110 protein-coding genes and 1 pseudogene (2 of these 111 running past the window's edge) are annotated in these 112,525 nt (G+C 64.0%); 49 read left to right on the top strand and 62 right to left on the bottom strand.

Annotated elements, in window-relative coordinates; all coding sequences use genetic code 11:
* The 3 genes from LB538_RS07185 to LB538_RS07175 form a co-directional block, all read right to left on the bottom strand.
* Positions 1–169, bottom strand: partial view of a putative quinol monooxygenase gene (locus LB538_RS07185; RefSeq protein ID WP_224524506.1) — the 5' portion only. 143 nt of this gene lie to the left of the window's left edge; the window shows 169 of its 312 coding nt (coding positions 1–169); the start codon lies at positions 167–169; the stop codon falls past the left edge of the window.
* 51 nt (positions 170–220) lie between these two features.
* Positions 221–994, bottom strand: coding sequence for an SDR family NAD(P)-dependent oxidoreductase (locus LB538_RS07180; protein WP_224524510.1), 774 nt, complete (start codon positions 992–994; stop codon positions 221–223).
* Between the two features lie 81 nt (positions 995–1,075).
* On the bottom strand, positions 1,076–1,510 hold the full coding sequence (locus LB538_RS07175) for a DsrE family protein (protein WP_224524513.1): 435 nt from the start codon (positions 1,508–1,510) through the stop codon (positions 1,076–1,078).
* A 94-nt stretch (positions 1,511–1,604) separates the two neighbouring features.
* Between LB538_RS07175 and LB538_RS07170 the strand changes: the two genes are divergently transcribed.
* Positions 1,605–2,687: a hypothetical protein gene (locus LB538_RS07170; RefSeq protein WP_224524516.1), complete on the top strand. Its 1,083-nt coding sequence runs from the start codon at positions 1,605–1,607 to the stop codon at positions 2,685–2,687.
* Positions 2,688–2,839: 152 nt separating this feature from the next.
* On the opposite strand, the gene LB538_RS07165 is transcribed toward LB538_RS07170, so the two are convergent.
* The 5 genes from LB538_RS07165 to LB538_RS07145 all read right to left on the bottom strand — a co-directional run bounded on the left by LB538_RS07165 (position 2,840) and on the right by LB538_RS07145 (position 9,300).
* Positions 2,840–3,787, bottom strand: coding sequence for a cation diffusion facilitator family transporter (locus tag LB538_RS07165; protein ID WP_224524518.1), 948 nt, complete (start codon positions 3,785–3,787; stop codon positions 2,840–2,842).
* Between the two features lie 5 nt (positions 3,788–3,792).
* On the bottom strand, positions 3,793–5,982 hold the full coding sequence (locus tag LB538_RS07160; RefSeq protein ID WP_224524521.1) for an anthranilate synthase: 2,190 nt from the start codon (positions 5,980–5,982) through the stop codon (positions 3,793–3,795).
* Between the two features lie 238 nt (positions 5,983–6,220).
* A complete protein-coding gene (locus LB538_RS07155; RefSeq protein WP_224524524.1) occupies positions 6,221–7,276 on the bottom strand; it encodes a succinylglutamate desuccinylase/aspartoacylase family protein in 1,056 nt (351 codons plus the stop codon).
* A 189-nt stretch (positions 7,277–7,465) separates the two neighbouring features.
* Complete coding sequence (locus tag LB538_RS07150) at positions 7,466–8,842, bottom strand: FAD-containing oxidoreductase (RefSeq protein WP_140838776.1); 1,377 nt, start codon at positions 8,840–8,842, stop codon at positions 7,466–7,468.
* A complete protein-coding gene (locus LB538_RS07145) occupies positions 8,839–9,300 on the bottom strand; it encodes a DUF4126 domain-containing protein (RefSeq protein ID WP_224524528.1) in 462 nt (153 codons plus the stop codon). Before LB538_RS07145 ends, LB538_RS07150 begins: the two co-directional genes overlap by 4 nt.
* A 134-nt stretch (positions 9,301–9,434) precedes the next feature.
* Between LB538_RS07145 and LB538_RS07140 the strand changes: the two genes are divergently transcribed.
* Positions 9,435–9,992: a sugar O-acetyltransferase gene (locus tag LB538_RS07140; protein ID WP_224524529.1), complete on the top strand. Its 558-nt coding sequence runs from the start codon at positions 9,435–9,437 to the stop codon at positions 9,990–9,992.
* Here LB538_RS07140 and LB538_RS07135 read toward each other — a convergent pair.
* Positions 9,979–10,965 (bottom strand): helix-turn-helix domain-containing protein, encoded by a 987-nt coding sequence (locus tag LB538_RS07135; RefSeq protein ID WP_224524532.1) that lies wholly within the window; start codon positions 10,963–10,965, stop codon positions 9,979–9,981. The genes LB538_RS07140 and LB538_RS07135 overlap by 14 nt on opposite strands.
* Positions 10,966–11,092: 127 nt before the next feature.
* Here LB538_RS07135 and LB538_RS07130 point away from each other — a divergent pair, with 127 nt between their 5' ends.
* The 3 genes from LB538_RS07130 (at position 11,093) to LB538_RS07120 (ending at position 13,427) form a co-directional block, all read left to right on the top strand.
* Positions 11,093–11,734 carry a cysteine hydrolase family protein gene (locus LB538_RS07130; protein ID WP_224524535.1) on the top strand — a complete coding sequence of 214 codons (642 nt, stop codon included), beginning with the start codon at positions 11,093–11,095 and terminating at the stop codon, positions 11,732–11,734.
* 157 nt (positions 11,735–11,891) lie between these two features.
* A complete protein-coding gene (locus LB538_RS07125; RefSeq protein ID WP_140838766.1) occupies positions 11,892–12,107 on the top strand; it encodes a hypothetical protein in 216 nt (71 codons plus the stop codon).
* A 15-nt stretch (positions 12,108–12,122) separates the two neighbouring features.
* Entirely contained in the window at positions 12,123–13,427 is a 1,305-nt protein-coding gene (locus tag LB538_RS07120) for a hypothetical protein (RefSeq protein ID WP_224524538.1), read from the top strand.
* 65 nt (positions 13,428–13,492) lie between these two features.
* Here the strand turns inward: LB538_RS07120 and LB538_RS07115 are convergent, their stop codons facing one another.
* From LB538_RS07115 to LB538_RS07085, 7 genes are all read right to left on the bottom strand, one after another.
* Entirely contained in the window at positions 13,493–15,172 is a 1,680-nt protein-coding gene (locus tag LB538_RS07115) for a formate--tetrahydrofolate ligase (RefSeq protein WP_224524542.1), read from the bottom strand.
* A gap of 313 nt (positions 15,173–15,485) precedes the next feature.
* Positions 15,486–16,610, bottom strand: coding sequence for a DUF2333 family protein (locus LB538_RS07110; RefSeq protein WP_224524546.1), 1,125 nt, complete (start codon positions 16,608–16,610; stop codon positions 15,486–15,488).
* Between the two features lie 217 nt (positions 16,611–16,827).
* Positions 16,828–18,132, bottom strand: coding sequence for a DUF6638 family protein (locus LB538_RS07105; RefSeq protein WP_224524549.1), 1,305 nt, complete (start codon positions 18,130–18,132; stop codon positions 16,828–16,830).
* Between the two features lie 225 nt (positions 18,133–18,357).
* Positions 18,358–20,268, bottom strand: a complete 1,911-nt coding sequence (locus LB538_RS07100) for an AAA family ATPase (protein WP_224524552.1) — start codon at positions 20,266–20,268, stop codon at positions 18,358–18,360.
* Positions 20,269–20,291: 23 nt separating this feature from the next.
* Complete coding sequence (locus LB538_RS07095) at positions 20,292–21,437, bottom strand: hypothetical protein (RefSeq protein ID WP_224524555.1); 1,146 nt, start codon at positions 21,435–21,437, stop codon at positions 20,292–20,294.
* A 34-nt stretch (positions 21,438–21,471) separates the two neighbouring features.
* Positions 21,472–22,560: a hypothetical protein gene (locus LB538_RS07090; protein ID WP_224524557.1), complete on the bottom strand. Its 1,089-nt coding sequence runs from the start codon at positions 22,558–22,560 to the stop codon at positions 21,472–21,474.
* Between the two features lie 429 nt (positions 22,561–22,989).
* Positions 22,990–23,601, bottom strand: coding sequence for a thymidine kinase (locus LB538_RS07085; RefSeq protein ID WP_095766475.1), 612 nt, complete (start codon positions 23,599–23,601; stop codon positions 22,990–22,992).
* A gap of 285 nt (positions 23,602–23,886) precedes the next feature.
* On the opposite strand from LB538_RS07085, the gene LB538_RS07080 reads away from it, so the two are divergent.
* The 4 genes from LB538_RS07080 to LB538_RS07065 all read left to right on the top strand — a co-directional run bounded on the left by LB538_RS07080 (position 23,887) and on the right by LB538_RS07065 (position 28,118).
* The gene (locus LB538_RS07080) at positions 23,887–24,822 is read left to right on the top strand and encodes a choline ABC transporter substrate-binding protein (protein WP_224524560.1); all 936 of its coding nucleotides are present in this window, start codon (positions 23,887–23,889) and stop codon (positions 24,820–24,822) included.
* Between the two features lie 122 nt (positions 24,823–24,944).
* Positions 24,945–25,799: a choline ABC transporter permease subunit gene (gene choW, locus LB538_RS07075; RefSeq protein WP_095766478.1), complete on the top strand. Its 855-nt coding sequence runs from the start codon at positions 24,945–24,947 to the stop codon at positions 25,797–25,799.
* Positions 25,796–26,977, top strand: coding sequence for a choline ABC transporter ATP-binding protein (gene choV / locus LB538_RS07070; RefSeq protein WP_140838752.1), 1,182 nt, complete (start codon positions 25,796–25,798; stop codon positions 26,975–26,977). The genes choW and choV overlap by 4 nt, the downstream gene beginning before the upstream one ends.
* Positions 26,978–27,080: 103 nt before the next feature.
* Positions 27,081–28,118 carry an MBL fold metallo-hydrolase gene (locus LB538_RS07065; RefSeq protein WP_224524562.1) on the top strand — a complete coding sequence of 346 codons (1,038 nt, stop codon included), beginning with the start codon at positions 27,081–27,083 and terminating at the stop codon, positions 28,116–28,118.
* Between the two features lie 52 nt (positions 28,119–28,170).
* On the opposite strand, the gene LB538_RS07060 is transcribed toward LB538_RS07065, so the two are convergent.
* A complete protein-coding gene (locus LB538_RS07060) occupies positions 28,171–30,171 on the bottom strand; it encodes a transcriptional regulator (RefSeq protein ID WP_224524647.1) in 2,001 nt (666 codons plus the stop codon).
* Positions 30,172–30,414: 243 nt separating this feature from the next.
* On the opposite strand from LB538_RS07060, the gene LB538_RS07055 reads away from it, so the two are divergent.
* Together LB538_RS07055 and LB538_RS07050 are read left to right on the top strand one after the other, a co-directional pair.
* Positions 30,415–31,500 carry a PLP-dependent cysteine synthase family protein gene (locus LB538_RS07055; protein ID WP_224524564.1) on the top strand — a complete coding sequence of 362 codons (1,086 nt, stop codon included), beginning with the start codon at positions 30,415–30,417 and terminating at the stop codon, positions 31,498–31,500.
* 81 nt (positions 31,501–31,581) lie between these two features.
* The gene (locus tag LB538_RS07050; RefSeq protein ID WP_224524567.1) at positions 31,582–33,060 is read left to right on the top strand and encodes a pyridoxal phosphate-dependent decarboxylase family protein; all 1,479 of its coding nucleotides are present in this window, start codon (positions 31,582–31,584) and stop codon (positions 33,058–33,060) included.
* 20 nt (positions 33,061–33,080) lie between these two features.
* Here LB538_RS07050 and LB538_RS07045 read toward each other — a convergent pair whose 3' ends face one another.
* The 3 genes from LB538_RS07045 to LB538_RS07035 all read right to left on the bottom strand — a co-directional run bounded on the left by LB538_RS07045 (position 33,081) and on the right by LB538_RS07035 (position 35,673).
* A complete protein-coding gene (locus LB538_RS07045; protein WP_224524570.1) occupies positions 33,081–33,455 on the bottom strand; it encodes a YciI family protein in 375 nt (124 codons plus the stop codon).
* 95 nt (positions 33,456–33,550) lie between these two features.
* Entirely contained in the window at positions 33,551–34,960 is a 1,410-nt protein-coding gene (locus tag LB538_RS07040; RefSeq protein ID WP_224524573.1) for an ATP-binding protein, read from the bottom strand.
* Positions 34,957–35,673: a response regulator gene (locus LB538_RS07035; protein WP_224524576.1), complete on the bottom strand. Its 717-nt coding sequence runs from the start codon at positions 35,671–35,673 to the stop codon at positions 34,957–34,959. Before LB538_RS07035 ends, LB538_RS07040 begins: the two co-directional genes overlap by 4 nt.
* 247 nt (positions 35,674–35,920) lie before the next feature.
* On the opposite strand from LB538_RS07035, the gene LB538_RS07030 reads away from it, so the two are divergent.
* From LB538_RS07030 to clpS, 4 genes are all read left to right on the top strand, one after another.
* Complete coding sequence (locus LB538_RS07030) at positions 35,921–36,226, top strand: hypothetical protein (protein WP_095766486.1); 306 nt, start codon at positions 35,921–35,923, stop codon at positions 36,224–36,226.
* Between the two features lie 37 nt (positions 36,227–36,263).
* Positions 36,264–36,539: a hypothetical protein gene (locus LB538_RS07025; RefSeq protein ID WP_140838736.1), complete on the top strand. Its 276-nt coding sequence runs from the start codon at positions 36,264–36,266 to the stop codon at positions 36,537–36,539.
* Between the two features lie 152 nt (positions 36,540–36,691).
* Positions 36,692–37,024 carry a hypothetical protein gene (locus tag LB538_RS07020; protein ID WP_224524580.1) on the top strand — a complete coding sequence of 111 codons (333 nt, stop codon included), beginning with the start codon at positions 36,692–36,694 and terminating at the stop codon, positions 37,022–37,024.
* A 128-nt stretch (positions 37,025–37,152) separates the two neighbouring features.
* A complete protein-coding gene (clpS, locus tag LB538_RS07015) occupies positions 37,153–37,458 on the top strand; it encodes an ATP-dependent Clp protease adapter ClpS (RefSeq protein ID WP_224524583.1) in 306 nt (101 codons plus the stop codon).
* 178 nt (positions 37,459–37,636) lie between these two features.
* Here the strand turns inward: clpS and LB538_RS07010 are convergent, their stop codons facing one another.
* Genes LB538_RS07010 through LB538_RS06995 form a run of 4 tightly spaced genes read right to left on the bottom strand, consistent with a single transcriptional unit; the run spans position 37,637 to position 44,465 of the window.
* Positions 37,637–39,724, bottom strand: a complete 2,088-nt coding sequence (locus LB538_RS07010; RefSeq protein ID WP_224524586.1) for a hypothetical protein — start codon at positions 39,722–39,724, stop codon at positions 37,637–37,639.
* 3 nt (positions 39,725–39,727) lie between these two features.
* Positions 39,728–42,550, bottom strand: coding sequence for a DUF4159 domain-containing protein (locus LB538_RS07005; protein ID WP_224524589.1), 2,823 nt, complete (start codon positions 42,548–42,550; stop codon positions 39,728–39,730).
* On the bottom strand, positions 42,547–43,461 hold the full coding sequence (locus LB538_RS07000) for a DUF58 domain-containing protein (RefSeq protein ID WP_095766492.1): 915 nt from the start codon (positions 43,459–43,461) through the stop codon (positions 42,547–42,549). Before LB538_RS07000 ends, LB538_RS07005 begins: the two co-directional genes overlap by 4 nt.
* A complete protein-coding gene (locus LB538_RS06995; RefSeq protein WP_140838717.1) occupies positions 43,461–44,465 on the bottom strand; it encodes an AAA family ATPase in 1,005 nt (334 codons plus the stop codon). The genes LB538_RS07000 and LB538_RS06995 overlap by 1 nt, the downstream gene beginning before the upstream one ends.
* 154 nt (positions 44,466–44,619) lie before the next feature.
* Here LB538_RS06995 and LB538_RS06990 point away from each other — a divergent pair, with 154 nt between their 5' ends.
* From LB538_RS06990 to LB538_RS06980, 3 genes are read left to right on the top strand one after another with little or no spacing between them, the layout of a single operon-like run.
* Positions 44,620–45,294, top strand: coding sequence for a DUF1285 domain-containing protein (locus LB538_RS06990; protein WP_411908999.1), 675 nt, complete (start codon positions 44,620–44,622; stop codon positions 45,292–45,294).
* Positions 45,294–45,926: a CoA pyrophosphatase gene (locus LB538_RS06985; RefSeq protein ID WP_140838715.1), complete on the top strand. Its 633-nt coding sequence runs from the start codon at positions 45,294–45,296 to the stop codon at positions 45,924–45,926. The genes LB538_RS06990 and LB538_RS06985 overlap by 1 nt, the downstream gene beginning before the upstream one ends.
* Positions 45,923–47,191, top strand: a complete 1,269-nt coding sequence (locus LB538_RS06980; RefSeq protein WP_224524595.1) for a CCA tRNA nucleotidyltransferase — start codon at positions 45,923–45,925, stop codon at positions 47,189–47,191. Before LB538_RS06985 ends, LB538_RS06980 begins: the two co-directional genes overlap by 4 nt.
* 24 nt (positions 47,192–47,215) lie before the next feature.
* Here LB538_RS06980 and LB538_RS06975 read toward each other — a convergent pair whose 3' ends face one another.
* From LB538_RS06975 to hemF, 5 genes are all read right to left on the bottom strand, one after another.
* On the bottom strand, positions 47,216–48,196 hold the full coding sequence (locus tag LB538_RS06975; protein ID WP_095766496.1) for a S8 family serine peptidase: 981 nt from the start codon (positions 48,194–48,196) through the stop codon (positions 47,216–47,218).
* 85 nt (positions 48,197–48,281) lie between these two features.
* The gene (locus LB538_RS06970) at positions 48,282–48,944 is read right to left on the bottom strand and encodes a hypothetical protein (protein WP_224524597.1); all 663 of its coding nucleotides are present in this window, start codon (positions 48,942–48,944) and stop codon (positions 48,282–48,284) included.
* A 203-nt stretch (positions 48,945–49,147) separates the two neighbouring features.
* Positions 49,148–49,333, bottom strand: coding sequence for a DUF1059 domain-containing protein (locus LB538_RS06965; RefSeq protein WP_095766497.1), 186 nt, complete (start codon positions 49,331–49,333; stop codon positions 49,148–49,150).
* A 169-nt stretch (positions 49,334–49,502) separates the two neighbouring features.
* Positions 49,503–49,763, bottom strand: coding sequence for a DUF1344 domain-containing protein (locus LB538_RS06960; RefSeq protein WP_095766498.1), 261 nt, complete (start codon positions 49,761–49,763; stop codon positions 49,503–49,505).
* Positions 49,764–50,023: 260 nt separating this feature from the next.
* Positions 50,024–50,938, bottom strand: coding sequence for an oxygen-dependent coproporphyrinogen oxidase (gene hemF / locus LB538_RS06955; RefSeq protein ID WP_224524599.1), 915 nt, complete (start codon positions 50,936–50,938; stop codon positions 50,024–50,026).
* 121 nt (positions 50,939–51,059) lie between these two features.
* On the opposite strand from hemF, the gene LB538_RS06950 reads away from it, so the two are divergent.
* Entirely contained in the window at positions 51,060–51,317 is a 258-nt protein-coding gene (locus LB538_RS06950; protein WP_095766723.1) for a hypothetical protein, read from the top strand.
* Positions 51,318–51,470: 153 nt separating this feature from the next.
* On the opposite strand, the gene soxR is transcribed toward LB538_RS06950, so the two are convergent.
* Together soxR and LB538_RS06940 are read right to left on the bottom strand one after the other, a co-directional pair.
* Entirely contained in the window at positions 51,471–51,914 is a 444-nt protein-coding gene (gene soxR / locus LB538_RS06945; RefSeq protein WP_140838707.1) for a redox-sensitive transcriptional activator SoxR, read from the bottom strand.
* 148 nt (positions 51,915–52,062) lie between these two features.
* The gene (locus tag LB538_RS06940) at positions 52,063–52,521 is read right to left on the bottom strand and encodes a tRNA (cytidine(34)-2'-O)-methyltransferase (RefSeq protein WP_224524600.1); all 459 of its coding nucleotides are present in this window, start codon (positions 52,519–52,521) and stop codon (positions 52,063–52,065) included.
* Positions 52,522–52,964: 443 nt separating this feature from the next.
* Between LB538_RS06940 and LB538_RS06935 the strand changes: the two genes are divergently transcribed.
* The 5 genes and pseudogenes from LB538_RS06935 (at position 52,965) to LB538_RS06915 (ending at position 59,586) form a co-directional block, all read left to right on the top strand.
* Positions 52,965–53,381, top strand: a complete 417-nt coding sequence (locus LB538_RS06935) for a hypothetical protein (protein WP_224524601.1) — start codon at positions 52,965–52,967, stop codon at positions 53,379–53,381.
* 26 nt (positions 53,382–53,407) lie between these two features.
* Positions 53,408–55,288, top strand: coding sequence for an ABC transporter ATP-binding protein (locus tag LB538_RS06930; RefSeq protein WP_224524602.1), 1,881 nt, complete (start codon positions 53,408–53,410; stop codon positions 55,286–55,288).
* Between the two features lie 205 nt (positions 55,289–55,493).
* Positions 55,494–57,386: an ABC transporter ATP-binding protein gene (locus tag LB538_RS06925; RefSeq protein ID WP_224524603.1), complete on the top strand. Its 1,893-nt coding sequence runs from the start codon at positions 55,494–55,496 to the stop codon at positions 57,384–57,386.
* Positions 57,383–59,266, top strand: a complete 1,884-nt coding sequence (locus LB538_RS06920; RefSeq protein WP_224524604.1) for an ABC transporter ATP-binding protein — start codon at positions 57,383–57,385, stop codon at positions 59,264–59,266. The genes LB538_RS06925 and LB538_RS06920 overlap by 4 nt, the downstream gene beginning before the upstream one ends.
* 9 nt (positions 59,267–59,275) lie before the next feature.
* Positions 59,276–59,586, top strand: a pseudogene (locus tag LB538_RS06915) (DUF6665 family protein).
* On the opposite strand, the gene LB538_RS06910 reads toward LB538_RS06915, so the two are convergent.
* Positions 59,583–60,434: an alpha/beta fold hydrolase gene (locus LB538_RS06910; RefSeq protein WP_224524608.1), complete on the bottom strand. Its 852-nt coding sequence runs from the start codon at positions 60,432–60,434 to the stop codon at positions 59,583–59,585. The pseudogene LB538_RS06915 and the gene LB538_RS06910 sit on opposite strands and share 4 nt — an antisense overlap.
* Before the next feature lie 81 nt (positions 60,435–60,515).
* Positions 60,516–60,860 carry a cupin domain-containing protein gene (locus LB538_RS06905; protein ID WP_224524611.1) on the bottom strand — a complete coding sequence of 115 codons (345 nt, stop codon included), beginning with the start codon at positions 60,858–60,860 and terminating at the stop codon, positions 60,516–60,518.
* 310 nt (positions 60,861–61,170) lie between these two features.
* Here LB538_RS06905 and petA point away from each other — a divergent pair, with 310 nt between their 5' ends.
* The 5 genes from petA (at position 61,171) to LB538_RS06880 (ending at position 65,472) form a co-directional block, all read left to right on the top strand.
* A complete protein-coding gene (petA, locus tag LB538_RS06900) occupies positions 61,171–61,731 on the top strand; it encodes a ubiquinol-cytochrome c reductase iron-sulfur subunit (protein WP_224524613.1) in 561 nt (186 codons plus the stop codon).
* 16 nt (positions 61,732–61,747) lie between these two features.
* Positions 61,748–63,049, top strand: coding sequence for a cytochrome b (locus tag LB538_RS06895; RefSeq protein WP_224524616.1), 1,302 nt, complete (start codon positions 61,748–61,750; stop codon positions 63,047–63,049).
* Between the two features lie 21 nt (positions 63,050–63,070).
* On the top strand, positions 63,071–63,928 hold the full coding sequence (locus LB538_RS06890; protein ID WP_224524619.1) for a cytochrome c1: 858 nt from the start codon (positions 63,071–63,073) through the stop codon (positions 63,926–63,928).
* A gap of 138 nt (positions 63,929–64,066) precedes the next feature.
* On the top strand, positions 64,067–64,762 hold the full coding sequence (locus tag LB538_RS06885) for an acid phosphatase (protein WP_224524622.1): 696 nt from the start codon (positions 64,067–64,069) through the stop codon (positions 64,760–64,762).
* A gap of 164 nt (positions 64,763–64,926) precedes the next feature.
* Complete coding sequence (locus LB538_RS06880; RefSeq protein ID WP_140838687.1) at positions 64,927–65,472, top strand: adenine phosphoribosyltransferase; 546 nt, start codon at positions 64,927–64,929, stop codon at positions 65,470–65,472.
* Positions 65,473–65,629: 157 nt separating this feature from the next.
* Here the strand turns inward: LB538_RS06880 and LB538_RS06875 are convergent, their stop codons facing one another.
* The 6 genes from LB538_RS06875 to LB538_RS06850 form a co-directional block, all read right to left on the bottom strand.
* Positions 65,630–66,100 carry a MaoC family dehydratase gene (locus LB538_RS06875; protein ID WP_224531108.1) on the bottom strand — a complete coding sequence of 157 codons (471 nt, stop codon included), beginning with the start codon at positions 66,098–66,100 and terminating at the stop codon, positions 65,630–65,632.
* Positions 66,097–66,567 (bottom strand): MaoC family dehydratase, encoded by a 471-nt coding sequence (locus tag LB538_RS06870; protein WP_224531110.1) that lies wholly within the window; start codon positions 66,565–66,567, stop codon positions 66,097–66,099. The genes LB538_RS06875 and LB538_RS06870 overlap by 4 nt, the downstream gene beginning before the upstream one ends.
* A 113-nt stretch (positions 66,568–66,680) precedes the next feature.
* Positions 66,681–67,655, bottom strand: coding sequence for a magnesium/cobalt transporter CorA (gene corA / locus LB538_RS06865; protein ID WP_224531121.1), 975 nt, complete (start codon positions 67,653–67,655; stop codon positions 66,681–66,683).
* 19 nt (positions 67,656–67,674) lie between these two features.
* Entirely contained in the window at positions 67,675–68,778 is a 1,104-nt protein-coding gene (gene ychF, locus LB538_RS06860) for a redox-regulated ATPase YchF (protein WP_224531126.1), read from the bottom strand.
* 198 nt (positions 68,779–68,976) lie between these two features.
* Entirely contained in the window at positions 68,977–69,699 is a 723-nt protein-coding gene (gene pth / locus LB538_RS06855; RefSeq protein ID WP_224531129.1) for an aminoacyl-tRNA hydrolase, read from the bottom strand.
* Positions 69,700–69,810: 111 nt separating this feature from the next.
* A complete protein-coding gene (locus LB538_RS06850; protein WP_095766518.1) occupies positions 69,811–70,452 on the bottom strand; it encodes a 50S ribosomal protein L25/general stress protein Ctc in 642 nt (213 codons plus the stop codon).
* Between the two features lie 346 nt (positions 70,453–70,798).
* Here LB538_RS06850 and LB538_RS06845 point away from each other — a divergent pair, with 346 nt between their 5' ends.
* The 6 genes from LB538_RS06845 (at position 70,799) to LB538_RS06820 (ending at position 76,234) form a co-directional block, all read left to right on the top strand.
* On the top strand, positions 70,799–71,443 hold the full coding sequence (locus LB538_RS06845; RefSeq protein WP_224531132.1) for a glutathione S-transferase family protein: 645 nt from the start codon (positions 70,799–70,801) through the stop codon (positions 71,441–71,443).
* A 140-nt stretch (positions 71,444–71,583) separates the two neighbouring features.
* Complete coding sequence (gene msuE / locus LB538_RS06840) at positions 71,584–72,141, top strand: FMN reductase (RefSeq protein ID WP_224531135.1); 558 nt, start codon at positions 71,584–71,586, stop codon at positions 72,139–72,141.
* 36 nt (positions 72,142–72,177) lie between these two features.
* Positions 72,178–73,542 carry an LLM class flavin-dependent oxidoreductase gene (locus LB538_RS06835; protein ID WP_224531138.1) on the top strand — a complete coding sequence of 455 codons (1,365 nt, stop codon included), beginning with the start codon at positions 72,178–72,180 and terminating at the stop codon, positions 73,540–73,542.
* 22 nt (positions 73,543–73,564) lie between these two features.
* Positions 73,565–74,413, top strand: a complete 849-nt coding sequence (locus tag LB538_RS06830; protein ID WP_224531141.1) for an ABC transporter permease — start codon at positions 73,565–73,567, stop codon at positions 74,411–74,413.
* Between the two features lie 46 nt (positions 74,414–74,459).
* Complete coding sequence (locus LB538_RS06825) at positions 74,460–75,455, top strand: ABC transporter substrate-binding protein (protein ID WP_224531144.1); 996 nt, start codon at positions 74,460–74,462, stop codon at positions 75,453–75,455.
* A gap of 17 nt (positions 75,456–75,472) precedes the next feature.
* The gene (locus LB538_RS06820) at positions 75,473–76,234 is read left to right on the top strand and encodes an ABC transporter ATP-binding protein (RefSeq protein WP_224531157.1); all 762 of its coding nucleotides are present in this window, start codon (positions 75,473–75,475) and stop codon (positions 76,232–76,234) included.
* 39 nt (positions 76,235–76,273) lie between these two features.
* On the opposite strand, the gene LB538_RS06815 is transcribed toward LB538_RS06820, so the two are convergent.
* Positions 76,274–76,723, bottom strand: coding sequence for a MarR family winged helix-turn-helix transcriptional regulator (locus tag LB538_RS06815; RefSeq protein ID WP_224531160.1), 450 nt, complete (start codon positions 76,721–76,723; stop codon positions 76,274–76,276).
* Between the two features lie 146 nt (positions 76,724–76,869).
* On the opposite strand from LB538_RS06815, the gene LB538_RS06810 reads away from it, so the two are divergent.
* Entirely contained in the window at positions 76,870–77,727 is an 858-nt protein-coding gene (locus LB538_RS06810; RefSeq protein WP_224531173.1) for an alpha/beta fold hydrolase, read from the top strand.
* Positions 77,728–77,995: 268 nt separating this feature from the next.
* Complete coding sequence (locus LB538_RS06805; protein WP_224531176.1) at positions 77,996–79,282, top strand: glycosyltransferase; 1,287 nt, start codon at positions 77,996–77,998, stop codon at positions 79,280–79,282.
* Positions 79,283–79,434: 152 nt separating this feature from the next.
* Here LB538_RS06805 and LB538_RS06800 read toward each other — a convergent pair whose 3' ends face one another.
* Positions 79,435–80,664: an MFS transporter gene (locus LB538_RS06800; RefSeq protein WP_181174692.1), complete on the bottom strand. Its 1,230-nt coding sequence runs from the start codon at positions 80,662–80,664 to the stop codon at positions 79,435–79,437.
* A gap of 167 nt (positions 80,665–80,831) precedes the next feature.
* Between LB538_RS06800 and LB538_RS06795 the strand changes: the two genes are divergently transcribed.
* Positions 80,832–81,701, top strand: coding sequence for an AraC family transcriptional regulator (locus LB538_RS06795; RefSeq protein ID WP_140838663.1), 870 nt, complete (start codon positions 80,832–80,834; stop codon positions 81,699–81,701).
* Positions 81,702–81,817: 116 nt separating this feature from the next.
* Complete coding sequence (locus tag LB538_RS06790; protein WP_224531177.1) at positions 81,818–82,384, top strand: dihydrofolate reductase family protein; 567 nt, start codon at positions 81,818–81,820, stop codon at positions 82,382–82,384.
* Here LB538_RS06790 and LB538_RS06785 read toward each other — a convergent pair whose 3' ends face one another.
* The 6 genes from LB538_RS06785 to lgt form a co-directional block, all read right to left on the bottom strand.
* Positions 82,385–83,320, bottom strand: a complete 936-nt coding sequence (locus LB538_RS06785; RefSeq protein WP_095766529.1) for a ribose-phosphate pyrophosphokinase — start codon at positions 83,318–83,320, stop codon at positions 82,385–82,387.
* Between the two features lie 189 nt (positions 83,321–83,509).
* The gene (locus LB538_RS06780; RefSeq protein ID WP_095766530.1) at positions 83,510–84,136 is read right to left on the bottom strand and encodes a hypothetical protein; all 627 of its coding nucleotides are present in this window, start codon (positions 84,134–84,136) and stop codon (positions 83,510–83,512) included.
* A gap of 55 nt (positions 84,137–84,191) precedes the next feature.
* Positions 84,192–85,343, bottom strand: coding sequence for a M24 family metallopeptidase (locus tag LB538_RS06775; protein WP_224531180.1), 1,152 nt, complete (start codon positions 85,341–85,343; stop codon positions 84,192–84,194).
* Complete coding sequence (pgeF, locus tag LB538_RS06770) at positions 85,343–86,131, bottom strand: peptidoglycan editing factor PgeF (protein ID WP_224531183.1); 789 nt, start codon at positions 86,129–86,131, stop codon at positions 85,343–85,345. The genes LB538_RS06775 and pgeF overlap by 1 nt, the downstream gene beginning before the upstream one ends.
* A gap of 88 nt (positions 86,132–86,219) precedes the next feature.
* Positions 86,220–87,287, bottom strand: a complete 1,068-nt coding sequence (locus LB538_RS06765; protein WP_224531186.1) for a class I SAM-dependent methyltransferase — start codon at positions 87,285–87,287, stop codon at positions 86,220–86,222.
* Positions 87,284–88,138 carry a prolipoprotein diacylglyceryl transferase gene (lgt, locus tag LB538_RS06760; RefSeq protein ID WP_224531189.1) on the bottom strand — a complete coding sequence of 285 codons (855 nt, stop codon included), beginning with the start codon at positions 88,136–88,138 and terminating at the stop codon, positions 87,284–87,286. Before lgt ends, LB538_RS06765 begins: the two co-directional genes overlap by 4 nt.
* A 130-nt stretch (positions 88,139–88,268) precedes the next feature.
* Between lgt and LB538_RS06755 the strand changes: the two genes are divergently transcribed.
* The 3 genes from LB538_RS06755 (at position 88,269) to LB538_RS06745 (ending at position 89,763) form a co-directional block, all read left to right on the top strand.
* Positions 88,269–88,571 carry an accessory factor UbiK family protein gene (locus LB538_RS06755; protein WP_040990372.1) on the top strand — a complete coding sequence of 101 codons (303 nt, stop codon included), beginning with the start codon at positions 88,269–88,271 and terminating at the stop codon, positions 88,569–88,571.
* Positions 88,572–88,884: 313 nt separating this feature from the next.
* Positions 88,885–89,385 (top strand): YbjN domain-containing protein, encoded by a 501-nt coding sequence (locus tag LB538_RS06750; protein ID WP_224531192.1) that lies wholly within the window; start codon positions 88,885–88,887, stop codon positions 89,383–89,385.
* An 18-nt stretch (positions 89,386–89,403) separates the two neighbouring features.
* Positions 89,404–89,763 (top strand): tRNA-binding protein, encoded by a 360-nt coding sequence (locus tag LB538_RS06745; RefSeq protein ID WP_127251739.1) that lies wholly within the window; start codon positions 89,404–89,406, stop codon positions 89,761–89,763.
* Here LB538_RS06745 and LB538_RS06740 read toward each other — a convergent pair.
* From LB538_RS06740 to LB538_RS06725, 4 genes are all read right to left on the bottom strand, one after another.
* Entirely contained in the window at positions 89,755–90,819 is a 1,065-nt protein-coding gene (locus tag LB538_RS06740; RefSeq protein WP_224531367.1) for a glycosyltransferase family 4 protein, read from the bottom strand. The two genes, LB538_RS06745 and LB538_RS06740, sit on opposite strands and share 9 nt — an antisense overlap.
* A 225-nt stretch (positions 90,820–91,044) precedes the next feature.
* Entirely contained in the window at positions 91,045–92,460 is a 1,416-nt protein-coding gene (locus LB538_RS06735; RefSeq protein ID WP_224531195.1) for an ATP-binding protein, read from the bottom strand.
* A gap of 51 nt (positions 92,461–92,511) precedes the next feature.
* A complete protein-coding gene (locus LB538_RS06730; protein ID WP_095766537.1) occupies positions 92,512–93,231 on the bottom strand; it encodes a response regulator in 720 nt (239 codons plus the stop codon).
* Positions 93,218–93,745 (bottom strand): MarR family winged helix-turn-helix transcriptional regulator, encoded by a 528-nt coding sequence (locus LB538_RS06725; protein WP_140647554.1) that lies wholly within the window; start codon positions 93,743–93,745, stop codon positions 93,218–93,220. Before LB538_RS06725 ends, LB538_RS06730 begins: the two co-directional genes overlap by 14 nt.
* Positions 93,746–94,004: 259 nt before the next feature.
* On the opposite strand from LB538_RS06725, the gene LB538_RS06720 reads away from it, so the two are divergent.
* From LB538_RS06720 to LB538_RS06710, 3 genes are all read left to right on the top strand, one after another.
* Positions 94,005–94,898, top strand: a complete 894-nt coding sequence (locus LB538_RS06720) for a branched-chain amino acid aminotransferase (RefSeq protein ID WP_224531198.1) — start codon at positions 94,005–94,007, stop codon at positions 94,896–94,898.
* 146 nt (positions 94,899–95,044) lie between these two features.
* Positions 95,045–95,353: a hypothetical protein gene (locus tag LB538_RS06715; protein WP_095766540.1), complete on the top strand. Its 309-nt coding sequence runs from the start codon at positions 95,045–95,047 to the stop codon at positions 95,351–95,353.
* 198 nt (positions 95,354–95,551) lie between these two features.
* The gene (locus tag LB538_RS06710; RefSeq protein WP_224531202.1) at positions 95,552–96,193 is read left to right on the top strand and encodes an MBL fold metallo-hydrolase; all 642 of its coding nucleotides are present in this window, start codon (positions 95,552–95,554) and stop codon (positions 96,191–96,193) included.
* Between the two features lie 212 nt (positions 96,194–96,405).
* Here LB538_RS06710 and LB538_RS06705 read toward each other — a convergent pair whose 3' ends face one another.
* From LB538_RS06705 to LB538_RS06695, 3 genes are all read right to left on the bottom strand, one after another.
* Positions 96,406–96,819 (bottom strand): BA14K family protein, encoded by a 414-nt coding sequence (locus LB538_RS06705; RefSeq protein ID WP_095766542.1) that lies wholly within the window; start codon positions 96,817–96,819, stop codon positions 96,406–96,408.
* Positions 96,820–97,086: 267 nt separating this feature from the next.
* Positions 97,087–97,299, bottom strand: coding sequence for a cold-shock protein (locus LB538_RS06700; protein ID WP_008877668.1), 213 nt, complete (start codon positions 97,297–97,299; stop codon positions 97,087–97,089).
* Between the two features lie 238 nt (positions 97,300–97,537).
* Positions 97,538–97,750 (bottom strand): cold-shock protein, encoded by a 213-nt coding sequence (locus LB538_RS06695; protein ID WP_006202520.1) that lies wholly within the window; start codon positions 97,748–97,750, stop codon positions 97,538–97,540.
* Positions 97,751–98,200: 450 nt separating this feature from the next.
* Between LB538_RS06695 and LB538_RS06690 the strand changes: the two genes are divergently transcribed.
* Together LB538_RS06690 and LB538_RS06685 are read left to right on the top strand one after the other, a co-directional pair.
* Positions 98,201–98,587: a Kazal-type serine protease inhibitor domain-containing protein gene (locus LB538_RS06690; RefSeq protein ID WP_224531204.1), complete on the top strand. Its 387-nt coding sequence runs from the start codon at positions 98,201–98,203 to the stop codon at positions 98,585–98,587.
* A 190-nt stretch (positions 98,588–98,777) separates the two neighbouring features.
* The gene (locus tag LB538_RS06685) at positions 98,778–100,412 is read left to right on the top strand and encodes a tetratricopeptide repeat-containing sulfotransferase family protein (protein WP_224531207.1); all 1,635 of its coding nucleotides are present in this window, start codon (positions 98,778–98,780) and stop codon (positions 100,410–100,412) included.
* Positions 100,413–100,571: 159 nt separating this feature from the next.
* Here the strand turns inward: LB538_RS06685 and LB538_RS06680 are convergent, their stop codons facing one another.
* From LB538_RS06680 to LB538_RS06650, 7 genes are all read right to left on the bottom strand, one after another.
* Positions 100,572–100,925, bottom strand: a complete 354-nt coding sequence (locus LB538_RS06680; RefSeq protein ID WP_095766545.1) for a DUF1428 domain-containing protein — start codon at positions 100,923–100,925, stop codon at positions 100,572–100,574.
* 178 nt (positions 100,926–101,103) lie between these two features.
* Positions 101,104–101,520, bottom strand: coding sequence for a VOC family protein (locus LB538_RS06675; RefSeq protein WP_095766546.1), 417 nt, complete (start codon positions 101,518–101,520; stop codon positions 101,104–101,106).
* A 156-nt stretch (positions 101,521–101,676) separates the two neighbouring features.
* Positions 101,677–101,859 (bottom strand): hypothetical protein, encoded by a 183-nt coding sequence (locus LB538_RS06670; RefSeq protein WP_095766547.1) that lies wholly within the window; start codon positions 101,857–101,859, stop codon positions 101,677–101,679.
* Positions 101,860–101,952: 93 nt separating this feature from the next.
* Positions 101,953–102,342 carry a nuclear transport factor 2 family protein gene (locus tag LB538_RS06665; RefSeq protein ID WP_224551622.1) on the bottom strand — a complete coding sequence of 130 codons (390 nt, stop codon included), beginning with the start codon at positions 102,340–102,342 and terminating at the stop codon, positions 101,953–101,955.
* A 120-nt stretch (positions 102,343–102,462) separates the two neighbouring features.
* A complete protein-coding gene (locus LB538_RS06660) occupies positions 102,463–103,989 on the bottom strand; it encodes an ABC-F family ATP-binding cassette domain-containing protein (RefSeq protein ID WP_224531213.1) in 1,527 nt (508 codons plus the stop codon).
* A 455-nt stretch (positions 103,990–104,444) separates the two neighbouring features.
* Positions 104,445–107,567, bottom strand: a complete 3,123-nt coding sequence (gene uvrB / locus LB538_RS06655; RefSeq protein WP_318011880.1) for an excinuclease ABC subunit UvrB — start codon at positions 107,565–107,567, stop codon at positions 104,445–104,447.
* Between the two features lie 99 nt (positions 107,568–107,666).
* Entirely contained in the window at positions 107,667–108,602 is a 936-nt protein-coding gene (locus LB538_RS06650) for a LysR substrate-binding domain-containing protein (protein ID WP_224531216.1), read from the bottom strand.
* 104 nt (positions 108,603–108,706) lie between these two features.
* On the opposite strand from LB538_RS06650, the gene LB538_RS06645 reads away from it, so the two are divergent.
* Positions 108,707–109,927 carry a clavaminate synthase family protein gene (locus LB538_RS06645; protein ID WP_224531219.1) on the top strand — a complete coding sequence of 407 codons (1,221 nt, stop codon included), beginning with the start codon at positions 108,707–108,709 and terminating at the stop codon, positions 109,925–109,927.
* Between the two features lie 226 nt (positions 109,928–110,153).
* On the opposite strand, the gene LB538_RS06640 is transcribed toward LB538_RS06645, so the two are convergent.
* Entirely contained in the window at positions 110,154–111,404 is a 1,251-nt protein-coding gene (locus LB538_RS06640; RefSeq protein WP_411908998.1) for a hypothetical protein, read from the bottom strand.
* Positions 111,405–111,541: 137 nt separating this feature from the next.
* Between LB538_RS06640 and LB538_RS06635 the strand changes: the two genes are divergently transcribed.
* A protein-coding gene (locus LB538_RS06635) for a CapA family protein (protein WP_224531225.1) crosses the window boundary here: on the top strand, positions 111,542–112,525 show its 5' portion. It continues 66 nt past the right edge of the window; only the first 984 of its 1,050 coding nucleotides appear in the window; it begins with the start codon at positions 111,542–111,544; the stop codon falls past the right edge of the window.

The following is a 112,525-nucleotide window of genomic DNA, read 5'->3' as shown; positions in this document are numbered from 1 at the left end:
CCTGGTCGGTCCACACTTCGGTGACCCAGATGGCGTCGGCGTCGGCTGGATCGGTGGCGATGATGTAGCTCAGGCAGCCAGGGAGAGCGCCGGTGCTTTCGCGCAGCACGTCCATGACCGCATCGCGCTGGCCGCGCGCCGCCCGCATCTTGCCGATCAGTCCGTACATGCCCTTGATCTCCTCCAGGTTGTGCGCTGCATCGAGTATGCAGTCGACCGCTCACGGCATCAACTGGCCACCATTGACCTCGATCACCTGGCCGATGATGTAGCCGCTCAACAGATCGGACGACAGGAACAGGTAAGCTCCGACGCAATCCTCCGGCGTTCCGGCGCGCCCTTGCGGAATGGTGGCGACCATGGCCTTGATCTGCTCGGCATTCGAATAGCGTTCGTGGAAGGGCGTCAAGATCGTACCGGGCGCCACGGCGTTGACGCGGATGCCGAAGCCGATCAGCTCCTTGGCCATGCCGCGCGTCACGTTGGAAACGAAGGCCTTGGACGATCCGTAGAGGCCGGCGCCGCCGCCGGCGCCGTTGCGGGCGGCGATCGAGGTGGTGTTGATGATGAAGCCACCCTGGCGCTTCAGCCAGGGGATCGCCTTGCGCGAAGCGGTCAGGACAGAGCGCGCATTGAGGTCCATCACGGCGTCGTAATGCGCCTCGTCCTGGTCGGCATAGGCGACGCGGCCAAGCATGCCGCCGGCATTGTTGACCAGGCCGTCGAGCCGGCCGAAATGGTTTGCGCTCTCTTCGACGACACGCTCGACGTCGGCAGGTTTCGAGAAGTCGCCCTGGACCAGGAACACCTCGCCGCCATCGTCGCGAATGGATCCGGCCACGGTTTCGGCGGGAGCGCGGCTTGCATTGAAATGCAGCGCGACGCGGCATTTCTGCGCCGCATAGGCACGGGCAAGTGCCGCGCCGATCCCGGTCGAAGCGCCGGTGACCAGCACCGCCTTGCCGGCAAGATCGGGGATGGCAAGTATCGTCATGTCGGCTGGTCTCCGGGTTGCCATCCTTCGTAGGCCATTGCCGGCCCGGCCTTCAAGTGTTGGCGTTCAGTGCGGGCGCATTCAGGGCCTGAGATAGACATAGCCCTGATGCTGCAGTTCGGCGAGCTTCACGACGCCGCCCTTGTCGGCAAGCTCGAAGCCCGCCAGCAGGTCGGTCAGCGTGATATCCATGCCGTGCAAGGTGTTGCCGCAGGCTTGCGGCACAAGTCCCTGCTGGACAAGGCCGGCAAAGCGGCTGGAAACAGCGCCGGAAGCGCCCTTGACTTTGAAGGCGGCCAGAGCCGGACCGTGCACCACGAGCACGATGTCGACATTGCCGCCGGTGCCTTCATAGTGGTTCTTGATGTTGCCGAGGACGAAGTTGACCTTGTCGGCGTCGCTGAGGTGATAGGCGACTTTCAGCCGCCCCTCAGGCGTTGCCGCATTTGCCCGGCCCAGGCCGAAAAGGCCCGCGGCGCCTGCGAGGCCGGCTCGAAAAATGTCACGGCGCAGCATCGTATCCTCCGTTCGCCGCGCTCGCGATTTTGCATGGTCCAGGCGGCACTCCTAGACTAGCATATCCAAGTCCTGTCGGTGGGAGGAGGATCACATGACATCGAGGACCATGGCGGTGGTGCTTTGCGCCGCCTTTGCCGCTTCGTTCGGCGCGGCGCGCGCCGAACAGCCGCCCAAGCTTCCCGAGCTCAGCCCGACCGGCGCCGACGCCTGCTTCGGCCGTGTCTACGACGCCGCCCATCTCAAGGCGCATCCGCGCCAGAAGGTGGCGCGCATCTTCTTCTTCTACGGCCATGACCCGGTCAGCCGGACGAACGAAGAACCCGCCGCCAACCAGGATACGTCCTATAACGGCTTTCTCACCACAACGGTGCGCGGCGCCAAGAAGCCGGAATGGGCGAGCAGCTGGTGCAACAACGAGGATCCAAGCGACAAGGCGAGCGGCATCCGTTGCGGCATGGACTGCGACAGGACACTGGCTTCGCTGAAAGTCGACAACAAGGGGAAGCTTCTTCTGTCCGGCCTGTCGCCAGACGTCTATCTCGACCCGGATTCGGAAGAGCAGCTCGGCGAGGCCGAGTACAACAAGCAGGCGCTGGGCAGCGAGGACGACAATTTCAAGCTGGACCCGATGCCGGCCGAGACCTGCAAGGCGGAGTTCGCGCGCATCGACCCGATCGACCCTGCGCTGGGCGAGCCGCTGCGCGTGCGGCTCAAGCCCGATCAGCCCTTCTGCTTCGGGCGTGACTACGACGATGCGCATCTGAAGTCGCATCCCAACCAGCTGACGCAATCGATCCGCGTGTTTCGCGGACCCGTCGAGCTCGCCTCCTTCTCAGCCGGCGGCGATGCCGCGAACTGGCCGGATGGGGCGGATGTCGCCGTTTCGGTGACGACGAGGCAGAAAGGGAAAAAGGTCACGCAGACCTATTCCTGCCAGGGCGAGGCCGATCAGTGGCGCTGCTCGGCCAGTTCCAAGATGAGCGATTTTTCCTGCGACGTCTCGCAGAAGGAGATCTTCCTCAAGCGCGGCGTCAACGGCACGATGATGGTCGCGAACCCCAACAATGCAGTGGCAATTGTCGATCTCTGCTCGAAGGCGGCGGATGGCAAGACCAGGTCCGACGACAAGGTCTATCGGCTGCAGCCGATGCCGCAGTCGGCCTGTGCTCCGTGAGGTCTGCCGATATTCAGGTGAGGCCGGCCTGCGAACGACGGCTTCCTGCGCTTCCGGTGCTCACGTACTTTCAAGTACGCTCCGCTCCGGTTCTCGGAAGCCGTCGTTCTCGACTCGGCCTGACCTGAATCTCGACGGACCTTCGCGCTCTGCTAAGCGAAAGGCACGGCCGCGGTGCCTTTCGGCAGCTTCGCCTCGTCGTCCGGCTCGACATGGATGGTGACGCGCACCGAGGGGATCTCGGCTTTCAGCGCATCCTCGATGCGGTCGCAGATGACATGGCTGGCGCCGACGGTCATGTCGGCGTCGACCACCAGATGGAACTCGATGAAGGTGGCGCGCCCGGCAATGCGCGTCTTGAGATCATGCACCTCGAGCGCGCCCTTCGAATTGGCCGATATGATGTTGCGGATCTGCATGTGCTCATGGTTGTCGACGGCGCGGTCCATCAGCCCGCTCATCGACGAGCCGATGACATGCCAGCCCTGCCACAGAATGTTGAGCGCGACGATCACGGCAAGTGCCGGGTCGAGGATCTGCCAGCCGGTGAGCACGGCACCGACAAGACCGCCGAACACGCCGACTGACGTTACCACGTCGGTCATGATGTGCCGGCCGTCGGCGACAAGCGCAGGCGACTTCGCATTCCGGCCGGCGCGGATCAGCGTCCAGGCCCAGATCGCATTAATGACCGTCGCGACGCCGTTAACGGCAAGTCCCTGCCAAGGCTGTTCCAGCGGGGCGGGATGTTGCCAGGACTGCCAGACCTCGTTGAGGATCAGCAGCGCCGCGACGACGATCAGCACGCCTTCGAGGACGGCGGAAAAATATTCGGCTTTGTGATGGCCGAAGGGATGGTCCTGGTCGGCGGGCTTGTAGCTGACCTGGATCGCCCAGAAGGCGGCGGCCGATGCGATCACGTTGACGATCGATTCCAGCGCGTCGGAATAGAGCGCCACGGAACCGGTGATGTACCAGGCGGCAAGCTTCAAGACGAGCACCACGAAGGCGACCAGGATCGACCAGAAGGCAAGCCTGGCAATCTTCTCGCGGGTCGCGGCTTTCGCCGCGGCCGCCACCGTGTCCTGCGTCACAGCCATGGTTCCTAGGCGGCCTTTTCCTTGGCCTTGCGCGGCAGATGCGCGACAATGTTTTCGATGATGCGCATGCCGGCATTGTGACCGAGCGTCATGATCGATTCGGGATGGAACTGCACCGCCGCGATCGGCTCCTTGCGGTGCTCGAAAGCCATGATGATGCCGTCCTCGGTTTCGGCGGTCACCACGAAACCGTCGGGCAGGCGCACCGGGTCGGCGAAAATCGAGTGATAGCGGCCGACGGTCACTTCCTTGGGCAGGCCTGAGAAGATGATGCCGGGCTTCGAAATGCGGATGCGCGATGGTTTGCCATGCATGGGGATGTGCAACTGCCTGAGCTCGCCGCCATAGGCCTCGGCCAATGCCTGCAGGCCGAGACAGACGCCGAAGATCGGCAGGTCGCGGCTGCGCGCTCGTCTGATGGTGGCGGCGCAGTCGAAATCCTTCGGCGTGCCAGGGCCGGGCGAAAGCACGACGAGGTCCGGCTTCAACCGCTCGAAGACCTCCTCCGGCACCGGCGAGCGCACCGTGGAGACGTTGGCGCCGGTCTGGCGGAAGTAGTTGGCCAAGGTATGGACGAAACTGTCCTCATGGTCGACCAGCAGGATGTTGACGCCGTCGCCGACGCGCGCGGTGGTGCGCTCGGTTCCGGTAGCGTTGCCGGTCTTGGCGTCGCGGATAGCGGAGAGCATGGCGGATGCCTTCAGTTCGGTTTCGGCTTCTTCTTCCTCGGGAATGCTGTCGAAAAGCAGTGTGGCGCCGGCGCGGACCTCGGCGATGCCGTCCTTGATGCGGATGGTGCGCAAGGTCAGCCCGGTGTTCATGTCGCCGTTGAAATTGACCATGCCGACCGCCCCGCCATACCAGGCGCGCGGGCTCTTCTCGTTCTGCTCGATGAAGCGCATGGCCCACAGTTTCGGCGCGCCGGTGACGGTGACCGCCCAGGCATGCGAGAGAAACGCGTCGAAGGCGTCCATGCCTTCGCGCAGCCGGCCCTCGATATGGTCGACGGTGTGGATCAGGCGCGAATACATCTCGATCTGGCGACGGCCGATGACGCGCACGGAGCCCGGCTCGCAGACGCGCGACTTGTCGTTGCGGTCGACATCCGAGCACATGGTGAGCTCGGACTCATCCTTCTTCGAGTTAAGCAGCTTCAGGATCTGCTCGCTGTCGGAAATGGCGTCGTCGCCGCGTTTGATGGTGCCGGAGATCGGGCAGGTCTCGACGCGGCGGCCGTTGACGCGCACGAACATCTCCGGCGAGGCACCGATCAGATATTCGTTCTCGCCGAGATTGATGAAGAAGGAATAGGGCGAGGGGTTGATCGATTTCAGCTTGCGCGAGATGTCGGAAGGCTGGGTCTCGCAGCGCTCGTAGAACATCTGTCCAGGCACGACCTCGAACAGGTCGCCGCGCTTGAAGCTCTCCATGGCGCGGCGCACCAGGTTGGCGTATTCGCCTGGCTCATGGTCGCCGCGCGGCGGGATGCGGTCGGCGGTCTTGAACGGCTCGGCATGGGCATCGCGGGCCAAGCCCTCGGTCGAAAAACCGTCGCCGGAATAGTCGTAGCGGTCGGTCCAGGCCTTGGTCGAATAATGGTCGACGACGAGGATCTCGTCGGGCAGGAACAGCACCAGGTCGCGCTGGCTCTCCTTGCGCTCGAGCTTGTAGTCGACAGGATCGAACTGGAAAGCTAGGTCGTAGCCGAAGGCGCCGTAAAGGCCGAGATTGGCGTCCTCGGCGGTCTTGAACAGCGCGGTGATGGCGCGCAGCACCGTGAACACGGACGGTACGCGGCTGCGCTCCTCCTCGGTGAAGACGCGGCCTGGTTTGGCGACATCGAGGCGGATGAGCGTCTTCGAGGTCTCGACGATCGTCACATCACCGAGCTCGCCAAGCGCCTTGCCGATCACGGGCAACAGCGCTTCGCCGCGCTTGTTCAGCGCTTCGATGCGCATTGTGCGCCCTCGGGCGGAGATCACCAGCGGCGGATCGATGATGGCCGTATCCCAGCGCGTGTAGCGGCCCGGATATTCGTAGTTGGAGGAAAACACCGCGCCGCGGCGCGAATTCAGGCCGTCGACATAGGCATCGATCGCGCCTTCATAGGGCCGGTCGTGCCGCTCGCGGGTGATCGTCACGCCGCCCGCGGTGATGAAGCGCTCGGCCCCGTTGTCCAGAACTTTAGTCGTCATTGCCGTCTCCATCAGCGTCTTGGGCAACGGACCCGGGAATGGCGTTAAAAAACAAATGGCCGCCCGGATATTCCGCTGCGGCCACCCTCTTTTTCACGCGCACACGCACGAACAGGCCGCTGTCAGCGAGCCCACCACCAAATGGTCTTGTTCGAACGCATGTTCATGGCGACTCCCATAGCGGCGAATGGAGGTCCATGCAACTGGATTTCACGGCGATGGTGAAAGCCGCTACGCCTCAGTCTTCCAGCGTGCCGGAGCGCGCGTCGGTGCTCCTGGCGTCGCCGGCGAGCTTCAGAAGATCCTCGCCGGCGCGGATGATGCGGCGCGCGCGGCGGGTCAGGATGAAGCCCGACTGAGGGGCGAACACTTCCGTGCGGCCGCCGGCCTCGCCGGGCGCGTGGACGATCGTCGCCAGCCTTTCGCCTTTCTTGACGCGGTCGCCGGGTTTGACGTCGTAAAGGATCGCGCCGGCCCTGGGCGAAGGCATCATGTCGATGTTTTCCAGCGGTACGACCGGTCCGGAAAATTTTTCGAATTTCGGCACGGATGAGTCCTGGACGACGCCGCGCGTCACAAGCAGTCGGTAAAGTCCCGCGGCATCGGCCGCGGCGAAGGCGGCGTCGACATCGAGCATGCCGCGATATTCGACCGTGGTGACGGCGCGGCGATCGAAGCGCGCGACGCTCGCCGGCACGTTCTGGTAGGGCATGATCGAGGCGCCTTCGAAGGTGCCGGTATCGTCCTCGCTCCACAGCAGGACGGCTTCGGCGCCCATGGCGGCCGCGCAATCGGCCATATGCGGCCACAGGCTGGTGTGGATGTAGAGATAGGCCAGACCTTCGTCATCGCAGTGGAGGTCAAGCACGATGTCGTTGCCGAGCGAGAGCTGGACGAGCCGGTTCTTCAGCCGGCGATCGGCGCCGCCGAGGCTGACATCCGGCAGAAGCCTGGCGTCGGGCGCGGCAAGCAGCGGAAAGGAGCGATTGAAGTTGGTGCGGGTGCCGAGATTGAAGCGGCCCTGGTGCTCGCCAAAATGATATTGCGCGCGGCCGATCGGGTTGGCCCAGGGTACGATGGTGATCGGGCCCTTGATGCGGCCCTCGGCCTCCGCCTTGGCCAGCATCGGCATCAGCGCGTCGATGGCGACGACGCCCGGCAGCTCGCCGGCATGCAGCGCCGCCTGCAGATAGGCGGAAGGAGCCGCCTTGTCCTTGCCCTCGAAGCGCAAGACCGGAAATTCGTAGGCGACACCCTCGCTGTCGCCGGCGATGCGTTCGATCGTCTTCTGCATGGGATACTCCGCGTGAGGAGGTTTCAGCCATGCATTGTTGCGATCGGGCTGTCGAGTGGTCCAGCCGCGCCGGGTTGTCGGGGCAGCGTGGCTACGGCGAAGACGCCGAGCCTTGCTACGGCGAAGACGCCGAGCCTTGCTACGGCGAAGTTGCCGAGCCTAACCGCTGCGCCTTTTTCCGGAATTGCTCTACTCCAGCGGCTTCAGCTCCTGGGCGATGGTCGGCAGCAGCTCCGAGACATTGGGGTGGATGTGCATGGCGCGCGCCAGCGTCGAGATCGGCGCCTTGGCGTACATGAGGTCGAGCACGCAGTGGATCGCCTCGTCGCCGCCCGGGCCGAGCACGGAGCAGCCGAGGATTTCACCGGTGTCGGCATCGGCCAGGATCTTCATGAAGCCTTGCGTCTCGCCCTTCTCGACCGCGCGGCCGACACGCGTCATCGGCCGCTGTCCGACCAGCGCGCGGCGGCCTGATTTCTTCACGGCGGCTTCCGTCATGCCGCAGCGCCCGAGCGGCGGATCGATATAGAGCGCATAGGCTTCGATGCGGTCGCTCACCTTGCGCGGATCGTTGTCGAGCAGGTTGGCGGCGACGATCTCGAAGTCGTTGTAGGAGGTGTGGGTGAAGGCGCCCTTGCCGTTGCAGTCGCCCATCGCCCAGATGCCCGGCACATTGGTGCGCAACTGGTCGTCGACGACGATATAGCCGCGCTGGTCGACCGCGACGCCGGCCTTGTCGAGGCCGAGATCGTCGGTGTTGGGCTTGCGCCCCAGCGCCAGCAGCACATGCGAGCCGACCGCCGGCGGCTTGCCGGCGGCGAAGGTGACGGCGATCCCATTGCCTTGTCTGGCAAAGGCGATGTCGTCCGCGCCGACATGGACGGCGATGCCTTCGTTTTCGAGTATCGATTGGATGGCGGCGGAGGTGTCTTCATCCTCGCGGCCGGTCAGCCGCGGCGCCTTCTCGATCACCGTGACCTCGGAGCCGAAGCGGCGGAACATCTGCGCGAATTCGAGCGAGATATAGCTGCCGCCGATGACGATCAGGTGGCTGGGCAGCACATCGAGATCCATCATCGAGGAATTGGTGAGATAGGGCACGTCGTTGACGCCAGGCAGATCGGGCACCGAGGCGCGGCCGCCGGTGTTGAGGAAGATTTTTGGCGCGGTGAGCAGCTCATCGCCGACGCGCACCGTGTCGGCGGTGACGAAACGGGCATGGTCGCGATAAAGCGTGCAGCCCTTCATTCCGGCGATCCATTTTTCGAGGTTGCCGCGGGCGTCGTTGGTGACCTTGTCCTTGCGTGCCTTGATGCGCTTGTAATCCACGCCGACCGGGCCCGACAGCGCGACGCCATAGTCGGCGGCGCGGCGGGCGAGATGCGCGGCATAGGCGCTCGCTACCATCGCCTTGGTCGGCATGCAGCCGGTGTTGACGCAGGTGCCGCCGATGAACTTGCGCTCGATCAGCGCGACCTTCATGCCGGCGGCCTCGAGCCGGCCGACAAGCGGCGGCCCGGCCTGGCCGGCGCCGATGACGATGGCGTCGAAGCTCTTTGCGCTCATGCGACGGCCGCCACGACGAGCAGCCCGCCGATGATGGCCACCGCATCCTCGATGAAGGCGGCGGGCTGATCCTTGCCGAATGCGGCGGCCAGCCGGCCGCGGACCTCGGCGCCGCCCAGCGTGCCGATCACCGCGCCGATCGCGCCGGCGACCAGGCCGCCGATGGTGGCGCCGGCGGTCACGCCGATGACCGCGCCACAGAAGGCGCCGACGACGATGCGGGTGCCGAACTGCGGCGGCACCTTGCGGCTCGGCGTCGACGGCAGCTGGTCGGCGATCAGCTCGACGATGGCCAGAATGGTGAAGATGCCGACGGCGATCCAGTGGCCCATGAAGCTCGCCCAGGTGCCCGTGACCGGCAGCCAGCCGAGATAGGAACCCCAGGCGACAGCGGCGGGCGCGGTCATGGCGCGCAGGCCGGCAATGACGCCTATCAGCAGGGCGAGAATGTAAAGCATGATCGGCCCCCTCAAACCGAGACCGTCGCATGGCCTCGCAACGGCAGGCTAGCACAAGCCAGGCGTTTGGCTACGGGGCTTTTGTCAGACGATCGATTATGCTTTGGCAGCAGACGAAAACCTGGAGGGCCACCATGACGACAAGCGAACGCATAAAGATGGCGGCGGGCGAATGGTACACCTGCATCGACGATGAGCTCGAGGCGTTGCGCGTCGCCGCGCGCGATGCGGTGTTCGAGCACAACAGCCTGCCGCCCCGGCAGCGCGGTGATATCGCCCCGGCCCTGCAGGCGCTGCTCGGTGGCGCGGGCGAGGGGGCGCGCATCGAGGCGCCGTTCCACTGCGCCTATGGCTTCAACCTGTTCCTCGGCGACGGCGTCTTCCTCAATGCCGGCTGCACCATCCTCGACACCGCGCCGGTGCGCATCGGCAGGGGGACGATGCTGGGGCCCAATGTGCAGATCTACTGCGCGGAGCATCATCGCGAAGCTGCTGGCCGGCTGGCCGGGCTGGAGATCGCAAAAGCCGTAACGATCGGCGACAATGCCTGGATCGGTGGCAGCGCGGTGATCCTCGCTGGCGCCAGCATAGGCGAGAGCGCCATCGTCGGCGCGGGCGCGGTGGTGACCCGCGACGTACCGGCCAACGCGACCGTCGTCGGCAACCCGGCACGTGCCGTTACAAAAGGCTGAGTCCGTCTGACGCCTTGGTGCTTCTGGAAAACTCGCGCCGGTACTGCCTCGGCGAGGTCCTGAGCCGCGCGGCGAAATGCTGGCGCAGCGAGGTGGCGCTGCCGAAGCCGGCTTCGAAGGCCACGATGTCCATCGATTTGTCCGTCTGTTCCAGCAGCCTTTGCGCAAGTGCTACGCGTTGGTCGGCGAGCCAGTCGCCGAAGCTGGTGCCTATCGACTTCTGGAAGCGGCGTGTGAAGGTGCGGCGGGTGAGGCCGGCCGCATCGGCGACGCTGTCGAGGCTGTGCGGTTCGCCGAGCGTCGCCCGCACCTGGTCGAGAGCGCGCGAGAACCGGTCGGCATTCGGCGTCGGCGCAAGCGGGCGCTCGATGAACTGCGCCTGGCCGCCCTGCCGATGCGGCGAGAGCACGACGTGGCGGGCAAGCCGAAGGGCGGCCTCCGCGCCGTAGCGAGCGCGCACGATGTGCAGGCAGCAGTCGAGGCCGGCGGCGACGCCGGCCGAGGTTATTATGTCGCCCTCGTCGACATAGAGCACGTCGGCATCGATCGCGATGTCAGGATGCAGCGCCTGCAGCCGGTCGGTATAGGCCCAGTGGGTCGTCGCCTTGCGCCCGGCCAGCAATCCGGCGCCGGCAATGGCGAAGGTGCCGAGGCACAAGCCGACGATGAGCGCGCCGCGCCGATGCGCGCGCTGCAGCGCGTCCTTGAGCGGCGCGGCCAGCGGAGCCTCGAGATCCTTCCAACTCGGAATGATGACGATGTCGGCCTCGTCGAGCACGGAAAGCCCATGCGGCACGAGGATGCTCAGCCCCGCATCGGTATGAATGGGTCCCTCGTCCATCGCACAGACGCGGAAGTCGAAGCGCGGCAGGCCAAGGTTGGTTCGATCGGTGCCGAACACCAGGCACGGCACAGAGAGGTGGAAAGGACTGATGCCGTCGAAGGCGACGGCGGCGATGATCGGATTCTTCATGGCAAGCATCGTTTCGTTGAAAATTGAATGTCCCAATTTTTTCGAATGATGTCAATTGGGACACTTTCTCGACTCGAAACATCGGCCTAGCTTTGCGCCCATCAACCCGGTCGAAAGGAAAACCGTCATGTCAGCACCAGCCACCCAGCCGCGCCGCGCGCTTGTCGTCGTCGATGTCCAGAACGACTACAATGGCGGCAACCTCGCCATCCAGCATCCGCCCTTCAACGAGACCGTCGCCAATGTGGCGCGCGCCATGGATGCCGCCGCGGCGGCCGGCATCAAAATCGTCGTCGTCAAGCAGATGGCGCCCGAGACCTCGCCGATCTTTGCCAAGGGCAGCCATGGCGGCGAGTTGCATGCCGAGATCGCCAGGCGCGCCCGCGACCACTATGTCGAAAAGACGCTGCCTTCGGCCTTCACCGGCACGGATCTCGAAGCCTGGCTGCGCGCCAACGCCATCGATACGATCGCGGTCGTCGGTTACATGACCCACAATTGCGATCTGTCGACCATCATCCACGCGGTGCATATGGGCTTTGCCGTCGAGTTCCTTTCGGATGCCAGCGGCTCGGTGCCCTATGCCAACAGCGCCGGCTACGCGTCCGCCGAGGACATACACCGGGTGGTGAGCGTCGTCTTGCAGGCGCGCTTCGCTGCGGTGCTCAAGACCGCCGAGTGGATCGATTGCCTGAAGACCGGCGCCCTGCCCGAGCGCGACACGATCTATGCGTCCAACCAGCGGGCCCTGCAGCGGAACGCAGCGTAACCCGAAGCCTTCAAAACAAGGGCGCCGCCAGGATGCGGCGCCTTTTTCTTCGCGCCAAATACCCAGCAAGAGCGTGAGCCATTTCACGGACGCCGTTCCGGTATTTTCAGAAAGTCACCGCGCATGTGAATAAGCGCGGATGGCTCGGGGGGCTGGATTGAAGGCGCGCGTTGCACGAACCTTGGTCGTCCTGACCCTCGCTGTCGGCGCGGCGCTGCTGCCGTGGCCCGCCTTCGCGCAAGTGCCGCCGCATGCGCCAGGCACGATCTGCTTCACCCAATTCTTCTGGTGCTGGGCGCAACCGCCCGGGCCGGCCGGCTATCCCTGCGGATGCCCGTCGCAATATGGCTTCGTGCAGGGTTATCTGGGCTAGTCGTCGGGGGGCGCGATGACGACATTCCACGATCCTCTTGTCTCCGGGTTGCTTGCCGACGCCAAGCTGGTTGCCGGCTACGGCCGCTACGGCGTGTTCAAGGACAGCGCGCTCTTCGCTGCGATCGGCGACGCGGAAAAACTCAGTGACGCGAGCGCAAGCCAGCCCGAGGTCGTCAAACTTCAAACGGTGCTCAACGACTGCTCCAGCACCGTGCCGTTTTCAACCCTGGCTGCGCTGCGCACCGGCTGGTCGCCGGGCGACATGTCGCGCCGGACCGCTCTCGCGACCTATTTCCTCATCGCCCTGTCGGTGACGATGATGATCGTCATCGGCAAGCTGACCTATGTCTACAACAGGGGCGTCTCGATCAACGCGGAACTGCAGGAGATCGACAACAACGATTTCAGCGCTCGGTTCGGGCAGTCGATCAGGCAGGTCTGGGCGACCAAGAAGCAATTGAGCTCGGCCGCCGCCCAGCAGGCGTCGGCGACCGATCTGACGCTTCTGAAGGACGCCTATTACAATTCCGTCGACAGCCTGCATTCGCTTGACCAGCGTTTTTCCTCGTTGCTGGTGCGGGCGCAGGGGTTCATGACGCAGGAGGCGCCGTTTCCGCTCTGGGGCATGCAATGGGCCTATTGCAAGTTTTCGGCTTCCTCGGCCAAAGCGGGCGCGCTGCTTGATTTCTCGAACCCCAGGCAGATGGCGATTGACCAGTTCTGCGGCCAGGAAATCGCGCTGGCGCAACAGCAGAGCGGGGCCGGGAGCAGCCAGCCGCTCAAGCAGTCGGATTTCGATTGCAGGAACAACGGCAACACTCAAGGCGGCATGCAAGTCGTCAGTTCTACCGGCATGGTCGAAGACGTGAGCGCGGATTTCGACGCGGCGACACGCGATCTGCAATGCGAAGGCGTCATTACCATCACGCCGAATTCGATTTCGACGCTGACACTGCAGGCCAAGACGCTCAGCGAAGTCCTCAGCCCCTATGCGCTGTGGATCCTGCCCGCGCTTTACGGCGCGCTTGGCGGCATCATGTTCCACATGCGCATGATCCTGAACCCGCTTCTGCCCAATCCGCCGCTGTCGCGGCTCATTCATCGCATCGCGCTGGGCGGGCTTGCCGGCATGATCCTCGCCTGGTTCATGGCGCCGGGAACCAAGCTCGGCGGCGAGGTGACCGGCATAGGCTTCAGCCTGTTCACCTTCGCTTTCCTGTTCGGCTTCAGCCTCGATATCTTCTTCGCCATCCTCGACCAGTTCGTCTCGATGTCGGTCGCCGGCATCAAGAAGTTCGGCTCGCCCACGGTGGCGTGAAAGCCGGCGAAGAAAAAAGGCGCCGCGGTGAGGCGGCGCCTTTGGTCTTTCAGCTCGAGCAGCGTCTAGAACAGGCCCTCGATCTGGCCAACCTCGTTCAAGAAGATCTTCTCCGAGGACGGCGCCTTGGGCAGGCCCGGCATGGTCATGACCTCGCCGCAGATGATGACGACGAAGCCGGCGCCGGCCGAGAGCCTGACCTCGCGCACCGGCACGGTATGGCCGGTCGGCGCGCCGCGCAGGTTCGGGTCGGTCGAGAACGAGTACTGGGTCTTGGCCATGCAGACCGGCAGATTGCCGTAGCCGGCCTGCTCCCAGGCATGCAACTGGTCGCGGATCGACTTGTCGGCGATCGCCTCGTCGCCGCGATAGATGCGCTTGACGATGGTGTTGACCTTCTCGAACAGCGGCATCTCGTCCGGGTAGAGCGGCGAGAACTGTGAGGCGCCGGATTCTGCGATCTCGACCACCTTCCTGGCGAGGTCCTCGATGCCTGCCGAGCCCTGCGCCCAGTGCTTGCACAGGATGGCCTCGGCGCCCTGCGCCTTGACGAAGTCCTTCATCGCCTGGATCTCGGTTTCGGTGTCGGTGGTGAAGTGGTTGATCGCCACCACTGCCGGCACGCCGAACTGCTTCACATTCTCGATATGGCGGCCGAGATTCAGGCAGCCTTTCTTGACCGCCTCGATGTTTTCTTTGCCGAGGTCTTCCTTCTTGACGCCGCCATTCATCTTCATGGCGCGCACCGTGGCGACGATGACCGCCGCCGACGGCTTCAGCCCCGCCTTGCGACACTTGATGTCGAAGAACTTTTCCGCGCCGAGGTCGGCGCCGAAGCCGGCTTCGGTAACGACATAGTCGGCAAGCTTCAGCGCTGTCGTGGTGGCGACGACCGAGTTGCAGCCATGCGCGATGTTGGCGAACGGGCCGCCATGCACGAAGGCGGGGTTGTTCTCCAGCGTCTGCACCAAATTGGGCTGCATGGCGTCCTTGAGCAGCACCGCCATGGCACCGTCGGCCTTGAGGTCGCGGGCATAGACCGGCGACTTGTCGCGGCGATAGGCGACGATGATGTCGCCGAGGCGCTTCTCGAGGTCCTTGAGGTCGGTGGAGAGGCACAGGATCGCCATGACTTCGGAAGCCACGGTGATGTCGAAACCGGCTTCGCGCGGATAACCGTTGGCGACGCCGCCGAGCGAGCAGATGATTTCCCGCAGCGCCCGGTCGTTCATGTCCATAACGCGGCGCCAGGCGACGCGGCGGGTATCGATGCCGAGCTCGTTGCCCCAATAGATGTGGTTGTCGATCAACGCGGACAGCAAATTATGCGCGGTGGTGATGGCGTGGAAGTCGCCGGTGAAGTGAAGGTTCATGTCCTCCATCGGCACCACCTGGGCGAGGCCGCCGCCGGCGGCGCCGCCCTTGACGCCGAAATTCGGTCCGAGCGAGGCCTCGCGGATGCAGACGATCGCCTTCTTGCCGATGCGATTGAGGCCATCGCCAAGGCCGACCGTGGTGGTGGTCTTGCCTTCGCCGGCCGGCGTCGGGTTGATGGCGGTCACGAGGATCAGCTTGCCGTCCTTCCTGTCTTTCACCGACTTGATGAACTCGGCCGAGACCTTCGCCTTGTCGTGGCCATAGGGCAAGAGATGCTCGTTCGGGATGCCGATCTTGGCGCCGATCTCCTGGATCGGTTTCTTCCTGGCGGCGCGCGCGATCTCGATGTCGGACTTCACTTCGGCCATGACGGCTTTCCTCTGGATTGGGCGGTGGAAGGGACGGTTTGATCATTTGTGCATGTTCGAAACGCCGCGCGGGCGCAAGGGTAAGTTCTAACCCTGTCGCGGCCGCGGCGTCAACTTCCATGCAACTAAGTTTCCTGCAAAGAAAAACTGCTGTTCCCGGTCCGACCCTGTTCGGGTCTTCGGCCCCGGTCGCTTGCGGCGTATAGAAGCCAGAGCCAAGACCGTTCCGCCGTCTCAAAACAGCCGCTGAATACGCGAAAAGCGACAGAGGCGACGGCGCAAATCCACCATCGCCGTGTCGCCTCGAAAGGCGCTATTGCGTGAGCACGTTGCTGATCTCGACCATGTTGGAGCGCACGCGCAGGATGTAGAAGCCCATCGTCGTCAGATGCGTCGGCAGGAGCCAACCGTCTTCGCGGCCGTTGGCGATGATGAAGGGCTGGATGCGCAGCGCCGAGACGAATTGCGAATCCATCGTGTCCCAAAGGCTCTGCAGGTGCTTTTCCTTGATCACGTCGTCGAAGTCGGCCTGGGCGCCCTTCATCAAGCCGTAATATGCATAGAGCTGACCATAGGCGAACCAGAAGCGGTCATCGGCGCGGGTATCGAACCAGCCATCATTGTGGTTTTCCGCGCGCTCCTTGAGGATGGCCGAGGTCGATCCGATGTCCGAGGAGATGCGGTCGATATATTGCTTCAGATTGTCGGCACGGGCGTCGAACGTCGCCTGGCAGGTGGCCAGCCGGGCGTTGAAGTTTCGCAGCTTCCGCACCGCGTCGCGATAATAGCTCGGCGTCGGCGTCTTGGGGCCGAACGGGTTCAGGCCGAAATACCAGGTGTATTCATCGAACTGTAGATTGCCGCGCGCATCCTGCAGGTCGGCGTCGATCTGCGATGTCGTGCGCACGCGGCCGAGATTGTCGGCAAGCTCGGTCGCGGTGCGCCGCACCGCCTGGTTGATGCCGCGCTGGAAGGACGCCTTGTTGTCCATCCAGGGCGTGTGGTCCCAATCGATGCCGAACAAGCCGAGCTTGTAGAGGATCATCGAGGAGATCCAGGCATTCTGGTTGACGTTGAAGTCCGTCAAATCGGCGGCAACCTGGGCGATCGCCGAGTTGCCGCATGTCTTGGCCGTATCGGTGCCGCTGCCGGCTGAAACCTGCTCGCCCGCCGACACGTTCCGCTTCTCGAAAGTGTAGGTGTCGGGATAGTTCGGGTCGAAATTGTTCCACCACTGCGTGGCGTAGAAGAAATTGGCGTAGAGGCCGATCAATACCAGAACGGCAAGGCCGATCACCGCCTTCAGAATCCAGCCGCGCTGGCCGTACCAGCGGCCAACCCACATGAACGGCCACAGAATGAGGCCGATGACGAAGCCGATGCCGCGGCCGATCCATTGAAAAATCCGGGTGAAGAAGTTCACGATCGGATCGAGCATGGCTGTGGTACCCCTCAGAGCATTTCACCGTTTCAAGGGAAACGGCGATCTGCCCTAACCCTTTGTTTTGGCGCAATTCCGGGCGGAAAACCGCCCACACTTTTCCTGGAATTGCTCTAGATCAGAATAACGTTTCGTTGAAACGTCATCCTGATCTAACTCTTTGTTGGAGCATGATTTCCCCCGAAAACCGGTTCCCACTTTTCGGAATCATGCTCTAGTCAGTCAAACCGTAAAGGCGCGCGCGGAACGCCGCCTTGTCCTTCAGATATGTGGTTTTCAGAACGTCCACAACATGGCTTCGCCAGGCGTCGCTGAAGCCGTCATAATCCTTGTAGAAGCCGGGCTTGTTGAAGACGTAGCGCGACACGAAGTCCTGCGGCACGAAATCCGAGATCAGCTGGTTGGTCGGCCAGGCATCGGGATGATCGGGCTTGGCGCGCACGACGAGGAAACGCTGGCGCGGCGGCACATCCTCGATCTTGAGATGGCCGAGCTGGGCGATCTCGCGCTTGGCGGCGTTGAGGAAGGGGAAATTGCCGTCGCTGGCGATCAGGTCGGCGTGGCCAAGGATCCAGGTCTGCAGCCAGACCTTGTCGACATCGGTCAGATTGCGGTTGGGCTCGGCGTCGCGGATCAGCGCCCGCACGACCATTTCGGCGCGGTGTTCGAGATAACCGGAAGTCTCGATCCAGGAGGCGCGAGGCAGATCGAGACGGCCGGTGGCGGCCAGGAAGCCGAACACCTTGTCGGCGTCGTTGATCGACAGATAGCTCACCTGCCAGGGCCGCGAGCGGCGGAAGCCGGGAGCGGCCGGATCGCTGATCACCGTCGTCATATCGGGGTCGACGAAGACGTAGAGCCCGCCGAAATGGCTGGTCCAGTAGGCGTTGTGGCGGAAGATCACTTGGTCCGGCACCAGCGCGTTCTCGCGGATGTCGCCGCAGACCTTGGCAAGCTCGACCATGCGCTCAAGCATGGCGTCGTCGCGCCAGGCGTCAGGCTCCTGCCTCAGCCGGTCGACGAGCTTGCCGAGCTCAGCCGCCTTGCCGAGCACGTCCTCGGCTGACAACACCTTGAACTCGACCTGGTTGATCGACAGCAGGTCCTCGATATCGTTGACCTTGGGAACCGAGTCCTCGATCTCGCCGTAGATGACGTCCTTGATGGTCAGCGCGTCGATGGCGCGCCGGTTCTTCGACATGAACTCGAACATCAACTGCGAGGTGTTGGAGAAGGCGGTGTGGACCACCGGCAGGTCGATCTGCGACGGCGTCAGGATGATGAAGCGGCGGTTGACCTCATTGGGATCGAGATAGTCGTAGTCGCCGCATTCCTCGGCGATTTCGGGCGAGAAGCCGGTGCGGTCGATCTGGAAGCTCGCAAGCTTGGTGGGCTCGAGGCCGAAAGCGGCAAGCGCCTTGTTGTAGCGCTGGATGAGATGCGGCTCGTCGATGGCGAGCAGCCTGCCGTAGATCAGCTCGTTGTCGCGCAGAAGGTCGGGTTTTTTAATTGCGCTCATCTTGCCTTCTCCCCGTTCACGGGGAGAAGGTGCCCGAAGGGCGGATGAGGGGCAGCGCACTCTTCCCTTCTCCCCTTGTGGGAGAAGGTGGATCGGCGCGATAGCGCCGAGACGGATGAGGGGTGTTCCAGCGGAGTGAGACGCCGGCGTTCCCTGGAGCCCCCCTCATCCGTCGCCTTCGGCGACACCTTCTCCCAAAAGGGGAGAAGGCGAGGTCGGCGCAACTCACGCATTCCACAGCCCCTTCTTCTTCAACTCCTCCATCTCGCGCGCTGCGCGCTCGCGCAGCCTGGCGTCGCGCAGGAGCTTCTCCACGGCGGCGTCGTCGGATTTATCGGAATAGCGGAACTCGGAATCGGCGTAGCGGTTGATCTCCTGCATGACCATGTCCATCGAGAACGGTCCGCGCAGTTCCTCGATCATCGCCTTCTTGTCGTCGTAGCTCTTGTGCATGAAGGCTTCCGGCTTCTCGAACCAGTCGTCCGGCAGCTCGATGTCCATGGCGCGCGTTTTTATCGCGTCGGTGACGTTCTTGATGGCGCGGCCGGTGAAGCGCGGCTCGGCGTCCTTGATCATGTGCAGATAGGTGCCGACATCGGCCATGGTCTTCGGCGCGCCGTTTTCCTTCATGTAGCGCTCATAGACCTTCATCAGCCCATCTTCCTGCGGCTTTTCGTGCTCTTCATAGGCCTCGGCCACGGCGCGTTGGATTTCCTGCGCGGCATAGAGTTCGTGCTTGCCAAGCGGGATCTCGTGGTTCTTGCCGGCAAGCAGCACGAAGATGTCGATATAGTCGTCGCGCGTCTGCGGGCCGTCGACCAGCCAGCGCGCGCCGGCGCGCTGGCGCAGCGCGTCGTCGACATTTTCCGGATAGTTGGAGAACATGCCGAAGGAGCAATTGCCGCGCACCACCGTCGAGGCGCCGGCGAAGGCGTCCATCAGGACGCCGGTGATCTCCTGCTGACCGGCGGAAGCACGGTCGTCGGAACGGCGCGCCGCCACCTGGTCGATGTCGTCGATGGTGCCGAAGCCGATGACGCGCGGATTGAGCACGTTGTTGATGAACTGTCGGCAGTTCTGGCCCGACTTGCCCTGGTAGGACGAGATCTGGTCGACGCCGAAATTCTCATAGGCGAAGGGATAGCCGGCGACCTGGCAGTAGCCGTTGACGAGGCCGGCGATCATCTGGATCAGCGTCGTCTTGCCGGTGCCCGGCGCCCCGTCGCCGATGAAGGTGAACAGGAACCCGCCGAGCTCGACGAAGGGGTTCAGTTCGCGCTCGAAGTCGTAGGCCATCAGCATCTTGGCCAGCCTGACCGACTGGAATTTGGCGATGTGGTTGCCGATGACCTCTTCCGGTTTCTTGAAGGTCATCACCAGCGGCTTGGTGCGCTTGCCGGGCGCGACGTCGAAACCATCGAGGGTGAAATCGTCGACGTCGATACGGATATGCGCATTTTCGAACGGGCCAATGCCGTCGAAGCGACCTTTGCGCGCAAGCAACCCGTCGATGGCGACGCGGGCGAAGGCGCGAGCGCGCGTCGTCAGGTCGGCGTCGTCCTTCGAGCCGGCTATTGCCTTGTCGAGACCGGCGATGATCGACTTGACCGCGTCCTGCGGCGTGTCGAACAGGAAGTCGGGCTCGGGGATGTCGTTCGGCGCCTCGCCATCGCTGTCGATCAGCTGGAAGAGATACGAAGCGAAACTGAAGGCGGAAACGTAAGCCGAGGCCGACAGAAGCTTCTTGAAGGTGGCTGCCTCATCGCCTTCCAGCGGCGCACGCGCATTCCTCGCCTGCAGGCTTTCGAGGTCGGAGCCTTCGGCGAAGACGTCGGATATGGCGAGCGCGATCGCCAGGCCGCGGCGGGCGCGGTAGAGCAGCGTGTGCTGCGGGATGCTCATCAACTGGTCGTCGGGATGAATGGCCGCTACTGTTTTCGTGAGCTCGACCTCGCGCGTGCGGCGCACCGAGCCGACCGACACGGTCGAGACGAAGCGGCGGTTGGTGCCGGCTAGCGCCGTGCCGGATTCGCGCGAAGGGTCCTCCAGCACGACGATGCGGGTGATGAAGCTGTGCGCGGTCGCGCGGTGCTTTTCGATTGCGGCTTCCGAGATCGTGGTCAGGCCGGTGTCCATGAAGGATGCTCCGCGATTGACGGTCAGACGTCGCTGATCACCTGTCCGTTGGACAGGATGTGGACCTTGTAACCGGAAAAGATCTTCTGTGCCTCGCCCGCGGCGTAGAGTGCCTGATAGGCCTCGTGCGGGATCAGCGCGTGGTTCTCGTAGTTTGACACGCCCTGGCGCGCCGCTTCGAGATCGTCGGTGTTGATGAAGAATTCCTGCGTCGTCTTCTCGCTGGAGAACAGGCCCCTGCGGCCAGGCTTCTCGCTCTTGGAGAAGACTTCCTGGATGGTCCAGGTGAGCAGCCAGGCGTTCTGCGGCTTGCGCACCTTGGCCAGCACCTCTGCCACCGTCGAATTGTTCTCGGTGATGCCGGCCGAGTAGAAGGGTCCCAGCACCACGCGCCGCAGCTGCTTGGGATGCAGCGGCTCGAAATCCTTGTCGAGATTGATGGCGATCGTCGCCGGAGACAGCGTATAGGCCGAGTTCTTCTCGGTGAAATCGTCGAAGCGGTGCGCAAGTTCCGGGTTGAGCAAGCCGTCGACGGGGAGCGGGATATCGACCCGCTCGTTGAGCTTGCCGTTCACGTCGACCAGCTGGCGCACCATGCTTTCGGAGGAGTCCTCCACCGTCACCATGTAGACCAGCGGCAGGTTGGCGCTGCCGTCGAACGCGGCCCAGTGGACGAGATAATAGGGCCGCATTGTCTTCGGGTTGACCGAGACCTTTGCCGTCTGCGCCAGGGTGAACGGGCCGAAGGTCGCCTCGCTCTTGACGTCCTCAAGATAGAGCCGCTCGGCCATCGACTTCTGCAGCGCCTCTGGGAATTCCTTGTGGCGCAGGATGAAGTCGGCCATCTCCTCACGCAGTTCGCCGGCCTGCGGGATGTTGGCCAGCCGCGCATCGGCCTGCTGGCGGTCGTTTTCCAGCTCCAGCAGGTTCTGGAAGACGGGGTAGCCGCTTTCGGCGCGCGAGATACGGAAGGTGTCCATGAAGCCCAGCCGGTTGCGCCAGCAGGCAAAGGACTTGTCGAGCCGCGCGATATACTCGGCGACGATCCTGGCGACGATGCCGTGCCGGTAGAGCGGCGAGCGGTCGTCGCGCATGAACACTTCCAGCCCGCTCAGCGCCGCCGTGATGGCGGAAAAATAGCGTGCCGCGGCGTCGTTCTCAGGTGTCATGTGGCTGCCGTGGAAATGAAATCAGCGGCGCCGCCTATTGCTGCACATAGTTGGCGGCGTTGTGCTTCTTCATCACATCGTCGAAGCGGCGGGCGAAAGCATCGTCGGCAAGCTTCTTGCGGCGCTGGATGTCGGCTGAAGCCACCATGTTCTTCTCATGCATCTCGAGCAGGTCGCCGATATGCTTCTGCGAGGCGGCGCCGATGCCGGCCATCGTCTCCTCGGCCGTGTTGTCGACCTGGCTGCCCAGCGTGTTGATCTTGTGGGCGACGTCCTGCTGGGCGGCGGTCTTGAGCGAATCTTCCAGCGCCTTGTAGAGGACGATGCGCTGCTCGGTGTCGATGGTCAGCTTGTTGATCAGGGTCGACTGCGCGGCAATCTGGTTGTTGAGTGAATCGACGAAGGTCTGGAACATCGAGGTGTAGCGCTCCAGCGTCTGGCTTTCGGCCAGCAGCTCCTGCTCCTTGGCCTGCTTTTCATTATATTCGGTCGCCATTTTGGAGCGCTCGCCCTCAAGCTCGGTGCGCTCCTTCTGGGTCGTGGAGGCGGCGATCTTGTTTTCGATGTCGAGCAGCATCGGGTTCAATTCCTCGATGCGCTTCTGCACCGCTTCAAGGTTGGTCATCGTCATCTTGCGGCGTTCGATAACCTGCGAAAGGCTGGCCTCGGAGGTCTTGTAGCGCTGGTCGAGGACCTGCTTCTGTGCCTTCAGGATGCCGACGATGGTGTCCGACTTGGCCAGCAGCTCCTGCAGATTGCCGGCAAGCGACATGTTGCGGACGCGGTCGGTGCGCATGCGCTGCTTGCGCTGCGCCGAAAAGACACCGACGAAATTTTCCCAGCCGGTGTAGTTCTTCATGCTTTCGAACTCGGCGCCGAAGACATTGGTTGCGTCCTCGAGCCCGATGATCAGGTCGGCAATATTGCCTTCCATGACTTTCTGCTGCTTGAGCACGTCCTCGATGCGGGCGTTCTCGATGTCGAAATTGGCGTCGCCGATCTTCTTGTCGGCCTGAGCAAGCGTGTCGAGCACGGTGCCGGACTGCTCGATCTTGCTGCGCATGTCCTGCACGACCTGCTTGGTCTTGGCAATTTCGGCATCGAAATTCTGCAATGTCGCCATTGGGGCCTCCCGCTTCGGCATCCGTTTCCGTGTCGTGGCGGCGAATATATGTGGGGCTTCAAGGGATTGAAAGAAGGAAGACAAAGGGAAGCGTCAAAACAAAAGAATTGGTTAGGTCCTTGAAAGGCAAGGCAAGCATGCGCATGGCGCCTAGTAACGCGTACCATCATCGAGCAGCTTTTGCTGACATGCCTTAAGGTCTTGTTTTTGCGCACGGCCATGAAACAGCGCCGGCAAATATCCTGCGGCGGCGATGCCGGTTTCGCCGGCGCCGGTCAGGGCTTGAAGCGGTTTTCGGACGACCTCCGGCTCTACAGCGGTTCAGCGTTTCACGGAATCGCCGAACCGCTTTAACTCTTTGTTTTTACACAATTCCGGACGGAAAACGCTATGCACTTTTCCTGGAATTGCTCTATGCAGGCTTTCGGCTCAGCGGTTGACAAAGCCGATGAAGTCGTCGGGCGCCGCCCGGCCCATCTCCTCTTCCCAATGCCTTCGGCAGAGCGAGACATAGACGTCCTTGCCGATCGCCACCTGCTCGCCCTGCTTCGCCACCTTGCCGTCGGGCCCCAGGCGCACCACCATCGTCGCCTTACGGCCGCAACGGCAGATGGTGCGGACCTCGCGCAGGTCGTCGGCGATGGCGAGCAGAGCGCGCGAGCCGGAGAACAGATTACCCTGGAAGTCGGTGCGCAGGCCGTAGCACATGACCGGAATGCCTAGACGGTCGGCGATGCGGGCGAGCTGCCAGACCTGCTCTTCCTCGAGGAACTGCGCCTCGTCGACGAAGATGCAATGCACAGGGCCATGCCGATGGTGCTCGGCGACCGTGGCATAGAGGTCGTCGCCGTCGCGGAAAATCTCTGCCTCGGATTCGAGACCGATGCGCGACGAGATCAGCCCGGTGTCGCCCTTACGATAGTGGCCGGCGACGAACAGCATCGTCGACATGCCGCGTTCGCGATAATTGTAGGACGCCTGCAAGAGCATCGTCGTCTTGCCGGCGTTCATCGTGGCGTAGTGGAAGTAAAGCTTGGCCATGTCGCTCTTTTGGGTGTGTCGGGATTCAGGCGAGGCCGGCCCGACCTGAATCTCGACACACCCTAAGCCGACTTGCCGCGGCTCGGGGAGAGGGCACCGGCTCCGTCCACCAAAAACTCGATGTCGTTCAAAAAGCTGTCATGTCGCTTAATGGCCAGCGCGCGCCGTTCGTCGCGACGTTGAACCGCTTGAAACAACATCAAAATGGTGTTTGGCTGACGAAACAAGGCGGGCGCAAGAACCGTGACTTCGCTTTGCCTCGAAAATCCAATGGGAGATAAGTTCATGTCGCGTATGAAATCTTTCGTCGCAGGCCTCGGCCTTGCGGCGTTCCTGTCGACAACCGCCGCCTATGCCGGCGATCCGGCGAGCTGCAAGGCCGTGCGGCTGTCGGATGTCGGCTGGACCGACATCCAGGCCACCACGGGCCTCGCCTCGGTGCTGCTCACCGCGCTCGGCTATGAGCCGCAGACGATCCAGCTTTCGGTGCCGGTGACCATGGCCTCGCTGAAGAACAAGGACCTGGACGTCTTCCTCGGCAATTGGATGCCGTCGATGACCAACGACATCAAGGACTACACCAAGGAAGGCTCGATCGAGACGATCAGCACCAACCTGACCGGCGCAGGCTATGGCATCGTCGTGCCGACCTATGTCGCGGATGCCGGTGTCAAGACGCTGACCGATCTCGGCAAGTTCAAGGACAAGTTCAACGGCAAGATTTACGGCATCGAGGCCGGCAATGACGGCAACCGCATCATCCTGGACATGATCAAGAACCCGAAGGACAACCTCGAAGGCTTCGAGCTGGTCGAATCCTCGGAGGCCGGCATGCTGACGCAGGCCGAGCAGTCGATGAAGAACAATGAGTGGATCGCCTTCCTCGGCTGGACGCCGCATCCGGTGATGGGCGCCATGAAGATCACCTATCTCGACGGCATGGGCGACAGCGGCTTCGGCGCCGCCACCGTCTATACCATCGTGCGCAAGGGCTACACCACCGAATGCCCGAACGTCGGCAAGTTCATCGCCAACCTGAAGTTCAATCTCGACATGGAAGGCGAGATGATGGACGCGATCCTCAAGGGTGGCGATCCGCAGACGGTGGCGACCGATTGGCTGAAGAAGCATCCGGACGCGGTGGCGCCCTGGATCGCCGGCGTCACCACTTTCGATGGCGGCGACGCGGCTGCGGCCGTCAAGACCGCGCTCGGGGGCTGATCGCTTGGGACCGGGATGATTTCCGGAAAAGGGCAGCCCTTGAAGAGGCTGCCCTTTTTCATATGCCTGGAGACGTGAGAGGATGACCGTGCGGCAAGTGCGGCGAAGCCGAGAGGGGAAAGATGGATCCGATTTCTAAATTCCTGACCGACTACAAAATTCCGATCGGGCCATGGGGCAAGGCTTTCTTCGGTTTCCTGACCGACAATTTCGACACCATCTTCCGCGCATTTTCAAACGGTCTGAATTTCATCCTGGACGGAGCAGTGAGCCTCCTGCTCATGGTGCCGCCGGTTTTGTTGGCCCTGGTCATCGCGTTCATCGCCTGGCTCTTACAGCGTTCGCGGCCGCTCGCCATCGGCGTCTTCCTCGGCCTGATCTTCATCATCAACCAGAATCTGTGGAAACAGACGGTGCAGACGCTGGTCCTGGTCGTTGCCGCCGCCGCAATGGCAATGGCGATCGGCGTGCCGCTCGGCATCTGGGCGGCGCACAAGCCGAAGGTCTACCGCGTCATGCTGCCGGTGCTCGACCTGATGCAGACGCTGCCGACCTTCGTCTACCTGATACCGGTGCTCACGCTGTTCGGGCTCGGCAATGCGCCCGGCCTCATCGTCACCATCATCTTCGTCATCCCGACGGCCGTTCGGCTCACCCATCTCGGCGTCGTTTCGGTGCCCAAGGCAATCATCGAAGCGGGCGAGGCGTTCGGCGCCACCAAGCGCCAGCTTCTGTGGAAGGTGGAGCTGCCCTCGGCGCTGCCGACCATCATGGCGGGCCTGACGCAATCGATCATGCTGTCGCTGTCGATGGTGGTGTTCGCCGCCCTGATCGGCGCCGGTGGCCTCGGCACCGAAATCAACCGGGCGCTCGGCTCGCGGCGCATCGATCTCGGGCTTGAGGCCGGCCTCGCCATCGTCGTGCTCGCCATCGTGCTCGACCGCATGACCCGCATCGGCGTTGGAGGCAAGAAATGACGGTCGCGGTTGATTTCAAGAATGTAGACATCGTCTTCGGCGCCGATCAGGCCGGTTCGCTGGCGCTGATCGATCAGGGCGCCACCCGTGCCGAGATCCTCGAAAAGACCGGCAATGTGCTCGGATGCGCCGACGCCAGCCTCACCGTGCACGAAGGCGAGATCTCGGTGTTGATGGGCTTGTCCGGTTCCGGCAAGTCGACGCTGCTGCGGGCCGTCAACCGGCTCAACGTCGTGTCGCGCGGCCAGGTGCTCGTCAAGGACGGCGACCGCATCGTCGATGTCGTCACCTGCGACGAGACGACCTTGCGGCGGCTGCGGCAGAAGCAAGTGGCCATGGTGTTCCAGCAGTTCGGCCTGCTGCCCTGGCGCACGGTCGAGGAAAATGTCGGCTTCGGCCTCGAGCTTGCTGGCGTGCCGGAAGCCGAGCGCAAGGCGCGGGTACAGAAGCAGCTGCAGCTTGTCCATCTCGACCAGTGGTCGAAGAAATATGCTCATGAGCTTTCGGGCGGCATGCAGCAGCGCGTCGGTCTCGCCCGGGCTTTCGCCACCGAGGCGCCGATCCTTTTGATGGACGAGCCGTTCTCGGCGCTCGACCCGCTTATCCGCACCAAGCTGCAGGACGAATTGCTGCAGCTCCAGGCCGAGCTGAAGAAGACCATCATCTTCGTCAGCCACGACCTCGAGGAGGCGCTGAAGATCGGCAGCCACATCACGATCATGGAGGGCGGCCGCATCGTGCAGACCGGCGCGCCGGAAGACATCGTCTTGCGCCCTGCCAACGACTATGTCCGCGACTTCATCGCCAATGTGAATCCGCTGTCGGTGCTGACGGCGTGGAACGTGATGCGGGACCGTCGCGACCTGGAGCACGGCGATAACGGCTGGGTGTGGCTCGACCGGCGCAAGACGACACGCTTCAAAATCGACGACCACGGCCTTGTGGCGGCGGCCGAGCGCGACGGCAAGCCGGCGGTGTGGGTGTCCTGCGCCGATGTCGAGCGCCAGCCGGAGGAGGGCGCCCAGGTGTTCTGGGCCAATCCCGGCACCCCGCTGAAAACGGTGATGCTCGCCATGCACCGGTCGCAGACGGCGCCGGTGGCGCTGTTCGACGAAGGCTCGCGCTTCGTCGGCTCGATTGGCATCAGGGACGTGCTGAGTGCTGTGCTGAGGCGGTAGGACCTTCAGCCTTCTTGACGGGCGTGTGCCGCTGGCGGGCACCTCGCGCTTGTTCTAGACTGACCGGCAGCCGAACAACCGGCATCAGGCGAAAGAGGCACGAATGATCTTCCGTCAGCTCTTCGATTCCGTTTCGGGCACCTATTCCTATCTGCTTGCCAGCCGGCGCGGCGGCGAGGCGCTGATCATCGATCCGGTGCTGGAGAAGGTCGAGCGCTACCTGCAGCTGGTCAATGAGCTGGACCTGAGGCTGGTCAAGGCGGTCGACACGCATCTTCATGCCGACCACATCACCGGTCTCGGCGCGCTGCGCGACAAGACGCATTGCGTGACTGTCATGGGCGAGCAGACCAAGGCCGACGTGGTGTCGATGCGGCTTGCCGACGGCGACAAGCTAGGCATCGAAGGCCTGGCGCTCGACGTCATCTACACGCCGGGCCACACCGACGATTCCTACAGCTTCATCTTGCCCGACCGGGTCTTCACCGGCGACACGCTGCTCATCCGCGGCACCGGCCGCACCGACTTCCAGAACGGCGATCCGCGCCAGCAATATGAATCGATCTTCGGCCGGCTGCTCAAGCTGCCCGACGAGACGATGATCTTCCCGGCGCATGACTATAAGGGCGAGACCGTGTCGACGATCGGCGAGGAAAAGGCCTTCAATCCGCGCCTGCAGGTGAAGTCGGTCGACGAGTATGTGAACATCATGAACAATCTCAACCTATCCAACCCGAAAATGATGGATGTGGCCGTGCCCGCCAACATGCGGGTCGGGCTGCATCAGGACGACATCGCCAGCCGCGGCTGGGCGGTCAGCGCGGAGCAGGCGCTGGCGCTGGTCGGGCGACCCGACGTGGCGCTGATCGACCTGCGCGAGCAAACCGAGCGCGAGCGGCACGGGGTCATCCCCGGCGCGATCCATCTGCCCTATGCGCGGCTGCAGGAAAACATTGCCGCCGGCGGCATGCTGCACGAGCTGGCGAAATCGACCAGCAAACAGATCCTGTTCTATTGCGCCTTCGGCGAGCGTTCGGCGATGGCGGTGCAAGCGGCGCAGGATGTCGGGATTTCCAGCGCCCGCCATATCCAGGGCGGCATCGACGCCTGGCGGAAAGCCAGCGGCCCGCTGATGCATTAAAGCGCGTCGCACTTCTGGGCGACATGCACTAGTCTAGGCGCGCCGGCCAGGTTCAGTTCAGCCCGATGAGCTTGGCGCCGTTCCGGAACAGGGCTTCTCCATCGCGATCGAAACGGAATGTCGCGATGAAATCGTCGGCGCGATAGTTCGGCAAGGCGTTGCGGATAGCGGCGGCGAAGGTTCGCGCCTCCTCCTGCCGGCCGGCCAGCGCCAGGCAATGGGCGGCGATCGCCAGGATGATGACATGGGCGTTTGGCCTTGCGGCCGCCTTCAGCGCCCATTCGGCCGCCGCTTCGAATTCGCCGAGCCGCGCATGCGCCATGGCGCGCGCGCCCATCATGCCGAACAGCAGCGGATCGAAGGGGCTGAGATGACGCGAATGGTCGGATGAGCCGATCGCCGATTGCGGGTCGCCCGACTGCGAATGGACGAAGGACAGCGCGTAATGGCCGAGCGCGAAATTGGGGCTGAGATCGACGGCGCTCGCCAGCTCCAGCAGCGAGCTGTCCTGCTCGCCGCGCAGCCATAACGCGCGGCCCATCGCCCAGTGGGCGGCTGGGTTACGGTCGTCGACCAGCAGGCTCTGGCCGGCGCTCTCGAAGGCAAGCGCGGCCTCGCGGCCGCGGTCGCCCCAGCGCTGGAAAGCGTTCTGCCAGTGGGTGAAGGACATGCCGGCATAGGCGCGTGCGAAAGTAGGATCGAGCTTCAACGCCTCGCCGAAGAAATGCTGCGCCAGCTCGTTTTCTTGGCGGGTGAAGCGATACATGTGCCAAAGGCCGCGATGGTAAGCCTCCCAGGCATTGAGCGAGTTTGGCGCTTTCAGCAATGCGCGGTTGCGCTCCACCGTCGCGATCTCGGCGGCGATCGATGAGACGATGCTGTTGCCGATATCCTCGATGACGATGAAGATGTCGTCGGGTTTATGCTCGAAGGTTTCCGCCCAAACGATCCTTGCCGTGCGGACCTCGACAAGCTCGACCGAGACGATGAACCTGCCCGGCAGAGCCCGCACCGAGCCCGTCGCGACATAGTCGACATTCAGCCTGCGCCCGGCGTCTTCCGGCGCGATGTTCTTCTCGGCGAGCGCGAAGACAGAGCCGCGGGCGATGACGAAGAAATCGCGCAGCTTGGCAAGCCGCGTGATGATGTCATGCGTGAGGCCATCGGCAAGCCCGCCACGGAAGCCGCCGGCGCCGGCGCTCTCGGCAAACGGCATCACCGCGAGCGAAGCCCGGCGGGTCGCAACGGGCTCGGATTCGTCCGCGGCGACCGACGATTCCGAAACCGGGAAAGCCGGCCCGGATCGGGCGCATGGCGTTGCGCCGGCGTTCCGGGCTCTTATCTCCTGCCAAGCCTCGCGCAATGGCGTGAAATCCAGCTCTTCCGAGCGAAACAACTCCGCTGCCGTGGCAAGATGCTCTTCGCCGGCGCCGATCTGCCCGCGCCGGGCCAGATTTTCCAGCAGCGCCACATGCGCGCGGCCGTCGAAGGGCGCTAGCTCCAGCCATTTGTCGATATAAGCGCCGGCCTCATCGGTTCCACGTGGGAGAAGCCCAATGATATGCTCCAGAACCGCGACATGGCATGCGCTGAAACGGCGGCGCTGCGCCGTCAGCCAGCTGCCGAAATGCGGGCTGCGATCGAGCTCGAGGCCGTCGAGAAAATCGCCGGCGAAATGTTGCGAAATCCCCTGCAGCCGCACGAGATCGAGCGTCTGGACACCTTCGGCCACCGCCGAGGCGGCATCCAGCGCGTCCACATGGACATCGTCAAGACGGAGCGACACCATATCGCCGTCGGTTTCGACCCGGCGCAAGCCCGCTTCGTCGAGCGCGGCACGCAGCTTGCTCAGGCACCAGCGCAACTCGCCGCGCGGATCGTTGGGCACGTCCCAGAGAAGTTCGCAAAGACGGCTGCGGCTGACTGGGTGGGGCGCCAGCGCCAGATAGGCAAGCAGGGCGCGCAGCTTGCGTGACGAAGGCAAGGCCACAGGAACATCGTCGCGCATGATCGTAAACGGGCCGAGCAGCCTGATCGAAAGGCTGGCTGCCATGCCTTTCAGAGTCGACCGAACGGATTCCACGTCCGTTTCCACGCTCGCTCCCACGTCGAACAGTTGGTCCATGTTCTATCACCAAACACGACAGGGCGCATCCGGCAGCGAATTTTCGAGCCGGACGCGGCCTTTGCCGAATTGCCGGCAAGTCACACGCAACTAGCGCGGCAAGGTGTCGAAACCGCGCCGCCCAATTCGCCGGTTTGTAACCGGCACGTGAGGAGATCGAGGAGAAAGCCCATGTTGCATCAGTTGAAAATCAGGACCACGGCCGGTCGCGGCCGGCTGTTCGACAGCATTCTCGATACCGTCGGCGACACGCCGGTCATCCGCATCAACAATCTCGGGCCAGGTCACGCGACGATCTATGTGAAGGCGGAGTTCTTCAACCCGGCGGCCTCGGTGAAGGACCGGCTGGCGCTCAACATCATCGAGGAAGGCGAGCGCAGCGGTAAGCTCAAGCCTGGCCAGACCGTGGTCGAGGCGACGAGCGGCAATACCGGCATCGGCCTCGCCATGGTCTGCGCGCAGAAAGGCTATCCGCTGGTGGTGACGATGGCCGACAGCTTCTCGATCGAGCGCCGCAAGCTAATGCGCATGCTGGGCGCCAAGGTGGTGCTGACGCCGCGCGCCCAAAAAGGTTTCGGCATGTACAAGAAGGCGGTCGAGCTCGCCGAAGCCAATGGCTGGTTCCTCGCGCGCCAGTTTGAGACCGAGGCCAATGCCGCCATTCACGAGGCAACGACGGCGCGCGAGATCATCAATGACTTCGCCGACTCGAGGCTGGACGTGCTCGTCACCGGCTACGGCACGGGCGGCACGGTGGCCGGCGTCGGCCGCGTGCTGCGCCGCGAGCGGCCGGAGGTGAAGATCGTGCTCGCCGAGCCGGCGAACGCCCAGCTGATCGGCAGCGGCAAGGCCCAGGAGCGCGGCGCCGGCGGTGCGCCGTCCGCCAGCCATCCGGCCTTCGAACCGCATCCGATCCAGGGCTGGACGCCGGACTTCATCCCCAACGTGCTGCAGGAGGCGATCGACCAACGCTATTATGACGAGGTGGTGCCGATCCCCGGTCCCGAAGGCATCAAATGGACGAAGGCGCTGGCGCGGCAGGAGGGCATCTTTACCGGCATCTCCGGCGGCGCCACTTTCGCCGTGGCGCGGCAGATCGCGGGCAAGGCCCCCGCCGGCTCGGTGATCCTGTGCATGCTGCCCGACACGGGGGAGCGCTACATGTCGACGCCGCTTTTCGACGGCATCGAGGCCGAGATGGACGCCGAGGAGACGGCGCTGTCGCGCTCGACGCCGAGCTGCCAGTTCGAAGGCTGAGAACAGAAACGCGACGCCGCCCCCGCATGGCGGCGTCGTTCTTTTATGCGCGGGTCGACCCACGCCGGCGGGAGAGGCGAGATGGATATATTTCCGGAAGCGACCAACGCGGAGGAAACGCTCGATCCGCCGGATTGGGCCGATGTGGGAGAGCTCTCGCACCGAATCCTCGACGATGCCATCGCCTATCTCGAGGATGTCCGCAACCGGCCGGTCTGGCGCGAGATGCCGGCCGAGGTGCGGGCATTCTTCGGCGCACCTTTGCCGCGCTCGCCGGCGCCGGCGGCTGACGTCTATGACGACGTCGCCCGCAACGTGATGCCTTACCCGATGGGCAACATCCATCCGCGTTTCTGGTCCTGGTATATGGGATCCAGCAACTTCACCGGCGCGCTCGGCGATTTCCTGGCGGCGATCCAGGGCTCCAATCTCGGCGGCGGCAACCATGCCGCCGCACTGATGGACAGCCAGGTCGTCAACTGGATGAAGGAGATGGTCGGTTTCCCAGCCTCGGCCAGCGGCACCCTGGTCAGCGGCGGCTCGATGGCCAACATTATCGGACTGACCGTGGCGCGCAACGTCAAGGCAGGCGTCGACGTGCGCGAGCGGGGTGTCGGCGCCATGCCGAAGCCGTTGCGCTACTACGCCTCGGACCAGGTCCATTCCTGTCATCGCAAGGCTGTGGAGGCGCTCGGCCTCGGCAATCAGGCGCTGCGGCGCATCCAGACCGATGCCGGCTTGCGCATCGATATCGCCGCGCTCAAGGCGGCAATCGCGGAGGACCGCGAGGCGGGCTTCAGGCCGGCCTGCGTGATCGGCACCGCCGGCACCGTCAACGCCGGCGCGGTCGACGACCTGCGGGCGCTGGCGAGCGTGGCGGCCGAAGAGGCTCTCTGGTTCCATGTCGACGGCTGCATCGGCGCGCTCATCGCGATCGCACCTGAGAACCGATCGCTCGTCGCCGGCATCGAACAGGCGGATTCGATCGCACTCGATCCGCATAAATGGCTGCACGCGCCGTTCGAAGCCGGCTGCGCCCTGGTGCGGGACGCATCCCAGCACCGCAACACGTTTGCCGTGACGCCAGAATATCTGGAATCGACGCCGCGGGGCCTGGCCTCCGGAGAGTGGCTGCACGATTATGGGCTTCAAACGTCGCGCGGCTTCCGTGCGCTCAAGATCTGGATGGCGCTGAAGGAGCATGGCGTCGAGAAGTTCGGCCGCCTGATCGACCAGAACATCGCCCAGGCCCGCCACCTCACCCGTCTGATCGAGGCGGAGCCGGCGCTCGAACTGATGGCGCCAACCACCATCAACATCGTCAGCTTCCGCCACCGGCTGGATGGCGCGTCGGAGGAAAAGCTCAAGGCGTTCAACACCGAGATCATGCTGAGACTCCAGGAGGAGGGCATCGCGGCCTTGTCCGACACCACGGTGCAGGGCCGGCATTGCCTGAGGGTGGCAATCGCCAATCACCGCACGCGCCGGGACGATCTCGACCTGCTGGTGGCGGAGATGCTGAAGCTGGGACGGGAAATCGAGGCCGCGATACCGGTCTGAGGCACGCTCGGGAAGCTGTCTCAGCTTGCCGTCAGCGTGGCGCCCGGCAGATAGAGCATGATCGGCCGGATCTCGTAGACGGCGGTGGGGTTGACGCGCTTGAGGTCGCGCGCAGCGGCAATCGCCTCGTCCCGGTTCGCGCAGTCGAGGACATAGAGGCCGAGCAACTGCTCCTTGGTTTCGGCGAAGGGACCGTCAATGACCATGCCTTCGCCGGGACCGCGCAGCGTCACCGCCTTGGCCGTGACGTCAAGCCTCGCCGCCGGCCCGAGCTTGCCCTCGCGCGTCAGCCTGTCGTTGACTTCGAGCAGGTCTTTCATCAATGCCGCATCCTCATCTGGCGACCAGGACTGCACGGTGTCTTCGACATGGTAGGCAAGGACGGCGTAGAACATGGGTGGATTTCCCTCGTAACCAGGCGGGCCGCACTATCACAAGGATGGTTCGACTGATCCAGTGGTGCCGGTGGCGGACATAGCCCACTCCTGACTCAAGCTGCCACCGGCAGCTTCAGCTCCGTCAACAAGCCGCCACCGGGGTAGTTGGAAAGATTGACCTCGCCACCGGCGCCGCGGGCGATGTTGCGGGCGATGGTGAGACCGAGGCCGAGGCCGCCGGTGGTGCGGTTGCGCGATTCCTCCAGCCGCACGAAGGAGCCGAACACCGCGTCCAGCTTCGCTTGCGGAATGCCGGGGCCTTCATCGCGGATCGACAGCGTGATCGTGTTGCCCGATCGGCGCACGCCGAGATGCGCCTTCTTGCCGTAAGTCACCGCGTTCTGGATAAGATTGGTGACGCAGCGCCGCAGCGCCACCGGCCGCGCGACGCAGATCAGGCCGCGCGACGGGACCACGCCTTCGTCGAAGGATGCGCCGTCGAAGGAATCCGCGACCGATTCCACCAGCGACCAGAAATCGATCCGCTCGGCCTTTTCCTCCGTCACCTCGAATTTGGCGAAGTCGATGACCGAGCTGGCGATGCTTTCGATGTCGGCGAGGTCGTGCGCCAGCGCCTCGCGCGCGGGCGACCTGCGCAATAGTTCGAGACGCAGGCGCATCCGGGTCAGCGGCGTGCGCAGATCATGCGCCAGCGCCGCCGCGAGATGCTCGCGGTCCTCGACATAATCGCGCAGCCGCATCTGCATGGCGTTTATCGCCTTTGCGGCGGCGCGGATCTCGCGGCTGCCGCTCTCGGCGATCGGCGGGCTTTTCAGGTCATTGCCGATGCGCGTCACCGCCGTTTCCATCATCCGGTAGGGCGCGGTCAGCCGGCGCAGCGACCAGATCGACATGATGATGATCAGGCCGGCGATCAGTGAGTAAAGCGGCAGGCTGTCGAGGCTCAGAATCGGTCCCGCCGGCGTGATCGGTTCGGTGAAATTCAGCCACTGCCCATCGGAAAAGCGCAGCGAGGCGGTCAGCTTATCGCTTTGCGCGAAATCCGCGGCCAAGACCAGCAGGTCGCGCTCGACCTGGCCGACATCCTTGTTCACCGCCTGCCCGTCTGGGACGTCGGCTTCCTGGGTGGCCGGATCGCGCCGCACGCGCGCGTCGGTCACGCCGAATTTCGACAGGCGGCCGACCAGGATGTCCTCAAGCTCGGCCAGCTCGTCATCGCCGGCGATCGAAGAGGTGACGGCGGGCGTGTCCGAAACCGTCAGCGCATAGGTCGAGTTGAACAGGCCGGACGCGGTCGCCTTGCGCTCTTCGGGCGTGGCGTCATGCATCAGCTGCACCAGCGAATAGGCGCGGTCGTTCAGCCGGTAGAGATCGACGACGCTGTTGGCGGCGGCGCGGTCGCGCGCCACGATGTAGAGCGTCGTCACCTGGCTGATCATGAGGCCGGCAATGACGATCAGCAGCACCCAGACTGGCAGGGTCTGCGGCAGGAAGCGTCTCATTCCGACGTGGTCTCGGGCAGGAACTGATAGCCGCCGCTGCGCACGGTCAGGATCAGTTGGGGCGTTTTCGGATCGTCTTCCATCTTGCGGCGCAAGCGGCTCACCAGGATATCGACGCTGCGGTCGAAGCTGTAGCCGGTGTCGCCGCCGGACAGCTCGATCAGCTGCTCACGGGTAAGCACACGCTGGGCGCTCTTGACGAAGGTCTGCAGCAGGTTGAACTCCGCCATCGTCAGTTCCACCCGGACATCGTCGGGCGCCGTCAGGCGGCGGCGCGCGCAGTCCATGGTCCAGCCGGCAAAGCGGTAGATCTGCTTGATCGTGGGGCGACGCGGCTCGGCGCTGCCGTTGCGCCTCAGCACGGCGCGGATGCGGGCCAGAAGCTCGCGCGGATCGAAGGGCTTGGGCACGTAGTCGTCGGCGCCCATTTCCAGGCCCACCACGCGATCGGTCGTTTCCGTCACCGCGGTCAGCATGATGATCGGCGTGGTGTAATTGGCACGGATCTCGCGGCAAAGCTCAAGCCCGCTTTTGCCGGGCAGCATCACGTCGAGAATGATCAGGTCCACCGGCGTGCGGCGCAGGATCGCTTCCATCTCGGTGCCGTCCCCGGCCACTGTCGTTTGCAGCCCGCGCTTCTGGAAGAACTCCTGCAGCAGGTCGCGTATGCCCTTGTCGTCGTCGACGATCAGTATGTGCGCATCGGATTTCACTCGAAACCTATCATTCTCTTTGCCGGCTCTTGCTGGATATCCGTTCGAGACAACCCACACGATAGAATTCGGGCCACATCTTGGCCAGTGGCCGCGATCGCCGCGTGGGGCGGATTCCTCAGAAACAATCCAGAAACAAAATTCTACAGTTGAGAAAAACTGGTGAAAAATTTCAAGGGCATAAACGGTGCCGTGGCGGTCAGGTCATCGGCTGCGACGCAAGTTTCCGGAGTAACGGACAAGACCAATGCAGAGGTTCTGGATCAGCGTGATGGGTGCTTTGCTCAGCATATCGCTCATCACAGCCGCGGACGGCGCCTCCACCGCAAAGGTCGTCGCTCCGCTCACCCGGACCGAGCGCTGCACCAATCTGAGCCGTCAGGTTGACGAAGCTCTCGAAACCCATGCCGCGGCAACGCAGGTCACCGCGGCGAAAGCACTGCAAAGAAGGGGAAACCGGTTCTGCGCCAACAAGAAGCAGGCACAGGGAATCCGGATGCTCGCAAATGCTTTGAAGCTGCTTGGAGTGGCACCGATCGATCCCGTTCAGTGACACCCACCCAGACCCGCAAGAAAAAGGAAATGAAGCCATGAAGAAGTCCATCCTCTCCGCCCTCGGCCTCGGTGTTGCTCTCGCCTTCGCGATGCCGGCGCTCGGCAACGCCGCCGCCACGACGACGGCTGCCCCGGCTGCTTCGACCGCGACCACCACGGCTGCTCCGGCGGATAGCACGGCTGCGAAGCCGATGAAGAAGGTCGCTGCCAAGAAGGCCTGCAAAGTGACCGAGACGCACAAGTGCCCGGTCAAGAAGAAAGCGTCGGCTGCGAAGCCCGTTGCTGCGAAGCCGGCTGCCAAGAAGCCCTGATCCAGCGCTCTGCGCCACTAGACGAAGCCGCTCCGGTCGATTTCGGCAGGGGCGGCTTGCTTGCGGCAGGGAGCCCGAAACCAGCAGGTTTCCACCGCGCTCAAGTCCTATCCTTAACCCGATCGCAATGCCGGTGCTGTAGGACAGTCCGCATGAAGAAGCGGTTTTCGTCCCTGATGCGTTCGCTGACCCTCGGCGGCCTGATCGCCACCGCGGCGGCACGATCGTTGATCATCTTTACCGCAAGCCCTGTGCCGGATCCGGCCAGCGGCAGGACCGAGCCCGAGCTGTTCGCTCCGCTGATCTCTTCAAGCTTCGACTACATCACGCCGGCGCAGTCCTGGGTCCTGGTCCTGCTGACCGGTGCGACCGTGATCGGCTTTGTCGGCTGGATGTTCTTCGCCTTCGTCGAACGCGGCTCCGACATGGATGGCGGTGCAGGTTCCGGCAGATCGGGCACCGCGTTGCGCCGCCAGGGCCGTTGACCCTCCGGCAGTGATTCCCCACATAGGGCTGATGGTCCAAGCCGGCATTACCCGCGCGTGGAATTGGACGTATATTTGCTGCGTGACAGAATGAGAGCGAGAGAGCCCAGTTCTCGCTGGTGGATCCGATGCCCGAAACCGTCCTCAAACCCCGCACTAAGACGCAGCCGAAAATCGAGCGACCGAAGCTCTACAAGGTCATCCTCGTCAATGACGATTTCACGCCGCGCGAGTTCGTGGTGACGGTGCTCAAGGGCGAATTCAAGCTCAGTGAGGATCAGGCGCATCGCGTCATGATCACCGCGCATACGCGCGGCGTGTGCGTCGTCGCGGTGTTTACGCGCGATATCGCCGAGACCAAGGCGACGCGGGCGACCGACGCCGGGAAGGCCAAGGGCTATCCGCTGCTGTTCACCACAGAACCGGAAGAGTAGGGGCGGTGGAGTTTTTTCCTTCTCCCCTTGTGGGAGAAGGTGGATCGGCGCGCAGCGCCGAGACGGATGAGGGGTGTTCCAGCTTGGCGTCAACTACCCCTCACCCGGATTGCCAGCCGATTTGTGAAGGACAAATCGGGGCAATCCGACCTCTCCCACAAGGGGAGAGGTGAGGAACTCACCGCCCTTCGCGATACCACATCGAGCCGATGGCGAGCAGCAGCAGGCCGAGGCCGAGGAAGCCGCCGAACAGCGGCACGCGCGACACGGCCTTGAGCGTGCTGTCGTCGGTGGTGCGCAGGCCGATCCAGTCATCGCCCGACGCGGCCGCTGAAGAGCGGACGGGAACGATCGACGGCAGTGTCAAGCCGCCGGCGAGATTGCCGAGCGTCGACGACGGAGCCAGCCGCCGCACGCTGCCGCCGGTCGCCTCGGCGGGCGCCTTCAGCCGATCCTCGGTCGAGATCACGTCGGAAAATTCCGGCGCGTTGATCGGGCCGACATGGGCAAGCGCGGTAAGATCGCCATTGCCGATCTGGTAAAGGCCGATCTCGCCGGTCTGCAGGCTGCCGGTGAAAATGCCGGGCTCGGCTTTCTCGAGCTTCACCGCCACCGCCTTGCCGGACGGCGTGATGACCTGGGCGGGACCGGGATCATCGCTCATCGTCTGGCGGCGGATTTCGAGCATCATGCCGCGGCCGTCGGCGGTTAGCCGTTCTTCTTCCAGTTCCGGCTCCTTCATCAGCCAGTGGGCGATGCGGCGATAAAGCTGGACATGCGGCCCGCCGCCCTCGAAGCCGCGCGCCCACAGCCAGCCCTGATCGGACAGGAGCATGCCGACACGGCCCTCGCCCTTGCGAGCGAGCAGGAGCAGGGGTCGATCGTCGGCGCCTTTCATCACCACTTCGCCTTCCGGGTTCTTGACGCCGATGGTGCGGAACCAGCGGCTCCAATGCGGCGGCTCGCTTGCCGAGCCGTCGAGCCCGCGCGTCACCGGATGGCGCTGGCCGAGATCGGTCAGGCGCGGGTAGAAGGCCTTGTCCACCACCTCGCCGGTCGGCATGGCCGGCAGCGCGGCGTTGAGCGGCGTGCGGGCGATGGAGTTCTCGCCGGCATATTCGGGGCCGGCGGCAATCAGCAGCGCGCCGCCCTTTTCGACATACTCGGAGATGTAGTCGTAATAGAGGATCGGCAGCACGTCGCGGTGCTGGTAGCGGTCGAAGATGATCAGATCGAAATCCTTGATCTTCTCGACGAACAGCTCGCGCGTCGGGAAAGCGATCAGCGACAGCTCATTGATCGGCGTTCCGTCCTGCTTTTCCGGCGGACGCAGGATCGTGAAGTGGACGAGATCGACCGACGCGTCCGACTTCAAAAGGTTGCGCCAGGTGCGCTCGCCGGCATGCGGTTCGCCGGAAACCAGGAGCACGCGCAGGTTCTCGCGGATGCCGTCGACCAGGGCAATCGCCCGGTTGTTGGCGTCAGTCAGCTCGCCGGGCTCCCGGTCGATGCCGAGTTGGACGATGTTGCGGCCGGCATTGGGTATGGTGACCGAGAGCTTCATCGGCTGGCCGACGGTCGCGTGCTCGACCGAGACCTGCTCGCCATTGACCGAGACGCGCACGTCCACCGGAGCGCCGTCGCCTTCCGTCGAGATGACGCGGTAGGTCATGTCGAGCGGCTTGCCGACGAGACCGAAGCGCGGCGCGTTCTCGAAGCGGATGCGGCGGTCCTTCTCATGCTCGTTGCCGGTGATCAGCGCATGCAGCGGCGCGTTGAACTCCGGCGCGCCGGCAGGCGCATCATGCACCTCGCCGTCGGTGATCATGACGGCACCGCCGATGCGCGACGGCGGCACGTCGCGGAAGACGCCTTCCAGCGCGTTGAACAGCCTGGTTTCGGTGCGCTCGTCGGCGGCTTCGGACTTGCCGGCCTCGACGACACGGACATCGAACTGCTTGAAGCGGGCAAGACGCTGCTGCAGGCCGGTCAGCGCCTCGTCGGTCTGCTTGGTGCGGTCGCCGATGTCCTGGCTCTGGCTGCGGTCGACGACGAGGGCGACGACGCTCTTCAGCGCCTCGCGTTCCTCGGCGAGGAAAACGGGATTGAGCAATGAAGCGGCGAGCGCGAGCAGCGCGATGAAGCGCAATGCCGAGCCGCGCTGGCGGAACCACAGGCCGACCAGCGCCAGCAAGAGCAACGGCACGAAGAGCAGGCCGAAGAGCGGCCAGGAGAGAAGCGGTTCGAAGGAGATGGACCAGTTCATGATCTACTGCCCCAGCCGTTCGAGCAGCACCGGCACATGCACCTGATCGGATTTGTAGTTGCCGGTCAGCATATACATCATGATGTTGACGCCGGCACGCAGCGCGTAGATGCGCTGCATCGGATCGGGCGGCACGGTCGGCAGCATCGGATCGCCGTTCTCGTCGATGGCCCAGGCGCCGGCGAAATCATTGGCGGTGATCATGATCGGCGAGACGCCGTCGCCGGTGCGCACGGGGCGGTTCTCGGTGTTGCTGGCGTCCAGCGAGGCCTCGACCCAGAGCGGGCTGCCGTTGAAGCGGCCGGGGAACTCCGGAAGGATGAAGAAGGATTTGGTCAGCACGTGGTCCGACGGCACCGGCTCCAGCGGCGGCACGTTGAGATTGCCGAGGATGTCGCGCAGCCGCTCGGTCGCCGGGCTTGCCGAGCCGGCGCCGATGCCGTTCGAAAACTGGTCGCGCGTATCGAACAGAACCGTGCCGCCCTGCTGCATATAGGCGTCGATGCGGGCGATCGCCGCCTGGCTGGGCATAGGCGCCGTCGCATCGATCGGCCAATAGATCAGCGGGAAGAAGGACAGCTCGTCCTTGGCGATGTCGACGCCGGCCGGCGGGCCGGGCTCGAGCGCGGTCTTCTCGATGAGAAAACGGGTGAGGCCCTCGAGGCCGGCGCGGCTGATCGAATCGACGCCCGGCTCGCCGGTGATGACATAGGCGATGCGGGTTTTCGAAATATCCTCGATCGCCTGGGTGTCGCCGGGCTTGGAATCATCGGCGCGGGCAAGATCGGCATGGCCGAAGAGACCGCCCAGCACGACCAGAACGGCCGCGGCGGTCGCCGCCGTGCCTGCGCGGCGCGGCCGGCGCGCCAGCAGTCCGCCCATCCAGAACACGGCCAAAGTGTCGAGCACCATCAACAGCAGCGCGATGGCGACCAGCGGCCCCTTCAGGTTCTCCGATTCATCGAAGGCATAGGGGATGGCTGTCACCGGCAGCGAAACCTGCGGACGGACCAGCGGCGTGAACGTGCTCGACGCATCGAGCAGATTATGTGCGAAGACGCCCGTCTCGGAGCCGTAAAGGCCGGGTGGATTCTCCAGCGTCACCGGCAGCGGACCGGCGCCGGGCACCAGCGGTCGGGCATCCGGCGAGGGCGGCGTCAGCATGCCGTCGGCGCTGATCATGCGGTAGGGCGCGAGCGACGCGGCGGCGGCTTCGGCATTGGCGATCGCGGCGCCCTGGTTGCGCGACAATTGCACGACACGCCGCAGCATTTCGACGAAGCTGCCGGAGATCGGCAGGTTCGACCAGGTCGCCTCGGGCGTGACATGGAAGAGCACCAGCGTGCCCTTGTCCTTCTTCATGCCCGTCACCAGCGGCGTGCCGTCGGCAAGCGTGGCCCAGGTACGCTCGACGATGTCGGGCGTCGGCTCGGCCAGGACCTGCCGGCTCACCGTCACCTCGGAGGGTGGGGAAAGATCGGCGAAGGGACCGCTCTTCGGGAATTCGGTCACCGCCTGCGGCGTCGTCCACGACAGCGCGCCGCCCAGCGCCCGCTCGCCGCTGCGCAGCCTGACCGGCAAAAGGTCGTCGTCATTGCCGGCCGCGGCAAGGCGGGGACCGGCAAAACGGACCAGCGTGCCGCCCTTGTCGACCCAGTCGACCAGCCGCTGCTTGACCTGCGCCGGGATGGTGCCGACATCGGCCATGATGATCATCGCCGGCTTCTGGTCGAGAAGCTGCGGAATGGCGTCGGCGAGATCGGCGCTCGACGGCTCGACCAGGTCGGCAAAGGGCTGCAGGGCGCGGCGAATGTAATAGAGCGGCGACAGAAGCGGCTGCGCCTGGTCGGCCTCGGCCTGCGACAGAAGGCCGACACGGCGGCGTTTGGAGCTCTCGTCCAGCACGCGCACGGCGCCGGCCTGGTGCTCGCCGTCGAGCGCGATCGAAGCGAAGTCGTTGCGCAGCTCGAAGGGAACCGCCATCGTCCCCGTGGCGGTGGCTTCGCCCGGCGCGAAGGTCAGCGTCGCATCGGCGATGCGGCGGCCCTTGTCATCGAAGGCGCCAGCGGTGACCTGCGCCGGCGCCGGATTGCCCGGCGCGCGAATGGCGCTCAAAGCGAAACCATCGACCTGGTTGTCGGCGCCGATCAGGCCGGTCACGGAAGGCCGGTCGGACGTGGCCCAGACCAGCCGTGTCGCATTCTTTTCGAGCAGCGTCTTGAAAGCGGCCTCGTCGCCTTTGGCGGCAAGCCCATCGGCGAGCACCGCGACGCTGGCACCCGGCAGGCGCTCCAACGCGGCGGCGACGCGGGCGTAGACGGCGGGCCTGTCGGTAGGAATCGGCCGCGGCTTGGCGGCGCGCAGGTGATCGAGCGCGGCCGAAGCGTCGAAAGGGCCGATCTCGGCATTGGGCTTCTCGGCGGTGAAGGCGATGACGACCGGCACGCCGTTCGAGCCGGCGTCGGCGATCAGCCGCTCGGCGGTGGCGACTCGCTTGTTCCAGTCGGCGGCGCTCGCCCAGCCATTGTCGACGACAAGCGCCAGGGCGGCGCCCTCCGCCGGCAGTTTTTCGCGCGGGTTGAAGACCGGCTCGGCCAGCGCCATCACGATGAGCGCCGCCATCAGCAACCGAAGCAGCGTCAGCCACCACGGGCTTTGCTGCGGGGTTTCTTCGCGCCTCAGGACCCGTGCGAGGATTCTCAGCGGCGGAAAAACTTCCGTTTGCGGCCTGGGCGGGGTGAGCCGCAGCAGCCACCAGATCACCGGCAGGGCCAGAAGGCCCCACAGCACCATGGGCGCCCCGAACGAAAGCGGCAGCCAGCTCATGCGACCGCCCTTCCGAAATTGGTGCCGTCGGCGGTCATCGCCAGGTGGACGCGCACCAGCGCCTCGGAGGCGAGGCGGTCGGTGTGGTTGACGGTGTAGCTCCAGCCGAGACGCTTGCACCAGGCGGCCAGTTCGTCGCGGCGGGCCCGGTAAAGCAGGCGATATTCCTCGGCCAGCATCTCGGCGCGGCCGGCGGTCAGCTTGTCGCCGGTCTCGGGATCGGTGAACTCGGTGCGGCCGGCATAGGGGAAGGTTTCCTCGGCCGGATCGGCCACCTCGATCAGATGCGCGCGCACGCCGTGGCGGGCGAGCACGTCGAGCCAGGCCATGGTTTCCTCGACCGGATCGAGGAAATCGCTGACCAGCACGATGTCGCAGAAACGGCGGATGGCCGACAGATCGGGCTTGGCCGGAAGCGCGGCGGCGTGGCTGAGCTGGGCGGCGATCCGCTCGGCGCCGTTGCGGGCGGTGAACGGATCCGTCAGGCCCGGCCAGGCGATGCGCTCGCCGCTGCGCGACAAGAGCTCGGCCAAGGCGAGCGCCAGCACCAGCGCGCGCGATTGCTTGGAGACGCTTGCCGCGGCGGATTTGTAGAGCATGGAAGGCGAGGGGTCGGCCCAGAGCCAGACGGTGTGCGCGGCTTCCCATTCGCGGTCGCGCACATAAGTATGGTCGTCTCTCGCGGAGCGGCGCCAGTCGATGCGCGAGGAATCGCCTTCCACATAGGGCCGGAACTGCCAGAAGTTCTCGCCGATGCCGCGCTTGCGGCGGCCATGCCAGCCGGCGATCACCGTGTTGACGATACGGCGCGCCTCGACCAGCAGGTCCGGCACCAATGAAGCCCGCAACCGGCCACGGGCGAGCGCGTCGCGCGTCGCAACCGGTGCCTGGACCTCGCCTATTCGACCCATCAGATGCCTTTTGCCAGCTTCGCCACCACGTCGCGCACGGAAGTGCCTTCGGCGCGGGCGGCGAAAGTCAGCGCCATGCGATGCTGCAGCACCGGTTCGGCCAAGGCGCGAACGTCGTCGACCGAGGGCGCCAACCTGCCATCATATAGGGCGCGGGCGCGGGCGCACAGGGTGAGCGCCTGGCTGGCGCGGGGACCTGGCCCCCAGGCGACGTGCTTGTCCGTCTCGGCATTGCCCTGGCCTGGCCGGGCCGAACGCACCAGCTTGAGGATCGCCTCGACGACGCTTTCCGGCACCGGCATGCGTCGGATCAGCGTCTGGATTTCCCTCAGCCGTGCCGGCTGCAGCACATTGTCGGCCTTGGCTTCGTCGACGCCGGTGGTTTCGAGCAGGATACGGCGTTCCGCCTCGATCTCGGGATAGAGGATGTCGACCTGCATCAGAAAGCGGTCGAGCTGAGCCTCCGGCAGCGGGTAGGTGCCTTCCTGTTCCAGCGGGTTCTGCGTCGCCAGCACGTGGAAGGGCGCGGGCAGGTCGTGGCGGGCGCCGGCGATGGTGACGTGATATTCCTGCATGGCCTGCAGCAGCGCCGATTGTGTGCGCGGCGAAGCGCGGTTGATCTCGTCGGCCATCAGCAATTGCGTGAAGATCGGCCCGGAAATGAAGCGGAAGGAGCGCTTGCCGAACTCGTCCTGCTCCATCACCTCGGAGCCGAGAATGTCCGACGGCATCAGGTCGGGCGTGAACTGGACGCGGCGCGAATCGAGGCCGAGCACGATGCCTAGTGTCTCGACCAGCTTGGTCTTGGCGAGGCCCGGCACGCCGACCAGCAGCGCATGACCGCCGGCCAGCAGAGCCACCAGCGAGCGCTCGACGACCGCCTCCTGGCCGAAGATCACCCTGCCGACCGCGTCGCGGATCCTGGAGATATCGGCCAGCGCCTTTTCGGCTTCCTCGATCATCGCTTTTTCGCTGATCGGGCTTTCCTTGATCATCACGCTCATGCCGTTCGATCCTTGTGGTTGGAAATGCCGGCCTGCACTCTCGATGCCGCAGAATGCCGCGATTCGGCCTCACCTGGCGCCTGTAATTGAACTTAAATCACAGACTCGGGCGGACAAGGCTGACAATCGGGACAACAGTGACTATTTCGTGACCATGGCCGAACGCAGCGAACATCGTGAACAAACGCCCGACGAACAGAGCGCTGGCGAGCACAGCTTGAGCAAACAGAGCCTGATCGGCGCCACAGAGGCGCGCGGCCTTGAGGCGCTGATCTCCCGCGCGGCCCGGGCCGGCAAGGGGCCGGCGCCGGTCGAGCGCTGGAATCCGGAGTTCTGCGGCGACCTCGACATGGAGATCAAGGCCGACGGGACCTGGTTCTATCTCGGCACGCCGATCGGCCGCATGCCGCTGGTGCAGCTCTTTTCCAGCGTGTTGCGCAAGGATGCCGACGGCAAGACCTATCTGGTGACGCCGGTCGAGCGGGTTGGGATCCGCGTCGTCGACGCGCCCTTCATCGCCGTCGAAATGAACGTGTCCGGGAGCGGGAACGACCAGGTCGTCACCTTCCGCACGAATGTCGGCGATGTCGTCGCCGCCGGCCCCGGCCATGCGCTGCGCTTCGTCGACGAGGACGAAACCGGCGGACTGAAACCCTATGTGCTTGTGCGCGGACGACTGGAAGCGCTGTTGGCGCGTCCGGTGATGTATGAGTTGGTCGAGCATGGCGAGGAGATCGACATCGGCGGCAAGGCGATGTTCGCCATTCGCTCGGGCGGAGAGGTCTATCCGATCATGCCGGCCGAGAAACTGAAGCGGCTGAGCGCGTGATGGACCAGGTTACGCCGGCGGCGTTTTCGGTCGCGGATTTTCGGGCGCGCGTCGCGGCGCAAGCGGCGATCGTCCCCGGCGACGAATTCGGCGATCATCGCTTCAATCCCGGCCATCCCAGGCTCAAACACATCAAGCCGCTGCGCGACGCGGCGGTGCTGATTCCCGTGGTCGACCGCGCCGAGGGCGCCATGGTGCTGCTCACCAAGCGCGCCGAGAAACTGCGCAGCCATTCCGGCCAGGTGGCCTTTCCAGGCGGCACCATCGATGCGACCGATGCAAGCCCCGAGGCAACCGCTTTGCGCGAGACCTTCGAGGAGATCGGCCTCGAACGGGATTTCGTCGAGATCATCGGCCGCATGCCCGACTACGTCGCCGGCAGCGGCTACCGCATCGTGCCGGTGCTTGCCATCGTGCGCCAGGGTTTTTCGCTGACGCTCAATGCCGATGAGGTCGACGCGGCTTTCGAGGTGCCCCTGAGTTTCCTGATGGATCCGGCCAACCACGCGCGCGACAGCCGCATGTGGAACGAGCTCGAATGGTTCTTCTACGAGATGCCCTATGGCGGCCAGCGTATCTGGGGCGTCACCGCCGGCATCATCCGCACGCTCTATGAAAGGCTTTATGGTTGACCGCTGAGGCGTCACTCTCGGGCAAGGCCGATTGGCTGGCCGACAAGCATCTGCAGAAGCTTCTTGCCGCGCTGAAGCAGGGCGGCGAGGAAGCGCGTGTCGCCGGCGGCGCGGTGCGCAATGCGCTGATCGGCCAGCCGGTCGCCGACATCGACATCGCCGCGACCACCGTGCCCGAGGAAACGGTCCGGCGCGCGGAGGCGGCCGGTTTCAAGACGGTGCCGACAGGCATCGAGCATGGCACGATCACGGTGATCGCCGGCGGCACGCCTTATGAGGTGACGACGCTCAGGGCCGATGTCGAGACCGACGGCCGGCGGGCAAAGGTGATCTTCGGGCGCGATTGGAAAGCGGACGCCGAGCGGCGCGACTTCACCATCAACGCGCTCTACGCCGAAGCGGACGGCACGGTCGTCGATCTCGTCGGCGGCGTCGCCGATATAGGGGGGAGGCGGCTGCGTTTCATCGGCGACGCGGAGGCGCGCATCCGCGAGGATTATCTGCGCATCCTGCGCTTTTTCCGTTTCTTTGCCTGGTATGGCGACGGACGGCCGGACGCGGAAGGGCTGAAGGCCTGTGCCAGGCTGAAGGACGGACTTGCCCGGCTTTCGGCCGAACGCGTCTGGTCCGAGCTGAAGAAGCTGCTGTCGGCTCCAGATCCCTCGCGCGCGCTCTTATGGATGCGCCAGGCAGGCGTGCTCACCGCCGTGCTGCCGGAAAGCGAGAAGTGGGGCATCGACGCCATCCATGGCCTGGTCAAAACTGGAAAAGATCTCGGCTGGGCCGCCGATCCTGTGCTGAGGCTGGAGGCGATCGTCCCGCCCGATGCCGTGCGCATGAAGACGCTTGGCGAGCGGCTGCGATTGTCGAACGACGAGGCCGGCCGCCTGCGGCATTGGGCACTGACCATCGCGCCGGATGCCAAGGCGACAGAGACCGAGCTGGCCAAGAAACTCTATTACGGCGACCGCAACGGCTATATCGACCGCATTCGGCTGGCGCTTGCCGCCGCGCGGACACGCGCAGTCGAGGACAATCAGGCGATGATGGAAGCCGGCGGCTTTTCACGCCTGCTCAATTTCACGCTGAGATGGGAAAAGCCGGTGTTTCCGATAAAAGGCGCCGACCTGACCGCGCTTGGCGCATCGCCGGGACCGAAGCTCGGCGCCACGCTGAAGAACCTCGAGAAGGAATGGGTCGAGTCCGGCTTCACCCTGGAACGCGGCGCGCTGGTGGAACGCGCCGCGCAGGCGCTGGAGAGCTAGACGAGCCGGAACGGCCGGTGCCTGTCAATGTATGGCCACAGGAGCGAGAGCGCGCGAGAGACTTGCTTCGCCCTTGCCGTAGACGGACGGGTCGTAATTGGCCAGCGTGTCGGTGCGGGCCGTATTGAGCAGGTCGTTGGTGATCTGGACGGGCGTCGCCTTGGTGAACTTGCTGCCGATGATCGCAGCATAGCCGGAGATGATCGGCGCGGCAAAAGACGTTCCGTAGAGCCCGGTCTTGTCACCCTCGACGCCGACCACCAGGAAGTGGCTCTGCACAGCCTGGTCGGAGCCGGCATAATTGGAATACCAGGCGAGCTGGGCCTTGTTGGCTGTGGTTCCGTTCGTCGACAGCGCGCCGACGAAGATCGCGGTCGGTTTGCCGATCAAAGCAAGGTCGAGATAGTCCTGCTGGCCACCAGTGACCCCGCCAACAGCGACCGCGTCGTTGCCGGCCGCCTTCGAGACGATGGCCGAACCTTTGGTGGCGTAGGAGATGATCGAGGACTCCTCCGGAGCCCACCAGATCTGGTTCGCGCTGTAGCCCGCGGTTGTGTACATGCCGTAGCTCAGGTTCAGCACATTAAGGCCGCGTGCCAGCGAAACGGCCGTGCCGGTCGAGAAATCCTTGGAGCGGATGGTCGCGGCGGGAGCAATCATGCTTGCTTCCTCGCGCGTCCATTCGCCGTGTCGCTGGGTCTGCACGCCGATCCCGAAATTGCCGGAAAAGCGCGAGGTGCTGCTGAAGTCGTCGACCATCGTGATGGTGACGCCCTTGCCCTTGTAGCCGGCTGCCCATGCCGCGCCGACGTCGGGGCTCATCCAGTTCTGTACCGTTTGCGTCGTGCGCGCGACCGGTATCTTTGCGCTCACGCAGATGGAGCCGCCGCCATGGCAGAGCGCCGCCGTCTCGTCCGCGCCGAGGCCCTCCTGCGCCGAGGCAATGGGCGCCGAAAGGATGGCAAGGGCGGCAACGAGGCCGAATTTCAGGTGACCAGCAGACATGTTCCAACTCCAGCCAAACAAGAACCAGGACGGGCGATCGCGCGTTTCGGGACGAGATGGACTTTTCATTCGCGCCTCCCGGCGATCAGAAAGTGAGACGATAATTCAGCCACAGATGCATGCTCTCGGGCTTGGCGCTAACCAGGTATTTCAGGGTTTCCTGCGGCGCCATCTCACCGGCCGCGAGCCGGCAATTGACACTGTAGGAGCCCAGATCCCCGTAGTCGGCCAGGCAAGGTTTCTCGGTGAGGTTTCCGCCGATGATCGACGTTACGGACAGCGACAGGGTGCTGTTCGGATTCGGATGCGTCTGGGTGAGGAAACCGAGCTTCAGGCTGGGCCCGATGCTGTATTTGTCGCCTTGTTCGCCGGTCCCGAACCCCCAAAGGATGCCGGTGTTTTCGGTAACCTGGGTGAGCAGGTCGACATGCATGTCCACCCAGTTCGTGTGGTACCATTGGTTGAACGAGACCCAGCTTCCATTCTGCAGCTCATAGCCGCCACCGCCGAGGCCTCGGGCACGGTCGCTCAGCGGCGACCCCTGATGCATGCCGATCAGCGAGGTGGTCATCATTTCCTGGGCGGTCGCGGGAGACGCGCCGAGACATGCGCACAGCAGCAGCGCCGCCTCGCACGATGTGCCCCTCTTGCCGGATCGTTCGCGCATGCGCGAAACACCTCGCCCCACCGATCCGGTCAGCGCCTTGGGTGGCGGCGAGTTTCTCGGCCAGCCCTGCAGCCGGATCATTTGCCCGACGGTGGCACGAATTCCGTTACCGCAAACTTAAATGAGACGACTCGAATATAAGTATCTGTTTGAAATGCCGGGCCGGTCCGGACCTTCCGGGATCGACTCAGGCAAATTGGTTCGCAACTCGCGATGGAACATGCTCAGGTCCTGAGCCGTCCTGATTTCGCTGCGGGTCGATCTGTTCGAAGGTGAGGAGTCCCTCAGGCCGCGTCGCGAACCTTCTGGATGCGGGAGCGTATCGCCTCGATCATCGTCTCGCGGATGACCGTCTCGCCATGCGTCTCGCGCATGTGCTCGACGGCACGGCGCATCACCTCGGCTTCTTCCTCGGCGCGCGTATGCCAGTCGCAGCCGGGGACAAGCGACCCGCATTGGAATTCCTTCATGGGACTTTCCTTTCCTCGTTCTGCTGGAAAACCATAACACATGCGACCGGTTTCGGTTGCATCGCAGCCCGCGGCAGACTGCTTTTCTCTCCAAAAAAGGAAGGCGGAGCAGTGCTGCCCCGCCTTCCTTGCCGCCTGAGAACTCGATCTGCCTTTGACGGGCAGGCCTTCACTTCATGATCTTGACGGCCTCGGCAATCTTGTTCTTGCCGCTCATGTCCCAGGAGACGCGAACCTTCTCGCCGGCCTGGATGCCGGGATCCTTGAAGGCCTTGGACAGCTTGAAAGTGGATCCGTCGTCCAGAACAAGGCTCATGGCCGTTCCGTCAAAGCTCTTGACGGTGCCGGTGGTGTGCTTGACCGCTGCGAACGCGGCGCCGCCGGAGGCGAGAAGGGCGGCGGTAGCTGCGGTCACGATAAGCTTGCGCATGGCGTGCTCTCCTGGAATGCGGGTGCCCGATTCGGCGAGGCACCTCTCGTGATCAGGGTCGTCAAGTCGCGCCGGCTCACGGCCGGAGGGAGACGAGATGATCTCCGCTTCGACCGCCGGCGCTTCCCGACCCGGCGATCTTAAATAGCTCAATTTTTTCAAAAGGATATTAGACGAAAAAGATATCGTCCCTGCCACATTGCCGGCCAAGATTCGGCGAATTGGACAGCAATGCGGCCGTCGCCGCGCTCACCGGATCGTTACGGCCATTTTACCTCGGGCGGCAGGCTGGACAGGATCGAGGCGACATTGCCGCCGGTTTTCAGGCCGAAGATGGTGCCGCGATCGTGAAGCAAGTTGAATTCGACGTAGCGGCCGCGCCGGATGAGCTGTTCCTCGCGCTCGCCATCGGTCCAGTTCTGGTTGAAGTTGCCCCGCACCAGATGGGCATAGACGACGAGAAAAGAACGTCCGACATCCTGGACGAAATTGAGATCGGCGTCCCAGCCGCCCCTGTCCTCGTCAGAATGCAGCCAGTCGAAGAAGATGCCGCCGATGCCGCGCGGCTCGTTGCGGTGCGGCAGGAAGAAATACTCGTCGCACCAGGATTTGAATTTGGGATAGTCGGCGACGGCGGCGTTCTTCTCGCAGGCGAACTGCATGGCGCGATGGAAGGCGATCGAGTCGGGATCGTCCTGGGTGCGGCGGCGGTCGAGCACCGGCGTCAGATCGGCGCCGCCACCGAACCACTGGCGCGTGGTGACGACCATGCGGGTATTCATATGCACGGCCGGCACGTTGGGGTTCCAGGGATGTGCTATCAGCGAGATGCCGCTCGCCCAGAAGCGCGGGTCTTCCTCGGCGCCGGGAATCTGCTTCCTGAACTCGGGCGAGAATTCGCCATGGACGGTCGAGGTGTGGACGCCGACCTTCTCGAAGACGCGGCCGCGCATCATCGACATGGTGCCGCCGCCGCCGCGGCCCTCGTCGCGCTCCCAGGGGGTCTTCTCGAAATGGCCGGGCGACCATGACGCTTGCGGGCCGGTGAGTTCCTGCTCGATCTGCTCGAAAGTGGCGCAGATACGCTCGCGCAAGGCCTCGAACCACAGACGTGCCTTCATCTTCTTCTGCTCGATGTCGGCCGGCAGGCCCACGGGAAGGTCAGGTCTTTCCAATTCGGTCTCCAGTCGCAGGCGCGCTTGCCTGACAAATGACTCGTCTTTTCAGGGCGCGATCCCTAATCTCTTGAGAGGAAGGGTCAAGTCCTGTCTGACCAAGGTGCAAGGGAGTTCCTTCGTGCGCACCCCGGCAAGACCGCCGCTGGATGGCTTACGCAAGAGGCTGGAGCGCTCACGGGCTGAGCGCGAAAACCAGCCGCGCGATGGTTTCTTGCGCGAAACGTTCGTGCTGCCGCGCCCGGATGCGCGCCTCAAGGCCAAGGAGTGGTTCGAGCGTTTTCCGAAACAGGCCTACTGGACCGAGATCGAAAGCTGGTTCGAGCGCCCGGGCGACGTGATCGAATTCACCATGCGGCGGCTGCCGGCGGCCGATTAAGGTGCATTGATATTCAGGTGAGGCCAGCCTGCAAATGGCGGCTCCTGCGCTTCCGGTGCTCACGTACTTTAAGTACGCTCCGCTCCGGTTCTCGGAAGCCACCATTTTCGACTCGGCCTGACCTGAATCTCAATGCACCTTGGCGGCAGACTGTCAGCGCACCGCCAGCCGTCTCGCCCCCGTCCCCTCCTTGGCCAGCCGATCTTCCTTGTTCCTCAGCGGGCATTTGTCGATCGACATGCAGCCGCAGCCGATGCAATCGGTCAGGCCGTCGCGCAATTTCTTGAGCTGGGCGATCTTCTGGTCGAGCTCGTCGCGCCAGGCTGTCGAAAGCAGGTTCCAGTCCTCGCGGTTCGGTGTGCGCTCTTCCGGCAGCGACTGGAACGCCCGGGCGATGTCGGCAAGCGAGATGCCGACCTCCTGGGCGACGCGGATGATCGCCACGCGCCGAAGCACGTCGCGGCTGTAGCGCCGCTGGTTGCCGGAGGTGCGGTGGCTGCGGATCAGGCCGCGCGCCTCGTAGAAATGCAGCGCCGATACCGCAACGCCGCTGCGCACGGCCACCTGGCCGACCGTCAATTCCCTTACCGGAGCCATCTCGATTTTTCCGCTTGACCTCAAGTTAAGTTGAGCTTGTAGCCAAGAAACGTCGATGGGACAATTGCAGGAGAAGGCGATGTGCGCCTGGGTGAGAATGACGCCGCGAGTGGACCCTGCGCGCGGCAATGAAGAAGGGCTCGAGGTTCTAGCCGAGCTGGCGCAGCGCTTCGCCCGCGACCATGGCGACGGACAGCGCGACATTGATGCTGCGCGCTCCGGGCCGCATCGGGATGGTCAGTCGCGCATCCGCCGCCTGGTGGACCTGGTCCGGCACGCCGGCGGATTCGCGGCCGAACAGAAGGATGTCGCCGGCAGCGAAAGCAAAGTCGGTGTAGGCGGCCGTGGTCTTGGTGGTGAGCAGCACGAGGCGGCGCGCGTTGGTCTTTCGCCACCCCTCGAAGGCGTGCCAGTCGGCATGGCGGGAAAGCGCCGCCATTTCGAGGTAGTCCATGCCGGCGCGTTTCAGCGCCCGGTCGGAGAGCGGGAAACCAGCCGGCTCGATGATATCGACGCCGATATCGAGGCAGGCGGCGAAGCGCAGGATCGTCCCGGTGTTGCCGGCGATATCAGGCTGGTAGAGCGCGATGCGGAGACGATCGTTCATTTCCGTATCCTGCTAATAAGTGGCAGATCGGCCACAGGCATCTCCCGCTTTCGGCAATTTCTGGACTGGCGGATGGCCATTTTCTGCGAAGTCGAGTATATGCCCACCATCGTCAACCCGAACCGTATGGAGGGGAACACATGATACCCATGCACATCCAGCTCCCATCCGGGGCACTCCTATGCCCGCAGGCGGTTTCGGTACGACGATTCTTCTGACACTTTAAGTCCTCATCGCACCGATTCCCGCCGAACCCAATTTTCGGCCTTCGAAGGAATCTTGCGATGTTTTTCAAACTGCCAAAGGGGCGCCGTGCCCCAGCTGAGCGTGTCCGGACCGATGCTAGTCGTGTCCCGGCCGATTCGATCCGCGCCTTCGGCCGAATGCCGATGGTCGAGGACGCATCACCCTTTTTAACGCATTTGCATATGGAGGACGGACCAATGTTCGATCCCTACAAGATACCGGGGTCAAGAAGCCTGCATGAACGCAAGGTGGCTACCTGGGCGCTGCTGATCGGCGAGACCTATTCGTCGGCCGTGCATGCCGAGGAACGGCGCAGGCCGCATCGCGGCATGCTGCCGGACGTCGATTTCTCGCGCGCGGTGCCCGATCACAGCCGGCCCACGCTTGTGCGCCGGATCATCCGCCTGATCCGGCCGGGCGACAGGAGCCGGGCAGGCTCCAGCCTTTCGTCGGGAAGTTCGGCGCCGTCAGGGACGTCAAACGAGCCTGTCGGCGAAATGCCGGCGAAACCCTATATTGCGCGTAGCAAGGCCGGCGATGCGGATGATTCCGTATCGCCGGCCCGCAATGCCGCGCGGCTGCAACGCCTAGCCCATCAATCCCGCGCCGCGTGAGCGCATAGATAAGTCGAGTGCCCGGAATGTTCCGCTGGTTTGAAAACAGGCTCGATCCGTTTCCCGCCGCGGAGCCGGTCGAGCCGCCGAAGACGCTGATCGCCTTCTGCGTTCATTATACGCGCGGCGTCTGGCCCTACATCGCCGTAGATGCGGTGCTGGTGGCGGCGATCGCCATCACAGAAGTGTGGATGTTCGGTTTCATGGGCCGCATCGTCGACTGGCTGTCGGCGCAGAACCGGCAAACCTTCCTGCAGACCGAGAGCTGGAAGCTCGCCGGCATGGCTTTCATCGTGCTGTTTGCGCTGCCCGGTACGGTGTGGCTGCGTTCGTTGCTCAACCAGCAGACGCTGATGGGCAATTATCCCATGCGCATCCGCTGGCAGGTGCATCGCTATTTGCTGAAACAGTCGATGGCTTTCTACCAGGACGAGTTCGCCGGCCGGATCGCCACCAAACTGATGCAGACCGCACTCGCCGTGCGCGACTTCGTCATGAAGCTGATAGATGTCCTCAACTACGTGATCGTCTACTTCCTCGGCATGCTGTTCATCGTCGGATCGGCGGATTTGCGGCTGGCCGCACCCTTGGGTGTGTGGCTGATCGGTTATGTCGCCTTGCTGTGGCATTTTATTCCGCGGCTGGGCAAAGTCGGCGAGGAGCAAGCCGACGCACGCTCGACCATGACCGGCCGCGTCGTCGACAGCTACGCCAACATCCAGACGGTGAAGCTGTTTTCGCACGCGCGCCGCGAGGCGACCTTTGCCAGGGAAGGCATGGCAGGCTTCCTCGACACCGTCTACCGTTCTATGCGGCTGGTGACGGTGCTTTACGGCCTGCTCTACATCTTGAACTCGCTGCTGCTGGTCTCTGTCACGGCGATCTCGCTGTGGCTGTGGCTCGGCCAGGCGGTGACGATCGGCGCAGTAGCCGTGGTCATCGGCCTTGTGCTGCGCATGTGGGGCATGTCGCAATGGATCATGTGGGAGATGTCCGTGCTGTTCGAGAATATCGGCACGGTGCAGGACGGCATCCAGTCGATCTCGCTGCCGCGGCTGGTCGAAGACAGGCCGGGCGCCAAGGACATCGCCGTCGCCCGGGGCGAGATACGCTTCGAGGACATCCGCTTCCATTACGGCAAGCAGAAGGGCGTTATCGAGAACCTGTCGCTCACCGTGAAGCCCGGCGAGAAGGTCGGCATTGTCGGACGTTCCGGCGCCGGCAAGTCGACGCTGGTCAATCTGTTGCTGCGCTTCTACGACCTGGAAAGCGGCAGGATTCTCGTCGACGGCCAAGAGATCGCTGCGGTGACGCAGGATTCTTTGCGCGCGCAGATCGGCATGGTCACGCAGGACACTTCGCTGCTGCACCGCTCCGTGAAGGAGAATATCCTCTACGGCCGGCCGGACGCGACCGATGAAATGCTCATCGAGGCGGCGCGCCGAGCGGAGGCGCTCGATTTCATCGGCGGGCTCTCGGACCATAACGGCCGCAAGGGTTTCGACGCCCATGTCGGCGACCGCGGCGTCAAACTGTCCGGCGGCCAGCGGCAGCGCATCGCGATTGCCCGCGTCATGCTGAAGGACGCGCCGATCCTCATCCTCGACGAGGCGACGTCGGCGCTCGATTCGGAAGCCGAGGCGGCCATCCAGGAGAACCTCTACAAGCTGATGCAGGGCAAGACCGTCATCGCCATCGCGCACCGCCTGTCGACGATCGCGGCGATGGACCGGCTCGTCGTCATGGACAAGGGGCACATCATCGAGGAAGGCTCGCATGAGGAGCTCGTCGCCAGGGGCGGGCTCTACGCCCAGCTCTGGCAACGTCAGTCGGGCGGTTTCCTGCTCGATGACGCGCCGGCTGAGCCCGATGCCAAGTCGCTTCGATCCGAGATGGCTGCGGAGTAACGCGATCGCGATTGCAGCAACTCCGTCCGGAATTGCGCAAAACAAAGACTTGGAGCGGCCCGGCGGTTCTGTGAGCCGTCGAGCCGCTCCGGCATCAAGGTTACGGCGATTGCGGGGAATCGATCCCGGGCGTAACCACGACCTCGCCAGAGGCCTGCTGGCGACCAGATCGGTTACCGGCGGATTTCCGCGCGATGAGAGAAAAATGTTCGACCGCATCTTCACCTGGTTCGAAAGCCGTTATTCGCCGGTGGCGCTGGCCGACGACAGGCAGCCGCCAATGGGACTTTGGCGGTTCTACTGGTATTTCATAAGGCAGTTTCGCACCGCCTATCGGCTGCGCATGATCATCGTTGCCCTCGCGGCGGTAGTGGACGCGATGCTGCCGATTTTCGTCGGCCTGATCGTCGGCCTGCTCTCCAGCACCAAGCCAGGCGATTTCTTCGCTGCGCACATGCCGTTGCTCGTCATGATGGCGATCGTCGTGCTGCTGCGTCCGCTGTCGATGGTTGTCGATGGTCTCATCCGCAACCACGCCATCGCGCCGAACCTCATCGACCTCATCCGTTGGCAGAGCCATTGGCACGTCGTGCGCCAGGACTGGTCGTTCTTCCAGAACGACTTCGCCGGCCGCATCGGAACCAAGGTCATGCAGAGCGGCGATTCGGTGGAGATGAGCGTCAACCTCACCGTCGATGCCGTCTGGTACGCGCTGGTCTTCGTCGCGGTCGCCATCGTCGTGCTGGCGCGGCTCGATACGCTGCTGCTGGCTGTGGTGGCGGTGTGGCTGGTATTCTACTGCCTCATCTTCTGGTCCGCGATGCCTAGGATCACGCAGCGTTCGTCCCAACTGTCGGAACGGTGGTCGCAGGTGAGCGGCCGCATGGTCGACAGCTACACCAACATCCTGACGCTCAAGACGTTCTCGACCGGCGAGCACGAAGACAAATATGTCTCGCACGCGGTGGTCGAGCATGCCCACACGTTTTACCAGCTGATGCGCGTTTTCACGCTGATGTGGTCGGCCCTGTTCGTCCTCAACGCGGCGCTGCTCATCGCCATAAGCTGGCTGGCGCTGGCCGGCTGGAACGCGGGGACCATGACTACGGCAGCCGTGGCGACCGCGATACCGTTCGCGCTGCAGATCGCCAATATCTCCGGCAGGATCCTCGATGTCGGCGCCAACGTTTTCCGGCAGATCGGCGTCGCCAGCAATTCGATGACGACGATCGCGCGTCCCATCACCATGCAGGACCAGCCTGACGCACCGGCCCTCGCCGTGACCGCCGGCGGCATCGAGTTCGACCGGGTGAATTTCAACTACTGGCGCAAGGACGGCAAAGGCGGCGTCATCGATAATCTGTCGCTGAAGATCGCGCCGGGCGAGCGGGTCGGCCTGATCGGTCGCTCCGGGGCCGGCAAGTCGACGCTGGTCAATCTCGTGCTGCGGCTGTTCGACGTCCAGGACGGCAAGGTGCTGATCGACGGACAGGACATCCGCCACGTCTCGCAAGAGAGCGTTCGCGCGGCGATCGGCTTCGTCAACCAGGACACGTCGCTCTTGCATCGATCCGTTCGCGAGAACCTCAAATATGGACGCCAGTCGGCCAGCGACGAGGCCATGTTTAGCGCCGCCAAAGCCGCTCAGGTCGACGATGTGATCGCGGCACTGACCGATCCGTATGGGCAGAGCGGCTATGAGGCGCTTGTCGGCGAACGCGGCGTGAAGCTGTCCGGTGGCCAGCGGCAACGCATCGCAATTGCCCGCGTTATGCTGAAGGACGCGCCGATCCTCATTCTCGACGAGGCCACGTCCGCGCTCGATTCGGAAGTGGAAGCCGCCATTCAGGAGAACCTCTACAAGCTCATGCAGGGCAAGACCGTCATCGCCATCGCCCACAGGCTGTCGACCATCGCGGCGATGGACAGGCTGGTGGTGATGGACAAAGGGCGCATCGTCGAGGACGGCTCGCATGAGACCCTGATCGGCAAGGGTGGGCTCTATGCCCAGCTCTGGCGGCGCCAGTCGGGCGGGTTCCTGCTCGAGGAAAAGCAGGCCGCCGACGATCTGGCGGCGAAAGGTGAAGCCGCGGAATGATGAAAGGCGTCTATCGCTGGTTCGAGGGCTGGGTCTATCCGTTCCGCGAGCCCGTGAATCTTCGGCCACCCGCCAGCGTCGGCGGCTTCCTGTGGCACTATGTCGGGCAGGCCAAGCTCGCTTTCTTCGCCATGCTCATCATCGGCGGCATCGCGCCGCTGGTCGAGGCAGGCCTGTTCTATTTCGTCGGCAGGCTGGTCGATATCCTCGACCAGTTGCCCGGTGAACGCAGCTGGCACGCGCTGTGGGCGGCCGCCGGTCCCGAGCTCCTGTTCATGGGCGCCGTGGTTCTGTTCATCCGCACTCTGGTGGTCGGCCTGTCGGCGCTGGTCGACGAGCAGACGATCACGCCCGGATTCTACAATCTGGTGCGCTGGCAGGCGCACCGGCACGTCTCGCGCCAGTCCTATGCCTTCTTCCAGAACGATTTCGCCGGCCGCATCGCGACAAAAGTCTGGCAGGCGGGGCAGGCGACCGGCGACCTGATGGAGAGCTTCATCGAGGTGGTCTGGTTCATGATCGTCTATACGGTGACGACGCTCGCGCTGGTCGCCGGTCTCGATCTGCGGCTGGCGGTGCTGGTGGTGATCTGGATCGCTGCCTTCGGCTGGCTGGCGAAACTCTATCTGCCGGCTATCCGCAAGCATGCCGAGGCGACCGCCGAGGCCGGTTCGATGATCACCGGCCGCATCGTCGATTCCTACTCGAACGTGCAGACGTTGAAGCTGTTTTCGGCCGACGGCGACGATCGCTATATCCGCAGCGGCTTCGGCATCTATCTCGACGCGCTGCGGCCGTTCACACGCCGGCTGACCGGCGTGCGCATGGCGCTGACCATGCTCTCCGGCATCATGATCACGGCGATCGCCGCTTTCGCCATCTATCTGTGGGTCGAAGGCTCGATCACGGTCGGCGCCGTCGCCTTCACGCTGTCGCTGGTGCTCAGGCTCAACATGCTGCTTGGAAGGCTGATGATGCAGCTCAACGGCATCCTGAGGAATCTCGGCGTGCTGGAGAATTCCAAGGCGCTGATCTCGCAGCCGCTCGGCCTGACCGACGCGCCGGACGCCAAGGAGCTGGTCGTCGCCGGCGGCCGCATCGACGTCAGGAACGTCACCTTCCATTATGGCAAGGGGGCCGGAGTGCTCGACGGCATCGACCTCGTCGTGCATCCGGGCGAGAAGGTCGGGCTGGTCGGCCCGTCGGGCGCCGGCAAGACGACCTTGGCCAACCTGATCCTGCGCCTCTATGACCTCGAGGGCGGCCAGATCCTGATCGACGGCCAGGACATCGCGCATGTGACGCAGAACTCGCTGCGCGGCAATATCGGCGTGGTCAGCCAGGATACAGCACTTTTCCACCGCTCGCTGCGCGACAACATCAAGCTCGGCATGCCGGACGCGACCGATGCGCAGGTGATCGCCGTGGCCCGGAAAGCCGAGGCGCATGACTTCATCCTGGGGCTGCGCGACAACCGCGAGCGCTCCGGCTACGAGGCCTATGTCGGCGAGCGTGGCGTGAAGCTCTCCGGCGGCCAGCGGCAGCGCGTCGCCATGGCGCGCGTCTTCCTCAAGGATGCGCCGATCCTGATCCTCGACGAGGCGACCTCGGCGCTCGATTCCGACATCGAGGCGGCGATCCAGGAGAACCTGACCAGACTGATGGAGAACAAGACCGTGATCGCCATCGCGCACCGGCTGTCGACCATCGCAGCGCTCGACCGGCTCGTGGTGCTGGACGGCGGCCGCATCGTCGAACAGGGCACGCATGACGAGCTGGTGGCGCTCGACGGGCTCTATGCGCGGCTCTGGAAGCGGCAGTCCGGCGGCTTCCTGTTCAACGAGGAAAGCGCGCTGGAAGAGACGCGGCCAGCGGAGTAGAACGGCATCATGTCGGTACGCATGCCTATGAATTTCGGACGGTCAGGCGCGCAGGAAAGCGCGCTCGATCTGCTCGGCCACGAAATCCTCGCCGAGAAGGCCGCAGCGCTCGGCCGCGCCGGCCGGCGTGTCGAGGAGACCCTTGCCAGATTGCGCGAGAGCGGCGAGGGCGAGCATCGCAAACGGCTGCTTAGGAGGCGGCAGCGGCCGTCCATGCCTATTTCATCCAGCGCGAGCTTTGCGGTTTGCGCAAGCATGACGCCGTGATCCGCGAATACGACATCCCGCGCGCGGTGCTGGTCAGGCTCGGCGCCAGCTAGGCGATTTCCTGGCGAAAACGCGCCAATCGCGCAGCAAGGGCTCCGGGATTCTCGTCGGCGACGAAGTGGCCGCTACCCGGGATGATGTCGGCTTCGACATTGGATAGGCCCGCTGCCTTCAAGCCGTCGAGATAGTCGGCGATGTCGCCGGATTCGGCCGAGCCTCTGAGATAAAGAACCGGCTTGGCGATCGGCGTCGCGGATGGGTGGGAATTGACCTTGGCGTCCGCGGCAAAGGCGCGGTACCAGTCGAAGCCGGCCTTGAGGCTTTCCGGCCGCGAATAGGCCTTGGCATAGATGTTCCTGGCTTCCGCAGGGACCGCCGATTTTTCCTTCGAAAGAATATCGAAGAAGAAATCGAAATAGGCGCGCTCATGGCCGCTCACCAGTATCTCCGGCAAGGCCGGGATCGCATGAAAAACGAAATGCCAGATACGCGGATTGCGGATGACATTTTGCCACGGCGCCACGCCGGGGATGACGACGTCCATGATCACCGCGCCGGACAAATTTTCGGGCTCGTCGCGCAACAGCGCGAAGACGATCTGGCCGCCGACGTCATGACCGGCGACGATGACCTGCCGTAAGCCGCAAACGGCGATCAGCCCCTTCATCAATCTGGCCAGATATGCCTTTTCTCCGGTCTCGGGCGCGCCGTGTGAACCGCCGATGCCCGGCAAGTCCGGCGCGACCACGCGCTGGTCGCCGGCCAGCTCGTCGACGATTGCCTCAAAAGCATGGGAGCTTTGCGGCCAACCATGCAGCAGCAGAAGGCCCGGCGCATCGGGCGGCCCTGCGTCCCGGATCGCGATAGCCAGCCCCTCGACCTCAACGGTGCGCAGTCCCATGCTTCATCTCCATCGATGCCAGATCGATGGAACTAGGCTGCAATCAGCCTCCGGACAGGCCCGGTCCGACGATCGGAAGAATCATTCCAACCATTCGGTGATGAAGTGGCCGTTCTCGTGTATGTCGGTGCTTTCGAGCGGGCCAGGCCCGAGATTGGTGAATTTGTGCGGCGTGTCGGGCGGCACGATCAGGATCTGGCCGGCCGTGGCCTTGATCTCCTGGTCGCCGATCGTGAACAGGCCGGTGCCGGAGCGGATGACGAAGATTTCCGCATAGGGGTGCTTGTGCAGGCGCGGGCCGCCGCCGACCGTCGGCTGATAGTTGAAGATCAGGCAGGAATTGGCGCCGAACTGGCCGCATTGCAGCTCGCCTTTCCAGCGGTCGGGGGCTTCGGCCCAGCTGTCGCGTTCAATGACATGCGCCATGACGCCAGAATAGACCGGGCCAGGAGCCGATGTCGAGGCGAACACCGGCTCGATTGACCCCGGATTTCCCGCTGTTTCACCCTGTCCGGCGGCCTGGCGGGGACGCGTCGGCCTGGGCCGCCGCGCATCCCCGCGACAATCTGCCCTTGTGGTCTCACCCCGCTGGACAAAAACGGGCCGCACGCATAAACCGAACTCCAAATGCCGGAGGAATTCGCTAGCCTGTTCGCCATGCGCTGTCGGGCAGGTGCGATTGAGCGGGGACAAGGCTCGGCCTCCGGTTAGGAAGAGGCGAAAGGATCAGGCACCCGTGAGCGCAACCGACATCCACGATCCCAACCGTCGCGATTTTCTCTACGTGGCCACCGGCATGGCCGCCGTTGTCGGCGCAGGAGCCGTCGCGTGGCCGTTCATCGACCAGATGCGCCCCGATGCCTCGACCCTGGCGCTGGCTTCGGTCGAGGTCGATGTTTCTTCACTGCAGCCCGGCAGCTCGGTGGTCGTCAAGTGGCGCGGCAAGCCGGTGGTGGTGCGCAACCGCACCGAAAAGGAAATGAAGGACGGCGCGGCCGTCAATCTCGCCGATCTCAAGGATCCGATCGCACGCAACGCCAACCTGCCGTCCGACGCGCCGGCGACCGACGCCAACCGCACCACGCCCGGCAAGGAAGCCTGGATGGTGATGGTGCAGGTCTGCACGCATCTCGGCTGCATCCCGCTCGGCCAGGAAGGCGATTTCGGCGGCTGGTTCTGCCCGTGCCACGGTTCGCAATACGACACCGCCGGCCGCATCCGCAAAGGCCCGGCGCCGGAGAACATGGCGATCCCGGTATTCAAGTTCATTTCCGATACCAAGATCCTTATCGGTTGAGGCAGGGGACATTTCGATGAGCGAGGGACACTCGACCTATACGCCCAAGACCGGTATCGAGCGCTGGTTCGACGCCCGCATGCCGCTGCCGCGGCTGGTCCATGACAGCTTCGTCGCCTATCCAGTGCCGCGCAACCTCAACTACATGTGGACGTTCGGCGGCATCCTGTCGATCATGCTGGCCGCGCAGATCCTGACCGGCATCGTGCTGGCGATGCACTACACCTCCGACACCAATCTCGCCTTCGATTCGGTCGAGAAGATCATGCGCGACGTGAATTCGGGATGGCTCTTGCGCTATCTCCATTCCAATGGCGCCTCATTCTTCTTCGTCGCCGTCTACATCCATATCTTCCGCGGCCTGTTCTACGGCTCCTACAAGGCGCCGCGCGAGCTCTTGTGGATCCTCGGCTGCATCATCTACCTCCTGATGATGGCCACCGGCTTCATGGGCTACGTGCTGCCTTGGGGCCAGATGAGCTTCTGGGGCGCTACCGTCATCACCGGCTTCTTCAGCGCCATTCCGCTGGTGGGGAACTGGATTCAGGAACTGCTGCTCGGCGGCTTCGCCGTCGACAATCCAACGCTGAACCGCTTCTTTGCGCTACATTACCTGTTGCCGTTCATGATCGCCGGCGTTGTCGTGCTGCACATCTGGGCGCTGCATGTCGTGGGCCAGTCGAACCCGACCGGCATCGAGGTCAAGTCGAAGACCGACACCGTCGCCTTCACGCCCTACGCCACCATCAAGGACGCGTTTGGCATGATCGTGTTCCTGTTCGTCTTCGCCTATTTCGTCTTCTACCTGCCGAACTTTCTCGGCCATCCGGACAACTACACGGTCGCCAACCCGCTGAAGACGCCGGCCCACATCGTTCCGGAATGGTACTTCCTGCCGTTCTACGCGATCCTGCGCGCCATCACCTTCAACATCGGCCCGATCAACTCCAAGCTCGGCGGCGTGCTGTGCATGTTCGGCGCCATCGCCATGCTGTTCCTGGTGCCGTGGCTCGACACTTCCAAGGTGCGCTCGGCGGTCTATCGTCCATGGTACAAGCTGTTCTTCTGGCTGTTCGTAGCCGACGCTATCCTGCTCGGCTGGCTGGGCTCGCAGCCGGCGGAAGGCAGCTATGTGTTCATGGCGCAGATGGCGACGCTGTTCTACTTCGCCTTCTTCCTGGTCGTCATGCCGGTGCTCGGCCTGATCGAGACGCCGCGCAGGCTGCCGAACTCGATCACCGAGGCCGTGCTTGAAAAGAAAAAGGGCGGCAGCGGACATCCGGCACGCGCTGCCGCCGCGCCGGAAACCACGGGCTGAGAATCTGAGGGGATTTTGGGTATGAAGAAGATTCTCACCTCGCTGGCGCTGCTTGGCCTGGTGGTCGCGGGCACCGCTGCCATCGCCGCCGAAGAGGAACACAACGCGGCCGCTCCGACGCATTTCCCGATCAACGAACCGAAGGAAATGAGCTGGAGCTTCGCCGGTCCGTTCGGCACCTATGACAAGGCGCAGCTGCAGCGCGGCCTGAAGGTCTACAAGGAAGTCTGCTCGGCCTGCCACTCGATGAACCTGGTGGCTTTCCGCACGCTGGAAGGCCTCGGCTATTCGGAGGCGCAGATCAAGACTTTGGCCGCCGAATACACCATCCATGACGGCCCGAACGATGCCGGCGACATGTTCGATCGTCCCGGCAAGCCGTCGGATCACTTCCCGGCGCCGTTCCCGAACGAGCAGGCCGCGGCATCCGCCAATGGCGGCGCCGCGCCGCCCGACATGTCGCTGCTTGCCAAGGCACGCGGCGTCGAGCGCGGCTTCCCGCGCTTCATCTTCGACATCTTCACCCAGTATGCGCAGGGCGGCCCGGACTACATCCACTCGCTGCTCACCGGCTACGACCAGACGCCGCCGGCCGGCATGGTGATCCCGGAAGGCACGCACTACAACCCGTACTTCCTGTCCGGCGTGTCGTTGAAGATGCCCAAGCCGCTCTCGGACGGCCAGGTGACCTATGACGACGGCTCGCCGCAGACCGTCGACCAGTATGCGCGCGACGTCTCGGCCTTCCTGATGTTCGCGGCCGAGCCGCATCTCGAGGATCGCAAGAAAACCGGCTTCCGCGTCATGATATTTCTGCTGGTCTTCGGCGCATTGGTCTACATGACCAAGCGCAGGGTGTGGGCCGACGTGGCGCACTGAGGCGGCGTCGATCGCAAGAATTTTGAAAGGGCGCCACAAGGCGCCCTTTTGTATTTCGGCGCGCGCAAACCGGGGCGTGTCACATGATCGTCATCGCTCGTGGCGATCCTGCCTCGCACTCACCAAAGGATCGCACCCATGAAAAGATATGCATCGCTCGCGGCGGGTTTCCTGCTGCTTGTCACCGGATATGTCGCCCATGCCGATGAGGCCCAGCCTTTCGTCACCAGCAAGGACATCGACCTGACGATGATCCTGCCGCCGCCACCGGCCAATGACTCGCCGGAAACCAAAGCGGAGCTCGGCGAGGTGCTGACGCTGCAGGTGACACGCACGCCGGAAATGGAAAAGCGCGCCATCGCCGACGCCGAGGAGAATATCTGGCGCTTCGCTGACGTCATGGGCCCGAATTTCAACAAGGAGAAGCTGCCGAAGTTCAGTGCCTTCTTCGATCGCGTCGTGGCGACCGAAGGCGCCGTCGTCGATCCCGCCAAGGATGTCTGGAAGCGGCCGCGGCCCCATCAGCTCAGCGATCTGGTCAAGCCGGTCGTGAAGCTGTCGAGCTCCGGTTCCTGGCCGTCTGGTCATGCGACGGTCGGCACCATGATGGGCATCGTCCTTGCCGACATGGTCCCCGAAAAGCGCGCCGAGATCATGGCGCGCGCGGCCGAATTCGCCCACAACCGCGTGGTCGGCGGCATCCATTATCCGTCCGACATCGAGATGGGCAAGATCTCCGGCAGCGTGATCGCCGCGGTCCTGCTCAACCGTCCCGATTTCAAGGCCGAGTACGAAGTGGCGCGCTCCGAGCTGCGCTCGGATCTCGGCATGTAGCCGCTCGGTAGCGCCTGCTTTTCGAAGGGCGCCTTCGCGATCGGTGCCGATCCTTTGCCGGATGGCTTGTCTCTGGCGCGACATCGCGGTAGCCCTTGTCGGTCGCGTCGGGCAGCAAAGGCCGACGCCGCCAAATCCGACAGCCGGACACGCGGAAAGCCTCGATGAAATCCTCCCTCGAAGACACGCTGCTTGCGGCCATCCGCACCATTCCGGATTATCCCAAGCCCGGCATCCTGTTTCGCGACATCACCACGCTGCTTGGCGACGCGCGCGCCTTCCGCCGCGCCATCGACGAGCTGGTCCATCCCTATGCCGGATTGAAGATCGACAAGATCGCCGGCATCGAGGCGCGCGGCTTCATCCTCGGCGGCGCTGTGGCGCACCAGCTTTCGGCAGGCTTCGTGCCGATCCGCAAGAAAGGCAAGCTGCCCTACGAGACGGTGCGCGTCGCCTACAGCCTCGAATACGGCCTGGACGAGATGGAGATGCACAAGGACGGCGTCTCGCCGGGGGAGAAGGTGATCGTGGTCGACGACCTGATCGCCACGGGCGGCACGGCGGAAGCCGCGGTGAAGCTGCTCAGGCAAATCGGCGCCGACATCGTCGCGGCGTGCTTCGTCATCGACTTGCCCGACCTCGGCGGCCGCCAGAAGCTGGAAGCGCTAGACGTGCCGGTGAGGACGTTGATCGGGTTCGAGGGGCATTGATCTTCCCCTTCTCCCCTTGTGGGAGAAGGTGTCGCCGAAGGCGACGGATGAGGGGTGTTCCAGGGAACGCCAACGTCGCACTTCGCTGGAACACCCCTCATCCGTCTCGGCGCTGCGCGCCGATCCACCTTCTCCCACAAGGGGAGAAGGAGAGGCGCTATCCCACCTTCACCAGAACGGCGCTGTCGAACTCAATCACCTTGTCGCCGGTCGAATCGAAGCCTTCCGAACGCAGCGTCAGCAGGTTCCAGCCTGGGCGCCCGGCGAGCGGTCGGTGCGCCTGCGCGGTGCGCGTGAAAGTCACGGTCTCGCCGGCATAGACCGGCTTCAGCCATTTCAAATTGCGGAAGCCGGGCGAGGGGCCGAACTCGGGCTGCGGGCCGGGGCCTGTCCAGCGCACGCCCTCGGTCTCCATGCGCTTTTCGAGGTTGTATTTCATCCAGGTGGCGGCAGTGTGCCAGCCCGAGGCGCAGAGCCCGCCAAGCACGCTCTTCTTCGCCGCCTCTTCATCGACGTGGAAGACCTGCGGATCGTATTTGTTGGCAAACGCCCTGATCTCGTCGGCTTCGAATTTATGCGAGCCGAGCGTGACGGTCTCGCCGATCAGGAAATACTCGTCCAGGGTCATGACGGGTCCCTTGCGGCATCACGCGCGAGGAACATCCCAGTGTTTTCGAGCTCGAAAACGCTTTCGCCGCGCTGGTTGACGAGCTCGCTGCGCATGGTGACCAAGCCGAGCTGCGGCCTCGATTTCGACTGGCGCTTGGAAAGTATGGTGAGCGTGCCGGTAAGCCTGTCGCCGGCCAGCACCGGCTTCTTCCATTTCACATGCTCGATGCCGGGCGAGCCCTGCGAGGTCGAATCGAGCAGGAAGGCATCGCACAGCATGCGCATGAACATCGCACAGGTATGCCAGCCCGAAGCCGAAAGCCCGCCGAGGATGCTTGCCTTGCCGGCTTCCTCGTCGAGATGCATCGGCTGCGGATCGAACTCCGAGGCGAATTCGATGATCTCGGCGGCGCTTACGTCCTTGCTGCCGAGGTCGAGCGAGGCGCCCTCGGCGAAATCCTCATAGGCCCAGGTCTTTCCGGTCATGATCGGCAATCCGGTTGACGAACGCGATCCCCAAGGATCGAAAACCCGGATGCCGGCCCAAGTCGATTTGGTCAAGTGATTTCTGGTAAGCCAGCCGTCGCCGGCCAAGTCCGTCAGAGCCAGCCGCGGCGGCGGAAATACCAGAAGGGCAGGATCGCCGAGACCACCATCAGGGCGATGGCGAAGGGGTAGCCGAACTCCCATTTGAGCTCGGGGATGATGTCGAAGTTCATGCCGTAGATCGAGGCGACCAACGTCGGCGGCAGGAAGATGACGGCGGCGACCGAGAAAATCTTGATGATGGCGTTCTGCTCGATCGAGATCATGCCGAGCGTGGCGTCGAGCAGGAAGGAGATCTTCTGCGACAGGAAGGTGGCATGGTCGGCGAGCGAGAGCACGTCGCGCGACAGCGTCTTGATGCGGGCGCGCACATCCTTGCTCATCTTGGTCTGGTCAGCGACGTGGGCGAGAAAGCCGGCCAGGCGCTGCAACGAGATCAAGCTGTCGCGGACCGAGGAAGCGATGTCCTCCTTGCGGCCGATGCCTTTGAGGAGCTCCTGGAAATCGCGGTTGCGCTTCGAGGCCTTGGTCGAGCGCGCTTCGAAAATGTCGCGCGAGATCGTTTCCACCTCGCGGCCGGCGCGCTCGAGGATGTCGGCCAGGCGATCGACGATCGCCTCGAGGAGGCCGATCAGGATGGTGTCGCCGCTGGTGCAGCCGGTCGCCACCTTTTCGGCGCGCTGCGGGAAAGTCTTAAAGGCCTTGGGCTCATGATAGCGGATGGTGATCAGCCTCTTGCCGGCGAGCGCGAAGGTCACCGGCGACATCAAGGGATCGTCGGCCTCGGTCTGCGCCGGCAGCACGGCGGTCATGAAGTAGCCGCCGTCCTCGACATAGAGCCGGCTCGAAATCTCGATCTCTTCCATTTCCTCGCGGGTCGGGATGGCAATGCCCAGCCAGCTCTCGATGCGCGCCTCTTCCTCCTTGGTCGGGTTGAAAAGATCGGCCCAGACGACCCTGTCGCCATCCGCCGCAAGGTCCTCGGTAAGACGAAGGCGATCATTGTCCACGACGAAGGTCTTTATCATCGCCGGGTCTCCCTGGAGATCAGGTGTTGAACTTGAACAGCATGATGTCGCCGTCCTGGACGACGTATTCCTTGCCCTCGTCGCGCGCCTTGCCGGCTTCCTTGGCGGCTGCCTCGCCGCCCAGCGTGACGAAGTCGTTGTAGGAGATCGTCTGGGCGCGGATGAAGCCGCGCTCGAAGTCGGTGTGGATGACGCCGGCCGCCTGCGGCGCCTTATCGCCCTCGTGGATCGTCCAGGCGCGCGTTTCCTTCGGCCCGACGGTGAAATAGGTGATCAGATGCAGGAGCTCGTAGCCGGCGCGGATCACCTTGTTGAGGCCCGGCTCATCGAGGCCGATCGAGGCAAGGAATTCCATTTCCTCCTCGTCTGAAAGCTGGGCGACTTCAGCCTCGATCGCCGCCGAGATCACAACCGTGCCGGCGCCCTGCGCGGCCGCCATCTTCTCCACCGCCCTGGTGTGCTCGTTGCCGGTGGCGGCGTCCGCTTCGGCGACGTTGCAGACATAGAGAACGGGATGCGAGGTGAGCAGGTTCAGCCCCTGCAGGATGCGCAGGTCCTCCGCGGCGATGCCGTTGAGCAGGAAGCGCGTCGGCTTGCCGGCCTGCAGAAGCTCGAGCGCGGCCTCCATCATGGGCAGGACGGCCATGGCTTCCTTGTCCTTGCCGGCGGCGCGCTTGCGGATCTGGGCGATGCGGCGCTCGAGGCTTTCGAGGTCGGCGAGCATCAGCTCGGTCTCGACCGTCTCGGCGTCGGCGACAGGGTCGATACGGCCTTCGACATGGGTGATGTCGTCATCCTCGAAGCAGCGCAGCACATGCACAATGGCGTCGACCTCGCGGATGTTGGCGAGGAACTGGTTGCCCAGCCCTTCGCCCTTGGAGGCGCCGCGCACCAGGCCGGCGATATCGACGAAGGAGATGCGGGTCGGAATGATCTCCTTCGACTTGCCGATCGCCGCGATCTTCTGCAGGCGCGGGTCGGGCACCGCCACCTCGCCGGTGTTCGGCTCGATGGTGCAGAAAGGATAGTTGGCGGCCTGCGCGGCGGCCGTCCTGGTCAGCGCGTTGAACAGCGTCGACTTGCCGACGTTGGGCAGGCCAACGATGCCACATTTGAAACCCATGTTCGTCCAATCCTGTCGGAAATTCGATTTTGGTGAGGGCTATGGGCGATAGGGGTGACGAACGTCAAGCCCCATGCCTTTATCGTGACAGGGCCTAAAGCGCGTCGCGATCTTTTAGATTCGCTCCCTGCGCTTTAGTCTTTTGATTTTGCGCATGTCTTTACCCCGAAACCGGTTCCCACTTTCGGGAGACATGCTTTAGTCCTTGCCAAAGAGCTTCTTCAGCATGGCAGCCATCGGGCCGCTTTCTGGAAGCTTTGCCGCCGGCTGCTGCGGGCGCGCCTGGCGGACATGGCTTTGCTGCTTCGGCGCCTTGGGCGGCGGGCGGTCGTCGTCGCCGGTCGGCACAAGCTTGTCGCGCAAGGCGAGCGTGACCCGGTTCATGAACGAGCTGTCGTCGCCCTTGGCGAGCAAGCCGGCAGCGTCGGCGATTGCGTCCAGCAGGACATCGAGCCACTCGCGGTCGGCCTTGGCGAAATCGCCAAGCACATGGCCGTGCACCATCTCCTTGACGCCGGGATGGCCGACGCCGATGCGCACCCGGCGATAGGCGTTGCCGACATGCTGGTCGAGCGAGCGGATGCCGTTATGGCCGCCGGAGCCGCCGCCAACCTTGACCCGGAGCTTGCCGGCAGCAAGGTCGATCTCGTCGTAGAAGACGGTGAGGGCGGATGGTTCGAGCTTGTAGAAGCGCAGCGCTTCGCCGACCGACTGTCCGGAGAGATTCATGAAGGTCTGCGGCTTGATCAGCAGGATCTTCTCGCCGCCGAGCGTGCCTTCTGAGATCAGGCCCTGGAATTTTCTCGACCAGGGCGAAAAGGAATGGCGGCGGGCAATCGCGTCCGCCGCCATGAAGCCGACATTGTGCCGGTTGTTTTCGTATTTCGCGCCCGGATTGCCGAGGCCTGCAAAGACAAGCATCGCCGCCTCCAGACTTAGAGCACGATGCCGAAAAGTGGGAAGCGGTTTTCGGAAAACATCATGCTCTATTTCTTTGGTTTAGAGCCGGATGAAATCATCCGGCTCGGAGAATTACTTCTCTTCGGCCTCCGGGGCCGCCGTCTCTTCCACAGCTTCCGTGGTCGCTTCCGTCTCCGGCTTCATCGCCGACGAGCCGGCAACGGTCGCGATGGTGAAATCGCGATCGGAGATGACCGGCTTGACGCCGGCCGGCAGCTTGACCGCCGAGATATGGATCGAATCGCCGATGTCGGTGCCGGTGAGATCGACGGTGATGAACTCCGGGATCGCGTTGGCCGGGCAGTGGAACTCGACTTCGTGACGAACGATGTTGAGCACGCCGCCGCGCTTGATGCCTGGCGACTTGTCTTCATTGATGAAGTGGACAGGCACGTCGACATTGACTTCGGTGTCCTTGCCGATGCGCAGGAAGTCGACATGGACAGGAAAATCCTTGACCGGGTCGAGCTGGAAATCCTTCGGCAGGACCTGGATCTTCTTGCCGTCGACATCGATCGTGGCGATCGTGGTCAGGAACCCGCCGCCATGGATCTTGTAGAAGATGTCCTTGTAGTTGAGCGCAATCGCCAGGGGAGGCTGCTTGTCGCCATAGATAACTGCAGGCACTTTACCGTCGCGACGAACTGCACGGGCGGACCCCTTACCGACCTGTTCGCGCGCTTCGGCTTTCAGCTCATAAGCATCGTGGCTCATGGCATTTCCTTTCGCGTGTTGTGGAGCGTTCGCGGCCGGCAAACCCGTCCGTAAACGTCGAAAGCCGTCGCGGCCTTGCACGATCTGTCGATGCGTTTGGCGATCCAAAAGCGTCTTGGGGATCATGCAGGCCCGGCCGGCCTTCCTCCGCGTTGCCTCCAAGGGTGTCTACGCGGGTGGCGGCTCTATAGCGGAAGGCGGGCAAGGGTGCAAGCGGTTGGCCGGGCGGGTTGCGGGCGGTTTCCGGTGCCGAAAGGATAAACCGGAAATCCGATTTGCGGCAAATGTAGGAACGCGCAGTTCTCAGCCGTCCTGCGGGCATGTGGCCAAATCCATGGGGACCAATATGAAGCTTCTGTTCAGCCGCAATCCCAATCCTCGCCTCGCGGTCGCGACGGCGCGCCATCTCAAGGCGGAGATCGCGTTCGAGTTCGCATCGCCCATGGCGCCGGGGCAGGCCGAACGCTATCGCGCGCTCAACCCCAATCTGACCTTGCCGATCCTGGTCGGGCCGGGATGGAGCCTGTGGGAGGCCGACGCCATCGCCTGCCGGCTTTCGCGCGAGACGCATTCGGATTTCTGGCGCGGCGGGCAGGACGAGCCGGACATGATCCGCTGGATCAGCTGGGGCAAGGAACGGTTCGCTTTCGCTTGCGACATGGTGCATTTCGAGCGTGGGACCAAGCAGCGCTATGGGCTCGGTCCGATCGATCAAGCGCTGGTCGAGGAGGGATTGAGGCAGTTCCACGCCGCCGCCGCGATCCTTGAGCCAGAGCTTGCCGGACGCGATTGGCTGGTCGGCAATTCCGTCTCCTATGCCGACTTCCGCATGGCGACGTTCCTGCCTTTCAACGATGCCGCCCGATTGCCGCTCGACGACTACCCGTCTATCCGCCGCTGGTATGGCCGGCTCGAGGCGATCGATGCCTGGCGCGACCCGTTCCAGGGTCTTCAGGCGCCTCCACTGGCTCCGGTCAAGGTCGAGGCCTGACCCGCATGGGCTGAACCAATCAACGCTTCTCCCGCGCAAACTCAATCCGTTTGCGCGGCGCGTTTTGAAATCTTCTCGCTCATTTAATTCTACCAAATCTGTAGTCTTAATGAAGAAGCGCCTGCGAGGAGAGCCCGAACATGACAAAGAAGCTGGTGGTTGGATTTTCCGGCAATCTGACCCGTCCGTCAAAGACCAAGGCATTTGTCACGCAGATCGCGGACGAAGCGGCTGGCCGCATTGGGGCGGCCTCGGCGGTCCATGACATTGAAGATCTCGGTCTATCGTTCCCGTCGGCACGGCGCATTTCCGATCTCGATCAAACGGCGCGCAATATCGTCGAGCAGTTGCTCGGCGCCGACGTTCTGGTGGTGGGGTCGCCGACCTTCAAAGGCAGCTATACCGGACTTTTCAAGCACTTGTTCGATCTGCTCGATCCGTCGTCGCTGCGCGGCAAGCCGATCATTCTCGTTGCCACGGGCGGCGGCGAGCGCCATTCGCTGATCGTCGAGCATCAGCTGCGGCCGCTGTTCGGATTCTTCGAAGCGCTCACCATCCCGACCGCGATCTACGCTTCCGATAAGGATTTCACCGACGGCGTGCTGGTGTCGGAAGCCACCCAAGCCCGCGCCCGCCAGGCCGTTGCCGAGGTTTTGCGCATCGTTGGCGAAACTCGCAGCGTCGGCCTCGCCGCCTGAATTCAGGCAGTCGTTTTGGACCCGAAGGATCAGCCCATGACCAGCTCCAGCACATCCAGACAGATCAAGCTCGGCGCCTTTCTGCCCGGCGGCGGCCAGCACGTCGCGGCTTGGCGCCATCCGGACGCGCCGGCCGATGGCGCGACCAATTTCCAGTTCCACAAGCAACTCGCACTGACCGCCGAGCGGGGTCTGTTCGACGCCTATTTCCTGGCTGACAATCTCACCATCGGCCTCGGCGCCCGTGAAGGCGGCAACGCCAAGATCGCCGGTTTCGAGCCGGTGACATTGTTTGCCGCGCTGGCGCCGTTGACCACGCATATCGGCTTCATCGCCACCGCCTCGACCACCTATGAAGAACCCTACACGCTCGCGCGCAAATTCGCCTCGCTCGATCTTTTGTCGAACGGGCGCGCCGGCTGGAACGTGGTGACGTCGGCCGGCGACGACACGGCGCGCAACTTCAATCGTGACGTCCAGCCCAATCATGCCGAGCGCTATGCGCGGGCGCATGAGCATGTCGAAACGGTCAAGGCGCTGTGGGACAGCTGGGAAGACGACGCCTTCATCCGCGACAAGAAGACGGGCCGTTTCTACGACAAGGACAAGCTGCATGACGTGAACCACAAGGGCGCGCATTTCAGCGTCAAGGGGCCGCTCAACGTGCCGCGTCCGGTGCAGGGTCATCCGGTGGTCGTGCAGGCGGGACAGTCGGAGGACGGTCGCGGACTCGCGGCGGCATCGGCCGAGGTGATATTCACCGCGCATCAGAACCTTGCCTCGGCGCAGGAGTTCTATCGCGACATCAAGGCGCGCGTCGCAGAGGCCGGGCGCGATCCGGCGCAGGTGCTTATCATGCCGGGCGTGGCGCCCTTCGTCGGCCGCACCGAGGAAGAGGCCCGTGCCAAATACCAGCAGCTGAACGACCTGATCCTGCCGGAGGACGGCGTGGCGCTGCTCAACGGGCTTGCCGGCCAGACGCTCGACCTCAGGGACTATCCGCTCGACGGCCCGCTGCCGCCGAGCAGGGAGACCGAAGGCATGAAGAGCCGCCAGGCGCTGATCCGCCAGATCGCGGACGAGCATAATTTCACGATCCGCCAGCTCTATCAGTGGGTTGCGACCGCGCGCGGCCATTACACGGTGATCGGCAGTGCCGCCCAGGTCGCCGATCAACTGGAGGAATGGTTCACGAGCGAGGCCGCCGACGGCTTCAACATCCTGCCGCCATGGCTGCCCGGCGCGCTCGACGACTTCGTAGACCTGGTAATCCCGGAGCTGCAGCGTCGCGGCCTGTTCCGCACCGCTTATGAGGGCAGGACGCTGCGCGAAAATCTTGGCCTGAGGCGACCGCAGAATCCGTGGACGGCCGCGCGCTCGACCGTGCTCGCCGCCGAATGATTCCCGACGCGAGAGCAAGACGATGACTTTGCAGCATATCGAAAAGACGGTCGGTATCGGCCGGCATGAGGGTGGCAGCGGCACCGGCATGGAGCCGCTGCGCCTCCTGACGCGGACTTCGGCGCGAATCCTGTCGCGTTATGGCGTGCTGCTCGGCTTCCTGGTGTTCTGGCAGGTGGCGGCGAGCAGCGGCTGGGTCAATTCGGCCGTGCTGCCGCCGGTCGACACGATCGTCGCGGCGCTCTGGAAGGGCCTCATTGGCGGCAGCCTGCTCGGCGACATAGCCATCAGCCTGCAGCGTGCCGGCCTTGCATTCGCGGCGGCCGTCGTCGTCGCCATTCCGCTTGGCCTGGTCATGGGCCAGGCGCGTGCCGTGGAGACCGCGCTCGACCCGATCCTGCAGCTGTTCCGTCAGACCTCGGCGCTGGCGCTCTACCCGGTGTTCATCCTGCTTCTGGGACTGGGTGAAGCTTCGAAAGTGTTCGTCATCTTCTGGGCGACGCTGTTTCCGCTGCTGCTCAACACCATCAGCGGCGTCAAGGAGGTCGACCCGAAGCTGCTCGAAATGGCGCGCGCCTATGGCGCCCGGCGGCTGACGATTTTCCGCCGCGTGGTGCTGCCGGGCGCGGTGCCGTCGATCTTCGTCGGGTTGCGGCTCGGCGCCACGACCGCGCTGCTGCTTTTGATCGCCTCGGAGATGATCGGTGCCAACAAGGGCATCGGCTTCCAGGTGATGAATGCGCAGTACAATTTCCAGATTCCGCTGATGTTCGCGGCGATCGTCATCCTGGCGGCACTCGGCCTGATCGCCAACCAGGTGCTGGTCGTCCTGCAGCGGCGGCTGTGTCGTTGGAATGTTTCAGCCGGCTAAGCAGCCAAACCTTCACCGTCATTCCAAAACAACGAAAGGCTTGATCATGAGCATCACCCGCCGTTCGCTTCTCCTGCGCGCTCCGCTTGCTGCCGGCATTCTCGCCGGCCTGCCGTCGATCGCAATGGCGCAAGCCGCATCCATCAAGATCCGCTATCTCACCAGCCGCGGCAGCATCTCCCCGCATGAGCTGGCCGACGCGCTCGGCTATTTCAAGGGCCTCGGCATCGAGCTCGAAAATGTCGGCTATGCCGCGGGCGGCCCGGAATCGCTGTTCGCGCTCGCGTCCGGCAGCGTCGACCTGGGCTCGGCAGCCACGCCGGCGGTGATCAACTCTATCGCCGGCGGCAACGACTTCGTCGCGGCTTATCCCAGCAACGGCATCAACAAGGACGTGAAGAGTGTCTTCTACGTGCTGGAAGACAGTCCGATCAAATCGATCGCCGACATTGCCGGCAAGACGATCGCGGTCAACACGCTCGGCGCCCATCTCGACTATACGGTGCGCGAGGCGCTGCACAGCGTTGGCCTGCCGCCGGACGCGGCCAAGCTGGTGGTGGTGCCCGGGCCGCAGCTCGAACAGACCTTGCGCTCGCGTCAGGTCGATATTGCCGGGCTGGGTTATTGGCAAGCGACGTTTGCCGGCCAACTGGTCAGCAATGGCGGTGTGCGCGGCGTCTTCAACGATACCGACGTGCTCGGCGAAATCGCCGGTGGCTTCGTCGTGCTGCGTCGTGATTTCATCACGGCGAATCCGGATGCGGCCCGCAACTTCGTCGAACAGTCGGCGCGCGCGTCGGACTGGTCGCGGCAAAATCCGGACGAGACGCGCAAGCTGCTCGCCGACATTCTCAACAGACGTGGCGAGAATGGCGAGCTGGCGCGCTACTGGACCGGCTTCGGCCTGCGCGAGAAGGCGGCGGTGACCGACCGCGACGTCGAGTTCTGGGTGAATATCCTCGAGCGCGACGGCCGGCTGCCGAAAGGCAAGCTCAAGGCTTCCGACATTCTCTACCGTCTCGGCGAAACCAAGACCAATTGAGCACGGAGACGCAAACCATGCCCACGGCACGCGGCGGCGATGTCACGATCCGCGACCTGTCGAAATCCTTCGCACTCGGCGGGCGGCAGCTTGCCGTGCTGCGCTCGCTCAATCTCGATATCCGCTCCGGCGAATGCCTGGTCATTGTCGGCGCAAGCGGTTCCGGCAAGACGACGCTGCTGCGCATCCTTGCCGGGCTGGAGCGGGCCGATGGCGGCGCCGTCGCGATCGACGGCAAGCGGATTGAGGGCGTCGGCGAAGAGCGAGCGGTAATTTTCCAGGAGCCGCGGCTGCTGCCCTGGCTGACTGTGCTCGGCAATGTCGCCTTCGGTCTCGAAGTGCGCGGCATTGCCAAGGCGGAGGCCGAGAAGCGGGCGCGTTTCTATGTCGCCCTGGTCGGCCTTGCCGAATTCAGCGATGCGTATCCCAGGCAGCTCTCCGGCGGCATGGCGCAGCGCGTCGGCATCGCCAGGGCACTGACGGTGCAGCCGGAAATCCTGCTGCTCGACGAGCCGCTCGGGGCGCTCGACGCCATGACCAAGATCTCCATGCAGGAGGAGCTGGCGCGCATCTGGAGCGAGGAGAATGTCACCATGGTCATGGTGACCCATGACCTTGAAGAGGCGATCTATCTTGCCGACAGGGTGCTGATCCTGCCCAGGGAGAAAGGCGGCGCGGCGCGACTGATCGATGTCAACCTACCGCGGCCGCGCGAGCGCAGCGAAAGCCGCTTCGTGCGCTATCGCGAGGAGTTGCTACGCGAGTTCGGCCTGCACTAGGTTGATATTCAGGTGATGCCGGCTCGATCTTGATCTCAATTAGCCTTCGGCGGTGTCCACCATCTGGCCGCCGCTTAAAGCATTGCGCAAGGCCTGGATTTGCCGGTTCAGAGCATCGAGTTCAGCCAGCGTCATGCCTGAGCGCTCGATCAGGGTCTCGTTCAGGCAATTGCACCGGACGAGCAGAGCACGTCCGGCGGCGGTGAGATCGACCTGCACCTGGCGCTCGTCGGTCTGGCTGCGCTGGCGGGTGACAAGTCCTGCCTGTTCCATGCGTTTCACAAGCGGCGTGATGGTGCTCGATTCGAGGGCCAGCCGATGCGCGATGCTGCCCACCGACATGCCGTCCGTCTCTCCCAGCGCATTGAGCACGAGATATTGCGGATAGGTGATCCCCATCTCGTCCAGCATCGGCTTGTAGGTGCGGTTGATCGCCATGCTGGTGGCGTAGAGGGTGAAGCAGAGCTGATTGTCCAACGGGAGAGGCACGGCGCATTCCTTTGCCGACTGAGCATCCTTTATGTATCACGGGAAATGGTATCGCGATACATTTTTTCGTGGACAAGGCTCTCGATCTTCATTTACGAGATGGTTATCGCGAATATTGTTTATCGCGCTAATATAAGGAGATTGAGATGACCTCGCAGACCAAGTCGGGTTCGGGCAGCGGCACGATCACCACGAAGGACGGAACACAGATCTTCTACAAGGACTGGGGGACTGGCCAGCCGGTCGTCTTCCACCATGGCTGGCCGCTGAGCAGCGACGACTGGGACGCTCAGATGCTGTTCTTCCTGGCACAGGGCTACCGCGTCATCGCCCATGACCGGCGCGGCCATGGCAGGTCCAGCCAGACCGATACCGGCAACGAGATGGACACCTATGCCGCGGATGTGGCGGCGCTCGCGGAACATCTCGACCTCAAGGATGCCATCCACGTCGGTCATTCGACAGGCGGCGGCGAGGTCGCGCGCTATGTCGCGCAACATGGCGGCGGAGGCCGCGTCGCCAAGGCCGTGCTGATCGGCGCGGTGCCGCCGATCATGTTGAAGACGCCGGCCAATCCCGGCGGCCTGCCGATCGAGGTGTTCGACGGTTTCCGCGCGGCGCTGGCGGCCAACCGGGCACAGTTCTTCCACGACGTGCCGGCCGGCCCGTTCTACGGCTTCAACCGTCCCGGCGCCCAGGCTTCCGAAGGTGTCATCGACAATTGGTGGCGCCAGGGCATGATGGGCGGCGCCAAGGCGCATTACGACTGCATCAAGGCCTTCTCAGAAACAGACTTCACCGAGGACCTGAAGAAAATCGACGTGCCGGTGCTGGTCATGCATGGCGACGATGACCAGATCGTCCCGATCGCCGACTCCGCGCTCCTCTCGATCAAGCTGCTCAAGAAGGGCGAGCTCAAGATCTACAAGGGTTTCCCGCACGGTATGGCAACGACCCATGCGGATGTCATCAACGCCGACCTGCTGGCCTTCTTCAAGGCCTGAGGCTGGCCGCCAAAACGCGAAAGCACCCGCCCTCGGGCGGGTGCTGTAAGGATGACGGATCATCGTTTCGCGGTTGGGCGGGGACGCTCGATATTGTCCCTATGCCGTCCTTTCGATATCGGCGAGAAGTCAGCGCCCGGCCGCCAATATCATCTCCAGACTCGGCACCGAAAAATGGTACTGTCGCCTCTGAAGAAGGGGGCAAAAAAATGAGTGCCGTCGTAGGATCGCTGCTTGATGCCGGCGATTGCAGCATCACGCTGATCCGATGAGATATGTTTCGCTGGGAACGTATCCGATCCGGCAGCCGGTCCAGGGCGGCCAGCTGCGGGCGAACGCCATCCACAAGGTCCTGCGGGATTGTGGATGGGAAACACGCCATGTCCTCGTTACTCCCAACCGCGGCGCCAGGCGGGAAATGGAGGCCGGCGATCTTTTCATCGAGATGCCGCGCCGGTTTCGCAAGCAGATGGCCAGGCGCAAATGGCGTTCCGATGTCGCCACCGCCGAATTCATCGCGCGCAGCAGCTCCCATCGCCTTGAAATCGCAAGATTTCTCGACGACTTCAGGCCGGATGTCATTGCCGTGGAGCAAGGCTGGCTTTGGCCGGCTTTGCGTGAGTATGTTGAAACGTGCTCGCCCGAGGCGAATTTTTCAATCGTCTACAGCTCGCACAATGTCGAACAGCACTTGCTGGCGCAAGAGGCCGCGATTGCCGGCGCGGGAACGGACCTCTGGAGCGCTCGACGTGCGGCGGACATCGAGTCCGATCTTGCCGCAAAGGCGGACCTGGTGGTCGCGGTCAGCGAGCAGGATGCAGCCCATTTTCGCAAGCTCAATCCAAGCGTGGTGGTCGCCGCCAACGGGGTATGGCCGCGGGAAACGCCCGTCGGCCTCGATCGTTGGGCATCGCGGTTCGCCGGCCTGCGCACGGCGCTGTTCGTCGGGTCGGGCCATCCGCCCAACGCCCGCGGTTTTCTCCAGATGACGGATCCGGACCTTGGTTTTCTCTCAGCCTCGGAACGGATTGTGGTGGTTGGCGGCGTTGCCGACCAGATCCGCAACGATCCCGGATTCCTGCGGCACCGTGGCGCCGACAATGCCCGGATCGAGCTGCTCGGCATGCAGGACGGCGCGAACCTCAGCGCGCTGATCGAGCTTGCGGACGTCGTGATGCTTCCGATCGTCGAGGGCGGCGGCACGAATATCAAGACCGCGGAAGCGCTGTACAACCGCAAGCCGGTCGTGGCGACATCCTTCGCGTTGCGCGGCTACGAGCAATTCCAGCATTGGCCGAATGTCCGGCTGGCGGACAGGCCGGAAGACTTCCGGGATGTGCTTGCCCAGGCGCTCAGAAGCGAACCGGAGACGCTGAATTCGGCAGACATCGCGCAGCTCGACACGCTGCTTTGGAGTTCGACGCTCCGAAAGCTTCCCGAGCTGTTCGCAGCGCTGCCGAGGCGGCAACGCCAGCCGGCGGCGAACCCGGGCGATGGCCGGGGTCGCTTTCTTCACGGCCTTTTGCAACGCCTGGGTTTGAGGAGAAGGAGCTGATCTCGTCGCGAGGGCGGCGAGGGAATAAGTTGCTTGTTGGGTAAAGCAAGCGTTGCGCCAAGGGACGCCGCCGCCGGATCCGGAATCTTCGAGGCTCCGAACCCGGCGGCGATCTTTTGTTGAACGGCAGCTTGGCCGCTGACCCGATCGGCTCAGGCCTTCCGCGCTTCCTTCATGTTGGGCAGGAACACCGTCAGCAGGCCGAGGAAGGGCAGGTACGAGCAGATCTGGTAGACGAAGTCGATGCCCTTCATGTCGGCGACGACGCCGAGCACCGCGGCGGCGATGCCGCCCATGCCGAAGGCGAAGCCGAAGAAGATGCCGGCGATCATGCCGACGCGGCCCGGAACCAGCTCCTGCGCGAAGACGACGATGTTGGAGAAGGCCGACGACAGGATCAGGCCGATCAGCACGGTAAGCACCATCGTCCATTCCAGATTGGCGTAGGGCAGCGCCAGCGTGAAGGGTAGCACACCGACGATCGAGAACCAGATCATCGCCTTCTGGCCGTAGCGGTCGCCGAAGGGGCCGCCGAGCAGGATGCCCAGCGCCGAGGCGCCGAGGAAGAGGAACAGCATCACCTGGCTCATCTGCACCGAAACGCCGAATTTATGCATGGCGTAGAAGGTGTAGTAGCTGGAGAGCGAGGCGATATATGCGTTCTTGGTCAGCACCAGCAGCGTCAGCACGGCCAACGCCCACATGACCTTCTTGCGCGCGAAGGGCGAGACATGGGCAGCCTGCTTGCGGGTGGCCAGTGAAGCGCGCAGCCGGCTGTACCAGCCGCCGACCCGCCACAGAACGACGATGCCGATCAGCGAGCCGACGGCGAACCAGGAAATGCTGGTCTGGCCGAACGGCACGACGATGAAGGCGGCGAGCAGCGGGCCCATGGCCTGGCCGAAATTGCCGCCCACCTGGAACAGCGATTGCGCCAGGCCGAACCGGCCGCCCGAGGCGAAGCGGGCGATACGCGAGGATTCCGGATGGAAGATCGCCGAGCCGATGCCGATCAGCGAGGCGCCGATCAGCAGCAGCCAGTAATGGCCGGCATGGGCGAGCACCACCAGGCCGACCAGCGATGAGGCCATGCCCCAGGGCAAGGAGTAGGGCATCGGCTTCTTGTCGGTGATCATGCCGATCACCGGCTGCAGCAGCGAGGCCGTCACCTGGAAGGTGAAGGTCAGGAGGCCGATCTGCCAGAAATCGAGACCGTAATTGTCCTTGAGCAGCGGATAGATCGCCGAAAGCAGCGACTGCATGATGTCGTTGACGCAGTGGCAGAAGCTCACCGCAAGAATGACGGTGAAGGCCGTCGCTTGCGCCGAGATGTTGCTTGCCGGCGCCGGTGCGGCGACGGAGGTGGCGGTCGTATCAGTCAAGGCAATGCTCCGTAGTCTCTTGTTGGAGCATGATCTTTTCCGAAAACCGGTTCCCACTTTTCGGGATCATGCTCTGGGCGGGCCGAACCGCAGCCGGCCTTATAGGCCCGTTGCCAAGCGACTTCTTTCGTGGTTTGGTCCAATAGTTTCGCAAGTGGGCCACATCGATGCCGCATGGCAAGGAGATATTCAAGGGCGACGCCGCCGAGCTCGGCCGGCTGCATGAAAGCCGCTGGCAATGGCTGGAACAGGCTGTCGGGCCGGCGGTCGCGCTGCCGACCGAATACCCGGACGGCTATCACGTGCCGCAGCACCGCCACAGCCGCAGCCAGCTGCTGCACGCGCTGGTCGGCGTGGTCCTGGTGACGACCAGGCATGGGCGCTGGATGGTGCCGCCCGACCATGCGATGTGGATACCAGCCGGCATCGAGCATTCCGTCGAGATGCTGGGCGACGTCTCGATGCGCTCGGTCTATGTGATGCCGGGCGCCATTGCCGGCCTGCCGGACAGCTTGCGCGTCGTCGGCATTACCGAGCTGATGCACAGCCTGATCGTCGAATCGGAGAAGCTGCCGCAGGGCGGCGAGCTCGAAGGGCGGGCGGCGCTCGTCATGGGACTGCTGCTGCACGAGATCCCGAACCTGCCGGAACGGCCGCTCGGCTTGCCTTTCCCGTCCGATCCGAAGCTCGCGGCGCTTTGCCGGCGTTTCGTGGCGGCCCCTTCGCCGCATGCGACGATCGACGAATGGGCGGATGCCGCGGGCATGAGCCGGCGCTCTTTCACCCGCGCCTTCCATCGCCAGACCGGGCTGTCGCTGTCGACCTGGCGCCAGCAGGCCTGCCTTTTCGCGGCGTTGCCAAGGCTCGCCGACGGCGAGCCGATCACCAGGGTGGCGCTCGATCTCGGCTATGACAGCGTGCCGGCCTTCATCACCATGTTCAAGCGCATGCTCGGCACATCGCCGCGCGGCTATATGCGCAGGGCGCGCGATGCCGGTGAGAACCCGCGCCGCACAGGCGGTCCGATCGCCGCGTGAAACAGCGCCCGGCGGCATTGAGCCGGTGTGCCGGTTCTCGGCATAGGCGCCAATTCTGATTGCAATTTGCAATCAGTTATGTTTCTTTTCCGAGAAACGCAAAATCGGAGGCCCCCATGGCAACGCTCGTCTATGCCATGCTGACATCGCTGGACGGCTACATCGCCGGGCCGAGCGGAGACATCGACCTGCCGGTTCCCGAGGAAGAATTGCATCGGCATTTCAACGACGAGATGAGGCGGACGTCGATCGCGCTCTGCGGGCGCAGAATGTATGAAACCATGCGCTTCTGGGACAACCCGGAACGCGATATCGCGGCTGAGGAGGTCGAGCGGGATTTTGCCCGCGCGTGGCGGGAGACGCCGAAGGTCGTGTTTTCGACCACGCTTCAGGAGGTCGGGCCGAATGCCCGCCTGGTGAAGGCCGATGCGGAGGCGGTGGCAAGGACCCTTAAGGCGGATAAAGATGGCGAGATCTCGGTCTCCGGCGCCGACTTTGCCGGGCACCTTGCGCGTGCCGGCCTAATCGACGAATACCGGCTTTACATGCATCCGGTCGTGCTGGGCGGCGGCAAGCCCTATTTCCAGTCCGGCCTGTCGCTGGCGTTGAAGCCGCTCGGCACGGAGCGCCTCGCGCAAGGGGTCACGCTGCTGCGCTATGCGCCCCGCGGAACCAGTTTCTGATCAATCGAACAGGCTCGAGACCGATTCCTCGGTAGCGGTGCGCGAGATCGCTTCGCCCAGCAGGTCGGCGATCGAAATGACACGGATGTTCGGGGCATCGAGCACGCCCTGCGTCGGCTGAATGGAATCGGTGATCACCAGTTCCTGCAGCTTCGAGCCGGCGATACGGGCAACGGCGCCGCCCGAGAGCACGCCATGGGTGATGTAGGCGGTGACGGAGGTCGCGCCATTGGCCAGCAGCGCGTCGGCTGCGTTGCAAAGCGTGCCGCCGGAATCGACGATGTCGTCGATCAGGAGGCAGTCCTTGCCGGCAACCGCGCCGATGATGTTCATGACTTCCGATTCACCGGGACGCTCGCGGCGCTTGTCGACAATGGCCAACTGCGCGTCGAAGCGCTTGGCCAGCGCGCGCGCCCGCACCACGCCGCCAATGTCGGGCGACACGACGACGACATTGCCGAGCTGCTTGTACTTGGCCTTCACGTCGCGGGCCATCACCGGCACCGAGAACAGATTGTCGGTCGGGATGTCGAAGAAACCCTGGATCTGGCCGGCATGGAGATCAAGCGTCAGCACGCGGTCGGCGCCGGCGCGGGTGATCATATTGGCGACCAGCTTGGCCGAGATCGGCGTGCGGCCCGAGGCGCGGCGGTCCTGCCTTGCATAGCCGAAATAGGGGATGACCGCCGTGATGCGCCGCGCCGAGGAGCGCATGAAGGCGTCCATCATGATGAGCAGTTCCATCAGATGGTCGTTGGTCGGATAAGAGGTCGATTGCAGGATGAAGACATCCTCGCCGCGCACGTTTTCCTGGATCTCGACGAAGATCTCCTGGTCGGCGAAGCGCCTGACGCTGGCCTTGCCCAGCGGGACGTTGAGATAGCGAGCGACCGCCTCGGCCAGCACCCGATTGGAATTGCCCGCGAAAAGCTTCATGCACCGTTCCTGGTGAAGGATGGAGAGGCCGGAGAGACTCTCATGCGCCTTTTAAGCGGGCTTTTAGCGGGCCGGGCCGGTATTGCAAGCCTCGTCGTCGGGAATCCTTCCGGCGGCCGCAACAAACACGGAAAACATCGCAAGCCGGCAACAGTTTGGCCGGCAACAGTTCGGCCCGCGCTGGTCCGGTCAACCGGCGCCGCCGCTGCCGAGCCAGGCGGCGAACTGGTCGATCGTCTGGTCGGCAATGGCCTGCATGGTCGCGGGCGCCACCGTGGGCCAGCCCTCGCCGCTGCCGGCCGCGGGCGCCTTCTGCTGGCCATTGATGCGGTGCAGGCGATTGCCGGAGGGGTCGTAGATGTCCCAGACATAGATGACGGTCGTGTCCTTGCCCTCGGACATCGTCGAAAAATAGCCTTTCAGCACATGCGTGGCCGTTTGGTCGGTGCTGCCGACAAGCGTCAGGCCGCGTTGCCGCGCACGGGCCTGCAGTTCCGCCGTCAAGGGCGCCGCAGCCTCCACGGACGCGCCGACGATCGGCGCCACCTGAAGCCGCGTCTTGGCGACAGCCGCGGTCTGGGCCGGTGTCCTGGATGTCGCGGGCGACGCTGTGGTGGAAGGCGCGGGCGAAGGGGCGGGCGCGGTCGTGGTCGGGGTTGTGGCCGTCGTCGATGTGCCCTGCGAAGCGGCCGAGGACTGGGCCGAGCCCGCAGGCGGGGTGATCGCCGAAGGTTCGAGCACGTCCTTGGCATTGGTGCAGGCGCCAAGCGCCAGCGCCGCAAGCAATGACACGGTCGTCACCTGCGATCGTCTCATTTGCCTGAAAACTCCCTGCTGGCGAACGCCCCCGCGTGAACGAACGATTATGGATTCACTGCACGATCAAGTCGAGATCATGGCGCGACAGCGGCTTCGGCGCCGATTCCGTGGTGAGGTAGGTGCGGCCAAGCGTCATCGCGGTCTCGGTCTCAGAGTCCATGATGATCATGTGCGCGAACAGCGTCATGTTGGGCGCGATCGGTTCCGTGTTGCCCTGGTAGAACATCGGCATGTCCATCCAGGACGGCGTGAAGCGGGCGCCGACCGAATAGCCGCAGGCGTTCAGCCGGTGCTTGGTCAGATTGTGCGTTTCGAGCGTGCGGGCATGCGCGTCGAAGACATCGCCGAAAGTGTTGCCCGGCGTCATCGCCTTTTCGACCGCGAGCAGGGCGGCGCGGGAAGCGTCGAACAATTCCTGATGACGTTTCGACACCTTGCCGGTCAAAACGGTACGCATCATGGGGGCATGGTAGTGGTGGAAGACGCCGGCCCATTCGAGCGTCAGCTGGTCATTCTTGGTGAGCTTGCGGCGGCCGGCCTTGTAGCGGCAGAGCAAGGCATCGGCGCCGGAGCCGATGATGTATTCGTTGGCGGGATAGTCGCCGCCGCCGGCAAAGACCGCGCCCTGCATGGCGGCAAGGATCAGCCCTTCGTCGCCGCCTTGCTTGATCAGGGGCAGGGCGGCATCCAGCGCGTCGTCGGAAAGATTGGCGGCCTTTTCCGCCTTGGCGATCTCGGCCGGGCTCTTGAACAGGCGCAGCCGGCCGACGATGCCGGAAGCATCGGCGATCTGGCCGAAGGTCTGCAACTGCTCGTCCAGGCGGCGGCCATTGTAGGCGGTCAAGCCATGGGTGTCGTATTCGACGCCGATGCGGGCGCCGAGCAGATCGAGGTCGTTAAGCAGGTTGCGCAGGTCGATCGCCGGATTGGCCCCCTGGCGATCGGTCCACAGCACGATGTTCTCGAGGGTCGAGGTATGGCGCGCCTGTCTCAGATCGGCCGAACGAGTGAGCAGCACCATCGAGCCGTCGGCCTTCACCACCAGGCACTGGAAGAAGCAGAAGCCGAACGTGTCGTAGCCGGTCAGCCAATACATGCTCTCCTGCGCGAACAGGAGCACGGCGTCGAGCTTCTTCTCGGCCATCTCGATCAGCAGCCGGTCGCGCCGCGCGTCGAATTCCGAACGTTCGAAATGCAGCGCCATTATTCTTTCTCCAGAACGATTGCCGAAACCTGGCGCCCGTAATCCGCTTCCTTGCGGTGTGTGGTGCGCCGGTAGGAATAGAACAGGTCTTCTTCCGCATAGGTGCAGCGGCCAAGCCCCTCGGCGGTCACGCCGGCCTTGCGCAGCCGGTCGACCGTATATCGGTTGAGATCGAACATCGAGTGCCCGGCTGTCTTCGACGGTCTGAAATAGCGATGATTGCCGGTGTCGGCCTCGACGAAGCGGGCGACGAATTCCGGCCCGACCTCGTAATTGTCGGGGCCGATGGAAGGACCGAGCACGGCGACGATGCGCTCGCGGCTGGCGCCGAGGCTCTCCATCGCGGCGACGGTATTCTCGAGCACGCCGGTGAAGGCACCCTTCCAGCCCGCATGGGCGGCACCGATGACGCGCGCCTCGGCATCGGCGAAGAGAACCGGCCCGCAATCGGCGGTCGAGGCGCCGATAGCGATGCCCGGACGGTCGGTGACGATGGCGTCGGCCTTTGGGCGAGGACCAGCGAAGGGTTCCCTGGCGACGACGACATCCGGCGAATGGACCTGGTGCGCGGTCAACAGATGATCCGCCGGCACACCCATCCAGGCGGCAACGCGCCGCCGGTTCTCGGCGACCAGTGTCTGATCGTCGCTGGAGCCCGTGCCGATGTTGAGCCCCCGATAGATGCCGTCGGAGACGCCGCCGATGCGCGTGAAATAGCCGTGGCGCATGCCTTGCGCCTTTTCAAGGAGCGGCGAGCGCACTGGATCGGGTCTGGTCTGATTCAGCATGGTTGGGTTTGTCGTCCGTGCGGGGCGGTCTCGTCAAGGCGAAGTTCGGAGTACGAAGCGGACCAGCCGGTGAAACCGCTCGTCGATCTCAGGCGGCTTTGGCCGCCGGCAGGATCTTCATCACCTTGAACAGCTCGCCCATCGCGTCGCGGCCGGCCAGGCGTTCGACCGCGTCCGAAATGGCTTGACGTGTCTTGGCATCGGCATCGGCGCCGAGCGTGCCGGCGCGCTCGAGCAGGCCCATGCCGAGCAGGAATTCGCCCTGGGTCGACAATTGCACATCGAGACCGTGAGCGCGCGCCATATCGGCAAGGGGCGTGAAATCGACATGGGCGGTGAGATCGGCTTCACCTGGGTTGGCCAAAACGTCCTCGCGCCGGTGCCGGCGCAGCGCCTGGAAGGTGTCGCCGATCCCCGGCCGGAGGTGGCCGTAGTCGATGAAGAGGCCGGCGCCGCCCTGGCCGGCGATGCGTTCGGCGATCGCCGCCATCAGCGCCGAACGGGCGGGCGCGATTTCGACGACGGCGCCTTGCGGCGCATTGGCCGCGGCGGCCGGCAGCAGTGCCGGATCGACAGACCCCGCGCCGGCGAAGAAACGCAGTTCATCGGCGCCATCGAGGCCGACCACGCGCTCTCGCCAGCTTTCGCCGACATGGACGAACTGCCGGATTGGCACCGCGTCGAACAGCTCGTTGCCGACGATGAAGAGCGGCTGCCGCGGCAGCGTGTCTATGGTCTGGTGCCAGGCAAGCGGCGCGCTCTCGCCGGCAAGCGTCTGCTTCTGGATCTCAGCCAGGCGCGGGCTGGTCTCGATCATGGCAAAGGAGGCGCCGGCCACGAGCGCCGGGTCGAGCCGCGACCAGGTGCGCAGCATATCCTTCATCAGGGTGCCGCGGCCGGGACCGATCTCGGCGAAGGTCGCGGGCAACGGCCGGCCGGCACCTTGCCAGGCCTGGTAGAGCCAGACGGCAACGAGCTCGCCGAACATCTGGCTGATCTCGGGCGCGGTGATGAAGTCGCCGGCGACGCCGAAGGGCTCGCGCGTCGTGTAGTAACCGGCGTCGGGATCGAACAGACAGAGCGCCATATATTCGCTGACCGGGATCGGCCCCGCCGCGCCGATCAGGCCTATGATGCGCTCCTTCAGCCGGGTCATGCCGCCCGCAGCTCGGCCGCCGGTCTTGCGGTGACCATGGCCCAGATGCCGGCCAGCACCATCGGCGTGGACAGGATCATGCCCATGGTCAGCCAGCCGGTGCCGAGCAGATAGCCGAGCTGCTGGTCGGGCTCGCGGAAGAACTCGACAAAGATGCGCGACAGGCCGTAGCCGCAGATGAAGGCGCCGCCGACGAAGTGCGGCGTCTTCAGCTTCAGGCGCGAATGGGTGAGGAAGCGCAGCACCAGGAAAAGCACGAGCCCTTCGAGCAGCGCCTCGTAGAGCTGGCTGGGGTGGCGGGTGAACGGGCCGCCATTGGGGAATTCGATCGCCCAGGGCACGTTCGACGGCCGGCCCCAAAGCTCCGAATTGATGAAGTTGGCGACCCGGACCAGGCCCAGCCCAACCGGCACGCCCGCCGACACCACATCGAACAATGTCCAGGTGGGGATGCGGCGCTTGAGCGAAAACAGCGTCATGGCGAGGATGACGCCAAGCAGGCCGCCGTGGAACGACATGCCGCCCTGCCAGACCGCGAAGATGTCAAGCGGATGCGCGATATAGCGCGGCAGGTCGTAGAAGAGCACGTAGCCGGTGCGCCCGCCGAGCACGACGCCGATCGCCGCCCAGACGATGAAGTCGTCGAGATCCTCGGGCTTCATCGGCAGATTGCCGTTGGGCCACAGGCGCGGGTTGGTGACCAGGCGCTTGGCGTACCACCAGGCAAAGAGGATGCCGACGATATAGCCGACGCCGTACCAATGCACCGCCAGCGGCCCGATATGGACAATGACCGGATCGATATTGGGGAAGGGCAGGGAGGCCAGCGGCAGCAGGAAATATTCGCTCAAAACGGTTCCCCGGTGACTGTCACGATTGGGCGCGGACCATGCGGCAGGGTTTTGGCGCGGTCAAGGCAAGGCTTCGCTTGCATTCCGCGCCGCGCCCCACTACGTCAAAACGACAAAGCGAGGATATGCCATGGCGACTGGACCGAACCGCATTCTCGATGAATTCGCAAAGATCATGACCGATGCCGCGGGTGCCGCGCAGGGCGTGCGGCGCGAAGTGGAGACGGCGTTCCGGGCCCAGGCCGAGCGCATGCTGAATTCCATGGATGTGGTGCAGCGCGAAGAGTTCGAGGCGGTGCGCGAGATGGCGGTCAAGGCGCGGGAAGACAACATTCAGCTGGCGACGCGCGTCGAGGCGCTCGAGGCCAGGCTCGCCGAGCTGACCGGACAAGCCGCACCAGCGGGTGCCGCGAAGCCCCGCGCAAAAAAATAATCGTTAAACTTTTCCACATAGCGCGATCCGAAAAATCGCTTTGCCGTGAATCGCTTACCGGCATTGCATGAATCTTTGTCACAGCCACCTTTCCACATGCGGATGGCGCGGTGCGAAAAATTGGGCTGTTCACGCGACTCCCGATCAATAGACTGAATTTGTTGCATGATTCGAAGCAGGGTCATGCGCCGGGCGGTGGGGTCCGGTTGGGTCTTTGTGTTGGAAAGTCCTGACCGTCCGAGTTCTAGACAAGATTGTTCGTCGTGTGTGCCCCGCGGAGCGTGTGGCGCTCCCCTGAACACAGGAAGCATTCATGGAACTCCTCGAACTCGAATTCTCCCGCGAAATCCACCCGGTGGACGTCATCGAGCAGGTGGCCCACAACAACGACTGGTCCTTCGAGCGCGCCGGCGACGACGAGATTTCGATTTCGGTGGCCGGCAGCTGGACAGACTATCACGTCTCCTTTTCCTGGATGGAGGATTTCGAGGCGCTGCATCTGGCCTGCGCCTTCGACACCAAGGTGCCGGAGACGCGCGCGCTGGAAGTGATGCGGCTGCTTTCGCTGATCAACGAGCAGATGCTGTTCGGGCATTTCGACCTGTGGGAGCAGGAAGGCGCGATCATGTTCCGGCAGTCGCTGCTGCTTGCCGGCGGGGTCGAGCCGTCGAGCCAGCAGGTCGAGGTGCTGCTGTCGTCGGCGCTCGAGGCCTGCGAATGCTATTTCCAGGCCTTCCAGTTCGTCGTCTGGTCGGGTACATCGGCCAAGGACGCGCTTTCCAGCGTGCTCTTCGAGACCCATGGTAACGCCTGAACTAAGCCAATTCCGCCAATGAGTTCCAGCAGCGAGCGCAAGCCCGAGATCAGCTTTGCCGATTTCGACCGTGTCGACATCCGTGCCGGCACGATCGTCGAGGCCGAGCCGTTTCCGGAGGCGCGCAAGCCGGCGATCAAGCTGAAGATCGATTTCGGCCCGGCGATCGGGGTAAAGAAATCGTCGGCGCAGATCACCAAATACTACGCGCCGGAAACGCTGATCGGCCGCCAGGTCTTCGCGGTGGTCAATTTCCCGCCGCGCCAGATCGGCCCGTTCATGTCGGAAGTGCTGACGCTGGGCTTTCCCGACGAAGAGGGCGCGGTCGTGCTCGGTGCCATCGAGCGCAAGGTGCCGGACGGCGGGCGCCTATTCTAGGGCGAGCCTGGAGCGAACTGGAGCCACCCTGTCCTGATCGGCGCGCTTGCTTGGCATGCCCAGCGCTTCGTCGACGGCGTCGAGGAACATTTCGGCGCAGGCCTGCCAACTATAGCGCATCGCGCGCTGGCGCGCTTCGGCGCGATCGACGTGAGTCGCCTTCATCGCCGCCTCGCCCAGGTCGTTCGACACGGCCCCGCCGACGCCATCGCCGACAATATCGATCGGTCCGGTCACCGGATAGGCGGCGACGGGCGTTCCGCTGGCCAGCGCCTCGATGATGACATTGCCGAAGGTGTCGGTGCGGCTCGGAAAAACGAAGACATCGGCCGACGCGTAGATCTCGGCCAGCTCGTCGTTCGGGCGGTGGCCGAGAAAATGCGCGTTGGGATAGCGCGCCTTGAGCTTTGCCAGTTCCGGTCCTTCGCCGACGATAACCTTGCTGCCGGGCAGGTCGAGATCAAGGAAGGCGGTCAGGTTCTTTTCGATTGCGACCCGGCCGACGCACAAGAATACCGGGCGGGGGAATCCGGTTTCCTTGCGCTTGTTGGGCCGGAAATGGTCGGTGTCGACGCCGCGCGTCCAGGGCCTCAGCTTGTTGAAGCCGCGTGCCGCGAGATCGTCCGCCAGCGATTGCGTCGCGATGAGCGTGCCCTGTCCGGAATTGTGGAAGTCGCGCAGCCAATTGTAAGCCCAGCTCTCCGGCACCGGCAGGCGGGCGCTGAGATATTCGGGAAAGCGCGTGTGATAGCTGGTGGTGAAGGGGCGGCCCACTTTTCGGCAATGGCGGCGCGCCATGATGCCGAGCGGACCCTCGGTGACAATGTGGATGTGGTCGGCCTTGGCGGCCTCGATCATGCGCGCGACGCGGCCAGGCGTGGTCAACGCCAAGCGAATGTCGGGATAGGTCGGCATCGGCAAGGTGCGAAACAGGTTCGGCGTCAGGAAATCGAGCTCGACGTCGAAGGGTTTCAGCGCCTCGGTGAGGCGTTCCAGCGTGTGCACCACGCCGTTGACCTGGGGCCGCCACGCGTCGGTGACCATCAGGATACGCATGGCGATCCCGATACGCATGGCGATCCTTTGCCGCAATAATTCCTGAGCGCGCCGGCGCGGTGCCGGAACGGCAACCAGGCAGCCGCTCGCGCCTCGCTCCAGCGCACCCGGGCAGGGGCCGGATCGAAGCGATGCGGCAGGGCCGAATCAACAGAGGTCGCGCGCTTCATGCGCGCTCTTGACCATGATTTCATGACGGGCGGATGAAGCTTGTCTCGGCTGGACTTACGCAGGCACCTTGATCACGGCGCGCAGGCCGCCGAGCGGGCTGTCCTCGAGGCTGACGTCGCCGCCGTGACTGCGGGCGATGTCGCGGGCGATCGACAGGCCAAGGCCGGTGCCGCTGGCATCGAGATTGCGCGCCTCGTCGAGCCGCAGGAAAGGCTTGAACACCTCTTCTCGTTTGTCGGGCGCGATGCCCGGTCCGTCGTCGTCGATGGTCACGGTGAGCGAGCCGCGGCCATGATTGGCGTGGACCTCGACGGTCTTGGCATAGCGGAAAGCATTGCCGATGACGTTCGACAGCAAACGGGCAAAGGCGTTCGGCCGCACATGCACGGTCGGATCGCCGACCAGCGTCGTAGCGAGCTTGCAGCCGCGCAATTGCGCTTCCTCGCCGAGCTTCTGGAAATAGGTCTCAAGGTCGAAGCGGCCTGTATCCTCCGCGGACTCGCCGCGGGCAAAAGAGAGATAGCCTTCCAGCATCGACTGCATGTCGTCGATGTCCTGGTTCAGCGCGGCCTTGGTCTCGGACTTGCCGCCGGCCAGCGCCAGCTGCAGCTTGAAGCGGGTGAGAATGGTCCTGAGGTCGTGGCTGACGCCGGTCAGCATCGCGGTGCGCTGCTCGATCTGGCGCTCGATGCGCTCTCGCATCTGGATGAAGGCGAAGCCGGCGCGACGGACTTCCTCGGCGCCGCGCGGGCGGAAATCGCGCGGCATCGGTCGACCCTTGCCGAAACTCTCGGCGGCCTCGGCGAGCGTCAGGATCGGCCTGATCTGATTGCGCAGGAACGGGATGGCGATCATCAACAGCACCAGCGAGGTCCCGACCATCCAGATCAGGAAGATATGGGTGTTCGAGGCATAAGCCTGGCTGCGCCTCACGAAGACGCGCAGCACCTTGCCTTCAAGCTGGACGCGAACCTCGACGACGTTGGAGTTGCCGACGGTGTCGATCCAGAACGGACGGTTGATCTGCTTCGTGATCTCCGACGACAAGGCCTCGTCGAGGATCGAGAAGAACGGTTTGGGACCGGGCGGCGGCAGCGGGTCTGGCGGCAGCAGATCCACCTTCAACTGCATGCGGTCCTGGGCGATGCGGATGATGTTGGCGTAGTCAGCGTCGTGCGGATAGGTCTCCATCATGTCGATGACGGCCGCTATGTCCGAGATGGTCGCCTGCGACAGGCGCTGCGTGACAGTCTGCCAATGGCGCTCCATGAAGACGAAGGCGACCACCGACTGCAGCAGGATCATCGGCGCGATCACGATGATCAGCGAGCGGGCGTAAAGCCGTTTCGGCATATAGAGTGCGACCAGGCGCCAGAACCGGTTCCAGGCACGCGGCATCGCCCTCAGCGTCCGCAATGCGAGATCGCCGGGACCGCTTCCTTTTGGCTTGTCCAGTTGCGTGGTCGCCATTCGCCCTTCCGCTCGTCGATGGCCGTTCAGCAAAGGGCCTTCGACGGTAACCTATTCGACGCTGAGCCGATACCCAATACCGCGCACCGTCTGCAGCCACACCGGATTGGACGGATCGCGCTCTATCTTGCGGCGCAGCCGGTTGATCTGCACGTCGATGGTGCGCTCGCCGACATCCGATTCATCGCCCACCAGCTCATGGCGCGGTATGGTTTCGCCCGCCCGCGCGGCGAAGATCGCGAGGATCTCCTGCTCGCGGTCGGTCAGCTTAAGCGCCTCGCCGCCGCGCTTCAATTCACGCTTGGCGATCTGGAATGTGTAGGGCCCGAACACCAGTTGCTCCACCTTCGGCGTCGCCGCCGGGCCGCCACGGCGCAGAATGTTGTTGATACGCAGGATCAGCTCGCGCGGATCGAACGGTTTCGGCAGGTAATCATCGGCGCCGGCTTCCAGGCCGGTGATGCGGCTGTCGGTCTCGGACAGCGCCGTCAGCATCAGGATCGGCACGTTCTTCTCGGCCCGCAGCGCCTTGGTGAGGTCGACGCCGGTCTCGCCCGGCATCATCACATCGAGCACCAGAAGGTCGAAGTCGAGGCCGGCGAGCTTGCGCCTGGCCTCGCCGGAATTGCCGGCCACGGTGACGCGAAAACCGTTCTCGGACAGATACTGCTTGAGCAGGTTACGGATACGCGTGTCGTCGTCGACGACCAGAAGATGCGGCGCGTCATCGTCGGGCGCTGACGGATGATCGACCTTCTCAATGGTCTCCATGGTTCTTCCCCGATGTTTGCGCAGGCACAATGTCAATCTGCGCTCTTAGTTCCGGATTGACCATCGCTTCCAGAAAACGCTCGATCGTGGCGCGTTCGGTGGTTCCGGAATCCTCCAATGCCGCACGGATGCGGCGCGACTGTGGCCGCGCCAGTGCCAGGGCCAGGGCGCGACCCTTGGCGGTCGGGTAAAGCTCGCGCTGCCGGCGGTCGCGCGGACCCTGCACCTGGACGATGTGATCGGTGTCGATCAACTGCTTCAAAACCCGCGCCAGGCTCTGCTTGGTGATCTTCAGCACATCGAGCAGCTCGGCGACGGTGAGGCCCGGCCTGCGGTTGACGAAGTGCAGCACACGATGATGGGCGCGGCCGAAGCCGTAATCGGCGAGGATCTGGTCCGGGTCGGAGGTGAAATCGCGATAGGCGAAGAAAAACAGCTCGATGATGGCGAAGTCGATGCCGTCCTCATCGGCGATGGCCGTCCTGATCGGTTTTCCGGCTGCGGGGCTCGTCATCGTTTCTCCATGCGAGGCGGGAATTACGTCAGTACTATTGACGTAATTTCCGGGCAATGATAATTTTTGACAAGCTTTTCGGCGGATTGCGAACAAAAAGGCAAGAGGAAGCCGTTTTTCCGGAACTTCCTGAGTTTGCCACGGATTGAATATCCGCCTACGCTTTCAAGCATTGGCCAGCGTTTCGGATCCTGTGCGGGGCCGGTTCGAAAGGTCATAAACACAACGATTTGCGGGCGCCTGCCCGCGGGAGGTTTCCATGGCATCCGTTCCCTTCGATCAATTGGAAGGCTTCATCTGGATGAACGGCGAGTTCGTCAAATGGGCCGACGCCAAGATCCATGTGCTGACCCATGGCCTGCACTATGCCAGTGCCGTCTTCGAGGGCGAGCGCGCCTATGGCGGCCAGATCTTCAAGCTGACCGAGCACAATGAGCGCCTGCATGAATCGGCGCGCCTGCTCGGCTTCAAGATTCCCTATCCGGTCGCCGAGATCGACGAGGCCTGCCGCACGCTGTTGAAGAAGCAGGGTTTCCAGGACGCCTATGTGCGTCCGATCGCCTGGCGCGGCAGCGAGCAGATGGGCGTTTCGGCGCAGAACAACCGCATCAACTGCGCCATCGCCATCTGGCAGTGGCCGAGCTATTTCGATCCCGCGCAGAAGCTCAAGGGCATTCGGCTCGATGTCGCCGAATGGCGCCGGCCCGATCCGCGCACCGCGCCGTCCAAGTCGAAGGCCGCCGGCCTGTACATGATCTGCACGCTGTCCAAGCACGCCGCCGAGGCCAAGGGCTACGCCGACGCCATGATGCTCGATTGGCGCGGCCAGGTGGCGGAAGCGACGGGCGCCAACATCTTCTTCGTCACGGACGGCAAGATCCATACGCCGACGCCCGACTGCTTCCTGGACGGCATAACCCGCCGCACGGTGATCGGCCTGGCGAAGGACCGCGGTTTCGAGGTGATCGAGCGCGCCATCATGCCGGAGGAGCTCGAAGGTTTCGAGCAGTGCTTCCTCACCGGCACCGCCGCCGAGGTCACGCCGGTTTCCGAGATCGGTCCATACCGATTCGAGGTCGGCGAGATCGCCAAGACATTGATGAATGACTATTCCGCCGCGGTGCAGCCAAAGCATGCAATCGCTGCAGAATAGAGATAGTCACAGCTTTTTTGTGCAATAGGGGCGGTTTTCGAGCCGCCCCTTTTATTTAAGCGCGCGCGCATTTGACTTTCGAACAATTCGGCGTCTCATGATGGCGTCGGCCCGAGGAGGCTGGCGGCTATGGAGGGACTAGCTACATGGACAGCAACACGATTATTCAGATCGTTGTACAGGTAATTGCCGGCGTTATCGGTGGCCAGGCGGTTGGCGCGGCGTTCAAGCAGGCGGCGATGGGCCAACTTACCAAAATCCTCAGCGGTGCGATCGGCGGCGTCGGCGGCGCGGCCATTCTCGGCAGCCTGCTCGGCGGCGGCGGCGTTGACGCGGCAGCGGCGGCGGGCGGCATCGGCAGCGCGCTCGACCTGAAGAACCTCCTCGGCGGCGTTGGCGGTGGCGCGATACTGACCGGCATCGTCGGCGCGGTCATGAATGCGATGAAGAAATAGGTCCGGTCTTTCGGACTTTGCCATGGGCGGCCTCGGCCGCCCATTCTTTATTACCAAGCCGGCGGCTCGGCCGCCCATTCCTTTGGAAACATGGCCAGCGGCCTCGGCCGCGCATTTCCTCCCGAAGTTCGGACAATGGTGGACGAGGTTCGCCGGGCTGTCTACATCAGGGCGACACTTCGAAGGAAAAGGAATGCCATGGGTCAGCTCAATGCCGGTATCGTGCCGGTCACGCCCTTCCAGCAGAACTGCACCATTCTCTTCGACATGGACGACAGGTCGGGCGTCGTGGTCGATCCCGGCGGCGATGTCGACCAGATACTGTCGGCGCTGAAGGACAATGCCATCACCGCCGGCGCAATTTGGATCACGCACGGTCATATCGACCATGCCGGCGGCGCGATGGACCTGAAGGACGCGCTGGGCATCGACATTATCGGCCCACATGAGGCCGACAAGCCGCTGCTTACCAATCTCGAGAACCAGGCCAAACGTTTCGGCCTCACCGATCCGGTGCGCAATTGCGTGCCGGACCGTTTTCTCACCGAAGGCGAAACGGTGTCGTTCGGCAACCATGTGTTCGAAGTGCTGCATTGCCCGGGACATGCGCCGGGCCATGTCGTCTACTACAACCGGGCGGCCAAATTCGCGCATGTCGGCGACGTGCTGTTCCGCGGCTCGATCGGGCGCACCGACCTGCCCGGCGGCGACCACGCAGCGCTGATCGCCTCAATCAAGGACAAGCTTCTGCCGCTAGGCGACGACATAGGTTTCATCTGCGGCCATGGCCCGGGTAGCCGCCTTGGCGACGAACGGCGGACCAATCCGTTTCTGACCTAGGCTATGCCGATATTCAGGTGATGCCGGCCTGCGAGCGTCAGTTTCCTGCGCTTCCGGTGCTCACGTACTGTAAGTACGCTCCGCTCCGGTTCTCGGAACCCATCGCTCTCGGCTCGGCCTGACCTGAATCTCGGCATAGCCATCGTTGGCGAGTTATTCAAAAAAGCGCCGCCCAAGGGCGGCGCTTTTTAAGGTAGGGAACCTGGGTTTTCTTAATTGGCGACGCAGAAATGCTGAGCGCCGTCACTGCCGGTGAAAGTGCCGGTCCGCGAATTGAAGCTGCGGTAGCGGTCCGAGCAATACTCGTACCAGCCGCGGGTCCACGGCTCGGCGTAGCGGTCGGCATAGACGACGCGCGGCTGCTGAACATAGTAGCGGCGCACCGGCCGGTAGACATAATAATCGTCACCATAGGCCGGTTCGTAATAGCGCGGCCCGGGGTTGCTGAGCGCGCTGCCGATCAGAGCGCCGGCCGCGAGGCCGACAACGCCGGCGGCGAGGGCGTCACCGCCATGATGACGATGATGGTGCCAGCGCCAGTCGTCCGCATTGGCCGCCGAGAAGGTGGCCAAGGTGGTCGCGGCAATGCCAACACTGAGGATGGCGGTCCTGAGAAAACGGTTCATTTTCGGTCTCCTTAGCGCCGACCCGCGCGTTTTTCGGGGGATACGGACCGGCTTTAGCAAAGGTTAATAGAAGACCGTGGCTGAACGGAGGCTGAACAGAAATCGGCGTAAACGATTTTTCGAGGCCTGGGGATTTTTCGAGCCTCGGCGGTTTGCGAGGCTTGGCGATTTTCGAAGCCGGCGACCTTTCCGGACCTAGGCACAATCCGTTCCGGGGCGGGAGCGGTCCCGCCTGAAAAGCTTCCGTCGGATCCGTCGCGAGCCGGCTTAGCCGACCGACAGATTGACGGCCTTCGGACCCTTGCCGCGCTTGTCCGGCTCGGTGTCGAATGTCACTTTCTGCCCATCCTCAAGACCGGGAAGGCCCGACGCCTGCACAGCCGAGATGTGGACGAAGACATCCTTCGCGCCATCATCGGGCGTGATGAAGCCGAAGCCCTTGGCATGGTTGAAGAATTTGACGGTGCCGGTCTGCGGCATGGGAAACTCCTTTGATCCCATCAAGTCAAGTCTCGGGCCGGCAAACTGCCCGAGAGGAAATTTGTCCTTTATTTTAGCGCTATCGGCAAGAGAAAGTTTTCGCCTGCCGATCCAAGCATTTGCGCGCAAAAAAGGCGCAACCTTTTCGGTCGCGCCTTCGCAAATTCAAGCCTGTCCTGAAGCCGGTTCATGATCCTGCCGCACCATTGCATCCGCAACGATAGGCTGTTTCGGCGGATCAGGCGGCGCGCAGGTTGACCGCCTTCGGGCCCTTGCCCATGCGGTCCGGCTCGACGTCGAAGGTGACCTTCTGGCCGTCGACCAGCGTGCGCAGGCCAGAGGCCTCGATCGCGGAAATGTGGACGAACACGTCCTTGGCGCCACCATCCGGCGTGATAAAGCCGAAGCCTTTGGTGGCATTGAAGAACTTTACAGTACCGGTCTGGGCCATTGGGGAAAACTCCTTCACCCGTGTCAGTCTTGGTGGTTTGCCCGCTGCCTCGCGCCTTGGGCAAATCCCGGTGGTTGCTTCGGCGGTCATGCATTCGCGCATGGTCAAACCCCCCGCCGAAAAACGGGGTTGTCAGAGATTCACACTTATCGGGGAAAGGTCGTCCAAAACGTTCCGCTCTCCGGGTCGCAAATGCCCGAACATGATTTTTATTACACGGAAACGTGATGGTTGCAAGACGACGCTCGCGGGCGGCCAGCGGCGCGTCCAACGCTGGGCCTCGATAGACCCGGCCCTATCACCGGTCATCGGCCAGAGGCGGGCCAAGCATGGGCCAGAATGTGGGCGGCGACGACCGTTCCGTGGCTCCACAAACGATGGTTGCGTTTAACGCGCGGGATGCGAGGATACCGCGAGCCGGCATCACGCGTCGGGATGGAGGAGGGGTATATGCGGCTTCTTGCGGTGTCATGGCAGGGCGTTGTCGTTTTCACGCTGTCGGCGCTGCTGGCAGCCTGCACCGTCGTCGTCGACGATGGGCCGCGCCCGCCCGGGCCGCATCCGCAGCTCTGCACCATGCAATACCAGCCGGTCTGCGCCCGGCGCGGCGGCGACCGGCAGACTTTTGCCAATGCCTGCCTGGCCGAAAGAGAAGGCTACCGCATCATGCGAGAGGGTGCTTGCCGCGACGGCGGCGGCGGTGGTGGCGAACAAGCCTTCTGCACGCGCGAATACGCGCCGGTCTGCGCCAGGCGCCACGGGCAAGTGCGAACCTTCCCGAACGCGTGCGAAGCGCGCGCGGCGGACTATCGCATCGTCGGCGACGGCCCGTGCTGAGCAGACCGCGGTGTCCATTCGCAAGATAGACACCGCGAGGCGCGCTGACGTTTGTCTTGAATCTCTTGCCCGCATGGCTTAGGTCCGGCGGACCAACAAATACGGCAGGTTTCCCATTAACAAAGATCGCAGAAGAGCGGCAAACGCCGGTGGCAGGCCAGGTGGCTCGGCGAGCCCGCTCGATCCTTATGTGCAAAAGGCGCTGCAACTGCACCAGGCCGGCCGGCGCCAGGAGGCCGAGGGCCTCTACCGGCAGGTATTGGGGCAGCAGCCGAACCATGCCGCCGCGCTGCATTTCCTCGGGCTGCTGCTGCACCAGACCGGCAGGAGCGAGGAAGGGCTCGATCTCATCGAGCAGTCCGTGACGCTGCAGCCCCAGAATGCCGACTTCCTCAACAATATGGGCACGGTCATGCGCGATCTCGGGCGCGTCGCCGCCGCGATCGATTTCTTCCGCGGCGCGGTGGATATCCGGCCGGACCAATTGGCCGCGCGCGACAATCTCGGCTCGTCGCTGAAGCAGCTCGGACAGCTCGACGCGGCTGAGGAGATCTATCGCGGCACCATCGGCCGCAACCCGTTCCACGTCCGCGCGCGCATCGGCCTTGCCGAGACGATGCAGGAGGCCGGGCGGCTGGATGAGGCGATCAAGCTGTTTAGCGAGGCGCTGTCGATCCGGCCGAAGGACGCCGAGTTGCTCTACGGGCTTGGCGTCGCGATGATGGAGAAGGGCAAGCTCGGCGAGGCGGCCGATCTCGCCCGCCAGGCGTTTGCGATCGCCCCGAACATGTCGAAAGCCTGGCTGCTGCTCTCGCAGGTCAAGCGCCAGACCGAGCGCGACAAGGAGCTTTCCGGCATGGAGGCCGAGCACGCCAAGGCGCCGCAAGGCAGCCTCGCGCGTATGCAGCTCTCCTTCGGACTGGGCAAGGTCAATGACGACCTTAAGGATTACGGCCGCGCCTTCGACTATTTCGCCGAGGGCAATGCCATCCGCCGCAAGGCGATCGACTACGATCCCGCGCGCACGCGCGGCGAATTCGAGGCGATGAAGGCGGCCTTCGACACAGCCTTCTTCGAGAAGCGCAGGCCAAGCGGCATTTCCGACGACACGCCGATTTTCGTCGTCGGCATGCCGCGCTCCGGCACCACGCTGGTCGAGCAGATCATCGCCAGCCACCCGACGGTCTTTGGCGCGGGCGAGTTGAACATCCTGAAGACGGCCGTCGGCAAGCAGTTTCCGATGAGCATGCCGGGCGGCTTCCCCGCCGGTATCGCCGATATGCCCGACAAGGCCTTCGCTGAGGCGGGCCAGGCCTATCTCGACATGCTGCATACGCGCTATCCGGGCTACCGCCATGTCACCGACAAGATGCCGGGCAACTTCCTGCTGGTCGGCTTCCTGCACATGATGCTGCCGAAGGCCAAGATCGTCCATTGCGCGCGCGATGCGGCGGCCACGTGCCTGTCGATCTTCAAAGTGCATTTCCGCGGCGACAGCCACCGCTACGGCTACGACCTCGGCGAGCTCGCCGATTTCCATAACCTCTACACCGACATCATGGCGCATTGGCACAAGGTGCTGCCAGGCGTCGTGCATGATGTGCGCTATGAGGATTTTGTCGCCGACCAGGAAGGGCAGTCGCGGGCGCTGATGGCGTATCTCGGCCTGCCCTGGGACGACAAGGTGCTGTCCTTCCACGAGACGGACCGGCCGGTGCGCACCGCGTCCGCCGCGCAGGTGCGCCAGCCGATGTATCAGGGCTCGGTCGATCTGTGGAAGAGGTATGGGGAGCGGCTGAAGCCGCTGCTTGATCGGCTGAACTAGCACACGCGTCAGCGATTGGCCGAAGCGCCCGAACTTCGTCATCCTCGGGTCTGCGCCGCGTCGCTTCGCTCCTTGCTCCGCCCGTGGATGACGACCTGACGAGCGTCTCGGCCAATCGCAACGGATTGCGATCAGCCGACACTGGCGTTCCGTCGCTCCTCAAAGCTGGATGAATGGCTGGAAGCCGCCGAAGATCATGCGCTTGCCGTCGAACGGCATGGCGGACCAGTCCATCTTGAGACGCTCATCGGCCATCACCTTGGCCATGACCGCGTCGCGGCTCTGCCTGGACTCATAGACGACCCAGGAGAAGATGACGACCTCGTCGTCCTTCGCCTGCACGGCGCGCGGGAACGAGGTCAGCTCGCCATAGGGGACATCGTCGCCGACGCATTCGACATAGGCGAGCGCGCCGTGCTCCATCCAGACGGCGCCGGCGTTCTCGGCCATCTTCTTGTACGCATCGAGATTTGCCTTCGGCACGGCAAGCACGAAACCATCGACATAGGACATGCTGAACTCCTCTTTGTGGCGTCTCTTCCCCTGTGGGAGAAGGTGGATCGGCGCGCAGCGCCGAGACGGATGAGGGGTGCGCCAGCTCGGCGGTAACTAGCCCTCACCCCGATTGCCCCGATTTGCGAAGGGCAAATTGGGGCGATCCGACCTCTCCCACAGGGAGAGGTGGGCGGGCTCACTTCACCGGCGCGTTCATCGCCCAAGCGACGCCGAAGGGGTCTTTCACCTGGCCCCAGCGGTCGCCCCAGAACATCACCTGCAGCGGCGTGACGACCTCGCAGCCGGCATCCACCGCGCGCTGCCACCAGGCATCGATGTCGTCGCTGCCGAGATGCAGCTGCAGCGTATAGCCTTGTGCCGCCTGGTGCGGATGACCGTGTTCGGGATAGGCATCGCCCAGCATCAGCGTCGAGCCGTTGACGTAGAGATGGATGTGCATGGTGCGGCCCTTGTCGTCAGGCGGATAGGCGAACACTTCCTCCGCGCCGAAAGCCTTCTTGTAGAACTCGGCGGCCTTGATGGCGCCGTCGACCTGCAGGTAGGGGGTCAATCCGCCAAGGACCTTGGCGCGGGGCGGGGTCTGGTCGTTCATTCTCGTGTTCCTCTTCACGGGTTGATCCGGTTTTGCGACCCCAGGACGGATGAAGCGGCGGCGATCCTACATGGCCCGCGGATTATTTTTTTGAGTAGCTGGCCCAAACAGCTCGGGCGACAAGCGCGGCTGCAAAACGATCGCATCGAAAGCGACTTATATGACCTTCGCCGAGAAGGTGGCGGCGCGGCGGCTTTCCCGCGTTTCGAAAATCTCCGGAAAGCCGATGTCCTTGCGCAGCTCGGCCGGCAGCGACAGCAGGATGCGCTCGCTGCGATGACGGGCGCGCGCCTGGACGTAGCGGTTGGCAAGGCGGCCGATGGATGACAGTACTGACATGATGTCTCTCCCTGGTTGATGCCGGCATCATCGTGTCGGCATCCCAAGGACGAGGCGGCAATCGGCGATCCGACAGATCGCCCTCGATTTTTTTCAGAACACCGACGCGGCCAGCGCGGTGTCGTAATATTCCACCATCTCGATGATCTCGCCGTCGCGGACCGTCCAGAAATTGGCGGTGCGCATGATGAACTCCTCGCCGGTGGCGCGGCGCGTCATGTGGATCTCGACTTGCGCGGCGACCTTGTCGCCGCCGTCGATGAGCTCGACCGGGACAAAATGCCGGTATTCGAAGTCGTCGTCGAGCGCCAGCAGCCTGGCGAGGAATTCCTGCTTGCCGTGCGCGGTGCCGGCATGACGCGATTGCCGGGGATCGGCAATCCAGCGGAACACGACATCTTCAGCGCACCGAGACAAGGCGCCCTCGATGTCGCGATCCGCATAGGCCTGATAGAGATTGCTGACGATTTCCACTGCACGCATGGCCCATTCCCTCCATGGCTAAGCAGTTCAGCATGCGCTTTTTTTAGCAGGTGGAAAAGTATCGCCGAGCCGGCAGCAACGCCTGTTGGGCCGGCGGTGCCGGCCCGACAGAGTATCGTCTCAGCTCGGCATCTCGGCGACCGAGCGGAAGAACGCCTCCGGGTCGTCGACCTCGGTCAGCCGCCGCCTGTCGATCAGCCAGAAGCGGTTGCCGACGGCGCGGATGAAGGAGCGGTCATGCGAGGCAAGCAGGCAGCTCGCCTGATGCTTCAACAATTCGTCCTCCAATGCTTCCTGGCCGTCGATGTCGAGATGATTGGTCGGCTCGTCGAGCAGATAGAAATTGGGATGGATGAGCCTGAGCACCAGCATCATCAGCCTCGATCTCTGTCCGCCGGACAGAGCGCCGATCTTCTTCTCCTGCATCTCGATCGCGACGCCGGCGCCGGCGAGCAGCGAGCGGGCGCGATGCTCGCCGACCTCGAAGCGGCGCGAGACCATCGCCAGCGGCGTGTCGTCGCCATCGATGCCCGACAGCGCCTGATCGCTGTAACCGAGCACGGTCGACGGCGTCACCTTGATGTTCGCGACCGATCCCGGCTCGGCGATGGCGCCGCGGATCATCGCGATGAAGCGCGTCTTGCCGACGCCGTTGCGGCCAAGCAGCACGATGCGATCACCTTGGCAGATGTGGCGCTTGCCGGTCCTGAACAGCAGCGTGCCGTCAGGGGCTTCGACCGGCGCGTCCTCCAGCGTGATCAGCACCTTGGCGTGGGTGCCGCGGTTCGCCAGCTTGATCGCGCCGGCCGAACGCTCGCGATGCGCTTGTATGGCGGCATCCTCCAGCTTCTCGGCCCGTTCCTTGAGCTGCCTGGTCTTCACCGTCAAAAGGTCGCTGCCGGAATTGATGCCGATATTGTTCAACTTGGCGGCCTGTTTGCGCAACTGCTGGGCGATCTTCATGTCGCGCTCGAACTTGCGCGCCGTCGAGGCATCGAGCTCGTCGAGCGCCTGCCTGGCGCGCGAATAGGGCAGGGCGAACACCGGCGATTCTTCCGGGCGCAGGAACAGGGTACGGTTGGTGGCCGCGTCGAGGAAGGCGCGGTCGTGGCTGGCGATGATGACCGGCACATCGCGTGGCAGCGCATTGAGCCATGTTTCCAGCTGGCTGATCCTGGCGAGGTCGAGATGATTGGTCGGCTCGTCGAGCAGAAGCACGTCGGGATCGGTGACCCAGACGCGGGCGATCAGCGCCAGACGCTGCCAGCCGCCGCTCAGCGCGCGCATCGGCCGGCCGCGCATGTCTTCCGGCACCTCGAGCGAATCCAGCACGACATCGACGCGCCAGAATTCGCTGTCGCGCTGTTCGGGCGGCAAGGCATCGGCGACGACGTCATGGAAGCTGCGGCCGAGGAATGTGTCAGGGATGGATTGCTCAACATGGCCGACGCGCAGGCCGCGCGACCGGGTGATGTCGCCGGTGGTGGGTTCGAACGCGCCGGTCAGGCATTTGAGAAGTGTGGACTTGCCACGACCATTGGCCGCGACGATGCCGAGCCGGTCGCCAGCGCCGATGATGAGGTCGAGGTTGGAGAAGAGCGGCGCACTCATGGTGACGCCGAGAGATTTGAGGCTGATCAGGGCCATGTCGATTTCTCTGGTCTGTCCGGAAAATCCGGCTCAATGCACTTTGACGGTGCGCCCCTAGGCCATCAGGCCAGGTTCAGCGGCACCACGAAGGGCAGACCAAAAATCGAAGCGGGAAAATCCGGACCGTCCTGGTCAGCCCTGCAAGCAAGCTCGCAGGGCACAGACAGGGCCGCGCTGACGGTGGTGACAGTGGTTCACGCAGCCCTCCTTTCCAGATGTTCGAGTTGGGAATTGGGTACACCGGGGGAGGGGCGGAGGCAAGGTGCGCCTTTCCCTTCTCCCCTTGTGGGAGAAGGTGGATCGGCGCGAAGCGCCGAGACGGATGAGGGGTGTTCCAGCGGAGTGGGACGGCCGCGACCTCTTCGCTGGACAAACGGTGTCGCCAAGCTGGAGCACCCCTCATCCGTCGCCTTCGGCGACACCTTCTCCCACACGGGGAGAAGGAAAAGATGCTACTGCCCCGGTCGTCCGGTCTTGCCCGGCCGGCGTTTTTGACGCCGCTCGTCGCCAGGGTCCTCGTAGGAACCGATGCCGGCTCGCTGGCGGACGATCGGCTTATCGTCGCGTTCCTTCGCGCCCGTCCTGCCGGACATCTCCCCCACAAGGGGGGAGATTGGCTGCGGCTTCGCCGGCTTCTTGCCCTCGACCGGTTTCTCGGTGCGGCGCACCGTCATCTCGTCGAGCGAGTTCTTGCGGAACAACGGCTTGGCCCGCTCGCCCGGAATGCCGAAATCGGAACCGTGCGCTTCCTGCGCGCTCTGCTTCTTGAACAGCGAACGCGAGACCGCGCCGGCGGGGGTCGTCATGTCGGTGCCGGGCCCCATGTCGTCGATCGACGGCTTGGCGAAGAGCGGCTTCTTCACCGGCACGGCGCCGTCCGCGCCCATCTCGTCCAGATGCGGCTTGCGGAAGAGGTTGGGCCGGGCAGCCTTTGCCGCCTCCTCGGCGGCACGTGCCTCATCGAGCTTGCGGAAGCGCTCCTGTTCCTCGACCGTGCGATGCTTGGCCACGCCCTTGTTGTGCTTGCCCTTTTCGCGGCCTGAGGCAGGGCTTTGGCCTTCCACCTCGCGCGCCAGCGGATCGTCGGAGATGGCAAGCTCCATCTCGCGCAGCCGCTTGATCTCGTCGCGGACGCGAGCCGCCTTCTCGAAATCGAGATTGGCGGCGGCGTCGCGCATCTGCTTGTCCAGCGCCTCGAGGTGCGTCTTCAGATTGTTGCCGATCATCGCCCCGGCGTCGTCGGTGAACTGCGAGATGTCGGCGCGGACATGGTCCTTCTCGTAGACCGAGTCGAGGATGTCGGCGATGCGCGACTTGACCGATTCCGGTGTGATGCCGTTGGCGGCGTTCCACTCCATCTGCTTCTCGCGGCGGCGGTTGGTCTCGGCCATCGCCCGTTCCATCGAGCCGGTGATCTGGTCGGCGTAGAGGATGACCTTGCCGTCGACGTTGCGGGCGGCGCGGCCAATGGTCTGGATCAGCGAGGTCTCAGAACGCAGGAAACCTTCCTTGTCGGCATCGAGAATGGCGACGAAGCCGCATTCGGGAATGTCGAGGCCCTCGCGCAGCAGGTTGATGCCGACCAGCACGTCGAAGGCGCCGAGGCGCAAATCGCGCAGAATCTCGATGCGCTCCAGCGTGTCGATGTCGGAATGCATGTAGCGGACGCGGATGCCGTTCTCGTGCAAATATTCGGTGAGGTCCTCGGCCATGCGCTTGGTCAGCACGGTGACCAGCGTGCGATAGCCGGCCCGGGTCGTGTCGCGGATCTCGCCGACGACGTCGTCGACCTGGCTCTTGGCCGGACGCACCTCGACCGGCGGATCGATCAGGCCGGTCGGACGGATGACCTGCTCGGCGAAGACGCCGCCGGACTGGTCGAGTTCCCAGGCGCCCGGCGTCGCCGAAACCGCCACCGACAGCGGGCGCATGGCGTCCCATTCCTCGAAGCGGAGCGGCCGGTTGTCCATGCAGGAGGGCAGGCGGAAACCATACTCGGCCAGCGTCGCCTTGCGGCGAAAGTCGCCGCGATACATGCCGCCGATCTGCGGCACGGTGACGTGGCTTTCGTCGATGAAGATCAGCGCGTTGTCGGGCACATATTCGAACAAGGTCGGCGGCGGGTCGCCGGGCTGACGTCCGGTGAGGTAACGCGAATAGTTCTCGATGCCGGCGCAGGAGCCGGTCGCCTCCAGCATCTCCAGATCGAAGCGCGTGCGCTGTTCCAGCCGCTGCGCCTCCAGCAAACGGCCAGCCTTTTCAAGCTCTTGCAGGCGATGCTTGAGCTCCTCCTTGATCGACTTGATAGCTTGGTTCAAGGTCGGGCGCGGCGTCACGTAGTGCGAGTTGGCGTAGATCTTGACGCTCTTCAGCTCGCCGGTCTTCTGGCCCGTGAGCGGATCGAACTCGGTGATCTGTTCGATCTCGTCGCCGAACATCGAGATGCGCCAGGCGCGGTCTTCCAGGTGGGCGGGAAAGATCTCGATGGTGTCGCCGCGCACGCGAAACGAGCCGCGCACGAAGTTGATGTCCTGGCGCTTGTATTGCTGGGCGACGAGGTCGGCGAGAAGCGAGCGCTGGTCGAGCCGGTCGCCGACCTGCATCTGGAACGTCATCGCCGTGTAGGTCTCGACCGAGCCGATACCATAGATGCAGGACACGGAGGCGACGATGATGACATCGTCGCGCTCGAGCAGCGAGCGGGTCGCCGAGTGGCGCATGCGGTCGATCTGCTCGTTGATCGAGGATTCCTTCTCGATATAGGTGTCCGTGCGCGGGACGTAGGCTTCCGGCTGGTAATAGTCGTAGTAGGAGACGAAATACTCGACCGCGTTCTCGGGGAAGAATTTCTTGAACTCGGCATAGAGCTGCGCGGCAAGCGTCTTGTTCGGCGCCAGGATCAGGGCAGGGCGCTGCGTCTCCTCGATCACCTTGGCCATGGTGAAGGTTTTGCCCGAGCCGGTGACGCCGAGCAGCACCTGGGTGCGGTCGTTCCGCTCGACGCCTTCGACGAGGTCCTTGATGGCTGTCGGCTGATCTCCGGCGGGCTCGAAATCCGAGACCATCTTGATGGCGATGCCGCCCTCAGACTTTTCCGGGCGGGCCGGACGGTGCGGCGTCCACAGCTGACCGTCCTTGTGCAGCGGATTGCCGGATTCGATCAGCGCCGACAGCGCCGCGACCGTCGCGGTGACGCCGCCGGACGAAACCGACTCGGCATCCTCCAGGCTGATGTCGAGGCCGGCCACAGGGTTGAGGCCGGCGGCCGCGCGCTCCTTCGCCGAGGCAGCGCCGCCCATCGAGGTGCCGCGCGCGGTGCGCCCGGGCGCCGACGAGCGCTCGGGTATCTTCTTCGGCGCTTTTGCCTTCGGCTGCTTTTCAGCTTCACGCTCGATCTGCCCGGCCCAATCGGAGATCGAGCCGGTCAGCGGCGCGCCGGAAAAGTCGGCCTGCGGCGCTTCCGCGAAGCCGCCGGGCTCCAGCGGCTCGGCGGCATCGAGGAATTCGGTCAGCGGGCTGCGCCGCTTCGGCGCGCCATCTTGCGAAGGCGTCTTCTTGTCAGGATGTCTGGCCATGGCCCGAATATGGGAGGACTCGGCCGAAATGGAAAGAGCGGAGTGAAAGGGCTCCGGCCGCGCTTGGACGCTGCTGACAGAAGGCTGTCAGGAAAGGGGTCATGATCCGATGGGCCTGGGATCGTCCGGCTCCGCCTTGGCAACCGCGGCAAGCGCCGCGGCGACGGCGGCGGCGCGGCGGCCCTTCGGCCCGTCAACCGGCCAGACCAGGCGGCGCTTGATGGTCAATGCCGGAACCTCGCGGGCAATCTCGACGAGCTGGCCGGAGCGGAAATGCTCCCTCAGCACCAGTTCGCTGGCAAGCAGCGCGCCCATGCCGGAAATCGCGGCATGCGCGGCCAGCACGGTCAAGGGGAATCGCGGTCCGTGGTCGATGTTCTTGCGTTGGCGGCCGGCGGCGGCGAACCAGTTTGCCCATGTGGGATAGACGTCGTCGCCCATCGTCTGGTCGATGTGGAGGAGGGGCAGGCGGTCGAGCACTTCGGCGCTGTCTTGATCTGTGCGGTTGCGGATCAGCGCCGGGGCACAGGCCGGAACCACCCTTTCGGTGAAAAGATCGGCCGATGCGAGATCTCTTGCCGTGCTGTTGCGGTAACTGATGGCGAGGTCGATGCCTTCCTCCAGCATCGAATCCAACGCGATCGATACCACGATGCGCACGTCCAGCCTGCCGAGAGCCGCGCGGACATTGCCAAGGCGCGGCGCCAGCCAAAGCGAGGCGAAGGACGGATCGGCCGCGATGGTGAAGGTATCGGCGCGGCGCTCGAACCGCAGCCGCCGCAATCCGGAGGCCAGCGCGTCGAAGCCGCGGTCGATGTCGGGCAGCGCCGCCTCGGCAATGCGTGTGAGCGCGATGCCGTTGCCCTCGCGCCTGACCAGCTTGACGCCAAGCCGGTCCTCCAGCTGCCGCAACTGATGGCCGACGGCGCCCGGCGTGACGCCGAGCTCGTCGGCGGCGCGCGTCAGACTGCCGGTGCGCGCGGCGGCTGCAAGCGCACGCAGGGCCGACAGCGGGAGGTCGCGAAGAAGCGTCATGGATTGAGAATACCTCAAAACTTGCGAAAACAAACTCGTTTGCAAGAAAAGCCGCGAGCGCCCTACCGTTGTTGAAGACAACTCAATCCAGGAAAGCCGTCGCCATGCTCGATATGCAAACTCAGTCCGTTCCCGCCGGTCAGGCACTCGCGACGCGCTCCTTGCGATCGATGCGCAACGAAGGACCGCGCATCGCCGTGGAATTCGATGACGGCAGCGCCGGCCGGTTGTCGATGCGCTGGCTGCGGCTTGCCTGCGAATGCGAGATATGCGGCGACACCGCTTCCGGAAAGCGCTGGCTGACGCCTGCCGATGTTCCGGCTGATATCCGCGCGACCTCGATCGAGATCTCGACGGATGGGACGACGGACGTGGTCTGGCAGGACGGCCATGCCTCGCGCTTCGCTGCGGGCTTTCTGGCGGCCCATGCCGGACGCGGCGGCGATTTCGGCGCGCCACGCTTTCAGCCGGAACTGTGGAATGGCGATCTCGGCGCGCGGCTTGGGCGCTTCGCCTTCGACGCCGTGGTGGAGGATGACGCGGCGCTTTTCCAGTCGCTGCGCCCCTTGCGCGACCATGGTATCGCCATGCTGACCGGCGTCCCGGCCGAGCCTGAGGCGACGCTGCGCGTCGCCGGACGCTACGGTCCGGTGCGCGAGACGAGCTACGGCAAGGTTTTCGATCTCATCTCACGGCCCGACGCCCGGGTAGCCGGGGAAACGGCGCGCGCGCAAATTCCGCACACGGACGAGCCGTTCCGCTATTCGCCGCCGGGCTTCATCTTCTTCCATGCCATCAGGACCGGCGCCGGCAGCGGCGGCACCTCGTTGATGGTCGACGGCTTTCAAGTCGCTGAACGGATGCGCAGGAACAGACCGGAGCTCTTCGACCTGCTGACCCGTCATGGCGTCACCTTCCATCGCGAGCATGCCGGCGACGTGTTCTTCAGCGCCGAGGCGCATGTCATCAGCCTCGACGCGAGCGGCGCCGTCACCGGCATACGCTACAACGATCGCTGCCTGGCGCCGCAGACGGGCGCTGTCGATGAGATCGACGGGCTGATCGAAGCGCTTGCCGAGCTGACGCGGCTGATCTGCGATCCGGCGAACCAGTTCCGGCACCAGCTGCAGCCCGGCGAGGTGCTGGTCTTCGACAATCAGCGGGTCCTGCACGGGCGCACCGAATTCGATCCGACGCTGGCCGTCCGCCATCTCAGAAGCTGCAACCTCGACCGCGACGGCGTCCACAGCGCCTTCCGCACCCTGGCGCGGCGCTTCGCGCCGGAAGAGGCGCAAGCGGTGCTTTATCAGGGCGCAATTTTCTGACGATAGCCAGGGGGACGGCGTCGACCTCGAAGGTTCGGTTCCTCGCCCCCGCCAGAGGCGGGGGAGAGGTGTCCGCGAAGCGGACGGAGAGGGGATTTCGTAAGGCGCAAGCTCTTCTCTTCAAAGCGCTTTTCGCCGCCCGGACCGGCGCCCCCCTCTCCGTCTCGGCTTCGCCGAGCCACCTCTCCCCCATTTCATGGGGGCGAGGAACCTAAGACCGCGGGCCTCAATTGAACCACAGCGCAAAGGTCAAAAAACCGGCGCCGCCGAACTCGCGTTGGATCTGGTCGAAATCGTCGCTGGTGAGGATCTTGCCGCTTTCGAGATAGGGCGCGATGCCGGGACCGGTGATCGAAAGGACCAGGTCAAAAGGTTTCGGCTCGTCGAAGAAGCGCTTCATGTTGATGCCCTTGCCGGTGATGCGGAAATGCGGCAGCAGCGCGCGGCCTTCAAGAAGATCCTCGGCTATCGTCAGCGTGGCGAGCCAGGCCTGCACCTGTTCCTCGCCGACCTCGAGGCCGGTCAGCGGGTTGACGCCCTTCTGCTGCGGTCCCGGCAGCCATTCACGGTCATTGTCGGTCTCGGCCAGGATCGATTTCCAATCTTCGCGCGACAGGCGGATCATTTCCAGCAGGTGGCGTCGCGCGGCCTGCCGGCGTTCCGGCTCGATCACCGGCCAGTTGACGAGATGCACCAGCGAAATGAAATCGGCGAAGCGCCATTCCGAGGCGAACATGTTGCCGCTCATGCCGCCGTCCAGCGGCACAAGCGTGTCCTGCAATGGCAGTTTCGCGCGGGGGAACAGCATGTGGAACGAGCCGTCGAAGGCATTGCGGAAATCATGCGCCAGCCAGAAATCGGCCTGCGCCATCAGGAACTCGGCATAGCCTTGCAGCCAAAAACCTTCGGCGCGGTCGAAGCGGAAGGTGAGCGAAGGCGCGGCATCGCTCGGTTCGACGCTGCCGCGTGAGAGCGACGCCATGATGGCGGCGATGCTTTCGTCGGGCGCGAGCTTGCCATCCTCGTTGAGGTCGATGCCGACATGGGTGAGATCGACCACCATGCCGATATCGGCATCTTTTGGCACGGAGCCGAGCGTGGCGGCGGATTTCTCCAGCCGGTCGCGGAAGGCGACAAGGATGGCGCGGAATTCTTCGTAGGTCAGCGGCTGCGGGTTGGGATTGTCGGGCACGGGCAACCGCATCAGCGGCAGCATGAAGGATTTCGGGCTCTCGAAACCGTGGCGATGCAGTCCGCCGGCGAGGAGCTCAAGCGCGGTGAAGAATTCGCCGGCGCCGGCCGCATAGGCCGAGGCCGGGTCCTTGGCCGCTGCCGCCTCCAACGTCGACAGCGCCGTGTTCCGGTCGGCCACGCTCTTCGCCTCGAACATGGACTTGGCCGCGTCCGGCATCTCCGCCCAGGCAACGGACGCCGGCAGGAATGCAAACAAGGCTGCTGCAAGGATCACTCTACGCATCGTCATCGCCCTCCACTGCTCCACGTCGTGAGCATACACGGATTTCGGTCAGTCCGAGATGCCCGCCGCGGGATCGCCAGCAACCCGCTTCAACCTATCCATCAGACAGTCTACACAGGGCGAAACTGGATGGGCCCGTGTCGAACTATCCGCTTGCCTATAAACTGTCATGGCTGCCGCGCCTGCTGAGACCGTCGCTTGCCGGCGACAGAAGCGGCTTCGCGGCGCCCGCGGCGACGTTGCTCGATCCGCAGCCCACACGGAAGGTGCGGCTGGCGTTTATTGGCGACATTTCGGCAGTCGCCAACCGCGATGCGCCGGATTGCGATCCGGCAATCACGACGCTGCTTTCATCCGCCGACCTCGTGATCGGCAATTGCGAAAGTCCGATCGTCGAACGAGCACGCGCGGTCATAGGCACGCGGCTCGGCACGCATCATGCGATGAGCGAGCATTTCCTGGCCGATGCGCTCGCAGCCGCCGGCATCGCGCGCGACAGGCTCGTTCTGTCCCTGGCCAACAACCACGTGCTCGATCAGGGCATCGCCGGTTTCGACGAAACGCTCGCTGCGCTGAACCGGCTCGGGGTCCGGACCATCGGCACGGTTGCCGGCGGGCCCCTCCAGCGTCATGCGGCCGGACCGCTGACGATCGGCTTTGCGGCTTTCACGCTCTGGCGCAACACGGATGCCGCGCCGTTCGAAGAACGCATCTCGATGCATGCCGCCGAATGGCCGAGCGACGCTGCATCCGGCATCGATCTCATCTGCGCCGTGCCGCACTGGGACTGGGAGTTCCGGCATTTTCCACGACCTGCGACGCGGGCGCTGGCGAGACGGCTGGCGGATCGCGGCGTCCGGCTGATCGCGGGGCATCACGCGCATGTCGTGCAGCCCATCGAGCGCATCGGCGACAGCGTGATCGCCTACGGCCTTGGCGATTTCCTCGGCACTGCGCTCGCCAGACTGCCATGGCCGGCACGCATCGGCTCGATATTCGTCGTCGATGTCAGCGCCGATCCGGCCACGCGGGGTAGGATCGCTGCCTATAGGCTGCATTTCTTCGTGCGGCTGCGTGCAGGCAACCATGAGCGGCTGCTGCCGATCGAAGTTCTGGATGGA

The sequence above is a fragment of the Mesorhizobium sp. Ca11 genome (assembly GCF_020165275.1).
Lineage (GTDB): Bacteria > Pseudomonadota > Alphaproteobacteria > Rhizobiales > Rhizobiaceae > Mesorhizobium.
This window is presented reverse-complemented; position numbering and strand designations above follow the sequence as displayed.

Bases quoted from the DNA above. Each gene is read 5' to 3' on its own strand.
- LB538_RS07180 (WP_224524510.1), bottom strand. From the start codon at position 994: ATGACGATACTTGCCATCCCCGATCTTGCCGGCAAGGCGGTGCTGGTC.
- LB538_RS07175 (WP_224524513.1), bottom strand. From the start codon at position 1,510: ATGCTGCGCCGTGACATTTTTCGAGCCGGCCTCGCAGGCGCCGCGGGC.
- LB538_RS07170 (WP_224524516.1), top strand. From the start codon at position 1,605: ATGACATCGAGGACCATGGCGGTGGTGCTTTGCGCCGCCTTTGCCGCT.
- LB538_RS07165 (WP_224524518.1), bottom strand. From the start codon at position 3,787: ATGGCTGTGACGCAGGACACGGTGGCGGCCGCGGCGAAAGCCGCGACC.
- LB538_RS07160 (WP_224524521.1), bottom strand. From the start codon at position 5,982: ATGACGACTAAAGTTCTGGACAACGGGGCCGAGCGCTTCATCACCGCG.
- LB538_RS07155 (WP_224524524.1), bottom strand. From the start codon at position 7,276: ATGCAGAAGACGATCGAACGCATCGCCGGCGACAGCGAGGGTGTCGCC.
- LB538_RS07150 (WP_140838776.1), bottom strand. From the start codon at position 8,842: ATGAGCGCAAAGAGCTTCGACGCCATCGTCATCGGCGCCGGCCAGGCC.
- LB538_RS07145 (WP_224524528.1), bottom strand. From the start codon at position 9,300: ATGCTTTACATTCTCGCCCTGCTGATAGGCGTCATTGCCGGCCTGCGC.
- LB538_RS07140 (WP_224524529.1), top strand. From the start codon at position 9,435: ATGACGACAAGCGAACGCATAAAGATGGCGGCGGGCGAATGGTACACC.
- LB538_RS07135 (WP_224524532.1), bottom strand. From the start codon at position 10,965: ATGAAGAATCCGATCATCGCCGCCGTCGCCTTCGACGGCATCAGTCCT.
- LB538_RS07130 (WP_224524535.1), top strand. From the start codon at position 11,093: ATGTCAGCACCAGCCACCCAGCCGCGCCGCGCGCTTGTCGTCGTCGAT.
- LB538_RS07120 (WP_224524538.1), top strand. From the start codon at position 12,123: ATGACGACATTCCACGATCCTCTTGTCTCCGGGTTGCTTGCCGACGCC.
- LB538_RS07115 (WP_224524542.1), bottom strand. From the start codon at position 15,172: ATGGCCGAAGTGAAGTCCGACATCGAGATCGCGCGCGCCGCCAGGAAG.
- LB538_RS07110 (WP_224524546.1), bottom strand. From the start codon at position 16,610: ATGCTCGATCCGATCGTGAACTTCTTCACCCGGATTTTTCAATGGATC.
- LB538_RS07105 (WP_224524549.1), bottom strand. From the start codon at position 18,132: ATGAGCGCAATTAAAAAACCCGACCTTCTGCGCGACAACGAGCTGATC.
- LB538_RS07100 (WP_224524552.1), bottom strand. From the start codon at position 20,268: ATGGACACCGGCCTGACCACGATCTCGGAAGCCGCAATCGAAAAGCAC.
- LB538_RS07095 (WP_224524555.1), bottom strand. From the start codon at position 21,437: ATGACACCTGAGAACGACGCCGCGGCACGCTATTTTTCCGCCATCACG.
- LB538_RS07090 (WP_224524557.1), bottom strand. From the start codon at position 22,560: ATGGCGACATTGCAGAATTTCGATGCCGAAATTGCCAAGACCAAGCAG.
- LB538_RS07085 (WP_095766475.1), bottom strand. From the start codon at position 23,601: ATGGCCAAGCTTTACTTCCACTACGCCACGATGAACGCCGGCAAGACG.
- LB538_RS07080 (WP_224524560.1), top strand. From the start codon at position 23,887: ATGTCGCGTATGAAATCTTTCGTCGCAGGCCTCGGCCTTGCGGCGTTC.
- choW (WP_095766478.1), top strand. From the start codon at position 24,945: ATGGATCCGATTTCTAAATTCCTGACCGACTACAAAATTCCGATCGGG.
- choV (WP_140838752.1), top strand. From the start codon at position 25,796: ATGACGGTCGCGGTTGATTTCAAGAATGTAGACATCGTCTTCGGCGCC.
- LB538_RS07065 (WP_224524562.1), top strand. From the start codon at position 27,081: ATGATCTTCCGTCAGCTCTTCGATTCCGTTTCGGGCACCTATTCCTAT.
- LB538_RS07060 (WP_224524647.1), bottom strand. From the start codon at position 30,171: ATGGCAGCCAGCCTTTCGATCAGGCTGCTCGGCCCGTTTACGATCATG.
- LB538_RS07055 (WP_224524564.1), top strand. From the start codon at position 30,415: ATGTTGCATCAGTTGAAAATCAGGACCACGGCCGGTCGCGGCCGGCTG.
- LB538_RS07050 (WP_224524567.1), top strand. From the start codon at position 31,582: ATGGATATATTTCCGGAAGCGACCAACGCGGAGGAAACGCTCGATCCG.
- LB538_RS07045 (WP_224524570.1), bottom strand. From the start codon at position 33,455: ATGTTCTACGCCGTCCTTGCCTACCATGTCGAAGACACCGTGCAGTCC.
- LB538_RS07040 (WP_224524573.1), bottom strand. From the start codon at position 34,960: ATGAGACGCTTCCTGCCGCAGACCCTGCCAGTCTGGGTGCTGCTGATC.
- LB538_RS07030 (WP_095766486.1), top strand. From the start codon at position 35,921: ATGCAGAGGTTCTGGATCAGCGTGATGGGTGCTTTGCTCAGCATATCG.
- LB538_RS07025 (WP_140838736.1), top strand. From the start codon at position 36,264: ATGAAGAAGTCCATCCTCTCCGCCCTCGGCCTCGGTGTTGCTCTCGCC.
- LB538_RS07020 (WP_224524580.1), top strand. From the start codon at position 36,692: ATGAAGAAGCGGTTTTCGTCCCTGATGCGTTCGCTGACCCTCGGCGGC.
- clpS (WP_224524583.1), top strand. From the start codon at position 37,153: ATGCCCGAAACCGTCCTCAAACCCCGCACTAAGACGCAGCCGAAAATC.
- LB538_RS07010 (WP_224524586.1), bottom strand. From the start codon at position 39,724: ATGAACTGGTCCATCTCCTTCGAACCGCTTCTCTCCTGGCCGCTCTTC.
- LB538_RS07005 (WP_224524589.1), bottom strand. From the start codon at position 42,550: ATGAGCTGGCTGCCGCTTTCGTTCGGGGCGCCCATGGTGCTGTGGGGC.
- LB538_RS07000 (WP_095766492.1), bottom strand. From the start codon at position 43,461: ATGGGTCGAATAGGCGAGGTCCAGGCACCGGTTGCGACGCGCGACGCG.
- LB538_RS06995 (WP_140838717.1), bottom strand. From the start codon at position 44,465: ATGAGCGTGATGATCAAGGAAAGCCCGATCAGCGAAAAAGCGATGATC.
- LB538_RS06990 (WP_411908999.1), top strand. From the start codon at position 44,620: ATGGCCGAACGCAGCGAACATCGTGAACAAACGCCCGACGAACAGAGC.
- LB538_RS06985 (WP_140838715.1), top strand. From the start codon at position 45,294: ATGGACCAGGTTACGCCGGCGGCGTTTTCGGTCGCGGATTTTCGGGCG.
- LB538_RS06975 (WP_095766496.1), bottom strand. From the start codon at position 48,196: ATGTCTGCTGGTCACCTGAAATTCGGCCTCGTTGCCGCCCTTGCCATC.
- LB538_RS06970 (WP_224524597.1), bottom strand. From the start codon at position 48,944: ATGATCCGGCTGCAGGGCTGGCCGAGAAACTCGCCGCCACCCAAGGCG.
- LB538_RS06965 (WP_095766497.1), bottom strand. From the start codon at position 49,333: ATGAAGGAATTCCAATGCGGGTCGCTTGTCCCCGGCTGCGACTGGCAT.
- LB538_RS06960 (WP_095766498.1), bottom strand. From the start codon at position 49,763: ATGCGCAAGCTTATCGTGACCGCAGCTACCGCCGCCCTTCTCGCCTCC.
- soxR (WP_140838707.1), bottom strand. From the start codon at position 51,914: ATGGCTCCGGTAAGGGAATTGACGGTCGGCCAGGTGGCCGTGCGCAGC.
- LB538_RS06940 (WP_224524600.1), bottom strand. From the start codon at position 52,521: ATGAACGATCGTCTCCGCATCGCGCTCTACCAGCCTGATATCGCCGGC.
- LB538_RS06935 (WP_224524601.1), top strand. From the start codon at position 52,965: ATGTTCGATCCCTACAAGATACCGGGGTCAAGAAGCCTGCATGAACGC.
- LB538_RS06930 (WP_224524602.1), top strand. From the start codon at position 53,408: ATGTTCCGCTGGTTTGAAAACAGGCTCGATCCGTTTCCCGCCGCGGAG.
- LB538_RS06925 (WP_224524603.1), top strand. From the start codon at position 55,494: ATGTTCGACCGCATCTTCACCTGGTTCGAAAGCCGTTATTCGCCGGTG.
- LB538_RS06920 (WP_224524604.1), top strand. From the start codon at position 57,383: ATGATGAAAGGCGTCTATCGCTGGTTCGAGGGCTGGGTCTATCCGTTC.
- LB538_RS06910 (WP_224524608.1), bottom strand. From the start codon at position 60,434: ATGGGACTGCGCACCGTTGAGGTCGAGGGGCTGGCTATCGCGATCCGG.
- LB538_RS06905 (WP_224524611.1), bottom strand. From the start codon at position 60,860: ATGGCGCATGTCATTGAACGCGACAGCTGGGCCGAAGCCCCCGACCGC.
- LB538_RS06895 (WP_224524616.1), top strand. From the start codon at position 61,748: ATGAGCGAGGGACACTCGACCTATACGCCCAAGACCGGTATCGAGCGC.
- LB538_RS06890 (WP_224524619.1), top strand. From the start codon at position 63,071: ATGAAGAAGATTCTCACCTCGCTGGCGCTGCTTGGCCTGGTGGTCGCG.
- LB538_RS06885 (WP_224524622.1), top strand. From the start codon at position 64,067: ATGAAAAGATATGCATCGCTCGCGGCGGGTTTCCTGCTGCTTGTCACC.
- LB538_RS06880 (WP_140838687.1), top strand. From the start codon at position 64,927: ATGAAATCCTCCCTCGAAGACACGCTGCTTGCGGCCATCCGCACCATT.
- LB538_RS06875 (WP_224531108.1), bottom strand. From the start codon at position 66,100: ATGACCCTGGACGAGTATTTCCTGATCGGCGAGACCGTCACGCTCGGC.
- LB538_RS06870 (WP_224531110.1), bottom strand. From the start codon at position 66,567: ATGACCGGAAAGACCTGGGCCTATGAGGATTTCGCCGAGGGCGCCTCG.
- corA (WP_224531121.1), bottom strand. From the start codon at position 67,655: ATGATAAAGACCTTCGTCGTGGACAATGATCGCCTTCGTCTTACCGAG.
- ychF (WP_224531126.1), bottom strand. From the start codon at position 68,778: ATGGGTTTCAAATGTGGCATCGTTGGCCTGCCCAACGTCGGCAAGTCG.
- pth (WP_224531129.1), bottom strand. From the start codon at position 69,699: ATGCTTGTCTTTGCAGGCCTCGGCAATCCGGGCGCGAAATACGAAAAC.
- LB538_RS06850 (WP_095766518.1), bottom strand. From the start codon at position 70,452: ATGAGCCACGATGCTTATGAGCTGAAAGCCGAAGCGCGCGAACAGGTC.
- LB538_RS06845 (WP_224531132.1), top strand. From the start codon at position 70,799: ATGAAGCTTCTGTTCAGCCGCAATCCCAATCCTCGCCTCGCGGTCGCG.
- msuE (WP_224531135.1), top strand. From the start codon at position 71,584: ATGACAAAGAAGCTGGTGGTTGGATTTTCCGGCAATCTGACCCGTCCG.
- LB538_RS06835 (WP_224531138.1), top strand. From the start codon at position 72,178: ATGACCAGCTCCAGCACATCCAGACAGATCAAGCTCGGCGCCTTTCTG.
- LB538_RS06830 (WP_224531141.1), top strand. From the start codon at position 73,565: ATGACTTTGCAGCATATCGAAAAGACGGTCGGTATCGGCCGGCATGAG.
- LB538_RS06825 (WP_224531144.1), top strand. From the start codon at position 74,460: ATGAGCATCACCCGCCGTTCGCTTCTCCTGCGCGCTCCGCTTGCTGCC.
- LB538_RS06820 (WP_224531157.1), top strand. From the start codon at position 75,473: ATGCCCACGGCACGCGGCGGCGATGTCACGATCCGCGACCTGTCGAAA.
- LB538_RS06810 (WP_224531173.1), top strand. From the start codon at position 76,870: ATGACCTCGCAGACCAAGTCGGGTTCGGGCAGCGGCACGATCACCACG.
- LB538_RS06805 (WP_224531176.1), top strand. From the start codon at position 77,996: ATGAGATATGTTTCGCTGGGAACGTATCCGATCCGGCAGCCGGTCCAG.
- LB538_RS06795 (WP_140838663.1), top strand. From the start codon at position 80,832: ATGCCGCATGGCAAGGAGATATTCAAGGGCGACGCCGCCGAGCTCGGC.
- LB538_RS06790 (WP_224531177.1), top strand. From the start codon at position 81,818: ATGGCAACGCTCGTCTATGCCATGCTGACATCGCTGGACGGCTACATC.
- LB538_RS06785 (WP_095766529.1), bottom strand. From the start codon at position 83,320: ATGAAGCTTTTCGCGGGCAATTCCAATCGGGTGCTGGCCGAGGCGGTC.
- LB538_RS06780 (WP_095766530.1), bottom strand. From the start codon at position 84,136: ATGAGACGATCGCAGGTGACGACCGTGTCATTGCTTGCGGCGCTGGCG.
- LB538_RS06775 (WP_224531180.1), bottom strand. From the start codon at position 85,343: ATGGCGCTGCATTTCGAACGTTCGGAATTCGACGCGCGGCGCGACCGG.
- pgeF (WP_224531183.1), bottom strand. From the start codon at position 86,131: ATGCTGAATCAGACCAGACCCGATCCAGTGCGCTCGCCGCTCCTTGAA.
- LB538_RS06765 (WP_224531186.1), bottom strand. From the start codon at position 87,287: ATGACCCGGCTGAAGGAGCGCATCATAGGCCTGATCGGCGCGGCGGGG.
- LB538_RS06755 (WP_040990372.1), top strand. From the start codon at position 88,269: ATGGCGACTGGACCGAACCGCATTCTCGATGAATTCGCAAAGATCATG.
- LB538_RS06750 (WP_224531192.1), top strand. From the start codon at position 88,885: ATGGAACTCCTCGAACTCGAATTCTCCCGCGAAATCCACCCGGTGGAC.
- LB538_RS06745 (WP_127251739.1), top strand. From the start codon at position 89,404: ATGAGTTCCAGCAGCGAGCGCAAGCCCGAGATCAGCTTTGCCGATTTC.
- LB538_RS06740 (WP_224531367.1), bottom strand. From the start codon at position 90,819: ATGCGTATCCTGATGGTCACCGACGCGTGGCGGCCCCAGGTCAACGGC.
- LB538_RS06735 (WP_224531195.1), bottom strand. From the start codon at position 92,460: ATGGCGACCACGCAACTGGACAAGCCAAAAGGAAGCGGTCCCGGCGAT.
- LB538_RS06730 (WP_095766537.1), bottom strand. From the start codon at position 93,231: ATGGAGACCATTGAGAAGGTCGATCATCCGTCAGCGCCCGACGATGAC.
- LB538_RS06725 (WP_140647554.1), bottom strand. From the start codon at position 93,745: ATGACGAGCCCCGCAGCCGGAAAACCGATCAGGACGGCCATCGCCGAT.
- LB538_RS06720 (WP_224531198.1), top strand. From the start codon at position 94,005: ATGGCATCCGTTCCCTTCGATCAATTGGAAGGCTTCATCTGGATGAAC.
- LB538_RS06715 (WP_095766540.1), top strand. From the start codon at position 95,045: ATGGACAGCAACACGATTATTCAGATCGTTGTACAGGTAATTGCCGGC.
- LB538_RS06710 (WP_224531202.1), top strand. From the start codon at position 95,552: ATGGGTCAGCTCAATGCCGGTATCGTGCCGGTCACGCCCTTCCAGCAG.
- LB538_RS06705 (WP_095766542.1), bottom strand. From the start codon at position 96,819: ATGAACCGTTTTCTCAGGACCGCCATCCTCAGTGTTGGCATTGCCGCG.
- LB538_RS06700 (WP_008877668.1), bottom strand. From the start codon at position 97,299: ATGCCGCAGACCGGCACCGTCAAATTCTTCAACCATGCCAAGGGCTTC.
- LB538_RS06695 (WP_006202520.1), bottom strand. From the start codon at position 97,750: ATGGCCCAGACCGGTACTGTAAAGTTCTTCAATGCCACCAAAGGCTTC.
- LB538_RS06690 (WP_224531204.1), top strand. From the start codon at position 98,201: ATGCGGCTTCTTGCGGTGTCATGGCAGGGCGTTGTCGTTTTCACGCTG.
- LB538_RS06680 (WP_095766545.1), bottom strand. From the start codon at position 100,925: ATGTCCTATGTCGATGGTTTCGTGCTTGCCGTGCCGAAGGCAAATCTC.
- LB538_RS06675 (WP_095766546.1), bottom strand. From the start codon at position 101,520: ATGAACGACCAGACCCCGCCCCGCGCCAAGGTCCTTGGCGGATTGACC.
- LB538_RS06670 (WP_095766547.1), bottom strand. From the start codon at position 101,859: ATGTCAGTACTGTCATCCATCGGCCGCCTTGCCAACCGCTACGTCCAG.
- LB538_RS06665 (WP_224551622.1), bottom strand. From the start codon at position 102,342: ATGCGTGCAGTGGAAATCGTCAGCAATCTCTATCAGGCCTATGCGGAT.
- LB538_RS06660 (WP_224531213.1), bottom strand. From the start codon at position 103,989: ATGGCCCTGATCAGCCTCAAATCTCTCGGCGTCACCATGAGTGCGCCG.
- uvrB (WP_318011880.1), bottom strand. From the start codon at position 107,567: ATGGCCAGACATCCTGACAAGAAGACGCCTTCGCAAGATGGCGCGCCG.
- LB538_RS06650 (WP_224531216.1), bottom strand. From the start codon at position 108,602: ATGACGCTTCTTCGCGACCTCCCGCTGTCGGCCCTGCGTGCGCTTGCA.
- LB538_RS06645 (WP_224531219.1), top strand. From the start codon at position 108,707: ATGCTCGATATGCAAACTCAGTCCGTTCCCGCCGGTCAGGCACTCGCG.
- LB538_RS06640 (WP_411908998.1), bottom strand. From the start codon at position 111,404: ATGCGTAGAGTGATCCTTGCAGCAGCCTTGTTTGCATTCCTGCCGGCG.